General features: G+C 39.1%; 116 protein-coding genes, 1 pseudogene and 5 riboswitches (2 of these 122 cut by a window edge). Of the genes and pseudogenes, 34 read left to right on the top strand and 83 right to left on the bottom strand.

The annotated features are described in order from the left end of the window. Positions 1-128, bottom strand: partial view of an AAA family ATPase gene (locus ACGLYD_RS04275; protein ID WP_399631567.1) — the 5' portion only. Its footprint begins 2,950 nt before the window's first position; only the first 128 of its 3,078 coding nucleotides appear in the window; it begins with the start codon at positions 126-128; its stop codon lies off the left edge, out of view. Next, positions 125-1,282 carry an exonuclease SbcCD subunit D gene (locus tag ACGLYD_RS04270; RefSeq protein ID WP_342537873.1) on the bottom strand — a complete coding sequence of 386 codons (1,158 nt, stop codon included), beginning with the start codon at positions 1,280-1,282 and terminating at the stop codon, positions 125-127. The genes ACGLYD_RS04275 and ACGLYD_RS04270 overlap by 4 nt, the downstream gene beginning before the upstream one ends. Positions 1,283-1,432: 150 nt before the next feature. Next, positions 1,433-1,536: riboswitch (TPP riboswitch) on the top strand. A gap of 107 nt (positions 1,537-1,643) precedes the next feature. Between ACGLYD_RS04270 and tenA the strand changes: the two genes are divergently transcribed. Genes tenA through ACGLYD_RS04250 form a run of 4 tightly spaced genes read left to right on the top strand, consistent with a single transcriptional unit; the run spans position 1,644 to position 4,783 of the window. Further along, positions 1,644-2,336 carry a thiaminase II gene (gene tenA, locus ACGLYD_RS04265; RefSeq protein WP_067207426.1) on the top strand — a complete coding sequence of 231 codons (693 nt, stop codon included), beginning with the start codon at positions 1,644-1,646 and terminating at the stop codon, positions 2,334-2,336. Next, on the top strand, positions 2,323-3,072 hold the full coding sequence (locus ACGLYD_RS04260; protein WP_338652972.1) for an ABC transporter ATP-binding protein: 750 nt from the start codon (positions 2,323-2,325) through the stop codon (positions 3,070-3,072). The genes tenA and ACGLYD_RS04260 overlap by 14 nt, the downstream gene beginning before the upstream one ends. Beyond that, complete coding sequence (locus ACGLYD_RS04255) at positions 3,069-3,809, top strand: ABC transporter permease (RefSeq protein ID WP_399631562.1); 741 nt, start codon at positions 3,069-3,071, stop codon at positions 3,807-3,809. The genes ACGLYD_RS04260 and ACGLYD_RS04255 overlap by 4 nt, the downstream gene beginning before the upstream one ends. Continuing rightward, positions 3,806-4,783, top strand: coding sequence for an ABC transporter substrate-binding protein (locus tag ACGLYD_RS04250; protein WP_399631560.1), 978 nt, complete (start codon positions 3,806-3,808; stop codon positions 4,781-4,783). Before ACGLYD_RS04255 ends, ACGLYD_RS04250 begins: the two co-directional genes overlap by 4 nt. Before the next feature lie 207 nt (positions 4,784-4,990). Here ACGLYD_RS04250 and ACGLYD_RS04245 read toward each other — a convergent pair whose 3' ends face one another. Genes ACGLYD_RS04245 through ACGLYD_RS04235 form a run of 3 tightly spaced genes read right to left on the bottom strand, consistent with a single transcriptional unit; the run spans position 4,991 to position 7,554 of the window. After that, entirely contained in the window at positions 4,991-5,923 is a 933-nt protein-coding gene (locus tag ACGLYD_RS04245) for a metal ABC transporter solute-binding protein, Zn/Mn family (RefSeq protein WP_399631558.1), read from the bottom strand. 33 nt (positions 5,924-5,956) lie between these two features. Further along, positions 5,957-6,814, bottom strand: coding sequence for a metal ABC transporter permease (locus ACGLYD_RS04240; RefSeq protein WP_067213888.1), 858 nt, complete (start codon positions 6,812-6,814; stop codon positions 5,957-5,959). Then, complete coding sequence (locus tag ACGLYD_RS04235) at positions 6,814-7,554, bottom strand: metal ABC transporter ATP-binding protein (protein WP_067207414.1); 741 nt, start codon at positions 7,552-7,554, stop codon at positions 6,814-6,816. Before ACGLYD_RS04235 ends, ACGLYD_RS04240 begins: the two co-directional genes overlap by 1 nt. A gap of 522 nt (positions 7,555-8,076) precedes the next feature. Here ACGLYD_RS04235 and ACGLYD_RS04230 point away from each other — a divergent pair. Further along, positions 8,077-8,862 (top strand): enoyl-CoA hydratase-related protein, encoded by a 786-nt coding sequence (locus ACGLYD_RS04230; protein ID WP_399631555.1) that lies wholly within the window; start codon positions 8,077-8,079, stop codon positions 8,860-8,862. A 15-nt stretch (positions 8,863-8,877) separates the two neighbouring features. Further along, positions 8,878-9,912 (top strand): enoyl-CoA hydratase/isomerase family protein, encoded by a 1,035-nt coding sequence (locus ACGLYD_RS04225; protein WP_354314426.1) that lies wholly within the window; start codon positions 8,878-8,880, stop codon positions 9,910-9,912. A gap of 54 nt (positions 9,913-9,966) precedes the next feature. Here ACGLYD_RS04225 and ACGLYD_RS04220 read toward each other — a convergent pair. From ACGLYD_RS04220 to ACGLYD_RS04180, 9 genes and pseudogenes are all read right to left on the bottom strand, one after another. Next, a pseudogene (locus ACGLYD_RS04220) lies at positions 9,967-11,427 on the bottom strand (CoA-acylating methylmalonate-semialdehyde dehydrogenase). Then, entirely contained in the window at positions 11,428-12,330 is a 903-nt protein-coding gene (locus ACGLYD_RS04215; protein ID WP_399631552.1) for an NAD(P)-dependent oxidoreductase, read from the bottom strand. It abuts the pseudogene before it with no gap. A gap of 16 nt (positions 12,331-12,346) precedes the next feature. Beyond that, positions 12,347-14,074, bottom strand: a complete 1,728-nt coding sequence (locus tag ACGLYD_RS04210) for an acyl-CoA dehydrogenase family protein (protein ID WP_399631549.1) — start codon at positions 14,072-14,074, stop codon at positions 12,347-12,349. 144 nt (positions 14,075-14,218) lie between these two features. Further along, positions 14,219-15,991, bottom strand: a complete 1,773-nt coding sequence (locus ACGLYD_RS04205) for a sigma 54-interacting transcriptional regulator (RefSeq protein ID WP_399631546.1) — start codon at positions 15,989-15,991, stop codon at positions 14,219-14,221. A gap of 102 nt (positions 15,992-16,093) precedes the next feature. Beyond that, complete coding sequence (gene prpB, locus ACGLYD_RS04200) at positions 16,094-17,002, bottom strand: methylisocitrate lyase (RefSeq protein WP_067207398.1); 909 nt, start codon at positions 17,000-17,002, stop codon at positions 16,094-16,096. 18 nt (positions 17,003-17,020) lie between these two features. After that, positions 17,021-18,457 (bottom strand): bifunctional 2-methylcitrate dehydratase/aconitate hydratase, encoded by a 1,437-nt coding sequence (locus ACGLYD_RS04195; protein ID WP_067207396.1) that lies wholly within the window; start codon positions 18,455-18,457, stop codon positions 17,021-17,023. Positions 18,458-18,539: 82 nt separating this feature from the next. Further along, positions 18,540-19,670 (bottom strand): citrate synthase, encoded by a 1,131-nt coding sequence (gene mmgD, locus ACGLYD_RS04190; protein WP_338652989.1) that lies wholly within the window; start codon positions 19,668-19,670, stop codon positions 18,540-18,542. 239 nt (positions 19,671-19,909) lie between these two features. Next, positions 19,910-20,109: riboswitch (cobalamin riboswitch) on the bottom strand. A gap of 1,043 nt (positions 20,110-21,152) precedes the next feature. Beyond that, on the bottom strand, positions 21,153-22,415 hold the full coding sequence (locus ACGLYD_RS04185; protein ID WP_340741782.1) for a hypothetical protein: 1,263 nt from the start codon (positions 22,413-22,415) through the stop codon (positions 21,153-21,155). 109 nt (positions 22,416-22,524) lie between these two features. After that, the gene (locus tag ACGLYD_RS04180) at positions 22,525-22,899 is read right to left on the bottom strand and encodes a nucleotide excision repair endonuclease (protein ID WP_067207386.1); all 375 of its coding nucleotides are present in this window, start codon (positions 22,897-22,899) and stop codon (positions 22,525-22,527) included. A 409-nt stretch (positions 22,900-23,308) separates the two neighbouring features. Between ACGLYD_RS04180 and ACGLYD_RS04175 the strand changes: the two genes are divergently transcribed. Then, positions 23,309-24,169, top strand: a complete 861-nt coding sequence (locus ACGLYD_RS04175; RefSeq protein WP_067207381.1) for an S-adenosyl-l-methionine hydroxide adenosyltransferase family protein — start codon at positions 23,309-23,311, stop codon at positions 24,167-24,169. A 63-nt stretch (positions 24,170-24,232) separates the two neighbouring features. Here the strand turns inward: ACGLYD_RS04175 and ACGLYD_RS04170 are convergent, their stop codons facing one another. Continuing rightward, the gene (locus tag ACGLYD_RS04170; RefSeq protein WP_231885788.1) at positions 24,233-24,664 is read right to left on the bottom strand and encodes a YkvA family protein; all 432 of its coding nucleotides are present in this window, start codon (positions 24,662-24,664) and stop codon (positions 24,233-24,235) included. Between the two features lie 312 nt (positions 24,665-24,976). Between ACGLYD_RS04170 and ACGLYD_RS04165 the strand changes: the two genes are divergently transcribed. Next, positions 24,977-25,588, top strand: coding sequence for a DUF3298 and DUF4163 domain-containing protein (locus tag ACGLYD_RS04165; protein WP_067207378.1), 612 nt, complete (start codon positions 24,977-24,979; stop codon positions 25,586-25,588). A 74-nt stretch (positions 25,589-25,662) separates the two neighbouring features. On the opposite strand, the gene ACGLYD_RS04160 is transcribed toward ACGLYD_RS04165, so the two are convergent. Then, positions 25,663-26,226 carry a hypothetical protein gene (locus tag ACGLYD_RS04160; RefSeq protein ID WP_067207375.1) on the bottom strand — a complete coding sequence of 188 codons (564 nt, stop codon included), beginning with the start codon at positions 26,224-26,226 and terminating at the stop codon, positions 25,663-25,665. A 950-nt stretch (positions 26,227-27,176) separates the two neighbouring features. Between ACGLYD_RS04160 and ACGLYD_RS04155 the strand changes: the two genes are divergently transcribed. Both ACGLYD_RS04155 and ACGLYD_RS04150 read left to right on the top strand, forming a co-directional pair. Further along, on the top strand, positions 27,177-27,884 hold the full coding sequence (locus ACGLYD_RS04155) for a metallophosphoesterase family protein (RefSeq protein WP_399631540.1): 708 nt from the start codon (positions 27,177-27,179) through the stop codon (positions 27,882-27,884). A gap of 36 nt (positions 27,885-27,920) precedes the next feature. After that, positions 27,921-28,346, top strand: coding sequence for a dual specificity protein phosphatase family protein (locus tag ACGLYD_RS04150; protein WP_399631537.1), 426 nt, complete (start codon positions 27,921-27,923; stop codon positions 28,344-28,346). A 72-nt stretch (positions 28,347-28,418) separates the two neighbouring features. Here the strand turns inward: ACGLYD_RS04150 and ACGLYD_RS04145 are convergent, their stop codons facing one another. The 6 genes from ACGLYD_RS04145 to ACGLYD_RS04120 form a co-directional block, all read right to left on the bottom strand. Further along, complete coding sequence (locus tag ACGLYD_RS04145) at positions 28,419-30,020, bottom strand: BCCT family transporter (RefSeq protein ID WP_399631534.1); 1,602 nt, start codon at positions 30,018-30,020, stop codon at positions 28,419-28,421. Between the two features lie 150 nt (positions 30,021-30,170). After that, positions 30,171-31,355, bottom strand: coding sequence for an MFS transporter (locus tag ACGLYD_RS04140; protein ID WP_399633104.1), 1,185 nt, complete (start codon positions 31,353-31,355; stop codon positions 30,171-30,173). Beyond that, on the bottom strand, positions 31,348-31,758 hold the full coding sequence (locus tag ACGLYD_RS04135) for a MarR family winged helix-turn-helix transcriptional regulator (RefSeq protein ID WP_067207359.1): 411 nt from the start codon (positions 31,756-31,758) through the stop codon (positions 31,348-31,350). Before ACGLYD_RS04135 ends, ACGLYD_RS04140 begins: the two co-directional genes overlap by 8 nt. Before the next feature lie 118 nt (positions 31,759-31,876). Further along, a complete protein-coding gene (locus tag ACGLYD_RS04130; protein WP_067207357.1) occupies positions 31,877-33,052 on the bottom strand; it encodes an MFS transporter in 1,176 nt (391 codons plus the stop codon). 97 nt (positions 33,053-33,149) lie between these two features. Next, the gene (locus tag ACGLYD_RS04125) at positions 33,150-33,620 is read right to left on the bottom strand and encodes a DinB family protein (protein ID WP_399631530.1); all 471 of its coding nucleotides are present in this window, start codon (positions 33,618-33,620) and stop codon (positions 33,150-33,152) included. A 9-nt stretch (positions 33,621-33,629) separates the two neighbouring features. Next, positions 33,630-34,850, bottom strand: a complete 1,221-nt coding sequence (locus ACGLYD_RS04120; RefSeq protein ID WP_067207351.1) for an MFS transporter — start codon at positions 34,848-34,850, stop codon at positions 33,630-33,632. 164 nt (positions 34,851-35,014) lie between these two features. Between ACGLYD_RS04120 and ACGLYD_RS04115 the strand changes: the two genes are divergently transcribed. From ACGLYD_RS04115 to ACGLYD_RS04095, 5 genes are all read left to right on the top strand, one after another. After that, complete coding sequence (locus tag ACGLYD_RS04115) at positions 35,015-35,584, top strand: nitroreductase (protein WP_067207350.1); 570 nt, start codon at positions 35,015-35,017, stop codon at positions 35,582-35,584. A gap of 118 nt (positions 35,585-35,702) precedes the next feature. Then, positions 35,703-36,035, top strand: a complete 333-nt coding sequence (locus ACGLYD_RS04110) for a helix-turn-helix domain-containing protein (RefSeq protein ID WP_342537862.1) — start codon at positions 35,703-35,705, stop codon at positions 36,033-36,035. A gap of 17 nt (positions 36,036-36,052) precedes the next feature. Continuing rightward, entirely contained in the window at positions 36,053-36,970 is a 918-nt protein-coding gene (locus tag ACGLYD_RS04105; RefSeq protein WP_342537861.1) for a DsbA family protein, read from the top strand. Between the two features lie 132 nt (positions 36,971-37,102). Next, positions 37,103-38,017 (top strand): ketopantoate reductase family protein, encoded by a 915-nt coding sequence (locus tag ACGLYD_RS04100; RefSeq protein WP_399631525.1) that lies wholly within the window; start codon positions 37,103-37,105, stop codon positions 38,015-38,017. A gap of 196 nt (positions 38,018-38,213) precedes the next feature. Next, positions 38,214-38,588 (top strand): hypothetical protein, encoded by a 375-nt coding sequence (locus ACGLYD_RS04095; protein WP_067207337.1) that lies wholly within the window; start codon positions 38,214-38,216, stop codon positions 38,586-38,588. Positions 38,589-38,812: 224 nt separating this feature from the next. On the opposite strand, the gene ACGLYD_RS04090 is transcribed toward ACGLYD_RS04095, so the two are convergent. Then, positions 38,813-39,400 carry a YitT family protein gene (locus ACGLYD_RS04090; RefSeq protein WP_067207335.1) on the bottom strand — a complete coding sequence of 196 codons (588 nt, stop codon included), beginning with the start codon at positions 39,398-39,400 and terminating at the stop codon, positions 38,813-38,815. Positions 39,401-39,611: 211 nt separating this feature from the next. Between ACGLYD_RS04090 and ACGLYD_RS04085 the strand changes: the two genes are divergently transcribed. Then, complete coding sequence (locus tag ACGLYD_RS04085; protein WP_342537859.1) at positions 39,612-41,207, top strand: catalase; 1,596 nt, start codon at positions 39,612-39,614, stop codon at positions 41,205-41,207. Between the two features lie 119 nt (positions 41,208-41,326). On the opposite strand, the gene ACGLYD_RS04080 is transcribed toward ACGLYD_RS04085, so the two are convergent. Continuing rightward, positions 41,327-41,914: an NAD(P)H-dependent oxidoreductase gene (locus ACGLYD_RS04080; protein WP_067207329.1), complete on the bottom strand. Its 588-nt coding sequence runs from the start codon at positions 41,912-41,914 to the stop codon at positions 41,327-41,329. Between the two features lie 120 nt (positions 41,915-42,034). Here ACGLYD_RS04080 and ACGLYD_RS04075 point away from each other — a divergent pair, with 120 nt between their 5' ends. Beyond that, a complete protein-coding gene (locus ACGLYD_RS04075; RefSeq protein WP_067207326.1) occupies positions 42,035-42,463 on the top strand; it encodes a MarR family winged helix-turn-helix transcriptional regulator in 429 nt (142 codons plus the stop codon). Positions 42,464-42,882: 419 nt separating this feature from the next. Here the strand turns inward: ACGLYD_RS04075 and ACGLYD_RS04070 are convergent, their stop codons facing one another. Further along, entirely contained in the window at positions 42,883-43,272 is a 390-nt protein-coding gene (locus ACGLYD_RS04070) for a stage II sporulation protein P (RefSeq protein ID WP_342539765.1), read from the bottom strand. 442 nt (positions 43,273-43,714) lie between these two features. Between ACGLYD_RS04070 and ACGLYD_RS04065 the strand changes: the two genes are divergently transcribed. Further along, on the top strand, positions 43,715-45,568 hold the full coding sequence (locus tag ACGLYD_RS04065; RefSeq protein ID WP_187047243.1) for an LTA synthase family protein: 1,854 nt from the start codon (positions 43,715-43,717) through the stop codon (positions 45,566-45,568). 40 nt (positions 45,569-45,608) lie between these two features. Here the strand turns inward: ACGLYD_RS04065 and ACGLYD_RS04060 are convergent, their stop codons facing one another. From ACGLYD_RS04060 to ACGLYD_RS04040, 5 genes are all read right to left on the bottom strand, one after another. Beyond that, positions 45,609-45,974, bottom strand: a complete 366-nt coding sequence (locus tag ACGLYD_RS04060) for a glyoxalase superfamily protein (protein ID WP_399631519.1) — start codon at positions 45,972-45,974, stop codon at positions 45,609-45,611. Positions 45,975-46,737: 763 nt separating this feature from the next. Next, positions 46,738-47,976: a beta-ketoacyl-ACP synthase II gene (fabF, locus tag ACGLYD_RS04055; RefSeq protein WP_340741777.1), complete on the bottom strand. Its 1,239-nt coding sequence runs from the start codon at positions 47,974-47,976 to the stop codon at positions 46,738-46,740. Positions 47,977-48,008: 32 nt separating this feature from the next. Further along, positions 48,009-48,584 (bottom strand): TetR/AcrR family transcriptional regulator, encoded by a 576-nt coding sequence (locus ACGLYD_RS04050; protein WP_338653005.1) that lies wholly within the window; start codon positions 48,582-48,584, stop codon positions 48,009-48,011. A 109-nt stretch (positions 48,585-48,693) separates the two neighbouring features. After that, positions 48,694-49,533: an aldo/keto reductase gene (locus tag ACGLYD_RS04045; RefSeq protein WP_399631516.1), complete on the bottom strand. Its 840-nt coding sequence runs from the start codon at positions 49,531-49,533 to the stop codon at positions 48,694-48,696. Between the two features lie 65 nt (positions 49,534-49,598). Further along, entirely contained in the window at positions 49,599-50,774 is a 1,176-nt protein-coding gene (locus ACGLYD_RS04040) for an MFS transporter (RefSeq protein WP_370569996.1), read from the bottom strand. Positions 50,775-50,990: 216 nt separating this feature from the next. On the opposite strand from ACGLYD_RS04040, the gene ACGLYD_RS04035 reads away from it, so the two are divergent. After that, positions 50,991-51,362, top strand: a complete 372-nt coding sequence (locus ACGLYD_RS04035; RefSeq protein ID WP_067207314.1) for a helix-turn-helix domain-containing protein — start codon at positions 50,991-50,993, stop codon at positions 51,360-51,362. Positions 51,363-51,777: 415 nt separating this feature from the next. Here the strand turns inward: ACGLYD_RS04035 and ACGLYD_RS04030 are convergent, their stop codons facing one another. From ACGLYD_RS04030 to ACGLYD_RS04010, 5 genes are all read right to left on the bottom strand, one after another. After that, on the bottom strand, positions 51,778-52,215 hold the full coding sequence (locus ACGLYD_RS04030) for a VOC family protein (RefSeq protein WP_338653007.1): 438 nt from the start codon (positions 52,213-52,215) through the stop codon (positions 51,778-51,780). 493 nt (positions 52,216-52,708) lie between these two features. Next, entirely contained in the window at positions 52,709-54,583 is a 1,875-nt protein-coding gene (locus ACGLYD_RS04025) for a serine hydrolase domain-containing protein (RefSeq protein WP_399631513.1), read from the bottom strand. A 277-nt stretch (positions 54,584-54,860) separates the two neighbouring features. Then, positions 54,861-55,019, bottom strand: coding sequence for a hypothetical protein (locus ACGLYD_RS04020; RefSeq protein ID WP_399631510.1), 159 nt, complete (start codon positions 55,017-55,019; stop codon positions 54,861-54,863). Positions 55,020-55,377: 358 nt separating this feature from the next. After that, positions 55,378-56,151, bottom strand: coding sequence for a hypothetical protein (locus tag ACGLYD_RS04015; protein ID WP_399631508.1), 774 nt, complete (start codon positions 56,149-56,151; stop codon positions 55,378-55,380). Between the two features lie 435 nt (positions 56,152-56,586). Next, positions 56,587-57,129, bottom strand: coding sequence for a DUF1572 family protein (locus ACGLYD_RS04010; RefSeq protein WP_399631505.1), 543 nt, complete (start codon positions 57,127-57,129; stop codon positions 56,587-56,589). Positions 57,130-57,550: 421 nt separating this feature from the next. Between ACGLYD_RS04010 and ACGLYD_RS04005 the strand changes: the two genes are divergently transcribed. Beyond that, on the top strand, positions 57,551-58,288 hold the full coding sequence (locus ACGLYD_RS04005) for a sulfite exporter TauE/SafE family protein (RefSeq protein WP_067207301.1): 738 nt from the start codon (positions 57,551-57,553) through the stop codon (positions 58,286-58,288). 233 nt (positions 58,289-58,521) lie between these two features. Here ACGLYD_RS04005 and ACGLYD_RS04000 read toward each other — a convergent pair whose 3' ends face one another. From ACGLYD_RS04000 to ACGLYD_RS03965, 8 genes are all read right to left on the bottom strand, one after another. Next, a complete protein-coding gene (locus tag ACGLYD_RS04000; protein ID WP_342537847.1) occupies positions 58,522-58,776 on the bottom strand; it encodes a hypothetical protein in 255 nt (84 codons plus the stop codon). 297 nt (positions 58,777-59,073) lie between these two features. Beyond that, positions 59,074-59,382, bottom strand: a complete 309-nt coding sequence (locus ACGLYD_RS03995) for a hypothetical protein (protein WP_067207290.1) — start codon at positions 59,380-59,382, stop codon at positions 59,074-59,076. Between the two features lie 232 nt (positions 59,383-59,614). After that, on the bottom strand, positions 59,615-59,842 hold the full coding sequence (locus ACGLYD_RS03990; RefSeq protein WP_399631501.1) for a hypothetical protein: 228 nt from the start codon (positions 59,840-59,842) through the stop codon (positions 59,615-59,617). Positions 59,843-60,027: 185 nt separating this feature from the next. Next, on the bottom strand, positions 60,028-60,501 hold the full coding sequence (locus ACGLYD_RS03985; protein ID WP_399631499.1) for an SMI1/KNR4 family protein: 474 nt from the start codon (positions 60,499-60,501) through the stop codon (positions 60,028-60,030). A 663-nt stretch (positions 60,502-61,164) separates the two neighbouring features. Continuing rightward, positions 61,165-61,470: a DUF4870 domain-containing protein gene (locus ACGLYD_RS03980; protein WP_067207281.1), complete on the bottom strand. Its 306-nt coding sequence runs from the start codon at positions 61,468-61,470 to the stop codon at positions 61,165-61,167. A gap of 64 nt (positions 61,471-61,534) precedes the next feature. Further along, positions 61,535-62,776: a beta-N-acetylhexosaminidase gene (gene nagZ / locus ACGLYD_RS03975; protein ID WP_187047196.1), complete on the bottom strand. Its 1,242-nt coding sequence runs from the start codon at positions 62,774-62,776 to the stop codon at positions 61,535-61,537. 24 nt (positions 62,777-62,800) lie between these two features. Further along, positions 62,801-63,196: a DnaJ family domain-containing protein gene (locus ACGLYD_RS03970; protein WP_255428620.1), complete on the bottom strand. Its 396-nt coding sequence runs from the start codon at positions 63,194-63,196 to the stop codon at positions 62,801-62,803. Between the two features lie 14 nt (positions 63,197-63,210). Further along, positions 63,211-63,444, bottom strand: coding sequence for a hypothetical protein (locus ACGLYD_RS03965; RefSeq protein WP_067207275.1), 234 nt, complete (start codon positions 63,442-63,444; stop codon positions 63,211-63,213). 154 nt (positions 63,445-63,598) lie between these two features. Here ACGLYD_RS03965 and ACGLYD_RS03960 point away from each other — a divergent pair, with 154 nt between their 5' ends. Then, positions 63,599-64,876, top strand: a complete 1,278-nt coding sequence (locus tag ACGLYD_RS03960; protein ID WP_399631493.1) for an erythromycin esterase family protein — start codon at positions 63,599-63,601, stop codon at positions 64,874-64,876. A gap of 333 nt (positions 64,877-65,209) precedes the next feature. On the opposite strand, the gene ACGLYD_RS03955 is transcribed toward ACGLYD_RS03960, so the two are convergent. Beyond that, complete coding sequence (locus tag ACGLYD_RS03955) at positions 65,210-65,692, bottom strand: PaaI family thioesterase (RefSeq protein WP_338653044.1); 483 nt, start codon at positions 65,690-65,692, stop codon at positions 65,210-65,212. Positions 65,693-65,746: 54 nt separating this feature from the next. Further along, entirely contained in the window at positions 65,747-66,478 is a 732-nt protein-coding gene (locus ACGLYD_RS03950; RefSeq protein ID WP_187047190.1) for an AAA family ATPase, read from the bottom strand. Positions 66,479-66,602: 124 nt separating this feature from the next. Between ACGLYD_RS03950 and ACGLYD_RS03945 the strand changes: the two genes are divergently transcribed. Beyond that, positions 66,603-67,046 (top strand): hypothetical protein, encoded by a 444-nt coding sequence (locus ACGLYD_RS03945; RefSeq protein ID WP_067207247.1) that lies wholly within the window; start codon positions 66,603-66,605, stop codon positions 67,044-67,046. A 132-nt stretch (positions 67,047-67,178) separates the two neighbouring features. Here ACGLYD_RS03945 and ACGLYD_RS03940 read toward each other — a convergent pair whose 3' ends face one another. Beyond that, positions 67,179-67,271 carry a hypothetical protein gene (locus ACGLYD_RS03940; RefSeq protein ID WP_399631489.1) on the bottom strand — a complete coding sequence of 31 codons (93 nt, stop codon included), beginning with the start codon at positions 67,269-67,271 and terminating at the stop codon, positions 67,179-67,181. 38 nt (positions 67,272-67,309) lie between these two features. Then, the gene (locus ACGLYD_RS03935; RefSeq protein ID WP_399631486.1) at positions 67,310-67,633 is read right to left on the bottom strand and encodes a hypothetical protein; all 324 of its coding nucleotides are present in this window, start codon (positions 67,631-67,633) and stop codon (positions 67,310-67,312) included. 131 nt (positions 67,634-67,764) lie between these two features. On the opposite strand from ACGLYD_RS03935, the gene ACGLYD_RS03930 reads away from it, so the two are divergent. Next, positions 67,765-68,070: a hypothetical protein gene (locus tag ACGLYD_RS03930; protein WP_067207241.1), complete on the top strand. Its 306-nt coding sequence runs from the start codon at positions 67,765-67,767 to the stop codon at positions 68,068-68,070. A gap of 110 nt (positions 68,071-68,180) precedes the next feature. Next, a complete protein-coding gene (gene pepF / locus ACGLYD_RS03925) occupies positions 68,181-70,013 on the top strand; it encodes an oligoendopeptidase F (RefSeq protein WP_354314490.1) in 1,833 nt (610 codons plus the stop codon). Between the two features lie 167 nt (positions 70,014-70,180). On the opposite strand, the gene ACGLYD_RS03920 is transcribed toward pepF, so the two are convergent. Genes ACGLYD_RS03920 through ACGLYD_RS03910 form a run of 3 tightly spaced genes read right to left on the bottom strand, consistent with a single transcriptional unit; the run spans position 70,181 to position 72,685 of the window. Beyond that, on the bottom strand, positions 70,181-70,993 hold the full coding sequence (locus tag ACGLYD_RS03920) for a MetQ/NlpA family ABC transporter substrate-binding protein (protein WP_067213880.1): 813 nt from the start codon (positions 70,991-70,993) through the stop codon (positions 70,181-70,183). A gap of 17 nt (positions 70,994-71,010) precedes the next feature. Further along, the gene (locus ACGLYD_RS03915) at positions 71,011-71,682 is read right to left on the bottom strand and encodes a methionine ABC transporter permease (protein WP_067207239.1); all 672 of its coding nucleotides are present in this window, start codon (positions 71,680-71,682) and stop codon (positions 71,011-71,013) included. Next, positions 71,672-72,685 (bottom strand): methionine ABC transporter ATP-binding protein, encoded by a 1,014-nt coding sequence (locus ACGLYD_RS03910; RefSeq protein ID WP_187047186.1) that lies wholly within the window; start codon positions 72,683-72,685, stop codon positions 71,672-71,674. The genes ACGLYD_RS03915 and ACGLYD_RS03910 overlap by 11 nt, the downstream gene beginning before the upstream one ends. 105 nt (positions 72,686-72,790) lie before the next feature. Continuing rightward, positions 72,791-72,901: riboswitch (SAM riboswitch) on the bottom strand. Between the two features lie 501 nt (positions 72,902-73,402). On the opposite strand from ACGLYD_RS03910, the gene ACGLYD_RS03905 reads away from it, so the two are divergent. Continuing rightward, entirely contained in the window at positions 73,403-74,572 is a 1,170-nt protein-coding gene (locus tag ACGLYD_RS03905; RefSeq protein WP_187047185.1) for a pyridoxal phosphate-dependent aminotransferase, read from the top strand. Between the two features lie 293 nt (positions 74,573-74,865). Here the strand turns inward: ACGLYD_RS03905 and ACGLYD_RS03900 are convergent, their stop codons facing one another. Beyond that, a complete protein-coding gene (locus ACGLYD_RS03900) occupies positions 74,866-75,717 on the bottom strand; it encodes a GNAT family N-acetyltransferase (protein WP_187047184.1) in 852 nt (283 codons plus the stop codon). A 365-nt stretch (positions 75,718-76,082) separates the two neighbouring features. Here ACGLYD_RS03900 and ACGLYD_RS03895 point away from each other — a divergent pair, with 365 nt between their 5' ends. Next, entirely contained in the window at positions 76,083-76,565 is a 483-nt protein-coding gene (locus ACGLYD_RS03895) for a uracil-DNA glycosylase (protein ID WP_342537836.1), read from the top strand. 129 nt (positions 76,566-76,694) lie between these two features. On the opposite strand, the gene ACGLYD_RS03890 is transcribed toward ACGLYD_RS03895, so the two are convergent. The 4 genes from ACGLYD_RS03890 to ACGLYD_RS03875 form a co-directional block, all read right to left on the bottom strand. Beyond that, entirely contained in the window at positions 76,695-78,206 is a 1,512-nt protein-coding gene (locus ACGLYD_RS03890) for a sodium:solute symporter family protein (RefSeq protein WP_340741746.1), read from the bottom strand. A gap of 26 nt (positions 78,207-78,232) precedes the next feature. After that, a complete protein-coding gene (locus ACGLYD_RS03885) occupies positions 78,233-78,985 on the bottom strand; it encodes an SDR family NAD(P)-dependent oxidoreductase (protein ID WP_187047182.1) in 753 nt (250 codons plus the stop codon). Beyond that, positions 78,985-80,724, bottom strand: coding sequence for a HAMP domain-containing methyl-accepting chemotaxis protein (locus tag ACGLYD_RS03880; protein ID WP_340741745.1), 1,740 nt, complete (start codon positions 80,722-80,724; stop codon positions 78,985-78,987). The genes ACGLYD_RS03885 and ACGLYD_RS03880 overlap by 1 nt, the downstream gene beginning before the upstream one ends. A 110-nt stretch (positions 80,725-80,834) precedes the next feature. Continuing rightward, a riboswitch (cyclic di-GMP riboswitch) is annotated at positions 80,835-80,920 on the bottom strand. A gap of 561 nt (positions 80,921-81,481) precedes the next feature. Beyond that, on the bottom strand, positions 81,482-82,471 hold the full coding sequence (locus ACGLYD_RS03875) for a S66 peptidase family protein (protein ID WP_340742586.1): 990 nt from the start codon (positions 82,469-82,471) through the stop codon (positions 81,482-81,484). 576 nt (positions 82,472-83,047) lie between these two features. Here ACGLYD_RS03875 and ACGLYD_RS03870 point away from each other — a divergent pair. Further along, positions 83,048-84,037 carry a YpdA family putative bacillithiol disulfide reductase gene (locus ACGLYD_RS03870; RefSeq protein WP_340741743.1) on the top strand — a complete coding sequence of 330 codons (990 nt, stop codon included), beginning with the start codon at positions 83,048-83,050 and terminating at the stop codon, positions 84,035-84,037. Positions 84,038-84,157: 120 nt separating this feature from the next. On the opposite strand, the gene lepB is transcribed toward ACGLYD_RS03870, so the two are convergent. Both lepB and ACGLYD_RS03860 read right to left on the bottom strand, forming a co-directional pair. After that, positions 84,158-84,946, bottom strand: a complete 789-nt coding sequence (gene lepB / locus ACGLYD_RS03865) for a signal peptidase I (RefSeq protein WP_399631479.1) — start codon at positions 84,944-84,946, stop codon at positions 84,158-84,160. Next, positions 84,943-85,452: an RNA polymerase sigma factor gene (locus ACGLYD_RS03860; protein ID WP_399631477.1), complete on the bottom strand. Its 510-nt coding sequence runs from the start codon at positions 85,450-85,452 to the stop codon at positions 84,943-84,945. The genes lepB and ACGLYD_RS03860 overlap by 4 nt, the downstream gene beginning before the upstream one ends. Positions 85,453-85,691: 239 nt before the next feature. Here ACGLYD_RS03860 and ACGLYD_RS03855 point away from each other — a divergent pair, with 239 nt between their 5' ends. Then, the gene (locus tag ACGLYD_RS03855; protein WP_399631474.1) at positions 85,692-85,919 is read left to right on the top strand and encodes a hypothetical protein; all 228 of its coding nucleotides are present in this window, start codon (positions 85,692-85,694) and stop codon (positions 85,917-85,919) included. Here the strand turns inward: ACGLYD_RS03855 and ACGLYD_RS03850 are convergent. The 13 genes from ACGLYD_RS03850 to ACGLYD_RS03790 form a co-directional block, all read right to left on the bottom strand. Next, a complete protein-coding gene (locus tag ACGLYD_RS03850; RefSeq protein WP_067207205.1) occupies positions 85,875-86,318 on the bottom strand; it encodes a hypothetical protein in 444 nt (147 codons plus the stop codon). The two genes, ACGLYD_RS03855 and ACGLYD_RS03850, sit on opposite strands and share 45 nt — an antisense overlap. 8 nt (positions 86,319-86,326) lie before the next feature. Beyond that, positions 86,327-86,674 carry an ASCH domain-containing protein gene (locus ACGLYD_RS03845; protein WP_399631471.1) on the bottom strand — a complete coding sequence of 116 codons (348 nt, stop codon included), beginning with the start codon at positions 86,672-86,674 and terminating at the stop codon, positions 86,327-86,329. Positions 86,675-86,801: 127 nt separating this feature from the next. Next, positions 86,802-87,536 carry an amino acid ABC transporter ATP-binding protein gene (locus tag ACGLYD_RS03840; protein ID WP_067207201.1) on the bottom strand — a complete coding sequence of 245 codons (735 nt, stop codon included), beginning with the start codon at positions 87,534-87,536 and terminating at the stop codon, positions 86,802-86,804. 35 nt (positions 87,537-87,571) lie between these two features. After that, positions 87,572-88,273 (bottom strand): amino acid ABC transporter permease, encoded by a 702-nt coding sequence (locus ACGLYD_RS03835; RefSeq protein WP_067207199.1) that lies wholly within the window; start codon positions 88,271-88,273, stop codon positions 87,572-87,574. Beyond that, positions 88,260-89,099 carry an amino acid ABC transporter substrate-binding protein gene (locus tag ACGLYD_RS03830; RefSeq protein ID WP_399631467.1) on the bottom strand — a complete coding sequence of 280 codons (840 nt, stop codon included), beginning with the start codon at positions 89,097-89,099 and terminating at the stop codon, positions 88,260-88,262. The genes ACGLYD_RS03835 and ACGLYD_RS03830 overlap by 14 nt, the downstream gene beginning before the upstream one ends. Before the next feature lie 248 nt (positions 89,100-89,347). Then, on the bottom strand, positions 89,348-89,812 hold the full coding sequence (ribE, locus tag ACGLYD_RS03825; protein WP_067207194.1) for a 6,7-dimethyl-8-ribityllumazine synthase: 465 nt from the start codon (positions 89,810-89,812) through the stop codon (positions 89,348-89,350). Positions 89,813-89,824: 12 nt separating this feature from the next. Then, positions 89,825-91,018, bottom strand: a complete 1,194-nt coding sequence (locus ACGLYD_RS03820) for a bifunctional 3,4-dihydroxy-2-butanone-4-phosphate synthase/GTP cyclohydrolase II (protein WP_338653065.1) — start codon at positions 91,016-91,018, stop codon at positions 89,825-89,827. 13 nt (positions 91,019-91,031) lie between these two features. Next, positions 91,032-91,682 (bottom strand): riboflavin synthase, encoded by a 651-nt coding sequence (gene ribE, locus ACGLYD_RS03815; RefSeq protein ID WP_399631464.1) that lies wholly within the window; start codon positions 91,680-91,682, stop codon positions 91,032-91,034. A 372-nt stretch (positions 91,683-92,054) separates the two neighbouring features. Next, on the bottom strand, positions 92,055-92,768 hold the full coding sequence (ribD, locus tag ACGLYD_RS03810; RefSeq protein ID WP_399631462.1) for a bifunctional diaminohydroxyphosphoribosylaminopyrimidine deaminase/5-amino-6-(5-phosphoribosylamino)uracil reductase RibD: 714 nt from the start codon (positions 92,766-92,768) through the stop codon (positions 92,055-92,057). A 59-nt stretch (positions 92,769-92,827) separates the two neighbouring features. Further along, positions 92,828-92,975, bottom strand: a riboswitch (FMN riboswitch). 215 nt (positions 92,976-93,190) lie between these two features. Continuing rightward, positions 93,191-94,090: a glycine betaine ABC transporter substrate-binding protein gene (locus tag ACGLYD_RS03805; protein WP_399631458.1), complete on the bottom strand. Its 900-nt coding sequence runs from the start codon at positions 94,088-94,090 to the stop codon at positions 93,191-93,193. A 353-nt stretch (positions 94,091-94,443) separates the two neighbouring features. Continuing rightward, complete coding sequence (locus tag ACGLYD_RS03800) at positions 94,444-95,343, bottom strand: glycine betaine ABC transporter substrate-binding protein (protein WP_340741736.1); 900 nt, start codon at positions 95,341-95,343, stop codon at positions 94,444-94,446. Beyond that, positions 95,340-96,191 carry a proline/glycine betaine ABC transporter permease gene (locus ACGLYD_RS03795; protein ID WP_067207181.1) on the bottom strand — a complete coding sequence of 284 codons (852 nt, stop codon included), beginning with the start codon at positions 96,189-96,191 and terminating at the stop codon, positions 95,340-95,342. Before ACGLYD_RS03795 ends, ACGLYD_RS03800 begins: the two co-directional genes overlap by 4 nt. Beyond that, a complete protein-coding gene (locus ACGLYD_RS03790) occupies positions 96,184-97,446 on the bottom strand; it encodes a glycine betaine/L-proline ABC transporter ATP-binding protein (protein ID WP_342537827.1) in 1,263 nt (420 codons plus the stop codon). The genes ACGLYD_RS03795 and ACGLYD_RS03790 overlap by 8 nt, the downstream gene beginning before the upstream one ends. 218 nt (positions 97,447-97,664) lie before the next feature. On the opposite strand from ACGLYD_RS03790, the gene ACGLYD_RS03785 reads away from it, so the two are divergent. Then, positions 97,665-98,222: a GbsR/MarR family transcriptional regulator gene (locus ACGLYD_RS03785; protein ID WP_187047173.1), complete on the top strand. Its 558-nt coding sequence runs from the start codon at positions 97,665-97,667 to the stop codon at positions 98,220-98,222. 698 nt (positions 98,223-98,920) lie between these two features. On the opposite strand, the gene ACGLYD_RS03780 is transcribed toward ACGLYD_RS03785, so the two are convergent. The 7 genes from ACGLYD_RS03780 to ACGLYD_RS03750 all read right to left on the bottom strand — a co-directional run bounded on the left by ACGLYD_RS03780 (position 98,921) and on the right by ACGLYD_RS03750 (position 105,777). Next, positions 98,921-100,021 (bottom strand): DUF2087 domain-containing protein, encoded by a 1,101-nt coding sequence (locus ACGLYD_RS03780; RefSeq protein ID WP_067207168.1) that lies wholly within the window; start codon positions 100,019-100,021, stop codon positions 98,921-98,923. A 136-nt stretch (positions 100,022-100,157) separates the two neighbouring features. Continuing rightward, entirely contained in the window at positions 100,158-100,601 is a 444-nt protein-coding gene (locus tag ACGLYD_RS03775; protein WP_187047171.1) for an OsmC family protein, read from the bottom strand. An 87-nt stretch (positions 100,602-100,688) separates the two neighbouring features. Next, on the bottom strand, positions 100,689-102,428 hold the full coding sequence (locus ACGLYD_RS03770; protein ID WP_399631452.1) for a methyl-accepting chemotaxis protein: 1,740 nt from the start codon (positions 102,426-102,428) through the stop codon (positions 100,689-100,691). A gap of 158 nt (positions 102,429-102,586) precedes the next feature. Beyond that, the gene (locus ACGLYD_RS03765; protein WP_399631449.1) at positions 102,587-103,720 is read right to left on the bottom strand and encodes a bifunctional cystathionine gamma-lyase/homocysteine desulfhydrase; all 1,134 of its coding nucleotides are present in this window, start codon (positions 103,718-103,720) and stop codon (positions 102,587-102,589) included. A gap of 3 nt (positions 103,721-103,723) precedes the next feature. After that, positions 103,724-104,656, bottom strand: a complete 933-nt coding sequence (locus ACGLYD_RS03760) for a PLP-dependent cysteine synthase family protein (protein ID WP_399631446.1) — start codon at positions 104,654-104,656, stop codon at positions 103,724-103,726. Beyond that, positions 104,656-105,126 carry an S-ribosylhomocysteine lyase gene (locus tag ACGLYD_RS03755; protein ID WP_399631444.1) on the bottom strand — a complete coding sequence of 157 codons (471 nt, stop codon included), beginning with the start codon at positions 105,124-105,126 and terminating at the stop codon, positions 104,656-104,658. Before ACGLYD_RS03755 ends, ACGLYD_RS03760 begins: the two co-directional genes overlap by 1 nt. Before the next feature lie 12 nt (positions 105,127-105,138). Then, positions 105,139-105,777 (bottom strand): class I SAM-dependent methyltransferase, encoded by a 639-nt coding sequence (locus ACGLYD_RS03750; protein ID WP_399631442.1) that lies wholly within the window; start codon positions 105,775-105,777, stop codon positions 105,139-105,141. A gap of 229 nt (positions 105,778-106,006) precedes the next feature. Here ACGLYD_RS03750 and ACGLYD_RS03745 point away from each other — a divergent pair, with 229 nt between their 5' ends. Further along, positions 106,007-106,591: a manganese efflux pump MntP family protein gene (locus ACGLYD_RS03745; protein ID WP_399631439.1), complete on the top strand. Its 585-nt coding sequence runs from the start codon at positions 106,007-106,009 to the stop codon at positions 106,589-106,591. Between the two features lie 229 nt (positions 106,592-106,820). After that, complete coding sequence (gene rpoN, locus ACGLYD_RS03740; RefSeq protein WP_399631437.1) at positions 106,821-108,125, top strand: RNA polymerase factor sigma-54; 1,305 nt, start codon at positions 106,821-106,823, stop codon at positions 108,123-108,125. 58 nt (positions 108,126-108,183) lie between these two features. Here the strand turns inward: rpoN and ACGLYD_RS03735 are convergent, their stop codons facing one another. Beyond that, on the bottom strand, positions 108,184-108,936 hold the full coding sequence (locus tag ACGLYD_RS03735) for a FixH family protein (protein ID WP_399631434.1): 753 nt from the start codon (positions 108,934-108,936) through the stop codon (positions 108,184-108,186). Positions 108,937-109,101: 165 nt separating this feature from the next. On the opposite strand from ACGLYD_RS03735, the gene ACGLYD_RS03730 reads away from it, so the two are divergent. The 3 genes from ACGLYD_RS03730 to ACGLYD_RS03720 are packed head-to-tail and all read left to right on the top strand — an operon-like array spanning position 109,102 to position 111,766. Further along, on the top strand, positions 109,102-109,776 hold the full coding sequence (locus tag ACGLYD_RS03730) for a response regulator transcription factor (protein WP_231885784.1): 675 nt from the start codon (positions 109,102-109,104) through the stop codon (positions 109,774-109,776). 3 nt (positions 109,777-109,779) lie between these two features. After that, positions 109,780-111,195, top strand: coding sequence for a sensor histidine kinase (locus ACGLYD_RS03725; RefSeq protein ID WP_399631431.1), 1,416 nt, complete (start codon positions 109,780-109,782; stop codon positions 111,193-111,195). Position 111,196: 1 nt separating this feature from the next. Then, positions 111,197-111,766 (top strand): SCO family protein, encoded by a 570-nt coding sequence (locus ACGLYD_RS03720; RefSeq protein ID WP_255428619.1) that lies wholly within the window; start codon positions 111,197-111,199, stop codon positions 111,764-111,766. A gap of 401 nt (positions 111,767-112,167) precedes the next feature. Here ACGLYD_RS03720 and ACGLYD_RS03715 read toward each other — a convergent pair whose 3' ends face one another. The 5 genes from ACGLYD_RS03715 to ACGLYD_RS03695 all read right to left on the bottom strand — a co-directional run. After that, a complete protein-coding gene (locus tag ACGLYD_RS03715) occupies positions 112,168-112,809 on the bottom strand; it encodes a DedA family protein (protein WP_067207129.1) in 642 nt (213 codons plus the stop codon). A gap of 437 nt (positions 112,810-113,246) precedes the next feature. Beyond that, a complete protein-coding gene (locus ACGLYD_RS03710; protein ID WP_255428678.1) occupies positions 113,247-113,603 on the bottom strand; it encodes a disulfide oxidoreductase in 357 nt (118 codons plus the stop codon). A 37-nt stretch (positions 113,604-113,640) separates the two neighbouring features. Continuing rightward, the gene (locus ACGLYD_RS03705) at positions 113,641-114,300 is read right to left on the bottom strand and encodes a DsbA family protein (protein WP_231885782.1); all 660 of its coding nucleotides are present in this window, start codon (positions 114,298-114,300) and stop codon (positions 113,641-113,643) included. A 42-nt stretch (positions 114,301-114,342) separates the two neighbouring features. Next, on the bottom strand, positions 114,343-115,191 hold the full coding sequence (locus tag ACGLYD_RS03700) for a M56 family metallopeptidase (protein WP_399631426.1): 849 nt from the start codon (positions 115,189-115,191) through the stop codon (positions 114,343-114,345). A 3-nt stretch (positions 115,192-115,194) separates the two neighbouring features. Continuing rightward, positions 115,195-115,343, bottom strand: the 3' end of a protein-coding gene (locus ACGLYD_RS03695; RefSeq protein ID WP_340741723.1) for a BlaI/MecI/CopY family transcriptional regulator. 265 nt of this gene lie beyond the right edge of the window; 149 of the gene's 414 nt are visible here — the last part of the coding sequence; its start codon lies beyond the right edge, outside the window; it ends in the stop codon at positions 115,195-115,197.

Here is a 115,343-nt window from a genome sequence, read left to right as displayed (position 1 = left end):
GTGGTTTTCCCCGCACCAGTAGCTCCTGAAATAACGAAGAGTTGATTGTCTTTCAATTCCCTGAAATCGACCGTTTCCGTCCCTTTATATGGTCCAAATGCCGTCATCATTAATTGAATTGGTCTCACAGCTGTGTCCCCTCCTTGTGCATAACTTCATGGAGCACTTCTGAAAAGAGGGTCTCCGTTTCTACGTCTGCCGCTTCTCCTTTCATCTCTTCGTAAAATGCTTTAAAGAGTGCTAAATCATCATGCTTCCCATGTTCCATACGTTGTTCATCAACCGCATTTGCGGTCAGCATGAGCACTTTACGCTCAACATGCATCGCGTTCGGATAGACTGACCGTACTTTTTCCATCGGGAATAAAACCGGAGTCTCATCTAGCAATTTAACAAAAACATAATCCTCACTTACTGGGTGCAACAAAATATGTTCCATCGTCCCTACAACCGTCCGCATATCATGCTTTGGCTTCAACTCCCGTTTCTCAACAGATACCTGCCCTGCAGCGTCAAGTTCGATAATTAGAAACCCTTTATTATGATGTTCTTCTGAAATCGAATATTTCATTGGCGAACCCGCAAATCGCACTGTTTCATTTAACACATAATGTGCCTGATGTAGGTGGCCAAGTGCAGTATAATTAAATCCTTCGAAAAGATGCGCCGACACATATTCTGCCCCACCAATTGCCAACGGTCGTTCGGAGTCACTCGTGTTATTTTCACTTTCTCCGTGAGGTGTCACAAAAGCATGTCCAACAAATACATGTCGGACCCCCTCTGCCATTTGTTCACGGATAGTTGCCGTCACTTTCTTCATCGCATCGTTATGGTTCACAATCGTTTCATCTTCGTGCAAATGTTTTACAACAGAAGGATCCGCAAATGGTACGAGATGGAAATGAACCTCACCGTAGTCATCTGACAAAACGACCGGTTCGATTACTTTCGTCATCTGACCTGCAATATGGTAGCCATTTACTCGCATCAATCCGCTTCCAAAATGGAGGCGTCCCGGGCTATCATGGTTTCCTCCAATCGCTAGGACAGGTATTCCAAGTTCCATAGTAATTTTTCCAAGCACTTCGTCAAGTAGTGCAATCGCTTCTGTAGGTGGCACCGCACGGTCATACAAATCGCCTGCGATAACGACCGCATCTGGCTTCTCTTTTTTGACTGCCTCTACAAATTGATCAAGCACATAACGCTGTCCTTCTGTCATATATATACCTTGAACGAGCTTGCCTAAATGCCAGTCCGCTGTATGGAAAAATTTCAAATTCATTTCCCCCTTCAATACTTTTTCTTTCTACTTTACAGGATAATTCTCGTAAAAGGAAACATACATTCCTTTCTAACTTTTCACAAAGTTAAGGTTGACCTTCTATTTTTAATATGCTTATAATGGGGATGAGTCCAATTTCATATGATCCACCGCTAGGGGTGCTCTAACAGAGCTGAGAGAGGCATGTGCCTTGACCCTTATAACTTGAACTGGTTAATACCAGCGTAAGGAAGAGGTGCTGACACAATAATTCTGCCGGTCTATTTTCCGGGATACTTTTGATTGTCTACAACCCACTTCTTCTTCAAGGAGTGGGTTTTTTGGTTTTCAAGAATACAAAGGGAGTGTTGATATCATGAAGTTCACTGACCGTTTGTTAGAAAAGACGTTACCAATCTGGAGACAGAATCATAGCCATCCGTTCGTACAAGGAATTGGCGATGGGACGCTTGATCCGGATAAATTCAGGTTTTATATGGTACAGGATTACTTGTATTTGATTGATTATGCAAAACTGTTTGCGATTGGGGCTGTAAAAGCCGACGACTTGGAAACGATGGGCAAATTCGCGACACTACTCGATGGGACGCTGAACAAGGAAATGGCCCTGCATCGAAGCTACGCACTGCGGTTCGGCATTTCTGAACAGGAACTTGAAAACGCTAAGCCGTCACCAATTGTTCTTGCCTATACACACTACATGTTACACGTCTGTCAAAATGGAACCGTTGCGGAAGTGATGGCTGCTCTGCTTCCTTGCGCATGGAGTTACTGGGAAATCGGTAAGGAGCTAAATGCTATTCCAGGTGCTGCCGATCACTCGTTATATGGCGATTGGATTCAGATGTATTCTTCGGATGAATTCAAGGAACTTGCGGGCTGGTGTATTGATTTAATGAACAAATCAGCAGAAGGAAAACCGGAGCATGAACTGTTAAAGCTCGAGGAGATCTTCCTCAATACAACTCGTTATGAATATATGTTTTGGGATATGGCAAATACAAAACAAATGTGGCCTGGAGTTGAAATGATAAATGCTATCGTTTGACGGTGTTTCATTCACGTACGAATCAGGCAACAGCATACTCGATAATCTGTCATTCAACATTCTTCCCAGTGAGTTTATTTCGATAATTGGTGTTAGCGGTTCCGGTAAAAGTACGATTTTTCGTCTTGTAACCGGATTAGATGAACCCTCAGGGGGTACCATTTCTCTTGAAGGGAATCCAAATACTCAGCGCCTTGGAAAGGTCGGCTATATGCCACAACAAGATTTGTTACTGCCTTGGCGAACCATTTTAGAAAATGCATGTCTTCCGCTTGAAGTAGCCGGATTAGATAAGAAGGCCGCCAAGGAACAAGTACAACCATTATTACAAGAGTTCGGTCTTGGTGGAACAGAGGATAACTATCCAGGAGAACTTTCGGGTGGAATGAAGCAGCGCGTCGCTTTCTTACGCGCTGTTCTTTCTGGCAATTCCCTACTATTGTTGGATGAACCGTTTTCAGCACTCGACGCCATCACCCGACTGGCTATGCAAGAGTGGCTCATCAATCTGTGGGAAAAGCGCAAATCAACTGTCCTTTTCATCACACATGACGTAGAGGAAGCACTGTTTCTGTCAGACCGTATTTTTCTGTTGCAAAACAAACCTGTCACTTCATTCGTGGAAATCGAAGTGCCTCTTGAAAGACCTCGAATAAGAAACGATTTACATCGCGCTGAAATGCTCGAGCTAAAAGAACTGCTTATCGGCAAGCTCAGAAGTGAGGTTTCGCTGTGAAAAATACGGCTTCCTTAGTAATCATTGCAGGATTTCTAAGTATCTGGGAGTTGGGTGCACGCCTTTACGGTAAAGCGTTCATTCTCCCTTCCCCTATACAAATTTTTTTACGTTTTTGGGAACTGAGGGAAGTATTATTGTTGAAACATCTACCGGTTACTTTGATGACGATTATTATCGGCCTAGCCATTTCGATTATTTCAGGAACAGCAATTGCAGTGCTAATGTCTTCCCGTCCAGGCATACGAAAAGCGCTCTATCCAATTCTCATTGCATCTCAAATGGTTCCTATTATTGCGCTTGCACCTATTTTTGTACTGTGGTTTGGTTACACAATTTGGAGCAAAGTTGCTGTTACTGTGCTCATCACATTTTTTCCGATAACAGTGAATACATTCGATGGTTTATCGTCAGGAAAAAAAGATATACAAGAACTTTTTTTGACGATGGGTGCTTCAAAAAAGGATATTTTCTATAAATATTCCGTACCAACTGCCCTCCCTCATTTCTTTTCTGGAATGAAAGTCGCTGTGACACTAAGTGTAATTGGCGCTGCAATCGGAGAATGGTTAGGCGCGCAGGCAGGCCTTGGTTACTTCAGTAGGCGTATGATGACGCAGTTCGATGGTGCAGCTGTTTTCGCACCCATCTTTGTACTGAGTGCCGTCGGAATCGGTCTATTCATCTGCGTGACCATTATTGAAAATCGAACGTTAAAATGGAGGATTAAAAATTGAAGAAAATCACATTATCACTTACAAGTATTGCGCTAATTCTATTGCTCAGCGCGTGCAATACTAATGAAAAAACAGAAAAGGTAAGTATCATGCTTGATTGGTATCCTAATGCTGTACATAGCTTCCTTTATGTTGCGGAGGAAAAAGGTTATTTCAAAGATGAAGGCATTGAACTGGATATCAAGTTCCCCACAAGTCCGACTGATCCTATTAACCTTGCAGCAGCAGGAAAAGTGACTATGGGCATCACCTATCAGCCTGACGTTATAATTGCAAAGTCTGAACAGAATATCGGCATTAAATCCGTCGGCGTTCTCGTTCGTTCGCCATTGAATCACGTAGCATTTTTAAAAGAAAGTGGTATCGAGTCACCAAAAGATCTAGAAGGAAAAACTGTAGGCTATTCAGGAATCCCTTTGAACGAAGCAATACTAGAAACAATGATGAAAGCAGATGGTGCAGACTACGGTAAAGTAAACATGGTCGATGTGGGGTTTGAATTAAATTCTGCATTGATTTCAAAAAAAGCAGACGCTGTTATCGGGGCATATATTAATCATGAAGTACCGCTACTTGAATATGAAGGATTTCCAACAGGGTATATTGACCCGACAGACTTCGAAATACCTTCGTTTTATGAACTTATTGTTGTGACAAGTGACGATACCTGGAAGAAAGACCAAAAGAACATCGAAGCATTTTGGCGCGCTGCCGGAAGAGCCTTTGATGATATGGAGAAAGATCCTGAAGAAGCGCTGTCTATCTTGCTAAAATACCAGGATGAAGCGAATTTCCCACTCGTCGAGGTTGTTGAAAGAGAGTCACTTTCGATTCTTCTTCCGAAAATGACAGCACCTGGTACGTTTGGTAAGCAGGATGAACAGGCATGGCAAGCAACTGCCGATTGGATGACAGAAACCGGTTTATTGAAAAACGAAGCAAATCTTGATGGGATTTTCATTAATATGGACTAACAAAAAACAAGCTTATACTGAGTTTATCACCGTTATGGATTGTATTATCACCGACTCAAACGAGGTTATCACCGCCATGGATTGCGTTATCACCGGCTCAAACGGACTTATCACCGCCATGGATTAGGTTATCACCGACACAACTATTTCCACCAAAAAGCAGCCAGGACTTTTGAAGTAAAAAGTCCTGGCTGCTACATCATTTTGTTATTGATTCAAACTACTATAAATCATGTCTGCGTTCCATCTTAGCATTTTCACATACGTATCGCCATCATCACCAGGTTTCCCTAGAGAGTCCGTAAAGATTTTCCCTTTAATCGGCACATTCGTTTCCCTTGATACCATCTCCATGCTACGTGGATCGATACTTGTTTCTAAAAATAATGCTTGAACCTTTTCCTCGTTGATAGTTGCAATGATAGTTGTCAGCTGTTCAGGTGTTCCTTCATGGTGTGAATTGATTTCCCAAATGTAGGCTGCATTAAAATCATACGCTTTGGAGAAGTATTTGAACGCACCTTCACTCGTCACGAGTATCCGTCGTTCTTCTGGGATCTTGTTCATTTTCTCCACGATTTCTTCATGAAGGGCTTTGAGTTCAGTGATATATGCATCCGCGTTTTCATCATAGATGTCTGCATTTTCTGGATCAATTTTCTTCAGGGATTTACGCACGTTTTCTACATACTTGATGCCATTGCGCACGTCAAGCCAAGCATGGGGATCTTCTTCCCCTAAATGGTCCTTCGAACTGAGGAGCATCGGTTCAACCCCTTCACTTACACGAAATACCGGCGCATCCTCCCCCGCTTTTCCAGCGGTTTCCATCAATTTAGTAAACCATGCATTTCCTTCTTCTAAATTTAGCCCGTTATAAAAAACAACATCTGCATCTGTCGTCAAAGCGACATCTGCCGGAAGTGGATCATATTGGTGAGGATCTGATCCAATCGGTGCAAGGCTGTGAACATCGACCAAATCTCCCCCGACATTTTTCACAATATCGTAGACAATCGAATACGTCGCAACGACTTGCAGTTTTTCACCCTTCTCTTTTGGAGCAGTCGCCCCTTGGTTACATGCCGACAACAAGACTCCAACAACAACCAGCGCAAACAATAGCATACTCTTTTTCATTCACAATCTTCCCCTTCTATTTTGAATTACCTTTTATAAAACGGCTGATTTTTGTTTATTTGTTCGAATAGCTCTCCACAATAAACCTTGTTTCGGTGAGAATATAAATGCTAAGAAAAATAAAGCGGTTGCGACGAGTACGATTGTTGCGCCAGATGCAAGATTGTACGTAAAGCTCAAATACAAACCAATTATCGCCGAAATCGTTCCACATGCAGCTGAAATGACTATCATGACAGACAGCCGATCAGTTAATAAATAAGCTGTCGAAGCGGGTGTAATAAGCATCGCAACGACTAATATGATGCCCACTGTCTGTAACGATGCGACCGTAACAAGTGTTAATAGAACCATTAAAAAGTAATGGATCATCTTAGTCGGAAGCCCATATGCTTGAGCCATAATCGGGTCAAACGAACTGACAAGCAACTCTTTATAAAATATAAACACACTTAACAACACGAAAATACCAACTATTAGTGTCATCCACATATCAGAAGGTCTGACCGCCAACACATTCCCAAACAGGATGTGATACAAATCTGTACTACTCTTCATAAATGTGATAAGGATAATCCCAGCGGCAAATGCAGCAGTAAACATGATGCCAATCGCAGAATCATTTTTCACACGACTGTTCTGGTTGATGAATCCTATACCGATAGCTGTTAAAATACCCGTTATTACCGCTCCGATAAAGAAATTGATACCTAGCATGAAAGAAATTGCGACACCTGGTAATACGGCATGAGATATCGCATCCCCCATCAGGGCCATTCCTCTTAAAATAATAAAACAGCCAATGACGCCACTAATGATGCCAACCATCACCGATGTAATAAGCGCTTTTTGCAGAAAACCATATTGCATAACTGCCTCGATGAAATGCATCATTTCGCCATCACCCCATCTAAAAACGATAATTGTCCGCCGTATGCTTTTGAAATCATTTGAGGCGTAAACACTTCTTTCACACTGCCCTTCGCAATTAACTCCTTGTTTAACAACAACAGTTCATCAAAATATTTTTCCGCCTTGTTCAAATCATGATGGACGACGATGATTGTTTTTCCTTCATCGCGCAACTCTTTTAAAATCTTCACAATCATCTCTTCACTCGTTGCGTCAATTCCAACAAATGGTTCATCGAGTAAAAACAAATCTGCCTGCTGAGCAAGTGCTCTAGCCAGGAAAACACGCTGCTGCTGACCGCCAGATAATTCTCCAATTTGCCGATCCTGAAACTCGATCATATCAACCTTTTCAAGGCACTTCAGAGCCAATGCCCTTTCCTTTCGCCCTGGCCTTTTTAATAATCCAACTGTCGGATACGTACCAATAAGAACTGTATCTTTGACTGTAATCGGGAAATCCCAATCGATTGTACTACGCTGCGGAACGTAAGCAATTCGTTTACGGACCTCTTTCAGCGTGGAACCAAGGATTGTAATATCCCCTTTATCTTTTGAAATCAAATTTAGTAACACTTTAAGCAAAGTGGACTTCCCTGCTCCATTCGGTCCAATGATTCCAACTGATTTCCCACTTGATATCGTGAACTCTATATCATGTAGCACTTCTTTTCCGAAATACGACACATGCAAATTCGAAACTACAATTGCATCTTTCATATTTACACACCTCCATATATCTATTTATATGCCGGAGTTTCCCAAGGGAAACTTTAAATCCAAATTTTTTTTGCCCTAGGGAAACTTTATAGGCAAAAAAATGAATTACATTATTGTTTCCCTCAGGAAACTTTACTAACTTCATAGTAGAACATCTAAAACCAAAAGTAAAGAAAAAAATATTTTTTTGAAAAATAACCCCTAGAAAGCCATACCAACAGCATCCGTAGATTCCCTGATTAGATTTCAGTTCACAGGCTTCAACCGATGAAAATCTCCCGACTACGAAAACTTTTATCTGACGAATAACTGTAAAACTGTCTAGACAGTTTTACAGTTCCATATTAATTAAACATTCCTACTACACACTCTTTAGACTGGCATGATAATTGCATAACTAATATATATATTGAACTAATGATTCTATATAATCACCAGCGAATGCGCCTCATAGGGGTGCCGAGCGTTGTTGAGTGGATTCTTTATGTCAACAAATATAGTTAATAAAGGAGTGGAGAAATCATGTCGAGAAATTTCACAAATCTACTGATTGAAGATGACATTGCAATCGTGGAAATAGACCATGCACCAGCCAATACATTGTCAACAGCATGCATTGCCGAACTAAGAGAGGTTTTTAAATGTCTTGCCAATGATGATAAGTTGAAAGCGATTATTTTAACTGGTGCAGGTCGCTTCTTTGTTGCCGGTGCTGATATTAAAGAATTCATTGACGCACTAGGTGACGACCAGAAAGGATTGGCAATGGCCACAGCGGGACAAGCAATTTGCAACGAAATAGAATCGGTGAAAAAACCCGTTATCGCAGCCATTAATGGTGCTTGTCTTGGTGGAGGATTGGAATTGGCTATGAGCTGCCATTACCGGATTGCCGTATCTGCAGCCAAACTGGGATTACCCGAGCTTCAACTTGGGCTTATCCCTACGTTCGGCGGAACGCAAAGATTGAGCAGGATAACCAGTACAGCCACTGCATTGGAACTAATTTTAACAAGCAAACAACTTAACGGCGACGAGGCAAAGGAAGCTGGACTTATCCAATTAGTCGTTTCCCCAGAAGATCTTTTGCCAACTGCTAAAACGATTGCCAAAGCATTTGTAGACGGTAAGAGTATGACCAGCATCACGCGAGCTGTAGAATGTATCATACAGGGAGCAAATGAATCCTTAGTAAATGGGCTAGAACGGGAACGTAACAATTTTGCTGAACTGTTTTTAACAGACGATGCCAAGGAAGGTGTACACGCATTTATTGAAAAAAGAAAACCGCTATTTAAACATACGTAAAAGGGGTTGTGAACAATGACAGAAGAAGTCCTTTTTTCAATAAGCGACAATGGAGTTGCTACAATTTTACTCAATCGGCCGAAAGCTTTAAACTCACTGTCCTTCGCGATGGTTCAAGCAATCGGGGAAAAATTAACAGATTGGAAGACAAACGAACGTGTCAAAGCTGTCATAATCAAAGGTGCAGGAACAAAAGGTTTATGTGCCGGCGGAGATATTAAAACATTATATGAAGCGAAAAATAGTGAAAATGGTCTCCAAAAAGCAAACGACTTTTTCACAGAAGAATATCAAACAGATTTATCCATTGCCCAATTCCCTAAACCAATCATTGCTTGTTTAGATGGTATTGTCATGGGAGGCGGCGTAGGTTTAACTTATGGTGCTTCTATTAAAATCGTTACCGAGCGTACCGTTTGGGCAATGCCAGAAATGACAATTGGTTTTTTCCCAGATGTAGGTGCCGCCTATTTTTTAAATAAGGCTCCGGGATTCATCGGAAGATATTTAGCATTGACGGCTACACAATTAAAAGCTGCAGATGTACTGTATATAAATGGAGCAGATCATTTTATGTCTCATGAAAAACTCCTGCTTTTCATCGATGAATTGGAGGGAAGGAAATGGGAGCAAACAACCATTGACACATTGCTCACAAAATACACATCAACCGCACCGGATGAAGGCAAACTAATATCTTTGCAAAAAGACATAGACGACCATTTCTCTCAGACGACGATAGAATCCCTCTTCGATGCCTTAGGGGAAAATGATACTTCATTCGCGAAAGAAGCCATAGAAACAATGCGTACGAAATCACCTGTATCATTAAAAGTGACACTAAAGCAGTTAATTGACGGCGAACAAAAAACATTGGAAGAATGCCTTGCCACAGACCTTATTCTTGCAATGAACTTCATGAAACACGAAGACTTTTTCGAAGGAGTTCGCTCTGTCTTGATTGATAAAGATTTAGCACCCTGCTATAAGTACCCACACATTTCATCTGTTTCGAATGAAATGGTCAATGGCTTTTTCATAGCCGACTAATTAGAGAAAGCCGAATCCCCCCAAAAAGGAATTCGGCTTTTTTCAATTCTTTTCTTAGAACCAACGCTCCGTTACAACTTTTTTACGCGTATAAAACTGTACCCCGTCTTTCCCATTTGTGCCGAGATCTCCATAGAACGAAGATTTGTTACCGGCAAAAGAGAAGAATGCCATTGGTGCAGGTACATTCACATTTACTCCAATCATACCCGCATCAATTTTTTCACGAAACGTTTGAGCGCTTTTACCACTTCCCGTATAAATGACCGCTCCATTGGCAAACTTCGATTGATTTGTCAGCGCAATTCCCTCTTCTAAATCCTTCACACGCACAATGCTTAACACTGGAGCAAAGAGTTCTTCCTGCCAAATTTTCATTTCGTTGTTCACGTTATCAAAAATAGTCGCTCCGAGATAATTTCCTTCTGCCAGTTGACTATCTATTTCTCGGCCATCGACAATCAGCGAAGCCCCTTCAGCTATACCACTCTCTATATAACTAAGCACACGTTCTTTATGCGATTTGCGAATAAGGGGGCCAACAAAGTTCTCTTCATAACGTCCATCTCCTACTGATAATTCACGCGTTTTTGCAACAAGTAGCTCCATAAAATCATCTGCAACTTCATCAACAACTGCAACGACCGAACAAGCCATACAACGCTCACCGCTACTGCCAAACGCTGCACCAATAACTCCTTGAACTGTTTTTTCGAGATGACAGTCCGCCATGACAACCGCATGGTTCTTTGCACCAGCAAGCGCCTGAACACGTTTACCGTATTTCGTACCCGTTTCATACACATGTTTTGCAACCGGTTCTGATCCAACGAAAGAAATTGCTTTGACATCTGGGTGTTCCAGTAAACCGTTCACCACTTCTTTTCCCCCATGCACCAAACTTAGGACACCTTTAGGGAAACCGGATTCGTGAAATAATTCAACAAGATGTCCCGCTAAAACGGGCGTTCTTTCAGATGCTTTAAGCACAAATGTATTCCCGCAAGCAATCGCCAGTGGAAACATCCAGAGGGGCACCATCATCGGGAAATTAAATGGAGTGATCCCTGCGACAACTCCAATCGGGTAGCGCCAGACAGATCCGTCAATACCGGTAGCCATATTTGGTAGAGCCTCTCCCATCATCATGCTAGGCGCTGACGTAGCAAGTTCCACTACCTCAATCCCTCTTTGTACTTCCCCTCTTGCATCTGTCAATGTTTTTCCGCTTTCCATCGTAATAATCTGTGCTAACTCCTCTTAATGTTCCTCCAACTTTTGCAAGTAAGTAAACAGAAGACGCGCACGGTTCGGAACTGGTATATCGGCCCACGATAGAAAAGCTTGTTTTGCCACTTCTACTGCAGCATCGACGTCTTTCTTTGTAGATAGTGGTACATAAGCAATTGTTTCACCTGTTGCTGGATTTGCAACTGTTTCCGTTTCAGTACCAGATGAGTCCACCCATTCACCGTTAATCCAATTTTTCATTTGCTTTATAGTTGTTGTAGTCATTTATTTCAATCCCCCTATTGTAAATGCTATTTTTTGATGTCCAATTCTCTTATACAAAGCTGACATATCCTCTTCCGCTAATCCCGCATGTTCCGCTTCTTCATAAACTGCAAAAAGGGCTTGGCTGATTGGGAGATGCAACTGATTACTCTCTGCCAATTGCAATGCGAATCCCATGTCTTTTCGTAATAACTTCAGCGCAAATCCCGGTTCATACTCCTCATTTTCGATAAATGATTTGAAGTTCCGTTCATATATTCGACTCTGTCCATAGCTAACATTTAACATATCAAAAAGCTTGTTCATGTCCATGTTATTTTCATTTGCTAATGCCAACGCTTCACTCACCCCTGCGGTATAGAAACCGATGAGCAGATTATTTATCAATTTTGCAATTGTACCACTGTCAATTCGCTCATTCACATGAAACAAATTTTCGCCTAGTACTGAAATAATTGGTAATGAACGCTCATAGTCCACCGCTCGGCCACCAACCATAAATGTCAGTGTCCGATTTTCCGCGCCTATCACACCCCCACTGACTGGTGCGGCTAAATAAGCAACTCCTTTCACTTGTGCTTCCTCGCTTATGCGGCGATTCACTTCCGGCGAAACAGTGCTCGTATCAATCAAAAGAATATTTTCATCGCTTTGGTGAATCAACCCCGCTTCTCCTAAATAAACTGATTCCACCGCGGCTGTTGATGGTAAACTCGTCAAAATAATAGCGCAACGTCCTGCCATTTGTATTGCAGAAAGACCAATTATTCCGCCCGCTTGCTGAAATACAGTTTCAGCTAATTCACTTCGGTCATTTCCATAAACAGTGAATCCAGATTCCAGTAAGTTTTTCGCCATGGGCATTCCCATATTCCCTAAGCCGATCATGCCAATTTTCATCATCGAGTCCCCCCATTTTTTAGACGCTATATCGAGCGCTTTCTATTATTCCTTGAATAATTTCCCTCTTCTTGATAAACATATTACTGTAAAGCGGGGCTGAGATTGCTTGAATTTCCATCAGCATAAGCCCACGACTATCCTCATCGGGTAGAGCACTTGATACAAACGAAATAGCTGCTGTTTGAATACTGCGATACCCCTCTTCACAAATGACATCGGACATGAGCATCTTCTTTTTCTCCTCGGATTCCCCATTTTTAATTAGTGCCTTCTCAGTCCTTAACAAAGCAGATTCCATGATGAATAGCCTTTCGTTCATACTGGCTAGTAATCCTAAATACTCTTGTTCCTCTTCAATTGATTCCCCTAAAGGTCCAGCAAGCGCTTTCACGACAATTCCGATAAGTTGTTTCGCCTTTACTAAGTAGCCGTAATGCCGCGTCAAAGCATGCGTCCGATTGTCCACTTCGTTTTTTGCAGACCATAGTTGCCCCTTTTCGATTTTTTTCAGTAAACCTTTAGCAATTGCAAGACGATTAATTTCATTTGTCCCTTCGAAAATCCGATTGATTCGTGCATCGCGATATAAATTTTCTACTTCATATTCCTGCATATAACCATATCCCCCGTGAATTTGCACTGCCTCGTCAACAATATAATCAAGGGCTTCTGAACTATTCACTTTATTTATTGCACAATCAATCATGAAGTCAGCGACAATTCTTACTAACTCCTCTACCGAATCAACAGATTGAAGCGCTTCATCCATTTCCCCCGCTGTTCGGTATGCCGCACTTTCTGCACCGAAGATTCGTACTGCCATATTGGCTACCTTTTCTTGGATCATCGTGAAGCCAATCAATGCTTTGCTGAATTGCTTTCGCTCTTTCGCATAAGCAACTGATAGATGTAATGCATGCTTTGCCGTTCCGATATTGGCAAATGCAAGTTTCAAACGAGCCATATTTAAAATATTCAAAGCAATATGATGCCCTTTCCCAATTTCCCCCAGGACGTTTCCAACAGGTATTTTGACGTCTTCCAAAATAAGAGTAGCAGTAGAAGAACCGTTAATCCCCATCTTTTTTTCCTCGGGTCCAACTGACACACCTTCAAATGTTCGCTCTACGATAAATGCAGTCATACCTTCGGCTATTTTTCCAAACACTACGTAACAATCAGCGAGATGGGCATTCGTTATCCATTGCTTTTCACCATTCAATATCCAATCCGTCCCTTCTTTGTTCAAGACGGCAGTTGTTTTCGAATTCAAAGCATCCGACCCTGCATTCGACTCTGTCAAGGCGTAAGCACCAATCCATTCCCCACTTGTCAGTTTCGGTAAGTACTTTTCCTTTTGGGCTTCTGTACCAAAATAGACATATGGCAATGTACCAACACCAACATGAATATTAAACGAAACGCTAAATGAGCCGGCCGCACCCATTATCTCTGCAACGAGACCTGCAACCATTTTCCCTAACTCAAAACCGCCATAGGCTTCCGGGACTTCAATACCAAGAAGACCGATATCCCCAGCTTTTTCAAAAAGTACGCGAACATTTTGATTTTCTATCGATAAACCTTTTTCAAGTTGAGGCTTCACGTCCAGTTTCAGAAATTGTTTGGTTGTTTTAGCAATCATTTCATAGTCGTCTGTAAAATCTTCGGGTGTAAAATAGGAATAAGTCATACTACTATTTGTTAAATTAGTATCTGAGATTAAGTGTTGTATCTGCTCCATTTCTCATTCCCTCCATTCAATGTTATATATTGCAAGTTGCATGCCAATAAAATCTCGGACGGAACACAGATGTTTCTAAGCTATGGAAAGCGCCAACTGTCTAAGTGACTAGACAAATTGACGCTTCTATTTAGCAGTTTGCATTTATAACTGATAACGAGATAGTTTATTATAAAGAGTTGCTCTTGTAATGCCGAGACGTTTAGCCGCTTCCGACTTGTTCCCGCTTACTTCTCTTAATACTTTTTCAATGATATTCTTCTCTTCTTCCTCATGCACAAGTTGTCTTACTTCATTTCTTTCGCTTAACGACGAGGAAATAGTCATATATTCTTGTTTCTTTTCTATTCGAAAAAATTCGTTTGGCAAATCACTCATTTTAATATGGGATTCGCTTGTCAATGCAAATAATCTTTCCAATACATTAATTAACTCGCGTACATTCCCTGGCCAATGATATCGAAAGAATAGTTGCATGACTTCCTTATCAATCGTTTTCCCCTCACTATCGTACATTTGACAAAGAGTGGGTAGCTGTGCGGAAATAATCAGTGGGATATCGCTTTTCCGCTCCCTAAGTGGAGGAATATTCAAGGGGATCACGTGAAGCCGATAATATAAATCTTCTCTAAACTCGCCTTCCCTCACCATTTTTTCAAGATTTTTATTTGTAGCTGTAATAATCCGGAACTGGACCTGAATCGGTTCAGTTCCACCAATCCGTTCCACCTCTTTTTCCTGAATCACCCTAAGAATTTTCACCTGTGTCGCAAGGGGCATGTCACCAATTTCATCCAAGAAAATTGTTCCCATGTGAGCAAGCTCAAATTTTCCGGGTTTCCCTCCTTTTTTCGCACCTGTAAACGCACCTTCCATATAGCCAAATAACTCTGATTCGATTAAGTTCTCGGGAATTGCTGCACAATTAACACTGATAAAACGTCCACTGCTCATCTTACCCGTATCATGTATCGCCCTTGCAAATTGCTCTTTTCCAACACCACTTTCCCCAGTGATCAAAACGGGAGCCTTAGATTGTGCTGCCTTTCTTGCAAGCTTCTTTGTATTAGATATGGCGGGACTCTCTCCGAGAATATCTTCAAAAGTGAACCGTTTCTGTGCAGCAACTTTGCTCACCTCAATCGACGTTTCACTCCCTTTTCGTTGCTCTAACAAATCTATTTGAGTGATAATTTGCTGGACTTCAGAAACGCCTTCATAAATAAGCATACCGACGGCCCCAATAATACGACCATTTTTCCAAATCGGCATTCGGTGAACAACCATTTTTTGCCCCTGCAGCCAATGGATTTGATTACGCTCAGGGATACCCGTTCTAAGGACAATTGGTATCCTTGTATTCTCAATAACATTTTCTACTGGAAGGCCAATAGCCTCCTCCTTAGTCACGCCAACATAGCGGCTATAGTTTTCATTAAACAATTGAATCACACCCGCTTCATCTACAATCGTCAATCCTTCATAAGCCGTATCAAAACATAGTGTATACCACTCGATTGTCTCCTTTGATTTTTCAAGTCGTTGAAAAAGAGCTTGATTAATCTTCAGCAGTTCTAGTTGTGTGATTACTCCTTGGAGCATGCCTGTCTTCTCACATACGATATAGGTTGGACATCCATCCAATTGCTTCACGGAGAAATCTTCATTCACCGATTGGAAGACTGCACTAATAATAGAGTTAATCGGTTCATTCCAACCTATTCCACTCTTAATAGTAGCAAGGCAATCCCCTATTGTGACGACTCCGATTAGTCGTTCATGATCCACAACTGGCAGTTCCGAACAATGTCCTTCGGAGAGCAAACGTAATGTTTCTCCGATTTCAAGGTCCTTTGTCAACACTTGCGGATATTCGCTCATCCATTCTTTAACCCTATAATAATCTTCTTTTACCATTTCTCATCATCCACCTTTTGATAATGTGAAAAGGCGATGATCCATTCTCCAGCAGGCCTTACCTCCATGCCTTAAAGAACGAATCATCGCCGCTATTCAGTATTACTGCTCTTTTGTTAATACGGTCTTCGCTATTGACTCGTCCAATGCTTCAAATTCATCATAAGAAATAGTAACGTATAATTCACTTCTCGTTTGCATATCAGAAAGTGCTTGTTCTTGTGAGCCCTCATTGATGATTTTCTCAAAAACACGTTCATAGGCTTTGGCAGCAACTCTTAATGATGTGACTGGGTAAATTACCATTTGGAAACCCATTTCAGCAAATTCATCGGCGCTATAATAGGGTGTTTTTCCAAACTCAGTCATGTTTGCAAGCAAAGGAACCGAAATCTCTTTGGCAAACAGTCTGAATTCCTCTTCTGATTGAAGAGCTTCCGGGAAAATAGCATCCGCACCCGCTTCCACATATGCCTTCGCTCTATCAATCGCTTGCTCTAAACCTTCCACTGCGCGCGCATCTGTTCTCGCAACAATAAGAAGTGTCGGTGCAACCTGTTTCAACACTACTATTTTCTGCACCATTTCTTCAGTAGAAACCAAGTTCTTTCCATTCAAATGGCCACATTTCTTAGGTAACTGTTGGTCCTCTAATTGTACTGCTGCGACATTCGCTTCTACCATTTCACGGGCTGTCCTTGCTACATTCAATACACCACCAAAACCTGTATCTATATCAACAAGCAGCGGTAAATCGGTAGCACGCACTATATCCCTTGCTCGCTCCGCAACTTCAGTTGACGTCACAATCCCTAAGTCTGGTAAACCACGACTAGCCGTATAGGCGGCCCCCGATAAATAGAGTGCAGAAAATCCGGCATCTCGTGCAATAAGCCCTGCCATCGCATCATGCGCACCAGGGATTTGAACGATTCCTGATGCATGCATGATTGAATGGAATTTCTTAGCTAATGTCTCTTGTGATGATTGTTGATCAACAATCCACGCCATTGTCATTTCCCTCCTCTCTTAAAGCAAAAATAAGTCGACAAATTCTTTGACGTTCATCTGTTCTAACTTACTTTGGCTTTCGCACGCCACTTCTATTTCTGTTCGCTTCTTTTCAGGGTAATGAGTCATCAATGTAGCCGAAAATTTCTCGCGTATTTGAGGAATAGCTTCCTCTCTTCTAAAGCGATGACCAAGCGGATACTCACTTACAACTTTCTCTGTTGTGGAACCGTCTTTAAATGTAACTTGAACAGCATTGGCGATCGAGCGCTTGCTCGGATCGAGATAATCTTTACTATACTGCTCGTCCTCTACGACAATCATTTTATTTCTTAATTGATCGATTCGTGAGTCATTTGCCACGTCATCTTCATAATGATCTGCAACAACATCGCCATATAGTAAACCAAGTGCCGTAATGTATTGGATGCAATGGTCACGGTCAGCGGGATTGTTAAGCGGACCTACTTTATCGATAATCCGAATAGCAGATTCATGTGTCGTGATTGTAATTTTTTCAATATCATCAAGTCGCTCCTTTATCTCCTGATGCAGGATAATGGCACATTCCGCCGCTGTTTGCGCATGGAACTCGGCTGGATACGATACTTTAAACAGTATATTCTCCATCACATAAGAGTCTAAAGGACGTGCCAGTGTTAATTCCTTTTGATTGTATAAAACATCTTGGAATCCCCACTCCGGAGCGGATAGCGCTGTCGGGTAACCCATTTCGCCTGTCATTGCCATCATCGCCAGTCGTACACCCCTACTCGTTGCATCTCCTGCTGCCCACGATTTTCGTGAACCGGTATTAGGTGCATGACGATACGTTCTAAGGCTTGCGCCATCAATCCAGGCATTTGTCAACGCATTATTTATTTCTGTACGTCCCCCGCCAAGCATTTTGGTGACGACCGCAGTTGTAGCAATTTTGACGAAATGAACATGGTCAAGTCCAACACGGTTCAAACTATTATCTAATGCCAGTACGCCTTGGATTTCATGTGCTTTAATCATCATTTCCAATACATCACGTACAACAAGTGGTTTTTTTCCTTCCGAAAGACGTAAACGGCTTAGATAATCTGCTGTAGCTAAAATGCCACCTAAATTATCGGACGGATGACCCCACTCAGCAGCTAACCATGTGTCATTATAATCGAGCCATCGTATCATGCAGCCAATATTAAATGCGCCTTGGACCGGGTCCAGTACATACGATGTACCAGGTACACGACTGCCATTTGGAACAATAGTACCCGGTACTACAGGTCCTAGTAATTTCGTACACTCCGGATAGCTTAATGCCAATATTCCACACCCGATTGTATCTATTAACACATTATGTGCTGTCTTATATGCTTCCTCGCTTGTAATTTCTTTATTTAAAACATAGTCCGTAATTTCCTCTATCAGTGTGTCCATTGTCATTTGTTCTTTCAATTTCAACATCTAACTCTTCCTTTCCGCTTTCAATTTGTTTAGAATAGTACTAAGTGATGCCTAGTGTATCGCTGTTGTGGTGAACGGCCAGTTACAACTCCCCAGTTGAATGATTGCTGTGTCGTTCGCCTATATAATGAACCCTTGGACGGTATAAACGATTATTTTCATGTTGTTCAATAACATGCGCACACAATCCTACTGTTCTCGAACCAAAAAAGATTGGTGTGTATAATGGGATTGGAATGCCCAGCATCCAATATACCGGTGCCGCGTAATAATCTAGATTTGGATAAAGTCCTTTCTCTCTCTCCATTATGGTTTCTCCCGCCTCACACATTCGGTAAAGGAGATCGTCACCCTTTAGCGCACATAACTCCTTTAAAGCATCCTTCATTACCAAGGCCCTTGGATCCATCTTTTTCATATAGACTCGATGACCAAACCCCATAATTTTCTCTTTATCACGTAAACGCTTTTCTAATAACAATTCAAATGCGTCAACAGAACCAGCCTCTAAAAGCATATTCATGACTGCTTCATTCGCTCCTCCATGTAAATAGCCCTTTAAAGAAGCAACCGCTCCAGTCAATGCACCATATAAATCCGAAAACGTCGAGGCAATTACCCTTGCGGTGAAGGTGGAATTTGGCATTTCGTGCTCGCTATAAAGTAGTAGCGACTGGTCAAAAATAGATTCTTCCAACTCTGTCGGTTTCCTCCCCGTAATCATATAAAGGAAATTAGCACTGTATGACAATTCTTTCAACGGGTGAATTTGTTCCTCTTCCTGTAAAATGTGAAAGCTGTTCGCAATTATTTCTGGAATTTTGCCAAGTAACTCGTAAGCTCTTTTTTTATTGATAGCTAGAGTGTGCTGATCAATTTCCTTATCATAGCCCGCTAAAGCAGATATCCCAGTTCGCAATGCGTCCATTGGATGTGTCTCTTTAGGCAATGCTTGCAAAATCTTTGTGACACCTTCTGGCACACCATGCTCTTTTTTCAATTTATCTGCCACATCTGCTTTTTCAGTATCAGACGGCAAGGTATTTTCCATTAGCAAGTGGACAATATCAAGATACCCTTTTGTTTTTGAAAGCTCGATTAAATCGTATCCTTTGATAATAATCTGACCCAATTCCGTATCGAGCAGCGAAATGGATGTTTCAGTGGCGATCACGCCTTCAAGTCCTGGTAAAAATGTAAGTGTATTCGTCAAACTATTTTCCCCCAATCTGAATGGTTATGACTCTGAGATTTGTAAACGCTTTCACTTCACCAAAAATTATCCTATTTGTATCTGTTCGCAGCGCTTCCCCTTATTTCTGACCATAAAAAAAACAACTTCATAAGAGAAGTTGTTAAAGAGTGCTAGAATCCCAACTAAAAGAAAGCTGCCTGTTAAAAATAGGCATAGCTCATCCGCGCGTCCTTAACACCCCCTATCCTCGTAGGTCAACATGTGTTATAAAAAGAGGCAGGTCTCCTGGCTAATGATCATTGCTATTCGTACCTTCCCACTTTTTTATAAAAAGCAGTGGTTTAAACGAAATCGCTCCCATTTACAGTTGCGGGACAGCGTCGGATTCTCACCGAACTTCCCTTTTAAGCAGACCAATACGTCAGTATTAATCCGCACCTATTTTTACACATATTCAATTATCGAAATATCCCCTTGACTATAACACAAACTTTTAAATATTCCAATTCTTTATTCATATCTAATTTCTATTGTTTCAGAGAGGCATTAAGTATACCGACTTCAAGAATGCGTAAACAATAATTGGATACTCTTTTCATTTTTCATCACTTATCATTACTATTACATAAATAGGAAACGTATATTCAATCCCCATTTACATACTATATATGTTGAATTAAAGAATCCCATTGAATCTTCCGTGGCGCTCAATAAGGAGAGCGTTTTAATTCGGAGGCCACTGAAAAAGTACGATTTCCTTCAATCCGGTTGATTTCCGTTCCGAGCGGACGCTTTCCGCGGGCACGGCTTCAGCCAATCGAACAGCAAAGGGTTCGATTGGCCGTATTTCTGCGTTCTTGGCAGAAATTAAGGCATTCTTGCCCCGTGCTCCCAACGCTAACGCTTTTGCTCGCAAAAGCCGTTCTGCGTAACGGCACTTCCTGCGGGGTCTTCAGCTCGCGCTGTTCCCGCTGGAGTCGCCGCTCTTCACTACAATCAACTAGTTCTTACTATAAAAAAGAACTTTTTCAGTTTTCTCTTAATTCGGGGTGTGGATTGTAGAGCGCTTGGCGCTTTGGCGACCCCTTTGCCGCGCGTGCACTAGGGTGTTCATTATCGAGAGAAATGTAATTTCGAGATGTATATGCTGAGATTATAAGGTGATTACTAGTTGATACTACTTATATTCAAGAAAGACGTGCTCCAACTTGCAAATTGCATCACAGATAATGAAAAGCTCTTTCTCACATAGACCATCTAGCGAAGGCGCGTCTTCGTGGTAGCCGGAGCGATAAGACTAAGGAGGGATGCAGTTCAATCCCTCCCATGTGGTCTTCTTTCTGGCTTATCGCGGGAGGCATCCACAAAGCGTCGAAGCGGTATTAGTGGGAATCCTAAACCATTCCAAGTACTAATGCTTTTTCAGTGACCTCCCAAAAGCCCTTGTAAAGCGCATACGCCATATTCATTTGTTCAACATATAGAATTAATTAACTGAACCTATATATCTCCTAAATCGACAATTTCCCCTGTCACCGCATCAACACATTCCGCCGCATCCAACAAGCCGCAAAGAATATACTTACCTGCGAACTCGTCATATACATAAGTCGGATCAAGCGTAATATATGGTATCATTTTCTCAAATGCTTCTTCAGGTGTTACGACCGCGTTTGCGGCAGGGAGAAAGGCTTCAAAAATCTCAAACATCGAGCCGTTATCAAGATAATTTAGCACCTTCATCGTTTCCGGATTCATGAAAACAACTACTTTTCGATTAAAAATCATTGGGTTTTCTTCATTTATTTCACAATGCGCTTCGATAAAGTTCTCTTGACAACGAAGTTGGGACAGCTTCCACTTCCCTGATTCATCAGGATATTCAGCCCGTAGGACATCCCGAACAACTTTTTTACTACGTTCAATTTGATCAGCCGACAACGTCAGTTTTTTACCTGCGTCGACGTTACCGAATGCTTCTTCTACGTTTGCTTCGGAAACAATTGTGATTTCTTCACGATCAATATTTTGTTCTAACGGTTTATTCCATTCGATTACTTCATCAATTTTAACTTCTGAACGCTCATGTTCCATAAATGGGATGATTCGGGCCCCGTCAACCGTTACGTACACTTCTTCCATTGCATAGACGGGAACAAAACGTTTTTCAGTTTCAGATGGAAACTTTATAAGTTGAAGCTGTTTTTTGACGATTGGTTCAATTTCTTCAAGTGTTAACGTGAATTTTGACTGCTCAACGAGATTTTGCGAAGGCATCGTTCCGTACGAATGATAAGAAGTCAGCTTGCCAACATCATCAAATTCAACTTCAATTATACAGCTCGGAGAAAAATAGATACCATCGATGTCTGATGTAAATTGAAACCCATTTGCATTCGCTTGCGTTAGTTTGAAATCCTGTTCGTACACCAATCCAGTTTCCTTTTCAAGCCATGCAGCGACTTCAGCAGCGGCTTTACCCGGAAAGTGCGTTTTTGTAGAAAATGATTCACCTTGTACGAATGACACATTACTAAAGTGTTGCTTTTGAATTGCATATTCAACAATCGCTGTTCCCTCGGGATTATAACCTTCTTCGATTGGCTCGTTTAACTCTTTAGGAAACCACTCCATAGTAAACGTATAGTAAGCATCCCCCATAGTATCTCGTACTTTATAAATCGTATGTCTTGCCATTCGGTAAGCATCCAAACCAAACTTTTCTTGCGCTTCATCGACAATCTTTTGTAGTCTCTTGTCCATGTTCCCACCCTTTTCCTATGTATTATTGAAATAAAGAACTTCATTCGTGTTGTTCAACATAAATGGTCAAAAATAAAAGCTGATTGCGCATGGCAGTCAGCTCTGTAGTTTATTCGAAAAATACTTTATCAAGATTATATTTCGCACGTTGTGTATTAATGATATACGTTTCATAAATTTCGCGTTCCATCGGGTCTTCGACAACGATAATCGCAATTTCATGCACTTCGTTACGATGATTTTTGATTGGAGAGACCGTGTCTTCAAAATGCTTCTTAACACGTTGGCGCAGTTTACGTGCTTTCCCAGCAAACAGCAATTCATCTTTGTTATTATAAAACAAAATGATGCCGCCTTTATCACGTGGAATTTCATGTAAATCAATAAATCCATAAATTGGTTTTATCGGCGCAACATCGGCACCCATTTCTTGTTTACGTTGTACAATTGTTACATCCGGATTTGGTATAGTAATTGTGATCAATTAAACGTCACGTCCTCTTCTGTTATGAACTTAAATTCTAACATAAAACAGCCCAAAAAGCGAAGAATGGTGTCATTCAAATCAATTCAAAACAACTATATTTCCCTTACTAATTGCTCTGATTGTTCATTTTCTTTAAAATCGGACAACATTTCGGAAATAACAGGAAGATACTAGTCACACTACACTATTGATTCGTAGTAGTGACAGGCATTTTTATAGAACCTTATCATGCAGCATTGTTGACTTTTGATTCATAATCGTGTAAATTATTCAATAATACATACGAGCATTGAAGAGAAAAGTAAAGTGATGAATTCCGTCCTTTTCAATCGGTTAACGATTGATTTGAGCGGGATTTTTTTGTTTCTCACTTTCATAAACTATAGGAATGAGGAGTGGATTTGTAATGACAACAGGTTTATTAGTTTTTCAATCCGATTTCGGCAAAAGTGATGGTGCAGTGAGTGCGATGCATGGCGTAGCAAACTCCGTTCAACGCGGAATCCCAATTTTTGAAATCACACATCAAATTCCTCAATACAATATTTGGGAAGCTTCCTATCGGTTATTACAGTCGATTGGTTATTGGCCAAGTGAAACGGTCTTCGTATCAATTGTCGACCCAGGAGTTGGATCGAACCGTCGTGCGATTGTTGCGAAGACTGCGGATAATCACTATATTATTACGCCGGATAACGGGACATTAACGCATGTGTTGCAATTCATCAAAATAACGGAGATCCGGGAAATCGATGAATCAAAAAACCGGCTTCCAAATTCAGGTGAATCGCATACCTTCCACGGACGCGATATATTTGCTTACACGGGTGCGCGGCTTGCTGCTGGAATTATACAATTTGAAGAAATTGGTGCATCAGTTAATCCATCAACTATTATTGCACTACCATTGAAATTGTCCACCATTGTAGATGAAACAATTACAGGAATAGTAGATATTATCGACCGTCCCTTCGGCAATCTCTGGACCAATATAAGCCGAGAACAATTCAAGGAAATCGTAGAACAGTATGGCGATTCAATAGAAGTTTCTATAACGACAGATGGCCGTACAATCTACAACAACATCATGACGTTCGGCCGATCGTTTGCAGACTTGCATATTGGTGAGCCACTCGTTTATGTGAACTCCCTCGACAATATCGGCATTGCTATCAATCAAGGATCTTTTGCAGATGCCTATCGTATTGGTACCGGAACAAACTGGGAAATTATTATTCGTAAGGCCCCAAGAATTGTGTATGAATAACAGCAGAAATTCAAACAAAAAGAGCTAACTCGGAATTTTTCATTTCCTTGTTAGCTCTTTCCATTATAATAATCGTTTGTCTATTTCTTCATCATTGAATTTAAAACCAAGTAGTGTATTCATTTTCACTTTTGCTTTATTTTTTATATCTTCATCAATATAAGAAATCACTTTAAATACGGCTGCGGCTATGACCCCGGCATCATCCACCAGTCCGACTACTGGTATGAAATCTGGAATGAGATCGATCGGGAAAATCAGATAGCTGAGTGCACCGACAATAATCATCTTTGTCGATTTGGGAACCTCAGGACTTTTTGCAACGTAGAAAAGAAGCAAGCTATAATAGACTGTTGTCTTCCCCGCCAGTTTCCCGTATTTCATCATTTTTCCCCAAAACTTTTCGTCTGAATAATGGTTTTCTGTTTCCGGCATACTGGACTCCGGATCAAAGTTCTTCAATTTATTTTCGTACTCTTTTTGTTTTTTCATCATATTGAAACCTCCTCAATCGCTGCTCATTACATTAATTCTACACGGAACGACGCTATGTGTCATTCTATAGCTCCAGGATCCCACCCGTAGTTTCTATATAAGTTGGATATATGAATAAACAGCGAAGGCGACTTTCAAGGGACCTTCTATCGCCACAGCGGATTCAATAAACTTCATTATTTCAATATATGTATGGTACAACTTCCGAATTAAAAAAGGCTTTGTTTTATTCTTACAAGCCATTATTTCGACTTTCCTAACTCAATTGAACATATGATGTACTACTCTATTGAGAAGGGAAGGACGTATCCAGTGGATTTACCAGTATCAATTGCAACAAAAAGACTGCCCCACGCCTCAAAGGATGTTAAAGTATATTACCCTGTTGTTACCCAATTACCAAATCCCAATGCGCAAAGTACTATTAACCATGCCATCATAACCACTCTGAACAAAATACTAGTCGAACAAAGTTTTTACGAGAAAGACCTCGTGGAATTACTTGCCAACTTCGAGTTAAAGAACAATCAACGCGGTATCCTTAGTTTGAATCTCATCGTCTATTCGTTTACAGGCGGTGCACACGGGATGACTATCGTTAAATCACTGACCTTTGATACAAAAACCGGTAAACAATACGAGTTGAAGGATTTATTCAAAAAGGGTAGCAACTACGAGAAAAAACTGTCGGATATCATAAATCAGCGGATCAAAGACTGGAATATTGAGTTGCTTGAACCATTCAAAGGAATCCGTAGTGACCAGGATTTCTATATCGCTGACACTTCTCTCGTTATTTATTTCCAGCTTTATGAAATCACGCCATACTATTGGGGCTTCCCCTACTTCCCGATTCCAATTCTAGATCTAGCCGATATAATAAAACCCGATGGTCCACTTGACCGGATGATGGCATTCACTTAATAAATCCATAAGAAAACCAAAAATAAAGCCAATTGCCGAAACTTTGATTCTGTTTCGGCAATTGGTTTTATTTCTTATTTATTTCTCTTAACCCGGTACCACCCAAAAATCGCAATCAATCCAGCTATAAAAACAACTCCACCACCAATTAAGACGGTTGATTTCCCATTATCAACAGATTTCACATCTTGTGTTGGAACTTGGCCTTGGCCTAAAATAGCAATATCTTCAGCAGCATTTCCAAGCTCTGTCGTTGGATCGCAAATTATACTCGTAAGCGATTCATCCCCGTACATATCAGATAGCCTAGCATATACCAAATATTCTTCGCCAACGACAAATGCTATGCCGCAATCTCCATCACTACTCCCTGTCGCAATAGCAACTTCCGTTTCATTAATTCCCTTCCATGTTTCTTTCACATTAAATAGGACCGTTTTCCCACGCCTGCCTAACAGCCCGTTATTGTCCTTTATTCCGATAACTTCTCCGCTGAAAACTGCTTGCGAACGTGAATATCCTTTATCTACTGAAGGCTTCATTACACATGAGCAAGCAGCCACAGGTACAGGTTTCAAAAAAAGTGTAAGTAGTAGGACTAAACATAGTAACGGAAACAAACCAAATTTCTTTTTCATAAAAACCCTCCTCGTATTCTTATTAGTCCGTTTTGCTGGTGGCAAAGTTACAACTTATCTAATCAGGTCAAAAACCAACCCCAATACATTCCACCCCCGATACCCCTCTCATATATTAGCTATAGAGTTTTACTTTTTAATCAAATCAAATAGAAAATCATTTTTTGTTCCCCTTCATTAACCGAGAAATAAGTATTTACTCATTGTTCTCGGATGAATAAACTCTAGAACTAATGATATATATGATTATTATTACTATTTATAGCAACTACAAAATATTTCCCCGGAAATAAAGTTCTTCTTCAAACCATTCAGCCAAAATCACTAAATACATAAAAACATTTACTTTAAAATAAAATCAGAACACAAGAATCTTTATTATTAATAATGTCGCATTTACATTACCGTATAATCAATTTAAGTATGCATATGCGTTGAGTAACCCAAGATATCCAATAATGACTAATTAATTTTATGATTAAACCACAGATGCCTTATGTACAGATGCTTTTAAATCGCTTTGGTTCGACCGACTACTGCACCGTTATAGGGAATTCTTGTTGCGTAGGGTAGTCGACCGTCCGTCGCTCCTAAAAGTGACAGTTACACTAAGCTCTAAACCATTTGGGAAGGAGTGAATAACCACTTTCCTCTCCATAAAGGAGCAATTTTGTCTGCCCCTTCTTTATAGCATTTCCTTTTCTGATGTAAGCCAGTTACACTTTCTATATAGCGTCACACTGTTACTAAAGCGGTGGAGCGGACGGAAGTTTCCAAATCATTTCCAGCTACAATTAACCCGTGGTAAAGGTGTTGCTATTATTTCGGCCAAAAAGAGCCGGAAATGTACAAGTCTACTGTAGACTCTTGTTCCTTATGTAAGAATATGGTTAATCAACAAAATTGATAGATTTGAGTAATATAAAGCATTTCCGAAAGGATGAAGAAGAATGAAACGTACACTTGTAATGAGTGATATTCATGGCGAATTAGAAATGTTTGAACGTTTATTATCCGATGTGGAGTACGATTCTAATCACGATCAACTCATTCTGTTAGGTGATTATGTAGACCGTGGGCCAAACTCGAGAAAGGTACTTGATAAGGTTATCGAGCTGAAATCAGAAGGAGCCCTTGTCCTAAAAGGAAATCATGAAGACTTGATGATCAAAGCCTTGACGACAAACGAGGAACGAGCTTGGAAACATTGGATTAATCGATGTGGCGGTAGCAAAACCTTAGAAAGTTACGGTCTCAACGAAAGTGAGTTTATGATGCCAGATGCAGAGGTATTTGTTAAACCTGTATTGAATTCCAAAATATTGGACAAACACCTTGAATTCATTCAAAATCTGGATCACATTATCGAACGTGACGATTATGTTTTCGTCCATGCAGGCGTTCACCCTACACAACCAATTGCTGAAACAGATCCCTATATATTGCTGTGGATCCGCGAAGAGTTCCACACAGGTTATGATGGAGACAGGACAGTCGTCTTCGGTCATACGCCAACTAAAATTTTTCATGAGGATGCGGAAAATCATACTATTTACTTCGGAGATAACCGGATTATTGGTATCGATGGTGGAGCTGTCTACGGCGGGCAATTAAATTGCTTAGAATTACCGAAACGAAAAGTTCATTACGTTAAATGATATACTGTTTACAAATACATACTAAGGAGATCCTCCATGACAATCAAAAAGTATGAAGAACTAGTCTCAAATCGAATTTTCATAGGTGGCGTAGATGCAATTGATGATCTTCTTGCGCATGAAAAAATTGATATTATCTTTGATTTACGTGCAGAAGTAAAAGTTCCACTTTCAAGTAATAAAAGTGTACATCAGCCTATTGTTGACGATGCCGAGCACCAAGACGTGTCCATTCAGGCTGCTGTAAAAGAAATAACTGATGCATATAAGGCTGGAAAAAATGTGTATTTTCACTGTAATACGGGTCGGGGTAGAGCAGGAACCATTGCCACTGCTACATTATTGGAATTGGGGCTAGCGGATTCCGTGGATGAAGCCGAACAGAAAGCGAAAGAAATCAAACCGGCTATTAATATTAAGCCCCAATTTAAAGATGCACTCAAAAGAATTTACGAGAAGTAATTAGATGATAAAAATCACAAAAAATGCCTGACCCTAAAATATGATATGGCAGGCATTTTTTGTGATTTTAATTCACTTCTTCTGCTGATTCCTTCTTTTGGATGAAGGCATAATTGATTTTTCCTTCTCAGCTTTCTTCTTCACTGCACGTTCAATCCTCTCAAAACTTCTTATGTCGGCCGGTCTGACCGTAATTGGTTCTTTCTTCAACAATTTGCCCATTCCGATTACAAGTAAAAGGAGAATAACCGTGAACGGCAATGCAGCAATAAGTGAAGCAGATTGCAATGCATCCAAACCGCCGGCATATAACAGCACTGCCGCTATCGCTGACATTAGGATTCCCCAAACCATTTTCACAATCAAAGGCGGCATCAAACTCCCCTTCGTTGTCATACTCGCCAGGATGTACGTTGCCGAATCCGCAGATGTCACCAAGAATGTAAAAATCAATAAGATTGCCAAAGCGGACATGAGTCCAGTGAATGGCATATGTCTAAACGTCTCGAAAATTGCAGAAGTGACATCAGCGTTAACAGCTTCCGCTATCTTTGTACCGTTGTTCAAATCACTATAAAGTGCTGTCCCTCCCAATGTTGCAATCCACATGCATGCAAACACCGGCGGAATGACCATTACCCCGATGATGAATTCTCGAATCGTTCTACCTTTGGATACACGTGCAACGAACGCCCCAACAAAAGGCGACCATGCGATTGTCCACGCCCAATAGAATATCGTCCAATCCCGGACCCATGTCCCACCTTGATAAGGCTGTAAACGCAAACTGTATTGAATGAAATTCGTTATGTAATCACCGATTGCCAGTGTAAAGGTTTCAAGGATGAATACCTTTGGACCCACGATGAAAAAGAACACAAGCATCGCTATTGCCATTCCTAAGTTAAAGTTCCCTAAATAACGGATTCCTTTATTCAACCCTGAAGCTGCCGACAGCATGTAGCAAATAAAAACGATAATTATAATAATTAACTGTATGCTGAATGTACTTTTAATGTTAAATACAGATTCCAGACCACCAGCCATCTGCAAAATACCGAGCCCAAGCGAAGTGGCAATCCCCATGACTGTAGCAATGACTGCAAAAGAATCAATACCTATCTTCAACTTTTTATTCGATCCTAGCAACGGCTCCAAAGCTGTGGAAATGAGACCATCTTTTTTCTTTCGAAATTGTAAAAACCCGATAACCAAGCCAACAATACCGAAGATAGCCCATTGAGAAATACCCCAGTGGAAAAATGAGTAACCCATTGCAACCCGTGCCGCTTGTTCTGAATGCGGTTCTATGCCTCCAATCGGTGAAGTGAAATAGTGGCTCATCGGTTCCGCTACACCCCAAAAAACGAGCCCTACTCCGAAACCAGCCGAAAATAACATCCCAATCCATGTGAAAAACGGATAATCCGGCCGTTCTTCATCGCCGCCAATCCTGATTGCTCCATACTTACTGATCGCCAGACCAGCTAAAAATATCACTATGATGAAAACAACCAGCAAGTAGAACCAGCCAAAATTCACTGTTGTAAAGTCGTATAATTTATCTGCTATATTTCCAAATTTTTCCGGTAATACCGCCCCCGCAACTACAAGAAAAAAGATAACTGTTGCTGAAATTGAGAATACCGGATTTCTCCAAAACTTCCTATCCAAAGAAAACCGACCCCTATTAAATTAGTTAATAACTATATACCCTAAACTACTTCCAATTAAATCGCAAATGAACACTTAAATTTTTTAAAAAGTAATAAGTGCCCTTCCCTTGTTTATCACGATTTGCAGCAAACAAAAAAACATGAATCCCTATGTTAAGGATTCATGTTTCTTTTTCCGCTGGATAACCATATAAAGGATAAGGACAGCAAACGCAAGTGCACCCGACACCAAGTAAACGGATTCATATCCGAAATGGAGAGCAATTAGCCCAAGTACAAATGACCCTATCGCAAGGCCCGAATCAAAAAACGTGAAGAATGTAGCGGTCGCATATCCACTTCTCTCATGTTTTGTTGATTGTACTGCAAGTGTCTGGAAGCTCGGAACAAGTGCACCATAACCAAATCCAACAAATGCTCCCGCAATTAAAAAGGATATTGCAGAATCCATGTTTGCCAAAAGGACAAGACCGATGGCAAAAAATATAAACCCGGGTATTATTACATATTGGGGCCCCTTTTCATCGAAGAGCCTACCAGTAAACGGGCGAGTTAATAGCATAACTGCCGCAAACACAAGGAAGAAGGAACTCGCCAATGCTAGGAGTCCTTTTTCCTGTGCATAAATGGATAGGTACGATAAGACACTCGCATAAGACAATGCTATCAAACTTCCAAGGAATGCCACTGGCACTGCCCGTTTTTCAAACAGGTCGCCAAATGACAATTTGCTTTTCACATCATTTTTCACTGGAATAACGCCGGCTGGTGCAGATAGAGATGTTAACACGCCGACAATCATTAATATACTCAGCACGACAAACAATACATCGAATGAATAGGATTGAATGACAGCCAGCGCAATTAATGGACCGAGAACAACAGCTAAATTTGTCGACATCGAAAAATAGCCCAGGCCTGCTCCTCTTCGCGTGATCGGCACAATATCTGCCGCAATTGAAAGTGTCGCCGTCGTAATAATACTAAACCAGATCCCCTGTACAAAACGCAACACTAAAAGTCCCGCAAACGGTTGGATAAAATAATAAAGGACTGTACATATCAAATAGAGGGCAAGACCAATCCATAACATTTTTCGTTTTCCTGCAATATCTAAAATTTTCCCTGTAAACGGTCTGACAACAATTGCGGAAAGTAAAAATACTGTCATCAGTAATCCCGCCTCTTCATCTGTTCGGTTCAACACCCCGATTGCATAAAGCGGTAGAGTAGTTACAAGGCCATAAAATACGATAAATACAGATATATTAGTAAAAAACAAACTGACGAATGGTTTTGTCCAAATAGGTTCTTTTTTTTCCAAATTACTCACTTCTTTCATTGTCGAGCTTTTTCAATAATCCTCTTAGTATTACCTGTTCTTCATTTGACAAACCTTTTAAAAATTCATTTTCAAAATGAATAATCGAGGCCTCAATCATAGGAAACTTGGCTACTGCTTCTTCCGAAAGGCGGACTACCTTTTCCCTACGATCCTTCCCTACGTATGTCTTCAGCCATCCTAATTCCTCCAATCGACTCACAGTTCGTGTTATCGTTGGAGCTTCCACATTCAAATACTTCCATATATTTGTTAATATCATTTCCTCATGTTGATGAACACAGTAAAGCACTGTCCATTGTGATGCGAACAGATCATATTCTTTAAGCACTAGATTTAATTCTTTACTTAATAATCGTGTCTTTTGAAATACTTCATGGAATAATGGATTCATATCTTCAACTCCTTTATTTACTTAGGTAACTATTATATTATACTTCGGAATTCGAAACTTGTAAAGAAACAGAACTCAATAAAACAGGCAATCCCTCCTATGGGGATTGCCTGTTTTATCACATTGAGATGTTTCGTGGACCTTTCCATTTCATAGAGACAAATATTGTAATTACAAGAACGATTAGTCCCAAAATAAATGGATACAAAATATGCACGTCAAACAGAAGCCCAGCAAGAAGTGGTCCAAGGACGTTTCCAATGCTCATATATGCATTGTTCATTCCCATCGCAAATCCTTGCTCATTCCCCGCCAACTTAGATATGAGTGTCGTCAGTACAGGCCTCAGTATAGAAGTCGAGAGGAAAATAATCATTGTAACACCGAAAAACATAATATAACTCGGCACAAAGATGGACAGCAAAAATCCAAGTGCCGCAAGAGCAAGGAAAATGTTCAACACGACTGCTTCACCAAATTTGCGAACAATCCAATCAACAGCAAATAGTTGAATGATTACACTGATGATACCTGTTGAAGTTACTAATACAGCAATATCTTTCGGAGTGGCTCCGAACACATTATCTACAAAAAGGCCGAGAACTGATTCATATGCCATTAACCCAAAGCTCATGACAAGCGTGATAACTAAAGGGATAAAGTACGGTTTGTTAAATGACTGTGCAATTTCTTTTACCATTGGCTCAGGTTTTTCATTAGGCACTTCGATTTTCGTATCCATGCTTTCTTCCAACATGAATGCTGAAAAAGCAACGGCTGCGAGTCCTACTATCGCAGATATAAGCAGTGGCATTTTCAAACCAAAATCAGCTAAAAATCCTCCGATTCCAGGACCAATAACAATCCCAAGTGACATCGAAGCAGAAATGAAACTGTTACCTTTGGCACGCTGATCCATTGTTGTGATATCTGCCACGTAAGCAAAAATCGCTGGGATTAATAACGCTGCTCCAACGCCGCCAATAACACGGGATAGATATAACACACCTATCGAATCTGAAAAGTAAAAAACGAACATGGACAGGGCCAAACCGCTAAGTCCTGAAATAATCATTATTCTACGTCCATAGCGATCCGTCCATTTCCCTGCAATTGGTGACATTACAAGCTGTGCTCCCGCAAATATGGCAATCATCAAGCCCGCTGCCGTTCCACCTTGGCCAATTGACAAAAGATAGGCCGGTAATATAGGTATTATAATTCCGAAACTTCCTACTGCAATAAACATATTAATCATTAATATTAGCATTTTCTTTCTTTGGTCTTTGGACAATTTTTACAACCTACTTTCAAATTTAAGCCGACTCCATATTATAATATGGATTGAATGTAAAAGCCAACTCAAAAAACTATTTATTTTCACCATACAATTATTCAAATAGCTGAGCATTTAAGTCCAAACCATAACAATGAACAAGTATTGAATGCAATTGCCCTCTATGATGGTATAGGTGGGCTGTTGTTTCTACTAGCCACTCATACCGGGAGTAGGTCCCCCCCCAATATGAAGTTATTTCCATGTGCAACTCTTCTTCATTAAACTCCATAAATCTCTCTTGTAAAAAAGTATAATTACTCAATAATGCCTCTTTAATTTCCTCTTTTGAAATCAATGAAACTGTTGAATAAAATGTAGCCATTTCTTCTTGGTTTGCACCATCAGCAATATAAAAATCCGCTCTACATATTGTGGCAATATGCTCTAATAACTCACCAACGGAATGTTTTGCAGCTGTTGGTCTTTGTTGTAAGTCATGCTCTTCTAAGCAATCTACTAGTTCAACAAGGGAATCAATCGCAACCCTTATTTGATGCAACGCATATCTACAATAATTGTTCATTTTGTCCCCTTAATCCGCAGTTTCTGCTGTTAATTTTTGATCGCGCGGTAGCGCCAACCCTACAAGTCCAATAATAGGGAGGAATGAAACAATGATCATCGTAGGATGAATACCAATACTATCCATCATTATTCCGATGATAACCGAACCAATTGCTCCCATACCAAATGCCAGTCCAACAGTCAGCCCTGCCATCGTTCCAATTTTGCTTGGTACTAGCTCTTGTGCATAAACAACTGTCACCGAAAAGCTTAGCATAATGAAAAAACCAATTAACATCAGTAACACTGCCACAGCCCATAATGGAACATATGGAAGTATTAAGCATAACGGTATCGGCACTGCGAGCGAAAGTACAATGACATTTTTTCTTCCAAGCTTGTCTGCCATCGGTCCGCCAAAAAATGTGCCGACTGCCCCAAGTGCCAAAAACAGGAATATATAGAGTAATCCTTCTTTATCTGATACCTCATATTTATCCATCAAATGAAATATGAAAAAGCTTGTAATATTCGTAACGTAAAATGAACGGGCGAAGATGATGACAAGAAGTAAACCAAGTGCTATCCCTATTTTCTTTTTCGTTAAGTTACCAATCGATGAGAGAAGGACTTTCTTACGATTGTTTAACTTCTCCTGTTCCAACTGCTTTTTATACCAGGCAGATATTTTCATCAATATAAAAATACCAAGTGCTGCAACAAGCAAAAATAACGCTGCCGATTTTTGACCATACGGAACTAATATGAACGCACCAATTAACGGTGCAAGTGCCTGTCCCGAGTTTCCCCCCACTTGGTAGATGGATTGGGAAAGTCCACGCTTCGATCCTGCAGCCATAAAAGAGACTCGTGATCCTTCAGGGTGAAAAACGGCGGAACCAAATCCAAGTAACATGACGGAAACGATTAATAACCAGTAAGTTGGAGCAAAAGCGAGCCCTCCTATTCCAATAAGCGAAAACATCATTCCGAATGGAAGCGCATAAGGTTTTGGCTTCCGGTCACTTATATACCCGATGACCGGTTGTAAGACTGATGCCACCATATTCAAAGCAAAAAAAATGAATCCAAGTTGGGTAAAGCTAAACCCCCTCTCTTTTACAAGAACAGGAAACATTGCTGGAATCACAGCTTGAAGCGTATCGTTTAACAAATGGCAAGCACCAATTGCAAACATTATTGGATAAACAGGATTTCCTAATGCAGATGATTCTTTTACTGTGGTCATTTGATTCTCACACTCTTTCCCTGACAGTAGTAACTTAATAGACCAAGTATATCGCATTTTCCGAACACTTGAATGTTTAATATAGCGAAAACAATGTTTTTATCTACTCATGTCGATATACTTATTAAGTAGCTATTTAGTATGGATAGAAAGAGGCGATCTTTTTGAATATACACGACGCGATTAAGACACGGAGAACTATTCCGCTAGTCAGTGATCAAGCTGTACCAGCAAATCTTATTGAACAAATTATTGAGGCGGGAACTTATGCGCCGAATCATCATAAAACCGAACCTTGGCGTTTCTATGTACTTCAAGGCGATGGCAGAATGAAATTAGGTAAAGTGCTTCGTGAGATAACGATTTCTCAACAGGAAGATCCTCTTTCGGAAAGTAGTATCGTAAAAATTGAACGAAGTGAACGGAATCCGCTGCGTGCACCTGTCATCATCGCGGTCGGAGTGGAGCCAAGTGAAAAAGAAAATGTTATTTTGAAAGAAGAGTATGCCACTGTCAGTACCAGTGTCCAAAATATGCTATTAACCGCACATGCACTCGGTCTTGGTGCAATCTGGCGAACAGGTGCAATTTGTTACCATCCAAAAGTAAGTGATTTTTTCGGACTATCTACTAAAGGTGAGATTGTTGCATTTATCTACCTAGGATATCCTGAAATTGAACCGAAACCGTTTAAAAGGACCGATTTTAAAGAGTTCACAACTTGGATTAATTAACTAAAACACGCTCATCAAATTTACTTTGATGAGCGTGTTTTAGTTAATATAATTTTTATACTTGATATACTTAGTATACCTGCATATAATAAAGTTATCGAAAGAAGAGGTGATACTTATGAAGGTTTGTCCTTATTTGGAATCGTGCTTTGAAATATTAGGCAGGCGTTGGAATGGTCTCATCGTCCATTACTTATCGAATTGCCCAAACTTTACGGCACACTTTTCTGATATGAAACGTGATTTGAATGATATTACCCCACGGTCCTTATCATTAAAGCTAACTGAACTCGCCAATTATGGCTTGGTTGTGAAAGTAGTAACAGAAGGCACCCCCGTCACCATTTCATATCATCTGTCAGACAAAGGACAGCAGTTAGCAATTGCCCTCCAACCTGTTCATAAGTGGGCACAAGATAATATCGATTTGGAACAGACAATTACAAAATAAAGAAATGAGGAATTAGAATGAAAAACAATATGATATGCGATTTAGAAACTGGCGTATGCGGACCTGGTGGAGAAACAGAAATGCAATTTATCGATCTCTCCACGCCTAAAAAGAAGGTCGACTTATATTATGTAACGGATCCAATTTGCTCCCACTGTTGGGCACTGGAACCCGTTCTCCGAAAATTCGAGGCGCAATATGGCCAATACGTCAACACGCATACATTGATGGGTGGATTATTGGAAAACTGGAACGGCTTTGCGGACACCGCAAATGGCATCAATGGTCCTGCCGATGTCGCTGAGCATTGGAGAGAAGTCGGTGAGCATTCTCGTATGCCGATTGACGGGACTCTTTGGCATGATAATCCGATCGAATCTTCCTTCATTCCTTCTCGTGTATTTAAAGTGATTCATAAGCAAAGTCCCGAAATCGCCAATATATTTTTACGCCGCGCACGCGAAGCCCTCTTCGCTTTCAATCAAAACATTGCGCAAGATGACATATTAATCGATCTTGTCAATAAAGTTGGCCTTAGTGGAGTAGAAATCGTCAAACAATCGAAACTGCCGGAAGCTGAAACTTCATTGCAAGAAGACTTTCAACTCGTTCGTCAACTAGGCGTCCGTGGATTCCCAACTATCGTCATGTTGAATGAAGAGAAAAAAGGCGTCAAGATTGTCGGTGCACGAGCACTTGAACAATACACGGAGGCACTTCAACAAATGCTGCCCGGGGAGATTTTGCAACCAAAACAACAATCAAGTTTGCAGTCACTTATCCAACAAGAAAAACTGTTATTCTCACGTGAAATCGAAGAATTTTATGCAATTAAAGAACAAGATGTTGAAGCATTCGTAAGTGATCAATTGGTCAATACCGATTATAAAACGAAGGAAGTTCTTGGCGAAAAATATATTTCGATCATCGGTTAATGTATACGATGGCAAGCTAGACATATCCTGTCCGGCATGCCATCGTTTTTCATTACACGTAATTCAATGATTCTAATAACCCAGACTACTGTAGAATAGAATTTATCATACAGATATAAGGAGGATTATGATATGAACATATTAATCGTCGGAGCAGGAGCGATTGGCGGATATTTTGGAGGTAGGCTCTTGGAAAAAGGAGAGAACGTTACTTTCCTTGTACGAGCAAAGCGCAAAGAAATGCTTGAAAAATCTGGCTTGAAAATTGAAAGTGTCAACGGGGATGCTAAGCTCGCCCCGCGAATGATTACATCAAAGGATATTGGGGATAAATTCGATTTGATCCTCATTTCTACAAAGTCCTATCACCTTACCCAAGCAATCAATGATATACGTCCATTTGTAAAAGAGGACACGATTATTCTCCCCCTCTTGAATGGCGTCGGGCATCTCGAACAACTAATCAAAGCTTTCGGAGAAGATGCCGTCATCGGTGGTCTTTGCTTCATCGAAACGACACTTGACGAACATGGAACCATATTACAAAAAAGTCCGATCCATCAGCTTATTTACGGCGAAAGATCTGGGGAGATCACACCTCGTATGGAAAAACTGAAAGCTGCTTTTGAAGGGGCCAACGCTTCATGTGTGCTAAGTGAGCAAATCAATCAGGAAATGTGGCATAAATATTTGTTCATCACTGCACTATCCGGTATTACATCACTGATGGAGTCACCAATAGGACCAATTATGGAGTTGGAAACCGGGCGTAATACTGTTGCTACACTGTTGGAAGAACTCGGCGCAATTATGAAGAAAATCAATGCACCAATACATGATACTATCACGCAAGAACTGTATACCAAAATTAGTGATATGCCATACCTTATGAAATCCTCGATGCAGCGAGATATAGAAAAATCCCTTCCGCTAGAATCCGATCATCTGCATGGTTTATTATTGCAACACGCGAATACACATGACGTCCCAACCCCGATACTGGAAACGATTTATACGAAGTTAAAGATTTACGAAAAAGAAAAATGACAGAAACAAGACCGGGTGGATGGACACCCGGTCTTGTTTTGTATGTCCTCTTTCGATAATCAACTCTAAACTGTGGTCAAATCATTCACATACATATCGATTATTTCTGGATTGCTTTGAAAAACATATCCGCCGGACTTATTTTCCACCGACAATTTGGCAACACTTTAATATACACATACAAGGGCGGAAGGGATTGAATACTTTCATGTTTGCTTTGAATGGAGATACTTTACTTTATTATTTTCCTCTCCTATTAGTTTTAGTTACGTTTGAATTGTCGCTATCAGTTTATAAATCCAGTGATTCACAATGGACTACCAAGCTCGCGGCCGGAAATTTCTTTGTTAATCTTCTATGGATTGCTCTCCTTTTATCTATTGTATTTAATCCTAATTTGTTCACTCCTGAATTTGTACCGTATATGGTGGAAATCTACGACAGTACTGCCGAGAAAATCACTTTAATAATAAACTTAAGTAAGACTGCCATCGTATTAGCGGTCATTGTGACAAATTCAATTGATGTTCACAATGCGTTCAATAATATCGGAGTTAAAGAAGAAACGTAACAGAAGTATATTAATAAAAAGTGATACGGAGTTTGAAATGGATTCTTATTACAACACGTGCTTAAGATTGAAACCCCAGTCCTACTACTGAGAACAATTTACACAAAACCGAAGACTTTCTAAAGGAATGCTGACAGAAACAAGACCGAGTGAAATGTACACTTGGTCTTGTTTCTGTCTTCTTTTTAATTACAATGAAGAATACGTATTTTCATTGCCCTATTCTATGCATTTGCGGATTTTAATACAATCAGACTTGTTGTAATACCAACCATAATCACTGTCGTAAACGACAAGACTAGATGAACAGAAGGTATTAATAAGCTTCCCATTGTGACAATCAATATATCAATGCAAAAGATCATAACACCTGGATTAATGGACAGTTTCCTTGCAATCATTTGTGCTAGTAAATCGGTTCCCCCAATACTAATATCAAGGCGAAGCATGATACCCACCCCAACACCGATAAATATCCCTCCACATATTGCACTTATTAGAGGACTAGTTACCAATTCCCTTCCGATCATATTCAATGGATATAATAAATCCATGATTAGGGATGAAAGCAACATGCCATGGATTCCGTTGTAAAAAAAAGAACGGTAATACTTCCAAGCAAGCATAAAGATTGGGATGCTTACGATAAGAAATGTAAGCCCCACTTTGACACCCATCGCATAATGGATAATTAGACTGATACCAATCGCACCACCATCCAACAACCCAAATGGAACAAGAAATAAATTTACACCGATCGCGACTAATAAACTTCCGATAAATAGCGTTAGCGCCTTTTGTAAAATGTACACAGGACCCCACCTATTTCAAATACTTTATAGATGTATATGCCTGTCTCAAGCATTTCTTCACTCAGTTACGACAATTCGTTATAGTAAAAAACGTAAACAGGAATTAAATCCTTCTTAATTGAGCAGAGTGTGGATGAGATCCCTGTTCAAAACGTATTGTCCTACGATTTACTATGCACACGTTTCATCATATTAAAGAGGAGGTTATCAATTGTCAGACGATCTATTCAATAACAAATTGAATGAAGAACAAGAAGATACATTGACGAATAGACAGGGACATCCTGTTACAAACAACCAGAATCTAAGAACAGTCGGCAATCGAGGTCCTGCTGTTTTAGAAAACTATGATTTTCTAGAAAAAATCAGCCACTTCGACAGAGAACGTATTCCTGAACGTGTTGTCCATGCACGTGGTGCAGGCGCGCATGGCTATTTCGAAGCCTATGGAACAGCTGGTGACGAACCCGTTTCCAGGTATACACGCGCAAAACTTTTTCAGGTAAAAGGCAAACAGACGCCTGTATTCGTCCGCTTTTCATCCGTTATTCATGGTGGACACTCGCCTGAAACACTTCGTGACCCTCGTGGATTTGCTGTGAAATTTTATACAGAGGACGGTAACTGGGATCTCGTTGGAAATAATTTAAAAATATTCTTTATCCGTGATGCAATCAAGTTCCCCGATATGATTCATGCTTTTAAACCAGATCCGATTACGAATATTCAAGACGGCGAACGCTTTTTCGACTTTTGCGCCAGCTCTCCCGAATCGTTCCATATGGTGACATTTGTTTATTCGCCCTGGGGCATCCCTGCCAATTACCGCATGATGCAAGGCTCCGGTGTCAATACGTATAAATGGGTGAACCAAGAAGGCGTTGCAGTACTTGTCAAGTATCATTGGGAACCGAAACAAGGTATTAAAAACTTAACCCAACAACAAGCAAGTGAAATCCAAGGGACAAGTTTTAATCATGCGACACAAGATTTACATGACGCGATCAAAGAAGGTGATTATCCTGAATGGGAGTTGCTTGTCCAAATTATGAGTGACGACGAACATCCAGAACTCGATTTCGACCCGCTCGATGATACGAAATTATGGCCTGAAGATCTGTTCCCATGGTTACCTGTCGGAAAGATGACCTTAAACAAAAACCCTGAAGATTACTTCACTGAAGTTGAACAAGTAGCATTCGGTACAGGTGTGCTTGTCGATGGTCTTGATTTCTCTGATGATAAAATGCTTCAAGGACGGACTTTCTCCTATTCAGATACGCAGCGTCATCGCGTTGGCGCCAACTATTTACAGCTACCCATCAATTCTCCAAAAAAACGGGTAGCAACGAATCAGAGTGGCGGACAGATGCAATATAAACTTGACAGAGCTCCGGGTCAGAATCCTCATATTAACTACGAGCCATCGATCTTAGGCGGTTTAAAAGAGGCTGAACAAGACGGAATAGAATACACTCCTTATATTGAAGGTAAACTTGTGCGAGAGTCCATTGACCGACAAAGCAATACAAAACAAGCCGGAGACACGTATCGCAATTTTGAAGAATGGGAACGAGCAGATTTAATTTCAAACTTGGTGTCAGACCTTTCAAATTGTGACCCACGTATTCAAGTTAAAATGATAGCTCTTGCGGATGAGGCGGATGAAGAATACGGACGTCGTTTACGAGAAGGCTTGGCACAAGCCTCAACAAAAGGATCGAGTCAGAAGCCCCTCGGAAATAGAGATGGCGATAAAGCCCCTGATGAAGCAGTGGAGAAAGGTCATGACGCCGATCCATATTAATAAAACAGCTCACTCAATGGAGTAAATCCATCTGAGTGAGCTGTTTTATTCTACTGAACTTGAATTAGTAAGCTTTGCTTATCGTGTACCTACATTTTAAAAGTATCGAAATACTTTTCTTACCGATCTACTCTTTTAAAATAAAGATAAATTTTCTCTAATTTTTTTGTTTGTTTTCCTTTTAAACTTTCCATATTACCAAATTCAAAAAACTTCACTCTTTTGATTCCTACAAAACTAAACAGTGCTTTTTTCATCAATATTTTATGTGCATTATTCAACCAGAGAAGTGGATATTTTGTAGGGCCCTTCATAGTCGATACACATACAACTGACTTTCCTTTCAAAAGTCCTTCTGGTAGTAGTCCCTTCTTATCCCTGTAAGCAAAATTCGCAGAAAATAATTGATCAATGTATCCCATAAGCATTGCTGGAGGTCTTCCCCACCAGATTGGATAGACAAAGACAATCTTATCAGCCCAAGTAATTTGTGTTCTATATTTTTCAATGCGAGGATCACGATACATATCACGTCTTCGTTTATGTTCACTAAACACTAGGAGTGGATCAAATTTTTCTTCATATAAATCTAATACCTGTAACTCCTTTATGTTCGGATTTTCATTACTTCCTTTGATAATTTTTTGTAAAAATGCATAATTTAAACTTTTGTGATTAGGATATGTGTATATAACTAGCGTTTTCATAACGCACCCCTTTTACTTATCATATGATAAGTAAATAATAGCACTCTCTTCTTTTTGTTGTCAAATGATAATTGTATTAGGACAATGTTTTTGATATCTTGTGAGTAAGAGGTGAGAATTATGGACAAAAAAGCTCTTTTTTATAAATGTGTATCATTTACAACTTCTGTTCATCGCGTGACACACGAATTAACCAAAAATACCAAATCAGATTCCGTCACACCAGTTCAATATAATATTCTTGAGTATATAGCCGTTAGTCAACCTGTTACTCCTAGTGAAATCAGTGATTGTCAGCATATATCTATGCCAAACACGAGCCGTGAACTGAAAAAATTAAGCGAAAAAAATCTAATCGAAAAATCAAGTGATACCGAAGATCGACGAAAACAATATATTCGCCTCTCAGAAGATGGGGAAACCATGATGAACGAGTCTTTTGCATGTGTAGAATTTCGTTTCCTAGATCGAATACAAAATGCTTCGAATGAAGATTTAGATGCTATTAACCAAGCATTAGATATTCTTCAAAAAAAACTATTTTATTAATAGACATGAACTACGGTTTAATCCTCTCAGAGGTAATGGGAGAACAAATAATGGATAAAACAAAACGATTCACCTGGCATAAAATTGGGGGATCGTTTTTTAATAGTATACAAGCACACGTGTTGATAACCAAAATAAACCAAAAAAACAACTTAATCAAACACTAGGCGTCCCGAGTACGGTTGCTTTTAGATCGCTTTGGATTGAATGACTCCTATACCAGTACCGAGATATCTTGATCTATAGGATGCGCATGGTGGTCGTTCATCCGTCGCCCTCCAAAGGCACAAGTACACGAAGTACTAAAGCTTTTTGGGACGAAAGAAATTCAACAGACGTGGTATACAAGATGAATTTTTCATATTAAAACTTGGCAGATTCCGATATATATCATAGATCATCCGTGTTTAAGTAACAGATTAATTCGTTTCAATTATTTCTTTAATGATTGTCGCTAAAATATCCGCTGCTCTATATTCTTCTTCCAATGTATTGTCTATCCCGCCTATATTCATTAATACTGACTCACCAATGAGATCCTGATTGTAAGTACTTTGTGCCTTACCATTCTTAACTATTACCCCTCTCGAAATTCCAGGGTATTTTTGCTCAATTTTAGCGTGTAGTAGTTCTGCGAAATCCACATTTTCATCGTAATTCTTGCTTGTTCGAGACACTATTAACGCCACCTTTGCATATTCTTTTCCATTAGCGATGAAGGTGCTATCTTTTCTTGCTATGGAATCCCTGTGAATATCAAATACCACCTTTACAAATCTCAATGATTCTGTCTTCCAAGTTTTCTGCATCAAGCAAATATATCCCCCCTCATTTTGTCATACAACCATTATTCGTTTAAGCTACCGAAAAGGTTACATGTTTTTTTGAAAAGTTCCTCCAACTACTAGTGTTGATTTTCTCCTTTAACGAGTAGAGTGTATTTCTATGTTAGATAGCTAAAAATGATCTGTTAATAGAGATTAAGATACATGATAGAAATACATTCCAGCGTTTAAAGTAAATTTATCAAACAATTTCGATGAAGGGTTTCACTATATTTAATGAAATGAAAACCGTCAAATCCACTTTAGCACTGTCTAAACTTAGGGCTTCGGCATCCCCTTTCAAGTCTATTTTCATTTACTTCTTTAATTACAAAGAAGTTCCATCTATTTCCTTCTTTTTATTTCACATCAAAAAATATCTTTGTTACACTATATTAATAGAAAGTTCTATTTGGGGGTACTCAATATGAAATTGTTCATCAAAAAAGTTAAGCCTATTCTACTACATCCAACCACCCTGATTTTGACCTTACTTTTCTTAAAAGTGATCGCATTTCGTGTCGTCGTTTTTCATAACAAATCTGTCTTCCATATTGCACTCATTGAATTTCCACTATGGGCATTCTTACTTTCACTCATCGTTCTCTTCGTAAAGAAACGGACATGGACCGGCATCTTCGTATTCAATACGATATTGTCTGTATTATTTATCGCCATTATTTACTACACGCGTTACTTTTCAACAATTCCATCCTATTATGACTTACAGCAACTTTATCAATCGAATTCTGTAGGAGGAACAGTCGGTCTTCTAAGCAAGCCCTATGATTTCCTCTTTTTCCTGGACCTACTACTTATCCTTCCAATTGCATATTACTATAATGCCAAAAAAATAAAATCTTCAGCTAAAGTAACTAGACAATTAGCGATTCTATTTGGAAGTATTGGTCTTATTACAACACTACTAGCTTTTAGGCAACCACTTATTGACGTTTCTTATTTTGCAAAAGAGAATGGCTATTTACAATCGCAAGCGGTGCAAGTTTTCACGCGGAGCTTCGGTATCGCGCTAGCTTCTGATGTTAATTTATCAGAACAAGACGTGGAGAAACTCAAAGGGAATGACTACGTTCCCGCAAATAAGCATAATTCCTACGGTATTGCTAAGGATCGTCATGTATTCGTCATTCAGGTCGAGTCATTACAAGGCTTTGTGATCAATAGAAAAGTGAACGGACAAGAAATTACACCCTATTTAAATGCCTTATTGAAAGATAGTACATATTTCGATAACGTATACCAACAAATCGGGGCGGGCAACACTTCTGACGCCGAGTGGCTTATGCACACGTCCATTTACCCTGAAGGTATGGATCCGACTGTCAATGTCATTAATGGAAAGCCAGTCCCTTCTCTACCTCGAACTTTACAAAGGAATGGCTATGGTACAGCCACTTATCATGCCGATGACATTACCTATTGGAATCGTGAAAAACTATATCCAGCACTCGGTTTTGACTACGTTTATACCAACAAAGAAATTCCAGCAGAACAAGAAATAGGATTTGGACCTGCGGATGAAGTACTGTTCGATTTTGCTGCTAAACAACTGCCCATGCAATTTAAGAAACATGAAAAAATATATTCAAACATCATTACACTGACAAGCCATACACCGTTTGAAATGCCTGAAGATCTTCAATATCTAGTATTACCGGATAGTTATGACAGCACATATGTCGGCAATTATCTTCAATCAGTCCGCTATACAGATGAGCAAATCGGAATATTCATTGATACATTAAAAGAGGCGGGCTTATATGATAATTCGTTGATTCTAGTCTACGGGGATCATTCGGGTGTTCACGGGGCTCCTGTCACAAAAGATGATGAGGCTATTCTTTTAGATCTACTCGACCATCCTTATAACCTACAAGACCGTTTTATCGTGCCGGTCATTTTTTCAGGAGGCGGACTTTTCTCCGGGGAAACGATTAGCCACTTAGGCGGACAAATTGATCTGATGCCTACATTATTAAATTTACTCGGAATAGAACATGATGCACAGATGATAGGTCACGATTTATTTCATTACGAAAACAATTTACTTGGCATGCGTTACCACCTGCCAGGCAGCTCCTTCATAAACGATGACACATTGTATGTCGCACCAAGCGCTAAATTACCTGCTATCCTCTACAACTTGGAAACCATGAAAGAGAAATCTCGGACAAATAAAACACAACAATCTATCGACAACGCCTTAAAAATCATGCAACAATCCGATCAAATCTTAAAATCGTATAGCAATCGAAAATAATAGAAAACGGGTTATCTTTAACGAAAGATAACCCGTTTTTTCATTCTCTATCCTCAAAGAAAACAATGCGATTGCTAAATGGCTCAATAACTGTCAGTTCCTTCGTTTGCCATGGAGTTGTTTCAAGACCTGGACGTGCGAAGTTATATTCTTTCGAGTGAAGCACTGCATGGAAGCTTTCGATATCTTCAATCTCTATCCGAATAGCAGCCCCCGGACTACAATCCCCGTGATGCTCTGATAGATGAATGATACAATTTCCGTTTGAAACCAGCATATACAACGGCAAATTATCCTCGAATCGATGCTCCCAATCTAATTTAAATCCCAAATAGTCAACGTAAAATTCTTTTGCTTTCTTCTCATCGAATATACGGAGAATCGGTGTGACACGTTTACCATTCATACAATGCACTCCTCGCTAATCCATAAAGTCATTTAATTTCACTATATATGTTGAACAAATGAATACGGCGTATGCGTTTTACAAGGGCTTTTGGGAGGCCACTGAAAAAGCATTAGTACTTGGAATGGTTTAGAATTCCCACTAATATCGCTTCGACGCTTTGTGGATGCCTCCCGCGATAAGCCAGAAAGAAGACCCCTTGGGAGGGATTGAACTGCATCCCTCCTTAGTCTTATCGCTCCGGCTACCACGAAGTCGCGCCTGCGCTGGATTGTCTATGTGAGAAAGGGCTTTTCATTATCTACGATGAAATCTGCAAGCTGGGGCACGTCTTTATTGACTATAAGTAGTATCAACTAGTAATCAACTTATAATCTCAGCATATACATCTCGAAATTACATTTCTCTCGATAATGAACACCCTAGCGCAGGCGCGGCAAAGGGGTCGCTGAAGCCGTAAGACTGGGTGCGAAGCGCTAATCCAGGCTTACGGCGAAAGGCATCCCCAAAGCGCCAAGCGTTCTACAATCCAGACCCCGAATTAATACTCTCTTATTTTGAGCGCAACGTCAGATTCAATAGGATTCTTTAATTCAACATATATAGACTACTTCTATATAAATGAAGCTCCGTCTGACAATCGGACGGAGCTCCACATGTATTTAGTTACTTTATAAAGTTAATCTTCAATCAGAGGGGGTTCTGATCCCCCTCCGATTCTTCTTGTGTCCTTAAAGACTCGATGTCGGAGTCTTACTGCCCGTTAATGCGGGATAAATTTCTTAAAAGCAAGTACTGCATTATGCCCGCCAAAACCAAAGCCATTTGAAATCGCATAGTTTATCTCCATTTTCACAGCTTCATTTGGAACATAATTCAAGTCGCATTCTTCATCTGGATTTTCGTAATTGATAGTAGGTGGTGCAATATCTTCCAGTATACTTTTAAGCGTTATGATTGCTTCAACCCCACCTGCCGCACCAAATAGATGTCCTGTCATCGATTTGGTTGAGCTTACCTTTAACTGATAGGCATGAGAACCAAAAGTAGCTTTAATGGCTTTCGTTTCTGATTTATCGCCCTCTGGTGTGCTCGTTCCATGCGCATTAATGTAATCAATATCAGTCGGATTAAGTCGTGCCATTCCTAAAGCTAATTTCATCGCTCTTGCTGCTCCATCAAAATCCGGGGATGTAATATGATAGGCGTCTGTTGTTGAACCGTAACCCACGATTTCGCCCAGGATGGTTGCTCCCCGTTTTTTAGCATGATCATACTCTTCAAGTACTAAAATTCCTGCGCCTTCCGACATAACAAAGCCATCACGCTCACGATCGAAAGGGCGGCTCGCCTTTTCAGGTGAATCATTTAAAGTAGACATGGCTCTCATTCTTGAGAAACCAGCAAAAGATAATGGATTTATTGAAGCTTCTGCTCCCCCCGCTACGATAGCATCGGAATAACCATGTAAAATATTCAAGTATGCTTCACCTATTGCGTGGTTACCTGTTGCACAGGCAGAAACTGGCGAAAAGCTCGGACCTTTAAAACCATATTTAATAGCTATAATACCTGCCGCCATATTACTAATCATCATTGGTGCCATAAATGGAGAGACCTTTCTTACGCCTCTTTCTAGTAAATGTTTATGATTTTCGAGTACAGTGTCAATTCCACCAATTCCAGATCCAACGTAAACGCCTATTCGCTCCTTATTAACGGTGTCCGAATTGAGTGCTGATTGGTCTAACGCTTGTTTTGCCGCTGCATAAGCGTACTGCGCAAACAAATCATATTTCCCCAATTCTTTTTTATCAAAGTATTCTTCCGCTGGAAAGTCCTTTATACGCCCAGCAATCTGTGTGTTAATTTCTTTGAATTCATCGTCCTCAATTTTTCCAATCCCAGATTTACCTTCTTTAATATGATTCCAAAACGTATCTACATCATTTCCTAGTGGCGATACGACTCCATATCCCGTTACAACAACTCGACGTTCCATATACTAATACCTCCCATAAAATCGTCATGTATTCACATATTCCTAACTCCATCATTTCCATTTACAAGCAGTTTTAATTGATCAATTACTATTGAATACAAATATTCTCCTACTACACGTCTATATTGTAGCGCACCTTTAATACTCGATATTAGAAGAGCGGCTAATGCCCCTGTATCATGTGTTAGTTTTCCTTCTTCCTTTAAAACATCAAGAAGCTTTTTTAAATAGTCTATCTCCATTTGACTCAATTGTTGTACACTCTCTTGCATAGCGATCGGTAAAAAGTTATAGTCTGCTTGTAAAGATGATATCGGGCAAACTTCATTGTTACCAATCTGATTAGCTCTTCTTGAAATAAACTCCCATGGTTTATCTTCACTGTTTATTTGAGCTTGATCAATGTTCAAATAAGATTTTTCCAGACCTTCTTTTAACTTTATACAAACGGCTAGACCTAAATCCTCTTTCTTCATGAAGTGATAATGAATGCTAGCTTTCGTTACACCAAGTTCCTTAGCCAAGTCGTCATAACTAAAAGACAAATAGCCCTTTTCTCGAATATTTCTAAGTGCTAGCTCAATGATTTGTGATTTTCTATTTTCCATAACCAAATACTAACTTACTAATAGGTAAGTGTCAATTGACTCTAGTTCTTACACCATATATTACAAAATGAAAAGCCCCTATCTAGGTTAAGATAGGGGTTTAGTTTATTTAAAAATCAAAGTTATCCGGATCTGGACCCACTCGGTGATTCTGATTCAAACTATCAATCCGTTTCATATCATCCGCTGTTAATTCAAAATCAAAAACTGTTGAATTTTCAGCAATACGATGTTCTTTCGTGGATTTCGGAATTGTAATAACGCCATTTTGTAGATCCCAGCGTAAAATAACTTGGGCAATTGATTTACCATATTTATCGGCGATTTCCTGAAGATCTGTGTTGTCGAGTAATTGTCCTGCCATGAGTGGAGACCATGCTTCCAATTGAATATCCTGTTTTCGGCAAAAATCACTCAATTCTTTCTGCGTCAAACGTGGATGGTACTCCACTTGGTTCACCATTGGTTTAATTTCCGCATCCTTCATCAAATCCTCAAGATGATGAATTTGGAAATTACTTACGCCAATTGCTTTAACCCGTCCTTCTTTATAAAGTGTTTCTAGCGCTCTCCATGCCTCTTTATATTTTCCTGCCACTGGCCAATGAATAAGGTATAGATCTAAATAGTCTAAACCTAGTTTCGTTAAGCTCTCTTCATAAGCTGCAATTGTTGATGCGTAGCCCAACTCTGAATTCCAAACTTTTGATGTGATAAATAAATCTTCTCGCGCAATACCTGTTTCTTTAACTGCCTCACGAATACCTTGTCCTACGCCAACTTCATTGCCGTAAATCGCCGCTGTATCGACACTGCGATAGCCATGTGTAATCGCAGTTTTCACCGCATTTATTAATTCTTGACCCTCTTCCACTTTAAATACACCAAGGCCAAGCCAAGGCATTTTCACACCGTTATGCAACATTGTTGTCGATTGTAAGTTTTTCATTATTTATGTCCTCCTATTTTTTAATTAAAGTTGTGTTGCAGATTATACGTTTCCAATCACCCCCTTTAGGTTAGATTAATCCTTTGCTGATCTTTTCTTTCTAGCGCCCGACTGACGCCTGTTAGTATGGCTGCAATCAGTACCATTGCCCCCCCGATCCAAGCCGTATGAATGAGCCCAATCGAATCAGTAACCACTCCACCTACGTAGGCCCCCATCGCGATCCCCGCATTAAATGCAGCTATGTTCATAGCGGAAGCAACATCTACTGCACTTGGGACAAAACGTTCAGCTAACATGACGACATACACTTGAAGTCCTGAAACGTTCATGAATGCAAACAATCCCATGAAAAGAATTGTTACTAAACCCACGACCTTAAATGGTGCCGTAAATGTTAATATGAAAAGCACAATCGCTTGCGCAATAAACATATAGAACAGCGAGCCAATCGGGTTTTTATTTGACAGCTTCCCACCAATCATATTACCAATTGCAATCGCAATTCCGTAAACAAGTAAGATGATCACGATGGTTCCTTGTTTAAATCCTGTTATCGTCTGAAGCAACGGAGATAAGTACGTGAATACAACAAATGTTCCTCCGTATCCCAGTGCTGTAATTGTCAATACTAGCAATATCCGACTATTTGTTATGAGCTTAACTTGATCTCGAATCGTTGTTGGAGTACTTTGACGTAAATCGGATGGAACAAGAATACTATTCGCAATAAACCCTATAATCCCTATCACTACGATTGCCACAAAGGCAAAGCGCCAACCAAACTGTTGTCCAATAAATGTCCCAAATGGAACTCCTGTAATAGTAGCAACCGTAAGTCCTGTAAACATGATTGAAATCGCACTTGCTCTGCGATTCTCTGGAACTAAATCAGCAGCGATTGTCGACCCAATTGACATAAACACACCATGTGCAAACGCTGAAATGACACGGGCCATAAGCAAAACCGTAACACTTGTTGCACCCGCCGCAATCCCGTTTCCTATGATAAAGACTATCATAATCCATAATAACAATGTTTTCCGTGGCATTCTTGAAGTGAGCGATGTTAAAATTGGAGCACCTATCATTACACCTAACGCGTACAGGGAAACAGTTAGTCCTGCAGTCGTCACCGATATATCTAAGTCTTGGGAAATCAGAGGCAAAAGCCCAACACTAATAAATTCTGTTGTTCCGATTGCAAATGCACTAACAGCTAATGCAAGTAGTGCAAACATACTTCTCTTTTTATCTAAAGTCACTTTTTTCATCCTTTCTTTTCCTTTGTTGTATGATTGAATTTACAAAGACCACAATGAATACCTCGTACAATTCATCTGCAAATGTTAGTATGAGTCACAGGGATTAAAAAGAAAAGTACGCACTTTTAAGTACTATAGGTACCAAAAAGTTATATAGGTACTTTTAAGTACCCATTAGTAAGGAGGATGAGCATGACAAAAAAGAAGTATAATATATCCGTTGAAGCGACATTAGAAGTGATCGGTGGAAAATGGAAATGTGTCATTCTATGCCATCTGACACATGGTAAAAAACGTACAAGTGAATTGAAACGTCTTATGCCAGATATCACGCAAAAAATGCTCACGCAACAATTACGTGAGCTAGAAGCAGATGGCGTTATTAACCGGATTGCTTACAACCAGGTTCCACCGAAAGTAGAATATGAATTGAGTGAATACGGTTTAAGCTTGGAGAGTATATTAGATTCGCTATGCGCTTGGGGGAACGTACATATTATGAAAGTATATGGAGATAAGTTTTCCGTCCTAGAAGAGGGCATTTTAAACGATAAACTAAAGTGATAATCCATATTAATTGAGCGTAGGTCCCTTAATAGGGGAAATCAAAGCGGATTTTAAAGAAGCACTGGTGTCTACCCCTTTATGCAGAAAAGAGTGCCTCTCACAATTGTTTGTGAGAGGTGTTTTTGCTTACTTCACCTTATACAAGCCGAACCATCATTATGAAAGAGTAAAGTTCTTTACTGCATTTCATATAATTTGTTAAATAAACCAACTGCTGCCACCGCCCCGTTAGCTGAATAAGAAATATTACTATTGGTACACTAAATTACCTGTTAGTTGAATAAGAACAGAAACACTTACATAACAATCGCGCCCGCTTGCGGAACAACTTTATCGACGTGATTACATATTTCACTGGCAGGATGTCAAAATCCATCAATTATTGGCCCGATAACTAGTAATTACCCATAATTTATTTGATTTTCTCCGCCAACTCTAAAATAATTCCCTCTGGCCCACTGCAGTAGCATAACTTATAACTTTCTTCATAGTGTAGTATCTCACTAAAGATTTTCGTACCTTTCTTTTTCAACTTGGCAACAATAGCTTCAATATCTTCAACAGCAAAGGCAATATGCCGAATACCCGGGGTATTTGCAAAAGGTTGCTGAATTTCTCTTTCATCTGACGGATTATAAAATTTGATTAGCTCTATCCATACTTGACCGTCTGGTGTCCCTAATCCTACACAAGCTACTTTAACGTCATTAAGCCCAAATACCTGATTTATCAACTCTCCTTCCATTTCCCATTCCCCTTGCACCTCAAGGCCAAAATCGAGAAAAAAATCTTTAGCGGCAGTGAGATCATTTACGATTACACCCACATGATCTATTCTATGGATTTTCAAATCTCATACCTCCTTTGTTCCTGTTATTTTGCAATATCTTGTATTCTTGATAAGTTTGTTTGTAATTCTAATTCGCTAAAAACAGAAAATATCCTTGTTCAATAAACTGACTGATTGTTCAACTAACTTGCTTCTTTAGTTCAAGAAGGAAAGCTTTACAGTTGTTCCACTAACCACCCGTTAGTTTAAGTGAAATTCTTCATGTAGTTAAAAAAGTGACGCTATAATTAATTCTAAACATTAATTTTAACCGTATATAACGTTCTCTAAGTGAATAAATAGCTAATTCCAAAAAAACCGAAATATTATTAGCGATACAAATGATAAAAAGGTAATTAAAAGTGATGATAAAATAAAAGTATGTTGACTAGGGTAACTTATTTTTTCTTTCATTGTAGTTACTCATCACACAAATATCAGCAAAAACCTCATTGTTTTCTCATTGAACTAAATAATCAAATATCAACAGCGTAAATTAAACAGAGCCTTTTCACTAAGAATAAAACTGCCATGTTATAAGTAAAAAGATTAATATAACAATAGTAACGATTGATAGAAGATAAATAGCCCTCTGTAATTTTATTAGAGTTGCCTTTTTCCAATTAACTAGAATGAAAATAATAAAAACAACACTTAAAATAGTTAAAACATAATTAGCAACTATTTGTGGGAATACTTCAAAATATCCTCGATCACTATTACTCAACATCCTAATTACTAATAAAATAATATTTACGATAAATGCTGTACCAACAATATTTAATAGGTAAACCCATTTTCTTATTTTTATAGAAGTTTTTTTTCTTCTCCGATTCAAAATACTGATTACGATTAAAACGAATGGGGAAGCAATAAAGTATACTAAACAATAAATGAATAATACAGCACTTATTGTTAACCAAAATATATTTTTATCTAAAGGGAGATAATCTGAAATCGATGTAGAAATTTGTTTAACTTCACCATCCTCTATAGAAAAATAAAGAACATTTGTAGGAATAAACATAGTACTACCTTTTGTCATTTTATAAACATTTGGATATGTTTGGACGTAATTAGCTTTCATACCTACCAAACTTACTTCAATTTCGTTCGCATTTAGTGATTTCACTGTAAGTGGTAGTAAATAGTAATACAAATTTAAAAATCCACTTTTCATTCTGCGAGTAGTAAGATACGTTCCTTCTGTGATTTGTGAGTTTGGTAAGTCCGCCAATTTTACTTCATCTATCTCTTTTTCTCCAACCAATTCCTTCGTCAGTCCATAGGAAATATCAGACTCTGAAGCTTGATTCGTTAATATTATTACTGCAAAGTTTTCTTCAGGGACGATATGAAAATTACTTGAAAAGGAAACTGTATTTCCACCATGTGTTAATCCTTTAAACTTTCCATCATACTCCCAAAAACCATGTGCGATACCAGGGACATTTTCATTAATAGCATAACTTTGCGAAAGCATTGTAACTAGCGTATTTTCATCCTCAAACAAAACGTTTTCATTTTCGGATTGTGGCATAAGTGCCATTGCAAACTTAGCTAAATCTGGTGCTGTTCCATTTATTTCACCGCTAGGATACATGGACATATAGTACGGTGTCGATAGTTTGAAATCTCCTTCTTCAATAAGCTCATATCCATTTACTTTGTTTTTTGTTATCTGCTCATTTCTCCCTAAAGACAAATATGAAGTTGAATCTAGAATACCTAATTTTTGAAATATATGTTCATCAACATATTCATTAAAGTCTTGTTCTGAAATTAATTGAACTATATATGCAGCTAGAGAAGTTGAATAATTAGAATAAGCAACGACTTTACCTGGACGATATACTTGGTTTGGCTCAGCAATTTTCAATCCTTCTTCTAAAGATTTTACACGGTATTCGTTAGCATATCCCGTGTCAAAAATATTTTCCTCAAATCCTGCAGTGTGATTCATCAAATCCAACATAGTGATAGGGTCATCATATGTTAGTTTTGTTAAAAATCCTTTTGGTAAATATCTGTTTATATCTTCATCTAAATCGATTTTTCCTTGTTCGACTAATTGCATGACCGACACCCAGACAAACAATTTACTTACTGAACCCCATTCAAAAACAGCAGTATTCGGATTTATTTTAATTTGGTTTTCAATATCTCCATAACCATATCCTTTTGATAAAACAACTTTATTATCTTTCAAAATAACAATGCTCGCACCCGCAGTTGTTTCACCAATATATTCATGTGCATAATCGTCTACGAAACGTTCTACATCGGATATTGAAATTCCAGATGGTGTTGTAAGTTCATTAGCATAAATTTTTTCGGTAAAAAACAAAGATAAAGCTATTATTAATATAATGGAAATTTCTTTATTCATGCGGCACCCCCTTACAATAGGATATATTAGCTAGTTATGGAATAGACGGTATTTCATATAAAAAATTATATAATGATTTTAGGTTGTTACGTTAGAGGACGGTTTTTTCGAAACGATTTAGTGGATATGCTTTTATTAAACCTTCCTACAGACAACTAGATAAATAAAAAGACCGTCATTAGACGATCTGCTGTTGTTCAACTAAAGCAACCCGTTATTTTAATAAAAAATATTGTAATACTACTAAAATAACTTCCCTATTCAGTTAGATAGTTCCCTAATCCGAGTCTGCTTTTTCTTTCTTTCCAATGCTATACCCAAGTACAATACCTAAGATAAGGGAAATTAATACATCCATTTCAAAACCTTTTGTTATCAAACTTAATACTACCGCTGTCACAACTGCCCCTAAGATTGCTAATAATAAATTTTTCACAAATCGCCCTCCCTCAACCGCGTAGGTTCAAATTGTTTTAATATTATAATTTTATACTAACATTTATTTATTATAGTTGAAATGTATTATTCAACTATACTGCTCCTTATGTTGAATAATAAAAGGGTGCTTAACCCCTAATTGAAGTAGAGCACCCGTTAGCCATACATGTAGCGCAAAATCAGCGCTACATCACAGAGGATGAAAATATATGCAGAACATTCAACGAAAAAATGCAGAAGGTTTGTTGAGAACTCTCTGTTAAAACCATAGTAATAAAAGTCTTGCGATTTGTTCTGTTACTTTGAATTTTATACCACTCAATTGAACGGGTAATTTTTTCTCATAGGTACTTATTTTATTTATATTTATAATACGAAGGTTCAACACCTTCGTACGCATACAACGTCGATGTGTTTCGTTCAACGGTGTAGGATATTAGCCAAGTATTTTTCGAATTTCCTATTTGCCAATTTTCTTTGAAGGTCACAATATATTTTTCATTCCCTATTACTTTAACGCTAGTTTCTCTCACAACGTTATACCCATCAATTGTTTCTTCTAAAGACCCAACTTCTTTCGGGAAATAATAGATAAGATTTTCCATTCCAGCAGATGCAGTGGTTATCGCATCTTCTTTTGTGAAAGGGGGTTGAGGTGGTGAAATCCATTGTAAAAATAACCACGACAGAAAAATAAAAGCAATAGGCATTAGTACAAACATTTTTAAACTTTTCCCTTTACTTTGTCTTTTGTAGAGCCATTTATCAATAACTCCGTACAGTATAGCCACAAGCATACCAAGCCACATTAACGCTTTTTCTTGAAAAAATAGTCCGTTTGCCAATCCAAAAACACCCAAAATAAGTATTGTTAACCAATCCTTTTTCAAGAACCATTTCCGCTGCACTGCATCCAAAATTAGCGACACAATGTTCCCGTACAGTAAAATAACGACTCCTACATAGATACAATAAACCAATAACCACCCTAGAAAAGAATGCCCTTTGTTATATTCAAAACCATCATAATTAAAAACCATACCGTACACCATCAACCCTGAAAAAGTAATTGTGGCAACAAATGTGGTTAACAGTTTTCTACTAATTACATTTTCTATACCTTGTTCCATGACTTTCCTCCTCCCTTCATTCCCGACACAATAATAATAAACCACATACTCACTCTGAACCAACATTCCGTTAATAATATTTAAAAAATAAGTGCACAAGAAAAACCTATCCGCATGAACGTAACGCTGTTCAGTACAATAGTGCAAAATGCAAATTAAATGACCAAATAGATTACTAATTCACATATAGAATAGTGGTCTTTTAAATGCCTTTATACCAATTTTTCTAGGCGAATAGCGCTCGTTTTAGCATTTCAAATATCGGATGAGTCGAATGGCTTACAATAATTATCGTAAGGTAACATTATCGTGTTAAAATCAATGTTATTTAACCCGAAAAAAGCACCGCGATTAACAGTGCTATTTGTTATATAATTCGTGTTATTTGAAGCGTTTTCTTCTTTTTTGTACCACTAAACTGAACGGGTTAGCAATTTATTCACAGTTTCTTTTCGTAGATGCCATTTCATTAAACTTTTTTGAACCGTTCTTAGGAATGCTTAAAATTATCCAATCATTATCTCTTATTTGTTTTCCAATATATAAAATTTGCCCTAAGTGATAACTGATATGAGTGACTTCAGTTTGAATTGCTTGAAGAACACTTAAAGGTTGTTGTCTCAAAGTTATTGTTTTATACAAATCTTCTTCATTAAGATTTCCTAAGGAATTAAAAAGTAATTTCCATCCATTTGTCCATATTTCCATAAGCAGTTCCTTTGATTCAATATCATCAACAAATTCTGAATCTCTATCCCTATATGATTTCTCTCCATCAGTAGTTAAAAAATCTACCCATCGAGAATGCATATTCCCACTAATATGCTTTATTATTATTGCGATACTGTTCGATTCTTCGTTGGGTTTCCAATGCAGTTCTTTTTCCGAAAGTTGGTCAAATGCCAATTCCGCACGGTCTTTAAAATGTTCAAATTGCTGAATTATAATCGATAGATATTCTTTTTCCAATTGACGCATGATTCCCCCTCCTAAGTTGAATACACAAATTATACAATTCTTTTATATCCAATAAGAATATTTCTTGTTAAACTAACCTGCCCCTTTAGTTTAAGTACAATTTTTCACAATCTCAACTAAACACTAACATAAATATCCAAACTCCTTTAAGGTGATGTTCAATTAAATGGCCCTTTCATGAAGAAAGACGCTCTTTTCATTTCAGAAAAGCTCCCTATTGTTGAAGATTGTTATTAAAAAAAACCGTAAACCTTTAGTTGAATAAAAAACACAATATCGAAAAAATTCTTCTACCTTATCGTTCCATTCATCGAATTTTGATTTAATAAATTAAATAAAAAGTTGTTTCATTTAGAGTTCATATCAAAAATTAGACGTGGTAAACTGAATCTATGGTGTAATTTTGAAAGTAGGTTGTTCAATGGAATTTGTCATCTTTTTTATGATTGGAATTATAGGTAATGTTGTCGGTACATTGGTTGGAGGAGGGGGACTGATTAGCTTACCCACTATGTTACTTATGGGGTTACCCGTGCATTCAGCAATCGGTGCAAACAAGGTTTCCAATACTGTCAGTTCACTCTCAAGCTTTCTTGTCATATTAAAGAGAAAAGAAGTTTCCTCGAAAGAAGCATTATTAGTCCTAATGTTTTGTCTTGGAGGAGGTATTTTAGGTGGACTCATTGCTTCCTTTTTAAGCGGAAGTACCCTAACGATTATTGCAATCATTTTATTAAGCTTTGCATTTGTAACTTCCTTCATGAATACAGGTAATTTTGATGGAACTGAACAGTTTCATGCAAATAAAAAATCAGGAACTGCACTAATTGGTATAGGAATTTATGACGGAATGTTTGGGCCAGGAAGCAGTACACTTGCGATGTATTTATATGCAAGCCAAAAAATTGCCTATATCCGAGCAATTGGCTTAGCAAGAGTTGGGGTTTTTGCAAGTTGCTTTGGTTCTGCCATCACTTACATATCAACGGGTAAAATTTTCTGGCCACTTACCATAGCATTAATGCTTGGATCCATTATTGGTGCACAGTTCGGAGTAAGATTAGCTCATAAATTAAAAACGGAACATGTAAAACCACTTCTTAGATTAGTAACAGTTCTATTAATCTTACAAATGATTGTAGATTACTTTAATTTTTAAAAGTATCTTTTTTGAAGATACTAATTGAATTACAATTCTAACCAGGCAAACAAGACGTCCATCACATTTTTGGATCGACGCCTCCTCCTTGATTTAAGATAATATTTAAAGGGGTTCTAAAAAAAAATAAAATTCTATTCAATTTGTTCTTCAACTATCCTGCCCCGTTAGATCAAGAAGAAAAAAGGCTTTACTCCTTCTTGAAGTAAAGCACCTCGTTAGTGAAAAAAGCATTACATTCCTGATAATAAACTTGCAAATACAACCATCAAAAATATCAAAAGTGATATTCCTAATACTGTTATAGCCAACTTAAATCTATTCCTTTTAATAATTGAAATTACGGAAACAATTAAACCTATGAAAGCAATTAATAAACTAAAAACTGTAGGAATTGGCTCAGGTAATCTTGCCAGTGCGGTACTAAAAAACAATAGAAAAAAGAGAATTTGTAGTGAAAATGAAATTAATAAAGCCTTGTTAATCATTATGTACGTCCTTTCAGGGCAACCCAAGTATACATAAAGCAAGAATTGGAATTCCAATTAACTTCAAACTAAACTGTCCCTTTACTTTAAGACGTTTGACCCGTATAGAAGTTCTAATATTAAGTAAATTACCCTGTTTAATTTAGCAAAAATCATTTCTGCATATTGAACTATCCTGCCCCGTTAGTTTAAAAAGAAACTCGTTTATCTCCATCCGCAAACCATCGATTCGATCGCTGAACGGGTTTGTATGCTGCATGCACCTCTGGTTGACATAACGCCAATATTAGGAAGTAGTTACCTCTCCTCGGCTACCGAATGTTCAATTTGTGTTAGACGCCAGGGTACTTCCTTCTTTTTTGAATACATTGAAAAGTACTCTCTATCTTCCTCGATAAGATTCCAAACCATCTCTTCTTGCACCATTATCTTAAATGCTTCCTCTTTGTTTTGGTTGTTCGGATCGTACGCCTCAATCCAATGGTCTTTGTCGCTATGACCTTTTTTTACGACAACCAATGTTGAAGCGGTATATGTGAGAGGACCTCCACACGCAGCAAGAAATAATGATAAAAGTATAAATGTTAATCCCAAAGTTCTTTTCATTTTTCTCCTCCATGATTTAAAGATGATCTTGCATTTCAACTATTTGGCCCGATTGCTGAACGACCTTGTATAAGCCATACACACCAGGTTAACATAACGCCTGTTCACGGAAGTAGTTACCTCCATTACGCAATAAAAAGCAGTCAATTTTAAAATAAAGTACCTTGTTAGTTTAATAATATTGCTTTTGATCAACATTTGGAAACTTATTATTATAAATTTTGTTCCAAATTTATAATGCACTTGGATAACAATTATTAATCGAAGGTGCTCCACTTCTCGAAAACATTTCATCAAAGACCTCATGTATCACTACAGCTAATTTTTCAACAGATGCAGTTGGTAATCGCGATACAATGCGACTTATTTCTGGATCATATTCATCCTCAGATGAGAAACTTAAAAAGTTCTTCGGGTCCCAATCATTAATTACTTCTTTTACAATTTGGTAGTGGTTCATAATATCCCTCTTTTAATATTTATTTTTAATGATTTATTCTACACCCTTATTTATCTAAGCTGCCCCCTTAGGTGAAGATGAAAAGCAATAGCTGTTCAAACCTAGCCTGAAAAATTTGTTCGTGTACAAGAAAATCCGTTAGGTGAACAAGGTTTCGTTGAATTGTTGAGCAGGTATCGAGTTCGTTAGACTATTGCATTTTTAAACAAAGATGCAAGGTTTTCTACTAGTTGAGCTTTAGTGAGATCATCGTGATATATACGATAAACTCTTGTCTCGTCTGAGTTTAGTTTGACATATATAGGGTCGCCGCTACCGTGGGAGCAACTAGCTAGAAAAACGTATCCATCTTTTAACGCAGATATTCCAGGTTCAAATTCAGTGCTTTCTTCAATTATGTCGTCAACACCACCACATATCATATAAGAAATTCCGTCATAATCCTCATCTGGCTCATCTTCTTGGACCCCAAACTCCGTATCGATTAAAGGAACGGTTGTATAAAGTTCGATATACCAATTTGGTAACTTTATCTTCAATTCTTTTTCTAATTTTGCTATGTCACTTTCGCATACTGTTTTACCAACAAAATCGGGATATTTCATCTTAATTCTATCGACCAGTCTTCTGGCTTCCAAAGTAATTTCATTATTCGTCATAATTCAATACCCCCATAAAGACTTCACTTAATTCAATGTGTATGTACACATGTTTACATGCAATTTTAAAGTCAGTGACTTTTATTCAGCTCTTTTCGTTTGAGCATTAAACTATCATAACCAAAGACTTAAAAGTTCCTGATTAAACTAGACTGCTCCGTTTGTTCTAGAAGAAAAAAGAGCTGCCTAGGAACCCTTTGGTCTTCAACTAAACCAGCATCCGATAGTTTAAATACCTTCTCATTTACAAATCATCATAAGTAAATCCCGTTACAGAGAATTTGCCATAATTGATTACATCTAGCACCTGGTCAAGCAATCTCGTTCTAGCTTGCCAAACACGTAGTCTTGCATCACGACAAAAAATATACCTTTACAATTTCCAAACCAAAATATCATTCCAATTATTTCTATAAATTCAGTTTACACTCAACTACTTCAATAAGTAAGTCCTTTTCAATGAAACACCCCTTTAGATAAACATCTAAAGGGGTAAAACGTCGCATCTTTTTTATAAACATCGCGGCTTTATTTTTAATCCACAGCGGCATCGTAACATAGAATTATGTTAAAAAATACCACTAAAGCAGGTTCTACTTTAGAGGACATTTAGTATGGATTTTTTTCATACTACACTTAATGATTTGTTTATTTATAACATAATTAAATCCATCTACCTACAATCGGATAATTGTACTTTTCGTCATTCAGTGCTTTTACAATTGCTATGATCGGCACAATTAACCACATTAAACCAAATCCAATTAGCAATGGAATCCCGATAATTACAATAATAAGTATCGTAGAAACAACAATCAATGCTCCCATGACCAGTTGGAATAAGATTGCTTGTATCGCCATCCTTTTGACCTCTAAATCATCAATAACTAGATAAATGATAAACGGTACCAAAAATGGCATAAAGAAAGCACTGGCATGAATTAACACTTTTAATCCTTTATTCTCCATATAATAACCCTCCCAATCTTTTTCAAGTATTTTATTATACGAATAATCGGGAGAGAAAATTCATTTATTTCAGCTGAAGCTTGTCGTACAATTCATTGATTTTATCCATATCCACTTTTTCATGCACTTCATCTGACACACTATATTTTTCTTTTAGCGTTAAAATCCGCTTTACACTCTCATTAAGCCGCTCTTCTGTGATTTCCCCTGTTTCAATAGCCTTAATGAACGCATTCAAAGTATTTAGTTGAACTTCATAATCGCGAACTACAAGTAGCTGATCACTTCCCGCGATGAAGGACTGAACTGCCGCTTCTGGGATTGTATAGTCATTCGCAATCGCCCCCATCGTCAGATCATCCGTTATGATGACACCTTCAAATTTCATTTCGTTGCGAAGTAATCCCGTGATAATAGCTTTAGACATTGAGGATGGATAATCAGGGTCAAGTGCTGGGAATAAAATATGAGCGACCATTACAGCATCGGCACCTTCTTCAATTGCCTTTTGAAATGGAACTAGCTCTACGTTACGAAGTGCTTCCAAAGTTGTTTCCACTTTTGGCAACGCCTTATGTGAATCAACAACCGTATCGCCGTGCCCCGGAAAATGCTTAACGACAGGAATAATGCCATTGTCCATCATTCCATGCATCGTCGATATGCCTAGCTTAGCGACTTGATAGGGATCCGATCCGAATGAGCGATTCCCGATAACTGGATTTCTTGGGTTACTATTAACATCCAATACAGGTGCAAAGTTCATGTTATAACCGAATTCGTTAAGCACTCCAGCTAAATAGGTGCCTGCGCGGTAACTCACCGATTCATCATTAAGTTTACCAATTTGCGCACTTGTGGGCAGTTTAGGTATACCGACGGGCATTCTGGAAACACGTCCTCCTTCTTCATCGACAGAAAGGAATAGTGGGATTTTATTAAGTTCATTTGCTTTTTTAATTCCATTAATCAGCTGTAGCATTTCATTTGTTGTCGCTACATTTCTTCCCATAATAATAACCCCACCAACATGATAGTTACGGATGAGGTTATCCATCTCACTAGAAAACGAGGTACCTTCAACGCCAATCACTAGTAATTGCCCGACCTTTTCTTCCAATGTCATTTGGTCAACCATTTCTTCTACCTTTGATAAAACAATCTCCTCCTTTTTGGGTGGTTCTGTAATCGGCGAGTTTGTTACATCTGTTTCTTTATCCTTATTTTTTTGTGTAAATTGAGAACATCCCGACATTAATAAAGTGCAACAAACGACGAGAAAAATGAACTTATAATTACGATTCACTGTCACTCCCCTTTTCTTATTACTTCATTTCCACCGATCAATCACAGCTTCAAAATTACTAAGCGACACTGATCCCTTCTGCATAGGGGGTGGGCAAGATTTATTGTATTCAGCTATTTTCTCGTTTGCTTTTTCTATTCGTAATTCCAACTCTGCTGCAGCATCTGCACGTTGAATAGCTGTAATTGCGATTAATTCATCGCGAATTTCATGCTGTAGATTTAACCAATGTGGTTTATATCCGGCATCTTTAGCGATTCGCTGAAAATGCTGGAACGTATCACCCGAAAAGTACTCTTGTGATAACGGTTTCCCATGGCCCGCTAAGTTATCCATGCCGCCTTTTTTTGTATATTCTTTTAAAATATCGCCGATTAGATCGTTGTATGGTGGGTTTAATTTATCGTCGCTCATACTCATTCACTCCCCCTCCTTTATATTTTCATAATTTCATTTTTTCCAGATGTATAATCCAGTTTCATTTGTTCCAATTCGATTTTCATCTTTTCAGTTTCCATGATAAAGTTTTGCTGTTTTAGTTTTTCTAGTTCGATCTCACCCCTCATGAATTCCCCTTTAATTTTCACGATTCTTCTTTGATGATCCGTAATAATTGCAATGATTGGCACACTCATCACAAGCCCAACAATAATAACTCCCTCTAGCATTTCAATCGCCCCTTTGTCATGTAATTAATTCAATTGTACATTATTGCAATTGACTGTCATACAATTTCAATTCATTTTGTTTAACTATCATAGGCTACGATGTGAATAGTTGGGTATACTTCCATAATACATTGCAGGAAATGGGGTTATCCAATTGAAGTTCACACTTGAGGAAGCCGTTAAAAATTATGCACTCCCGTTTCAATCTGATGCGGATCTTTCAACAATAATCGAAGCCATAGGTGATGCAAAAATCGTCTTATTAGGAGAAGCAAGCCATGGGACATCAGAATTCTACACAGTTCGGGCTAAGCTGTCCAAAATGCTAATTGAACAGAAAGGGTTTTCAGCCATCGCGGTCGAAGGTGATTGGCCGTCCGCTCAGCATGTTAATCGCTATATAAAAGGATATAGCGAAAGTAAAGATGATGCACACGAAGTTTTGAAAGCTTTCGGCAGATGGCCGACGTGGATGTGGGCTAATGAAGAGGTTGCGGAGTTTGTCGACTGGTTGAAAATGCATAATGACAAGAGGATTCCCGATCAAAAAACAGGATTTTACGGAATCGATATGTATAGTCTCTGGGAATCTATGGAGGAAATTATCCGTTACTTAACAGAATCCAATCCCGCGGGTGCCGATCTTGAACTAGCTAAAAAGGCTTTTTCCTGCTTCGAACCTTTCAACGGTATGCCAGACCATTATGCAATTTCCACAGCTCACTTTTCACAAGTTTGCATTGACGAAGTGAGTGATTTATTATCGTCCATTCGCTCGCACAATAAACACTATAAAGACGATCAGGAAACCACTTTAAATTTAAAAGTGAATGCACTCGTAACTAAAAATGCCGAAAAATATTACCGTGCCATGCTCCAAGACAACGCACTTTCCTGGAATATTCGTGATGAACATATGGTTGAAGCGATTAATGAAGTAATGAATCATTATGGAGAAAATGCAAAGATCATCGTTTGGGAACATAATACGCATATTGGAGACGCCCGTGCAACAACAATGCAGGAGGACGGAATGCTCAACGTCGGTCAATTACTGCGAGAACAATTTATGAAAGAAGATGTCTATGCAGTAGGATTCGGAACGCATCGGGGCACCGTCATCGCAGCTGAACAATGGGGAGTACCTTTCGAGCTAATAGAAGTCCCTCCCGCTCGTCAACATTCATGGGAAGATTTAGTACACAAGTCTGGCGCTTTCAATAAACTATTCGTTTTCAATGAAGATAACCGACACTATTTCACCAGCTGGATTGGCCATAGAGCAATTGGGGTCGTCTACAACCCTGAATACGAGAAATTTGGAAACTATGTACCAACTCAAATCGGAAATCGATATGATGCTTTTATATTTATTGATCAAACAAAAGCACTGGAACCGCTGAATCTAGGGGTAACGGTTACTGATATATGACATTATGATAGCGGAAGAATAAAAATCGTGGTTGATGAATTAATCACGATTTTTATTTCCATTTTAATAGTGTAGTTGCTGAACCCAATTTAATTAGTTTTCTCTTTGATTGTTTTCAACAATATCTTTAAATATTGCTACTTTATTGTTCCAAAACTGTTCGTAGAAAGTAAGCCGTGTTTGCAATTTCCGCAGTGGCTCTCCAAACGATATACATTTTCACGTCCCATTTTTCGTGCAACAACGAGTTCGGTTGCATATCATCTATTATTTTATAATTCATAAAAAAGCTGACTGCACATAGCAATCAGCTTTTCACATTTATTTACTCCATTACTTATTCGCAAATGTTGCTGGCATGATAACAGCAACGACTTCTCCTGTTGCAACAACTGTGTCATCCGCAAATACTTCAACAGATACCTTAAACTTCTTCGGATGAATTTCTTCCACTTTTCCAACCGCTTTTAACAAAGTACCTTGTTTAGTTGGTTTCATATAATTCACGTTTAATGACGCTGTGACGAAACGTGGTGGTTCTTCTCCACTGCCTGGCTCATGCCCATTTTTTCGGTGCAATGCAAGTGCGGCCGAACCAGTCCCATGACAATCGACAAATGATGCGATTAGACCGCCATAAACAAATCCTGGAATCGCAATATGCTTCGGTGACGGTTCATAATAGGTTACAGTTTCTTCCCCTTGCCACCCCGTTCGGAAATGGTAACCATCTTCATTTAAGCGCCCACAACCAAAACACCAAGCGAAATCTTCCGGATAGTCATCTTGAATTGCATGTACTACTTCATTATTCATATCCCTTTTCCCCCATTCCACATTCCTACGTCATCATTATAACATTCCGACAATCTATTCATCCTCTAAAATATCTTTCAGAAACTTTTCACGATGATCCAGGAAATATTTTGTGATCTGATAGTGCTCAGTCATTTCATATTCGGTTTCCTTTATTTCTCCATCATCAAAACTCAAGATTGTCGCATCAGGATAGCCTAAAATTATGGGCGAATGCGTTGCAATGATGAACTGGCAATTTTCTTCCCGGACAAGATCATGCATAATACGCAGAAACGACAGCTGCCTTTGCGGTGATAATGCGGCTTCCGGCTCATCGAGTAAGTAAATTGCCTTTCCATTGAATCGATTTAGAAATAGTGACAGAAATGATTCACCATGAGACTGATGATGAAGTGATTTCCCTCCGTAAGCATGATAGGAGCCATCGGGTTCTTTTGCCATTTCATCAACGTGTGAAGCAAAATGATAAAAAGATTCAGCCCGTAAAAAGAATCCGTTCGTCACTTTCGGCATCCATGACAAGCGAAGATAATCACTTAATGCACTTTCAGACGCATCTACTGCATATGTATTGTTTCTACCGCCACCCGCCGAATTAAACCCGCATAAATCCGCAACTCCCTCAAGTAATGTCGATTTCCCTGAACCATTTTCCCCAACAAAAAATGTAACACTATTCGTTAAATCCAACTCCGTTAGCGACTGAATTGAGGGTATAGAAAATGGATACTCCTCCTTTGAAAGTGACTCTTTATGAAGAAGCGTTATTTTTTTCAAAAACATTTGATTATAACCCCTTTCTACTAATTTCCCCGTGTGATTCTGCATAGATTATTAATGTACAAGCATGATCCCGTACATCTTCATCCGCGTATACTAAAGAAATGAATTACAGGAGGAATAGAACATGAAAATAAGAGCACTATTATCGATTGGCATTATGATTATAGGCACATATGCAATGACTCAACTTTTCCTAGGCTACGACAAGAAAGAGGTTACGAAGGTTCTTGGCACCACGGAATCTCAGTTTAGTGTAATGACCTTTTCGGAACCATCCCTTTCAGGTTCCTCCCCCAAAATTTGGAATATAAGTGATGAATCTGAAATTGAAAGCTTACTTGAATTCCTTCAAGATTATCATGTCCGAAAATTAAAACCTGAAAAAATTAATAAGGTTGATGATATCAATCAGTTCATTATTAATTTAACAGATAGTAATGGAGACAACTTTAGCATTATTGTAAATGAAGATCTAATCATCCAAAACTCTTCACTCTATTACGAAGTAGTTGACGGTCCACTAGATGTTGATTGGATTGTTCATTTTCTCATCAGCAATAAAATTTAACCTATCCAATACAGGGGGCAAGATAGTCATTCTATTCTTGTCCTTTTTAAAAAGACAATAAAATATAAGTTTTCTCCTTGAGCATTGTTTAGACTCAAGCGCTTTTCTTATGCGTTTATTTAAGTTGATCAATCAAAAAATAGCTATCATTAATATGAACAAAAGAAATATGGTATAGATTTGTAGAATCCATTGTTTTGAAGGTTTATTGAATTTCCAATCCATAAATCCTCTTACCATAGATACTAAAATCAGATAAGGTCCTAAAAATAAACAAAGTTAAAATTTTCATACTTTGTAGCTAGAGTAACGGAGCCAATGATAGAACCAATAACAAAACCAATCATCAGGATTGCCAACGCGAAAAATTGAAGACTTTTTGCGCGATCGTCCATTGTATTTGTCTTCTTTGTTATATGCAGCTTTCTTTTTAGAAATCGCTCTCCCAGCCACACTGCAATAATTAACACAATACCAACGATAATTAGTTCTTTCACTTTTCCTTGCACCCCATTCTTGAAATGAACTATATAGTGAACAAAAGAAACGAAGGCACCTAACTCCATAGCGAAATCAATTGGTTTCATTATTTCAACATATATAGACTGATACTCTCAACTAATTTGTTGTTCCATATTTATACTTACGTCTTTATCCCTTAGAAGTTTCACATTTCGTATATACTTATGGGAAGAGTATTTTAAAGGAGCTAACTAACATGGAATTTAAAAGCATCGATGAACAAGTCATTCAAAAATATCAACAAGATGAGCAGCTAATGATTCGGTTGTTTGTACAATGGTGTGCTAATAATGAAGTGAACCCGCATGAATTATATAGCCGTGCATACCCAGACCAACAAGAAAATGAGACGATGAAGAAAATAGTTGAGGAAGCTAAATTTGAAGAAGAAATCGACATTGATAACGAAACAATGCTGGATGTCCTACAACTTTTCGGCAATGATGATCTTGCTTTTATCCTAACAGATGAAATCGAACGTCTTTCAAAAAAGCAAAAATAACACATACTATCTGAAAGTTGTCAAAAAAGGGATTTGTTTTTTTACTTTTACCCTATTCTACTATATACTATTATTTAGTTCGACATCCGTAATAAAAGGGAGAGATTAGATTGGTAAAGAGTATGCCGCTGCGTTCAGAAGTAAAGACAGAAGAAACATGGAATCTGCAAGACCTTTTCAAAACAGAAGAGGAATATGATGCTGCGATAATTGACTTGGTAAAAGAAGTCGATGCATTTGCCGAAAAATTCAATGGCAACATTAAAGATGCTAAATCAGTAATAGAGGCATTGGAAGGCTTTGCGGCTGTTTATGAAAAAGTGGTTCCTGTTGGCACGTATACGAGTTTGTCATCAAGTACAGACCAAACGGATGACGAAGCACAAATGCGCTCAAGCAAGTTTGGTTCCACTGCCGCAAAAATAAACAGCAAACTATCATTCGTCAACAGTCAACTTTCTGAATTACCCATTGATGTTTTGGAAGATGCAATGAAACAGTCAGGTGATTTTAAAAATTACTTGGAGAAATTGATTCGCAAAAAAGAGTACCAATTGCATCCTGAAGTTGAGAAAACTTTAGCTGCCTTCTCTTCCACATTCGCCGGGCCATATGGCTTGTATAACACGACAAAAATGGTGGATATGGCATTTGATGATTTCGAAGTCGACGGGAAAAGTTATCCGTTAAGCTATGTGTCCTTCGAAGGTGACTGGGAGGGCGAAACGGATACCGCCAAACGCCGTGCTGCATTCGATGCATTCTCAGCTAAGTTAAAAGACTATCAACATACAACTGCAAAAACATATGACATGCATTTACAAACGGAAAAAACAACAGCTGACCTAAGAGGGTATAATTCGATTTTCGATTACTTATTGTTCACCCAAGAAGTCGATAAGTCCATGTATGACCGTCAAATTGATTTAATCACAAAAGAACTTGCACCTCACATGCGGAAGTACGCGAAACTTCTGCAAAAAGTCCATGGACTTGATAAAATGACGTTTGCCGACTTGAAAATCTCGCTTGATCCAACATACGAACCAAAAATCACCGTAGATGAATCGAAGAAATATATTGATGATGCCCTTGCTATAATGGGTACTGATTACATGGAGATGGTGGATCGTTCATACAAAGAACGATGGATTGATTTCGCTCAAAACAAAGGTAAATCAACAGGAGCATTCTGTTCCAGCCCTTATGGCAACCATCCATATATCCTTATTTCATGGACAGGTAGTATGAATGATGTATTCGTCTTAGCTCATGAATTAGGGCATGCGGGTCATTTCTACAATGCAAATCGAGAGCAAAACGTATTCAATGCACGCCCATCACTATATTTCATCGAAGCACCTTCGACGATGAATGAAATGCTCGTGGCTAACCACCTATTAGAAAACTCAAATGATCCGAAATTCAAGCGTTGGGTTATTTCATCAATCGTTGCACGCACGTACTACCATAACTTTGTAACGCACTTACTAGAAGCTGCCTACCAACGAAAAGTCTATGAACGCATTGACGCAGGCGGAAGTGTCAACGCCGGTGTATTGAACAACTTGAAACGCGGCGTGCTTGAAGAGTTCTGGGGAGATGATGTGGAGATTAATGAAGGCGCGGAACTTACATGGATGCGTCAGCCACACTACTACATGGGCTTGTATCCATACACATACAGTGCTGGACTCACAATCTCCACTCAAGTATCTAAACGTGTCCTTGAAGAAGGTCAGCCTGCTGTCGATGAATGGCTCGAAGTATTGAAAGCTGGTGGTACAAAATCCCCTGCTGAACTGTCAAAAATGGCAGGTGTCGATATTACAACAGAAAAACCATTGCGTGACACAATCGCTTATATCGGTGATTTGATTGATCAGCTAGTTGTGTTGACGGAAGAAATTGAGGCAAACGAAACGGCTAACGTTTCACAATAAAACAAAAGCGCAAATGCCTGTTCAGAGGCGCTTGAGTCTAGACGTGAAATATCAGCTTTCGCAGGTTATCCACTGTACAAGATTTTATAATTTCCTAGGCAGGAAGAACAAAAAAGCTGACGAAACCGTAATGGTCTCGTCAGCTTTTTGACGTTGTTAATTAGATTTTACTTCATCCACTCTGGTTTACCAAAGCCTTCAAAATCTGAATCAATTACTTTTTCAAATTCTGCTGATTCTACTATTTCAATAATATCTTTAGCAAATTGCTTATCAATGTTTTCCGTTTTTACAGCAACTACGTTTCTGTATATATCAAGCATGTCCTCTAGTGCTAGCGCATCTAATAAATTCATACTTGCAGCCAAGGCAAAGTTTCCAGGAACTGCCGCTAAATCAGTACCGTCAACTGAACGTGGAAGCTGACCCGCTTCGATTGGCTGAAACACCAAGTTCTTCTTATTCATTGTTACATCTTTTTCAGATACTTTTAGCACTTCTGCATTTGGATCTAATTCAATTAGACCTTCATCCTGTAACACTAAAAGGGCGCGGGCTCCATTAACAGGATCGTTTGGAATGGTAACTTTTGCTCCATCCTCAATAGCTTCAATTGTCTTGAATTTATTCGAATAAATGCCCATTGGAGCTGTTGGTACGATAATAAGTGGTGATAATTCAGCTTCCGTTTCTTTAACGACATTTTCTAAATAAGTCGTGTTTTGGAACAGGTTTGCATCAATATCGCCACTTGCCAGTGCATTGTTCGGCTGAATATAATCACTAAACTCAATTAGTTCAACTTTATATCCCTTTTCTTCAAGTCCAGGAATAATCGCCTTTTTCAACATATCACTATATGGTCCAGCGGTTGCACCAATTTTCACAGATTTGTCATCCGAAGCTTTTTCTTTGCCACCACAAGCAGCTAGTGCGGTTCCAACTACAAGTACTAATACAACTAATAGAAACTTTTTCATAATTTTCTCTCTCCCCATCATCGTTTATCAATTACTTTTGAAATCCGATCTCCTGCAAACTGAATTACTTGTACAAATAGTATTAATATCACCACGGTCACTACCATTATTGTATTGTCGTAACGATAGTAGCCGAATCGAATTGCTAAATCCCCGATTCCGCCACCACCAACAACACCAGCCATTGCTGAATAGGCGACTAAACTAATTACTGTAAGTGTCACGCCTTGAATAATACTTGTTTTTGCTTCAGGCAATAGTACATCTTTGATAATCATCCACGGAGTTGCACCAACAGCGATTGCAGCTTCGATAACACCTTTATCAATCTCTCTTAGTGAAGTCTCCACAATTCTTGCGAAAAAAGGGATTGCTGCCGCAGATAATGAAACACTAGCAGCCCCAGGGCCAATCGGAGTACCTACTATTAAAATCGTTAAAGGGATTAACGCGACGAGTAAAATAATAAACGGCACAGAACGGACCATATTGACGATAAAGCCAATAACTGAGTTCAATGCCCGATTTTCTAAAAATAAGCCTTTATCGGTAGTGAACAGCAAAATCCCTAGCGGAAGCCCAATAACAAGTGCGATAACGAGAGAAATACTTATCATATAAAGTGTTTCCCCAAATGCTTTTGTAATATCAGGCATTAACTCTATAACGTGTTGTAAATCAATTCCCATTGTCAATTACCTCCACTTGAGCAGCTCGTGATGACATATAGGCAATTGCCTTTTCTATTTCGTCATCCTCGCCTTTTAGTTCCATCAGGAAAGTACCGAGTGGCCTTTCTTGAATATATTCAATGGAGCCGTGTAGGAAATTACCTTGTATAGTAAATTGCTGCACAGTATCTGAGATAATTCCATCGCCTGCGACATCACCTTTAAACATGACTTTGACCAGTTTGCCCGTGCACTTGCTCAAAATCATTGACGGCACATCAAATGACACAACACTACTAATAAATTCTTTCGTTAATTCTTCTTGAGGATCTGAAAATATATCATATACTTGTCCTTCTTCAATCACTTTTCCATCTTGCATAATTGCCATGCGATCACAAATTTCTTTCACGACATTCATCTCGTGTGTTATTAGAACGATTGTAATCTGTAATTCTTTATTTATTTTCTTCAACAGCCTTAAAATAGATAGCGTCGTATTTGGATCTAATGCAGATGTTGCTTCATCACACAGTAACACTGAAGGATTATTCGCTAGTGCTCGGGCAATACCTACCCGCTGCTTCTGGCCACCACTCAGCTGCGCAGGATAAACATCCCGTTTATCAGAGAGGCCAACCATTTCTAGTAAGTCCGTTACCCGAGCGTTTATTTTATTGGCAGGCGTTTTGGCTGCCCGTAAAGCAAATGCTATATTTTCATATACTGTCTTTTGGCTGATTAAATAAAAGTGTTGAAAAATCATTCCTATTTTCAGACGTGCCTGACGGAGATTATTCCCCCGTAACTTCATCAAATTTAATCCATCTACTAAGATCGTTCCGCTCGTTGGTTTTTCCAACAAATTTAGACAACGGATAAGAGAACTCTTCCCTGCACCTGAGTAACCTACGATTCCGAAAATTTCTCCTGTGTTAATGTCGAGTGAGACATTATCAACACCAGTCACGATTCTCTCTTTTGTTTTGTATACTTTTGATACGTTTTGAATTTGAATCATGCAATTCTCCTCTTTCTATAAATAGAAGTACGAAATCTCAGATGTCTGACCATATAAAAATGCTTCTCTCATATATGAAAGAAGCACCGAAAATAAAAAGGTTTCAGCTCATCTTTCAGAATGAAATTCACTCTGTAGGAGTTAGCACCTTCCTTACATTACGCAAGGGGTTGCTGGACGTCATCGGGCCTATCCCTCAGTCTCTCTTGATAAGTACCATTATGTAATTATTTTGATTGATAAGTTTCATATTAGTATGTTCCAATAAGATTGTCAACATAATATGTTCTGATATATAACAATTTATTATCATTTTCATTTCATTCCATGTATACTGACAATAAGAAAAGCGGAAGGCGCCGTCTAGACGCGACAGGCATAAGTCAATCCAGGGGAAGGCAGTCTAAGAGCGCGACGTCCTGTCGCAACGACTGCATACCTGCATCCTTGCAGGCACGACGTGGCGCTCTTTGCCACATAGCTGGATTGCTTTCAAGGAACCTAGCCTAAGTACGCCGCGTCCTGCGGCAATGGCTAGGTGACCCACATCCTTTGGGCCTCAGAGCGGCTGGCGCCTGGAGCTAGACAATAAGAAAAGCGCAAGCGCCTTGGTAGACCCGACAAGCGCTGGAGTCTAGACACTGCTCCAAGTGAAAAACTTATACTATCTTACTCTTTTACACTAAAGATTGGATTACATAGAAGAGAGGTTATTACATGGCACTATCAAATCGACTCAAGAACCTACCACCGCACTTTTTCGCATCACTTGTTCGAAACGTACAAGAAGCACTTTCTGAAGGACGCGACGTTATTAACTTGGGGCGTGGAAATCCCGATCAACCGACACCTCCACATATTATAAAAGCACTCCAAGAAGCAGTCGAAGATCCAACAACACATGGATACTCCCCTTTCAGAGGGACTGCCGAATTAAAACAGGCTGTTGCTGACTTTTATAAACGAGAATACGATGTTCATATTGATCCTAAAACAGAGGTAGCGATTCTATTTGGAACAAAACCTGGATTGGTCGAGTTACCCCTCGCGATTATGAACGAAGATGAATTACTTTTATTGCCGGATCCGGGATATCCCGATTATTTATCGAGTGTAAGCTTAGCCAATATTAAATACGATTTAATGCCATTACTTGCAGAAAACGATTTTTTACCTGATTACTCTGCTCTTTCCGATGAACAAAAGAAGCAAGCAAAATTAATGTATTTGAACTATCCAAATAACCCAACAAGCGCAACAGCCACACTTCCATTTTTCGAAGAAACGATTGCTTTGGCAAAAGACAATGATATTGCAATTTTGCATGACTTTGCCTATGGTGGAATCGGTTTTGACGGTGCGAAACCTGTCAGTTTCCTGCAAGCAGAAGGTGCAAAAGAAGTTGGAATTGAAATGTACACATTGTCAAAAACGTATAATATGGCGGGATGGCGGGTCGGTTTTGCCATCGGTAATGCCGATATTATCGAAGCAATCAGCTTATTGCAGGATCATTTATTCATAGATATATTCCCAGCAATTCAGCGCGCAGCAACAGAGGCATTATCGGGAAGCCAGGATTGTGTGGATGAGCTCGTTTCACTTTACGAAAGCCGCCGGAATGTCTTAATTTCCGAATGTAAACGAATCGGTTGGGATGTCATCGCGCCCGCTGCATCTTTCTTCGCTTGGTTACCTGTACCAGAAGGATATACAAGCGAATCATTCACCAAGTTACTATTAGACAAAGCAGACATTGCCGTAGCACCGGGCCATGCTTTTGGAAGGTATGGTGAAGGGTATATACGTGTTGGCTTATTGGAAAGTGAAGACCGTTTAAAAGAAGCAGTTGCACGAATTGAAAAACTCGATATTTTTTCACGATAAAATAATTTAATTTGAATTTCATATCAAAAAAGCCAGGAGTTTTCTATTCTTGGCTTTTTTGACATGAAATATTCTTAGTTCGTTAGAAACATTGAAAAGAGCGAATATCATTTGGACTTATCACATGATGGATCCAGCCACGCCTTCTTCTCTGTACTTTCCAGCTAGTTATTGTGATTGTTTGTGTCATATTTATCTTCTAGTTTCGGAATTAATTTTTCCCATATCAGATATTTTCATATAAATTTCGATCAACTATGTGATTCAGATTTCCTATAAAGATCACACCTTTTTCATTTCAAGCTAAATCCAATCTGTATAGAATCTGCAATTCTCTTGTAGCCGATCTCTTGGTAGATTTTATTTGCTGTCGGATTCATCAAATCAGTGTAAAGCACACAAAAATCATATTTTTTTAGAAGTTCCTTTGTTCCAGCTGCTACCATCGTCCGCGCGTAGCCTTTCTTTCGCTCTTCCTTTGGTGTAAATACAAGGGAGACAGTTACGCCATGATTTGTCGGTCGGGCTTTTTTCATCATGGAAACTACTTTGCCATTATCCTCCCACAAAAATACTTCCTGTTCGGCTACAAATGATGCAACTCGACTTTTCACATCTTCCACTGCTGTTAGCGGAAGTCCTGCATCTTCCTCAAACAAGTTGAACCACATCTCAATGAGTGAACAATCATCCGTATTTGCCAAACGCCAAGAGCCTGGACTGTGTTCAAGTGTTTCATCTATATTATCTAATCGATACAATCCCTGGTCCATCATCAATTGAGGATACACACTTGTTTTCACTTCCCATTTCTTACTGAAGAGGAATGCCCACGGTTTTAAACCTATGATGGAACTAATTTCAATTTTAAGTTCCAATAGGTTTCTTATTAACAAATCCATACATTCTTCCAAACGGCTTTCATCCGTAAAAATTAGGTTTAACGGATGTGGATAGGTCATTTGAAATAAGGCTAGCACCTGCCCCTCCTCTTCAATCGTCGCCATAAACGGCTTCTCGTATCGGCCAGCTTTAATTGCCTGCAATACACCGAAAAAAAGACTGTATACATCTTCCCTTTTACCTAAAACAGGTTCAGCTTTCAATGCAAATTTTTGCACATCTTGATAACGTCTAAACTCCATCCCCACACCCCATTCACATAAAAATAATAAACATCGAAATATTATAACAATTCTACCACATTTAACCTATATGCTGTGACTCTGATTGAAATCCATTGGTTAGTGGAAAGCTCTCCTTATTGCACTGGAAATTATAAAGCTTCCCTGGGGATAATCTGCAAATGGGCCTAGAATGTTGCCACAGGTTGTGGTGTACTAAGGCTGCGTTCTTCTGTTACAGGCGCTTCCTCTTTTTTTTTGCAAATAAACGTCAAAGTGAGCTGAAAATAATGCCTGTCTTCTGTCCAAAAATGTTATTGGAGGAGCCAACCCCTGATCACCTTGTAAATTGCCAGGAATGCGGCCTTTATGAACAAGGGACACGGATGGTATGGGGTGAAGGTAATCCAGCGGCCCCGATTATGATTATTCTTGACAATCCCGGAGCACGTGAAGATCGTGAAGGCGAGTCATTTGTTTGTGGAACGCGGCAAACGCTACAAGAAGTTGCAAATGAAGCTGGCTTGAAAATAGATGATCTGTATGTCACTTTTATACTAAAAAGGAAGCCCGTTCGAGCATACGACAAAGAATTAGTACGTCAAATTTGTATGAGGCATTTAGAACAGCAGCTTACAGAAAAAAAGCCTACTCTCATTCTTTGTTTAGGAAATGTAGCCGTTCAGTCTTTTTTTCAAAATCCTGAAGCCGAAGTGAAGTCAATGCGGAGTAGTTGGCACGATATACGTGGATTCCAAACAGCGGTCGCCTACCATCCACTTGCAGTTAGACGACGTCCAAACTTACGTAACTTATTTTTGGAGGACTTGACTTTCGTTGCGGATCGCTTTCATTCTTTAGACCTCTAGCTACGATATGAAGTTTTTGTAATCCAATATTACTATTAGAAAAAATATTTATGTTTGATAAATTAATCAGATATGGTAGATAGAATTCAAAAAAAAAGGACACACAATTAAGCATGTCCTGTTACCAACTCAGATATTTGGTTGTTTTGAAGTATTCAATATTTCTAGTTCTTCTTTACTTCCAACGTGATCAAGTTCTTTATTTTTTTCAATTTCATGCATGTCAAGAACGTGTTGGGTAGGTGGGATTAATAGACTTATTACAATAATTGTCACTCCAGAAAAAATCACACCTGAGAAAACAGGCGTTAGCCACAATTCGCCCAACAAGCCCAAAAACCCATCCGATTGAATTTTCGGCCCAGGAACGTGAGTAAGTGACGTAATAATATAATATACGAGTCCAACAGATATACTTGCCCATACAGCCGGAGTACTTACCCGCTTCCAAAATGGGCCTAAAACGATTGGCCAGAACAATGTAACAAATACAACATCCCACGCTAAATAGGCTAAATCAATAACTTTTTGAGCACTTAGAGCCAGGATTAAACCTAACAAAGCGCTTGCAAGAATCACCATTCTGGAAAAAAACAATAGTTTTTTGGGATCAGGATTCTTATTAATAAAATCTAAATAAATATTTTTAGTAACAATTCCTGAGGTTGCTACATAACATGCCGCAACAGTTGACATACCCATCGCCGCCATCGCTGTTAAAAAGATAGCAGATAAAATAGGAGGGAAATAGCCTTGTGCAAAAACAAGCATCAATGTTTCGGGATTGGAACTGTTCGGATAAATAGATTTAAAAGCTTCCCCTAACATACCAGGTATCCAACTAATAGCGATGATTACTGAACCTGCAATAATCATACTCAGCTGTGCGACACGCGGACTTTTTGCCGCTGCAACACGCTGACCTAAGTCCACTGCTGGAATATCACCAAGAGCTAAAACTAAATAGAGTGTCCAGAATTCAACTCCACCTCTACTAAATAATTCATTTACATTCCACCAATCAGGGTTAAATGTAACATCGGGATAATAGAATAAAACAAATATGGTTATCCCGAGGATTCCGGCTACCGCTAGTGCCCCTTGAACAATTTCGGTGTAAGCGACAGCCCATAAGCCTCCAATAACGGAGTAGAGTGCCGTTAACGAAACAAATAATAGTGCGGCTGGAAGGAAATCGATTTGGAAAAGTTGTTGGATAATATAAGTACCCCCAACAGTGAGAGCTGCGGCATTGAAAATACCAAATGCTACCGCCATCACGATTCCCGTGTATGCTCCTAATCTTTTACTACCATATCTCAATCCGTAGTAGTCCGCTAGTGTCCATCCTCTTAATCTTCTTAGGGGCTTAGTCCAGATTAATGCTCCTAAAATCATACATGTACCTAGGCCGCCCATTGTTGCGGACCCTTCAAAGCCTCCACTTGTATAACCCGAGCCGACAGCAGCAAAAAAGAATGGAGCTGCTAATAACGCGGCAATTAAACTCCCAGTTACAACGGATAACGGCATACTCCAGCCCGCCACAATTAAATCTTCAGCAGTTTTGACGCGCTTATATCCTTTATAGCCAATGTAATAAATAAAAACTAAATATACACAAAATACGATGATATTCATCAATTCAAGTGCTCCTCATCTATCTTTTATCCGTTCATAACTACTCCACCGTTTGGAGTTAGTATTTGACCTGTATAAAAATCCGCATTTTCTGATGCTAAAAATAACACAGTTTTGGCGATTTCCTCAGGTTGAGCCAAGCGCTTTAGTGGATATTTCGCTGACTCTTCCGCGATATAGTTTTCACCGAAAGCTTCGAGAATGCCAGTATATGTTCCACTAGGCGCCACAGCGTTGACCAATATATTCGGTGCCAACTCTCTTGCCAAAGCTTTTGTAAAAGCATTAATACCGCCTTTTGCCGCTGAATAATGGGTGAATTCTTCACACCCAAGACTTCCTATATCTGAAGAGATGTTAATAATTTTACCTTTATTTTTTTCCTTCATTCTTTTCGCCGCTTCTCGGCAATTATAAAAGTTTCCGTAAAGATGAACCTTTATCATTTTGTCCCACTGCTCATCAGTTAAATCTGTAATAGGAGCATTCTGTGCAAACCCGGCATTGTTGACAAGAATATCTATTGCTCCTAGCTGGTTGTCCATATACTGAAACATATCCTGCACTTGTTTAGAGTCAGATACATCCGCACAATATTTTAGTGCATTCACGCCATGGTCCTTCGCTTGTAGACGAACTGTTTCCGCCTCTTGATCGCTGCCAATATAGTTTATTAAAATATTTGCTCCCTGTTCAGCAAAAGCTAAAGCAATTGCCTTGCCTATCCCCATACTAGAGCCTGTAATGAGAACATTTTTACCGGTAAGCTTTAAATCCATTAATCTTCACTCTCCAATTTAAAGTTTGTAATTAGGGACTGCAGCTTCTCCGCAGTTTGGCCTAATGAAGCAGATGCTTCTTTCACTTCTTGCATCGACACCAATTGTTCTTGTGTAGCTTGTGAGACATTCAATGAAAACTCGGTAGATTGTTGAGATGTTTTCTTAATATTATTAACGGATGCGACTACTTCTTCAGAGGATGCAGAAATTTCTTGAGATGCAGCAGAAATTTCCCGGATTTGATCTGCGACTTCATCTGCAGATTGTACAATCCTTTTAAATATCTCGCCTACTTCATTCGTATAATCCATTCCCACTCTTACGTCTTCTTTTCCTTTTTCCATCACGGTTACAGATGCATTAGAATCCGTTTGAATCATATGAATTAGTTGGAAAATCTCTTTAGCCGACTGAGATGATTGTTCAGCTAAACGCCTTACTTCATCTGCAACGACAGCAAATCCTTTACCATGCTCACCAGCTCTGGCTGCTTCAATAGCAGCGTTTAGTGCTAACAAATTTGTTTGCTCTGCTATAGCAGTAATAATGTTCACAATGTCGCTAATCTTATTAGAATTAGCATGTAAACCATTAATAGTTTCCTCTATTTGTTCTACAGATGTATTAATTAATTGCATTTGATCAATCACCTGTTGGACAACCTTATTTCCTTGTTCAGCAGCAATTGAGGCTGTCAGAGACGATTCAGAAGCCGTATTGGCTGAATCAGCGATTTGTTGTATGCCACCTGCTGTTTCTTCCATTGCAGCTGCTGTTTCTTCAGTCATCACCAAAGAAGTTTCAGCATTTTGAGCGATATTCTTCATTTCTTTCGAAACGTTTGTTGAACTAATATACGATTCTGTCGCATTCATAGTTAGCTGATTGGCTGATGATGCAACGTGATCAGATGTATTTCTAATGTTTAATATGACATGTTGCAAATTTGAAACCATTGTTTTTATCGATTGTGAAAGTTGTCCAACTTCATCATTTGTAATCTGGAGATCCACATCGTTCAATTCTCCATTTGCCACTTGGTCTGCAACAATGACCACTTTTTTAAGTGGTAATAGAAGCCGATCAATTGTAAAATACAGCAATACTAATAAGATTGAAATTCCGATTACTGCAATAATAATCTGTTTTGTAACACTTTTTTTAATGATGGTATCAATATAATCCGCAGAGTAATCAATTCCTAACACTGCAATTGTATTTCCGCTTTCATCTTTAAGAGGGCTGAAAACTGTTCGCCATGATCCGAATGAGTCCTCAAAGATGCTTGTTACCTCTGATTGATCATTTTTAATTGCGAGCTTAGCAGTATCTACATGGACAGGAGCAAGATCAGTAAACAATTCCCCCGCTTCATACGCTTCATTCAAATTTTCCGTATAGCCGATAGGAGTGACACCATTATCCTCCATCTCCCATATATAACTCCAAAACATGATTCCCTGTTCTTCCCTTATGCCATCCAAGGTACTTTGCATTTTCAAAAATTCAGGATCGTCTTCCCCTTGAACTTTCAATAGACCATCTATATCTTTGGAATCTAGGTTCATGGCTGTCAATAAGCCAACACTTTTTAACTCTTGTTCTAGGTCATTTTCTAACTGGCCGTTCAATTGAGAAATACTTTGTGTCGTTAGAACAGTAAAAAGTGCTAAAACAATAATAGAAACTGTAAGTAAAAGCTTATACTTTAATGACATGTTTTTAAAAAAACGCATAATAATTATTTCCTCCTCTTCAATTTTTGTATCTTTCTTTACACATAAAAAAAGGCCCATTTCACAATGAAATAGGCAAATAAAAAAACTAGACTATTATCTAGCGTTTCTTGAGCAGCTCAGCCGTCATAGTAATAATTACTTTAGACCTGTAGCTTTGCGTCCCTACTTTTCAATAGGTTTGCCTATAACTATCAAAAAATATACCACATAGTCTAATAGATGGCAATATGAAGTACCAAAAGATTCATAGAGTAGTATAGTGACACCGCTTAATGTCCTGCTTTCAAAACACCCAAACTAGTATATAGTCATTGGTTAAAAAAGAAAAATAGTGCCTTTACTCCCCCGACCATATTTATTTTCCGCTGTTTTAAATTGTTACATCAAATTCTTTCCAAGGATAGCATTGCTGGAAATTTCAATATCAAAAGTATTCTCATTTCTGGCAACTTCAACCTTTATTCTTCCAGGTAAGAAGCAATGCCTGATATGCTATAGAAAGGTGCTGCTATGAAAACGCTATATAAAAATGCGAATAGCTTGCTCGACCTATCTATTTGTTTATCCTGTTTCATCAGATCTATCTTGCCCTTTTACTATTGAGCATTTTTACTTTTTTCCACTAACCTGTCCATTTGGTGCAATAAACAACAAATTACATAATTCAACATTTCAATAATCAATTTGTTGTTATTGCTTATCGTCAAAAATTATTTCTATTTCTGTTAAACAAAAGTTTCAGATACTGAAAATTTCACAACCATTTTTCCGTGCAAAATACTTTTTTGGCACCTGTATCTAACTTCACTTGTTTGCCAATAGCTAATGGATGCATTGGATGGGTGTGGCACGTATCGAACTCAGCTAAAATGGGAATATCCATCCCATCTAATTGCTCTATCAGTAAGTCCAATGGCTGCTTGCCAGTACCTAAATCATCATACTGTTCATGTTTACCTAAAATAATACCAGCAACTTTATCAAAAAAACCTTGCACTTTTAGCATTGCAAAATTCTTCTCAACAATTGAGGCATTTTTCATACAATCCTCAATTAATAAAATATCGCCTTGTTTAATTGTAGGGAAATAAGAAGAGCCAATAAATCCATACATCGAATTCACATTGCCACCTATTAATCGTCCTTCTGCAACACCACTATGTCCAGTCACCCACTTATTATTAAAAAGCGTTTTCTCTGTCGTTTTTTCTAACCAGTTCACAGGCTCATCAGACCAAAATGGAGACATTGGCACTTCATAAGGTAGCTCTGTCTCTTTCATAAAATATTGTTCGAAATATTGATAAGTATCATTTACTAGTGGTTCAAATTCACCGAACGAAGGTATTAAAGCAGGTCCATAATATGTTGAGATACCTGTTTTTGCATAAAGGGCGAGTAAAACAGCCGTTGCATCAGAATAACCAACGACTAGCTTTGGATTTTGCTTAAATGCTTCATAATCAATATATGGCAGCATGCTATTAGAGTTCGTGCCACCAATTGTGGACATAATCATCTTTATATTCGGATTTCTTAATAGCTCATTTAGTTCATCTGCGCGTGCTTTAGGTGAACCAGAACGATAAACATCAGACTGTCCTGTCAATCTACCTTCTACAATAACAAACCCTTTTGATTCTAGAAATGCTTTTGCACGTTCAAACCGTTGCAACGCAGTAACAGTTGCGGGTGAAGATGGTGTGAATATACCGATTGTATCTCCCTTTTCTAATCGTTTCATCATTAATTATCCCCTTTTTTCATAATTTAGATAGCCCAAAAAACTTAAGAATTTTCAATTTAATAGTGAAGTATACAACTTTAATCTTGACTTATAATCACGAATACTTGTTATTATACTCCATCTATTTAATAGTTTCTATTAAATTTCAGAATAATCCATTTCCTAACATCCGATTCACTATATAATCATAGCTTCCACTGTTTTTTAATTCCTTTGCTAAATCAAGGTGATTTTTCTCGTTTTGTGCTTTGCTTTCTTCCCATTGTCCAGTTATTGCATGAAAATCGTATAGAAGTCTTGCTGTATCACCTAAATCATGAAAACTTTCATGCTCGGTATGTCTAAATGAGGCAAGGTCTTATAGGATAGTTCGCTAGCAAAATATATTAACTCCTTTTCCAGTGCGTAAAACAAGTTATATACAATTAATTAAGTATTTCTTCCCACTCGTCTGAGCATACTAACGGGCAAGGCTTATACAGCATTGTTGCATTATTCATGCATGCAACATTCCTAAAAAATTAATGCTTTTAACCATTGTTTATGTAAAACTTTAAGGAGGATATTTATTGTATGTATGATGTTGTTATTATTGGCGGTGGTCCGTGTGGCTTATCAACGGGTCTTGCTCTACAAGAAAAAGGACTTTCTTATGTGATTATTGAAAAAGAGGCGATTGTCAATTCCATTGTCAACTGTCCATTACACATGACTTTCTATAGTACTTCTGACCGCTTAGAAATCGGCAACATTCCATTCCTATCTCAAGATGTCCGTCCAAATCGAACTGAACTATTAAAATATTATCGTCTTGTAACTGAGAGACAAGAAATTAATATTAAGTGCTATCAAAAGGTTAATTCTATTTCAAAGAATGCAGCATCCTTTACTGTCCACGCAGAAGATCGTAATGGCAACACCATTCCTTACGAAGCGAAGATGATTGTTATTGCAACAGGAATTTTCGATACGCCAAGACAACTAGGTGTAGACGGAGATAATCTAGCGAAGGTATCACATTACTATAAAGAAGGTCACCTCTATTATGGACAACATGTTACAGTTGTGGGTGGTAAAAATTCAGCAATTGAAGCTGCTATTGATCTTTATCGTAATGGGGCCAAGGTTACACTTATCCATCGTGGAGAAACTGTCTTAGAAGGCATTAAACCATCGTTGTTATTAGATATGCGTAACCTTCTTAAAAAAGGAAAAATTGATTTTCATCCCAATTCCAGTATTGCTGCTATCGATGAATCAACTATTCGCATAAACTCTTCTGACGGAACAGTTACACTTCAAAATGACTATGTATTTTCCCTCATCGGTTATCAACCCAATATCTCTCTGCTTCAAAGCATTGGAATTCAAACTGACCTCTCTTCATTAGTTCCTTCCTTTAATCAAGAGACATATGAATCAAATGTCAAGAACGTTTTTCTTTCTGGCGTTGTAACGGGTGGCATTACAAATCGTGTTTACATTGAAGACGGACGCTTTCATGGCATGAAAATTGCAAATGAAATTGCACAACGTCTGTCCTATGTTCAAAGTAACTTATGATGTTAAAAGCTCACCAAATCACAATGAATGTGACTTGGTGAGCTTTTTTCAATTACAGACGATTTAAATTTAAACTATTTATGATCCCCTAAATAATAGGCTATCAGGCATATTATTTTATTATTCAATTCCATATCCTATTACTTTCCCTTCCACTTTGCTTAATGATAAAGGTCCGAAGTGACGGCTGTCTATACTTCTCCACCACTGGTCCCCCAGCACAAATACTGTGCCTTCTGGTACTAAAATGGCTTCCATGCTTTCTTCAAAATCTTCTTCAGTCATAGAGGAATTTTGAGAATCGACTGTTTCAAAATACTTTTCCTTATTCATTCCTCTTACGGTTGGAAATGAATAAAAAGACTCTAGTTTCATTTCATCAATATATAGCTGACCTTCTCTAATTTCAATTCTCTCTCCTGGTAAGCCCACAACTCTTGATATATAATTCCCTGCTAGATTTAAATTTGGATTTCCATTTGAATACTTCGGTGTTGCAAAATAAATAACGTCCCCGCGTTGAAAGCCAGAGACTCTTGGCTCTACTACAATTCTTTTTCCAGTACCTATTGTTTCATAATCGTGATTTCCTTTGTCCATATTATCTATTCCGTATTCTACAGTGATCATATTTGACTCTACTTCGACCATTGGAATTTCAGGGACGGATTGATCATCAATGATTGTTTTCTGACTTTCAACTTCAGATGTATACTCTTTAATCGTCATCATTAAAAATAGTCCAACAGCAAAGATGGCAAAGCTAGAAAAAATTAGTGGGAGCATGATAAATTTCTTTTTTCCACTTTTAGCAATGACTTTCTCCAAGCTAATCATTCGATCAGTTTCTAATCTATCAACATCCTTCAACTCGTTAAACTCACCATCAAATTCATCGAAGTCATTCATCCGTTCTCCCCCTCCATTCTGTACATTTCTTTTTTCAGCGCAGCAAATGCCCGCACCATTGTTGATTTCACCTTTGTCTCAGTCCACCCTAAGATATATGCTGTTTCTTTGATCGAGCTTTCGTTGATTTTCCGTAAAATAAGGACGTCACGATAGGTTGGCTTCAAACTAGTTAGTGCATTGTACAACCTTGTATTCAGATCTTTTTTCAGTAATTCATCTTCCGGCGAAAGATTGCTTGTATCCACACTTACCTCTTTATCAAGACTGAAAAATCGAATGATCCTTTTCCGCCTGAAATGATCATACGTAGCATTTCTAGCTATCTTCAAAAGCCATGTCGACATACTAGCTTGTTTATTGAACGTATGAATATTTTTGAACGCTCTATAAAAAGTTTCTTGGGTCAGATCTTCCGCCAACTCCTTCTGACGGACTTGTAAAAAGATATATCGATAAATGCGATCACTATATTCTACATAAAGCTGTTCTAGACTTTGCCCCACTGCCCCGCCCCCTCACTCTTACTAGACGAACTACTTTCAAAAAGGAGTCGAATATATGAAATAATGTGCCTGCTTTACCTACAAGTGGTTATAGGTTGACTCATCCCAACAGTTTTGACGATTGCTATGACAGTTCAAGCTTACACTGACAGTTTTAATGGTTGCCATGACAGTTCGCGTACTGGCCCTTACAGTTTCATCGATTGCCATGACAGTTCAGGCTTTCACTGATAGTTTTAATGATTGCCATGACAGTTCTTGTACTTGCCATTACAGCTTCATCAATTGCTATGACAGTTCGTGTACTTGCCATGACAGTTTCATCAATTGCCATAAGCTATGGCAAAATGCTTGTAGAATTAAATATCAAAAAAGACATGCACCAATTAGATGCACGTCTTTTCCTATGTATCGCGGGTTATCTACCAAAGCATCGGTTTTTGAACCATGAGCCAGAGCATGATTAGCATAAGGCCGATATAGAGCCATGAAGTACCATTTAAACGATCAAGTATCTTATTTTTATCAGCATCTGGATTCTTAAATCTTCGTAGCACAACCGTAAATCCTCTTGCTAGGAAAACTCCAGATAGTAGCAAAACAGCAAGCGTCATGATTACCCATGACGTATACCATGGCCAAGGTCCAAATACCAATAGAAGGACACCCGTGTAGACGAGAACATGTCCTGCATGCATGACCAAGCGAATGATGACATTGATAATAGACAAGTAGACTTGCTCAATGTCCGTTTCAACGCCACGCACTCGCTTAATAATCGGCATCAATAGAAATAATGGACCTATGGCAAGGACAGCACTGATAACATGCAAAAAGACAATCGCGCCATAGATTCCTGAATTCATTCAGAACATCATTTCTCTACTGGGCTATATTCATGCACCCAAACACTCATCGCCGGTAACCATGGCATTTTATCATGCATCGCGAGAATAGAGTGTTTGTATTCTTCCATCGTTGTGTAACCTTCTTGTTGTGCATGTTCGTCCGTCATTTCGCCGAGCGTCTGTGAATAAATTGTATCTACTTTAAACTCTTTACCGTCGAGTACCATAATTTCACCAAGATCTGCATAAACACCATTACGGCGAGTAGCTGTCTTTTCGCCATTCAGCACTTTTTTAACATCTTTGGGTATCGTAACTAGCTTTTCAATCGTACACGTTTTTTTAGGTAGTACTACATTTGATTGTTCACTCATGTAAATCGCCTCATTTCATAAAATAACATCTCCTCTATCATAACTATTGTTAACAATTTTAGCGAGGTTCTCGATCTGAGACAAAAAAGATAACCAAGCGTATCGGCTATCTTTTCGTATATTTTAGTTATGAAATTAAGTTCAAAAACTGTCGGGTTCGTTCTTCTTTTGGATTTGTAAATAGTTCGCTCGGTTTATTTCGCTCAACTACTTTTCCATTATCTATAAAAATAACTTCGTCGGCTGCGTCTTGTGCAAAACGCATTTCGTGTGTAACGACAACCATGGTCATTCCTTCATTGGCAAGATCTTTCATGACCTGCAGCACTTCACCGACTAATTCAGGATCTAGCGCAGATGTAGGCTCATCAAACAGCATTACTTTTGGTTCCAATGCCAACGCCCTTGCAATCCCTACCCGCTGCTGCTGCCCCCCTGATAGTTGAAAAGGATAGAAGTCGAACTTATCACCTAATCCAACCTTATTTAACAAGTTCTCAGCTTTTTTCCGTGCTACATCTTTAGCTTCTTTTTTTACGATGACTGGCCCTTCCATCACATTTTCAAGAGCAGTCTTATGAGGAAACAAATTATAATTCTGAAACACCATACCTGTTTCACTTCTAAAATAGTCAATTTCTTTTTTTGCTACACGTTTAGAAAAGTCTGCTTCGTGGCCATCAAGGGTTATAGTCCCGGCTGTCGGGACTTCCAGTATATTCAAACATCTAAGCAGTGTCGTTTTACCAGAGCCTGATGGACCTATGACAACTACGACTTCCCCTTTATTCACTTCCAAATCAATTCCCTTTAACACTTCAAGGTCCCCGAACTTTTTATACAAGCCTTTTATTGAAATCATAGTTTGCACCTTCTAACAGTTGTTTTTTCAACTTATCACTTAGCCACATATCGATCCAGCCGATGTTCAATTCTGTCTTGAATTAAGGAAAGGATAAAACAAATGAGCCAGTAGATAATCGCTGCTTCAGTATAAAGTAATAAAAACTCATAGTTTGCAGAAGCGATTTCTTGAGCCCTTCTAAACATTTCTGTCACTAAAATAAGCGATGCCAGCGATGTATCTTTCACAAGACTAATAAATGTATTCGATAAAGGCGGGATAGATACTCTCGTTGCTTGCGGTAGAATGATTCGCCTAAGCGTTTGAGTATAGTTCATGCCAATCGTATGTGCTGCCTCCCACTGTCCCTTCGGTATCGATTGTATTGCTGCGCGAATTACTTCTGAAGCATACGCCCCTACATTCAATGAAAATCCGAAGACGGCGGCTGGAAATGGATCTATAACTATTCCGACCGTTGGCAATCCGAAAAACAAAATAAATAGTTGTACAAGTAAAGGCGTTCCACGAATTGCAGATACATAAATTCTTGCGATAATTTGTAGCGGCTTGCTTGTTGATATTCTTCCTAACGCAGTTAATACTGCAAGAATAATTCCAAAGAAAAAAGAAAGAAACGTTAAAGGAAGCGTATAGTAAAGAGCTCCCTCCAGCAATGGCCAGAGGGATGTAAGGGCAATATCTAGAAGTCTTTGTACTTTCTCTGGGTTAGCTAAAATATTAGTTAAGGACATCTTCACCAAACCATTTCTCGGAGATTTTTAAGTATGTTCCGTCTTCAATCATTGCATTTAATGCTTTATTTACTTCGTTAACAAGTGTTTCATTACCTTTTCTAAACATTAAACCACTTTGTGAAACGTCATCTGCTGTCGCTACAATTTGAACAGGTGCATCTGGTTTATGCTTTATAAAGTCTAAGTAAGATAAATTATCATTTATCGTTACATCTACACGTTTGGAATTGATGAGCTCAATAGCTTGATTAAATCCTTCAACACCCACAATTTCAGCCTCGTAAGATCTTGCAGTGTCTGCATAGTTACTCGTTAATGACTGCGCAGACTTTAACCCTTTAATATCTTCAAAGCTTGTCACATCTTTATTACTAGTATTTGTAATGAGGACTGCAGATGATGAAATGTACGGTTCCGAAAAGTCATATTTCTCAATACGGTCCTCACGAATCCCTACTTGGTTTGCAATCATATCGAAACGTTTAGAGTCAAGCCCTGCGAAAATCGCATCCCATTGCGTTTCTAGAAATACAGGCTCTACCCCGAGTCGTTTCGCTATTTCTCTTGCGATTTCAACGTCAAAACCTGTAAGTTCCCCTTTATCATCATGGAATGTAAATGGTGGATATGTTCCTTCTGTCCCGATTGTTAACTTGCCTTCATCCTGTATTTCAGCAAGTAAATCTTCCGTTTTCTTTCCTGAATCACTGTTTCCTTTAGACTCATCACTACCACTTGTATTTCCTTTATTAGCGTTTCCGCATGCAGCAAGTAAAATGATTGCTGTAAATAGTAGAATTACCCGTAAACTTAATTTCTTCATACCCATTCTCCTTAATTCATATTAACTTACTTGGTTATTAGCATCATACAACATTGTATGCACTTCGTCAAAAAATAGTTTCCTCAAAAAACCTTTCCTTTATTCTTTATACCTCGGAATTCTCAAAACTAACCACATTATTCACTCTACTACTACATTTCCTTAACTAACATGTACGCGAGTGTTGAAATATTAAAAAAGGCACAGTTTCCGGATAACCGAAAACTGTGCCTTCTATTTAACAACGATTATATCTGTTTCAACAAATTTGCCATCTCAATCGCTGCATTCCCTGCATCCCATCCTTTATTTCCAGCTTTCGTTCCAGCACGTTCAATTGCCTGTTCAATCGTATCTGTTGTCAAGACACCGAAAATAACCGGGATGCCTTCCTGCAGATTGATGGCCGCGACCCCTTTAGCCACTTCATTACACACATAGTCGAAATGCGGTGTTGCTCCGCGGATAACTGTTCCAAGTGTGATAACTGCATCGTACTTACCGGAAGCCGCCATCTTCTTCGCTATTAGCGGAATTTCATAGGCACCTGGCACCCAAGCAACCGCGATATCACTGTCGGCTACTCCGTGACGAAGCAATGCATCTTCCGCTCCGCTTAGTAATTTTCCTGTAATGAATTCATTGAACCTTGCTACCACGATTCCAACTTTAAGCCCTGTTCCAACTAAATGTCCTTCATAAATTGTTCTCATCATTATTCCCCCTCAATTATGCAATAAGTGTCCCATTTTATTTTTCTTTGTTTCCATATAAATTTTGTTCTCCACTTTAACAGGCATTTCGATTTGAATGCGCTCTGTTATTTCTAACCCGTGTCCTGCTATTCCAGCAATTTTACGCGGGTTGTTCGTCAGAAGATGAATCGACGTTAAACCGAGATCCCGCAGTATTTGTGCACCGATGCCGTAATCTCGAAGGTCATCTGGAAATCCTAATTTCTCATTGGCTTCAACAGTATCGTATCCTTCTTCCTGCAGCTTGTAGGCCTTCATTTTATTGACGAGACCTATTCCACGACCTTCCTGACGCATATAGAGTAAGACGCCTCTTCCGGCTTTTTCAATCTGCGCAAGTGCAGCTTGAAGTTGCGGACCACAATCACATCGACATGAGCCAAAGACATCGCCTGTCAAACATTCCGAATGAACGCGGACGAGTACATTTTCAGCATCTTCGATATCACCTTTTACCAAAGCAATATGTTCATGCCCTGTTTCTTTTTCAACGAAAGCGACTGCTTTAAAATCTCCAAAATCTGTTGGCAGACTAATATCTACAATGCGCTCAACAAGTTTTTCATTGATGCGACGATAAGCAATTAGTTCCTGAATTGTTAAGATAACAAGATCAAATCGTTCAGCTATCTCTTTCAACTGTGGACCTCTCGCCATTGTCCCATCGACGTTCATAATTTCACATATGACGCCGACCGGTTCTGCTCCCGCGAGCTTCGCGAGGTCTACAGCAGCTTCTGTATGACCAGAGCGCTTTAGGACGCCGCCAGACTTCGCTATTAGCGGAAATATATGTCCTGGTCTTCTAAAGTCTGTTGGACCTGCTTCAGTCCCTAGCATCCTTAATACTGTTTCCGACCGTTCAAATGCAGAGATTCCAGTATGACAATCCGCATGATCAATGCTAATTGTAAATGCAGTTCCGTGCACATCACTATTATTTTCTGTCATAAGTCCGAGTTCAAGCTGTCGCGATTTCTCTTCGTCTATCGGCACGCAAATCAATCCACGGCCTTCCGTCGCCATAAAGTTAATCATTTCGGGTGTAGCGAATTCACCAAGTGCAACAAAGTCACCTTCATTCTCTCGGTCTTCGTCGTCAACGACAATAATTGCTTTTCCTTTTTTTAGTTCTTCAATTGCTTTTTCTACGGTAGAGTACATCTGCTTTGCCCCCTTAACTGAGGAATCCACTGGCGATAAGGGTATCCATTGTTAAACCGCCAGTTGGATTCTCTTTGTCTGTAGTTATTAGCCGTTCTATATATTTCGCGAGCATATCGCATTCTACGTTCACTAGATCCCCAGCCCGTTTTCGGCCGATGATTGAGTCACCTTGCGTGACTGGAATTAATGAGATGATAAAACCAATACTCGTCACACCAAATACAGTAAGTGATGTTCCATCCACAGTTACTGAACCTTTTGGGATAAAATACTTCAATAATTTAGTTGCGATACTGATTTCCATATAGATTGCATTTTCTTTTTGTCTAACCGAAACAATTTCGCCAGTGCCATCGACATGTCCACTGACTATATGTCCGCCGAAACGACCATTCGCCGCCATCGCACGTTCTAAGTTAACTGGACTTCCCGTACGCAATGCTTGAAGCGTTGTCGCTTTAACAGTTTCAGGCATGACATCAGCTGTAAAATGATTGCTCGAGAAATCTGATACCGTCAAACAGACACCATTCACCGCCAGACTATCGCCTTTTTTAACATCGCTAAGCACTTTGCTACAACGGATTGATAGTTGCAATGAATTCGCTGCTGGCCTAACCGCTGAAACTGTTCCTACTTCTTCAATAATCCCAGTAAACAACTGCTGTCAATCCTCCTTCAGAAACCTGGCATGAAAGCTGATATCGTCCCCTATTTGTCGCACATCTAAAAAACGCAGGGATTCACCTTCTGCCATCAGGTTCCAAGTATCATTCACGAACAATGAAGAACCGTTGTCGATTAATTTCGGAGCCATATACAAATACAGTTCATCTGAGACCTTCATTGATGAAACTGAAATGAACTTTGCTACCGCTTTCAGCGAACAACGTCATGATTTCTTTATCAGCAAAACGTTTTAAACCTTCATTCAAAAAAGATACGTTTTCTAAAATCCTTTTAATTGAAACTAAAGGATGTTCAAAAAAAGTAGTTTCAGAATGTGTTGAATCGAGTGTGAAAATAACTGTTTCTACAGCGCCGTCTGTAACAACCTTCGCTGATTTGGCGTCCTGAGATGCTGGTCTAAAATAATTAGAATTGGGTTCTTTCCACCATGGGGCAAACGGGTGGTGAGGAAAGGGTTATCGTGAAGTACGGTTTGTACGTCTACCAAAATAGCATCATGGGTATGGCGGAGGTGATGGACATCGGTTCGTGATGCAGCCGAAGTAATCCATTTGCTGTTCCCGTTCTGCGTTGAAAGTCTACCGTTAAGAGGTGCGGTGGCTTTCAAGGTAACGTATGGTTTCCCGTATCTGATGAAATGAAAAAATGCTTGGTTTAACTGCTCTGCCTCTTCCTGCAAAATGCCGGTAATGACTTCAATCCCAGCAACTTTAAGAAGCCCGATTCCCGCTCCATTGACGGAGGGATTCGGATCGATAGACACAACAAAAACACGTTGAATTCCAGACGAAATAATGAGATCTGTACACGGGGGTGTTTTCCCAGTATGGGCACACGGTTCCAGTGTCACGTATAGATCCGCACCAATAGAATTCGTACCTGCCATTGCCAGCGCATGCACTTCAGCATGAGCTGTCCCAGCTTTCAAGTGCGCACCAGCCCCTAAAATCCGGCCGTCTTTCACACAAACAGCACCAACAAGTAGATTTGGCGAGGTTTGTCCTTGTGCACTACGCGCCAGTTCAAGAGCAAGTCTCATATAATGTTGAGGGTCCATTGGCATTCCCCCTTTCGTTTTTTGAAAGGGCAGAGCCTGCAAGCACAGCACGTATATCCAAACAACTTCTCCCATCCAGACTATAACTGTCGGTGCCGGAATTTCACCAGCTCCACCGCCTTCCAAGCAAGGAAGGACGGGTCACGGACTGACGAGCTATGCTCGATCACCGCCGGTAAGGAATTTCACCTTGCCCCGAAGAGTTTGTTTATACGTGCCGACTTAAAGTTATCATACTGCTGCCATAAAATCAAAAAAGACTCAGTCTGATTGAACAGAGCTGAGTCTTCTATATATGATGAAATAAGAATACCATTGCATTTGCAACATATAATAAACCCGGAAAACCACTGCGAATTGCAGCGTTCTTCCGGGTTCATTATCCTATTGCTCGCGTTTAAATAACACTGACATTCTATTACTTATTTCTTCAAGTCTTCAATTGAATTGATGTCCATATACTTCGGTACCACTAAACCAATCTTAACGCCTTCCATATTGACGCCAAGTTCTTCGAATTTACCTTCGAATTTATCAGCGTATGTTTTAGCTGTAATTGGCAACCAAGCTGCAAGTGATGCATCTGCACTACCGTCAGCTACCGCAGTCCATAGCGGGCCTAATTCAACTTGTGTCAATGTAACCTTAAAGCCCATTTCTTCCAGAACAAGTTTCATGACGTTATGGCTTGCGATTTCGCTGTCCCATGCTGCATAAGCCAGTTTAATTTTATCGCCGTCCACCTTCTCCACACCATTTGTCCATTCTGCCACTAACTCTTCGTTTGCATCGATCCAGTTTCGTGCCGCTATTTCTTCTTTTTCACCTTCTTGTATCGCTACCATAACTTCTCCCATATCTTCCTCAGTCCATTTGAACTGTGATAGGATTTTATGTGCTTCTGGTAAATCTTCTTGCAGACCAATTCTCCCGATTGTACGGATTTGTTCTTCTCCACCATACACACCTTTTGGATCTTCAAGGTATTTCAAATCGAATTTCATGAATTTCCAATGTGGTGTCCAGCCCGTTATGATGATTGGCTGTTCTTTGTCATATGCTTTTTTTAGTGAAGCTGTCATAGCTGCGCCTGAACCTGTTGTCAACTTCCAATCTTTAAGTTCATATTCTACCAGCGCTTTTTCAGTCGCCTCCATAATTCCTGCACCTGGATCGATACCCGTAATCTTATAGTCTACTGATTCGCCAACTGTTTTCGTGGAGTCTCCGTCTGCTTCATTCTTGTCACTGCCACATGCAGCAAGTCCAACTGCAAGTAGAGCAACTGCCCCAAGTCCCAATACTTTTTTTGATAATTTCATCGTCTAATTCCCCCTTATTTTTTCTTTCCTGCGCGTTTCGTGATGCAATAAATGATTGCTACGATCCGGTACCAATTGTGTAACAGCCATTGAAGCAATAACTACCATGAATAGGAAAGCACAATACTTCCATTTTACTTACCTTTTTGCCGTTCAATTTGTGTAGATACTGTTCATTCTGCATTCTCAGTTCGAAGCTTATATCATAAGAATCACACTCAATAAAACCCGGAAAACCGCTGCATATTACAGCGTTCTTCCGGGTTCATTGTCCTAGTTATTACGCTAGCTAATGCAAGTCTTATACTATTAGAAAAACGATTTACGTTTAAATAGAAGTAGAATTCTGTTGTTTATTTCTTCAAGTCTTCAATCGAATCGATGTCCATATATTGTGGTACAACAAGACCTACTTTGACACCTTCCATATTGATGCCAAGCTCTTCGAATTTACCTTCGAATTTATCAGCATATGTTTTATGTGTTAATGGCATCCAAGCTGCAAGCGATGCATCTGCACTACCGTCAGCAACTGCAGTCCATAATGGACCTGCTTCAACTTGTGTTAATGTCACTTTATAACCCATATCTTCTAAAACAAGTTTCATGACGTTATGACTAGCGATTTCACTGTCCCATGCAACGTAAGCAAGTTTGATCTTGTCGCCGTCCACTTTTTCAACGCCTTCAGTCCATACAGCCACTTTTTCTTCATTTGCTTCAACCCATTTTTGTGCTGCCGCGTCTTCTTTTTCACCTTCTTGAATAGCTACCATTATTTCTCCCATATCCTCTTCAGTCCAGTTGAACTTCGATAAGATTTGGTGCGCTTCTGGCAGATCTTCTGCTAATCCGATTCTTCCGATTGTACGGATCTGCTCTTCCCCACCGTACACACCTTTTGGATCTTCAAGATATTTCAAATCGTATTTCGCAAATTTCCAATGTGGTGTCCAACCTGTAACGATAATCGGTTGCTCTTTGTCATATGCTTTTTTCAGTGAAGCTGTCATTGCCGCACTTGAACCTGTTGTAAGATCCCAATCTGTAAGGTCATATTCTGTAAGCACTTTTTCAGTAGCTTCCATGATACCTGCACCTGGATCGATACCTGTAATCTTATAGTCTACTGATTCACCAACTGTTTTCGTGGAGTCTCCGTCTGCTTCATTCTTGTCACTGCCACATGCAGCAAGTCCGACTGCAAGCAGTGCAACCGCTCCAAGTCCTAATACTTTTTTTGTTAATTTCATAGTTTAGTTCCCCCTTGTTTTTTCTTTCCTGCGTGTTGCGTGATGCGATCTAAAATGATTGCTACGATAACGATGGACAATCCGGTTTCAAAACCGACACCCGTTTTCAGTTGTGTAACAGCTCGGTAAACTTCTTCACCAAGCCCTGGCGCACCAACCATCGATGCAATAACGACCATCGATAGGGAAAGCATAATACTTTGATTGACACCCGCCATAATTGTCGGTTTTGCAAGCGGAATTTGTACTTTGCTCAATCTCTGCCAAGTTGTAGAACCAAATGCTTCTGTCGCTTCGATTAAATCTTTCGGAACTTGTTCAATTCCAAGCATTGTCAAACGAATTGTTGGCGGCATTGAGAAGATAACAGATGCCACAACACCTGGGACGACCCCGATGTTAAAGAAGAATATAGCTGGCAATAAATAAACGAATGCCGGCATGGTTTGCATCAAATCCAATAAGGGATTGATAATTTTTCTTGCTGTCGCTTGTTGTGATCCCCAAATACCGACTGGAATACCGATAATCAGCGCGAAGAATACAGAGGTGAGTACGAGCGCTAGCATTTGCAGCATCGGGTACCAATAGCCCAAGTAATCGATGAACAGCAAGCCGAACAATGTAAATATGGCAATGCGGCGAGTAGATACGAACCACGCAAGCAAGGCAAATAACACGGCAAGTAAAATAGATGGCACGATATCGAGCAATTCCACTGATCCTTCAACTATTCCTTTGAGAAAATCTGAAATTCCGTCAAACACTGTACCGAAAGTAAGTACGAGCCAATCGACTCCATTGTCAATCCACTCCGCAAATGGCAAACGAGGTAAATATTTATCCATTTATCTTCGCCTCCGTATCCGTTTGTTCATCGGAATCGAAAGTTCCGTTATTATTGATAAACTGATTATCACCTGATAATGCACCAATCAATGCACCACGAATAATAATTCCCTGAAGCTTGTTATTTTCATCAACGACAGCAACCGGAATAACCGCTGTCGATACGATATCGAACAGATCGATTAGTACGGTATCCAGAAGAATCATCGGAAGGTCGGTAATCATTATTTCTTCAAGTGTCTTCCCTGTTTCAATAGCCGAACTCGCATCTTGAGCCGTGACCGCACCTAAAAGACGCTTTGCTTTATCGACAACGTAAATTGAAGATATCCCAAGTTGTTTCATCATTCGAAGAGCTACTCTCGCTCCACGGTCGATTTGAACTGTCTCTGCTTTTTTCATAATATGTCCCGCTGTCAATACTTTAGATAGATCCACATCTTCAACAAAGCGTTCTACATATTCATTTGACGGACTCATCAATATCTCTTCGGGCGTACCCACTTGAACAATTTCCCCGTCTTTCATCAATGCAATGCGGTCGCCTATACGTAGTGCCTCATCTAAGTCATGCGTAATAAAAATAATTGTTTTCCCCATATCATTATGAAGTTGCAATAATTCGTCTTGCATATCTTTGCGGATTAACGGATCAAGCGCACTGAATGCTTCGTCCATCAGCAAAATATCTGGTCCATTAGCTAGCGCTCTCGCTAAACCAACACGCTGTTGCATGCCTCCGCTCAACTGGCTAGGGAATTGATCTTCATATCCTGCAAGTCCGACTAGTCCTAAGGATTCTTTCGCTTTGACTTGACGTTCTGCCTTCGCTACTCCTTGGATTTCTAAGCCATATTCCGCGTTTTCAAGAATCGTCTTGTGGGGAAAGAGTGCGAAGTTTTGAAATACCATTCCAATTTTCTTACGCCTTACATTACGGAGTTGTTCTTTATTCATCCCGACGATGTCCTCACCGTCTAGCAGGATATTGCCCATTGTTGGGTCAATCAGCCTATTCAGTAATCTAACAAGCGTTGATTTTCCGCTACCTGACAATCCCATAATGACGAATATTTCACCATCATACACATCGAATGATGCATTTTTCACCCCGACTGTTGCGCCGGTCGCTTTCAAAATCTCACCTTTTGTTTTTCCTTCTTTTAGAAGCTGGGAAGCCCGCTTCGCATTTTTACCGAAAATCTTTGTGGTGTTTATCACTTCGATTTTCTTACTGGCAATCTGATCACTCATACATACACTCCTTATATTTTAAAAACTGACGAATGTCTTCTAGTATAGCTGTCTTTTTTTTGCATTACAACCGTTTTCTCAATTTAAATGGTTTGTACAGAAAAAACTGTACGAACTTTTATTGCTACGAATTGCTTTTTAAGATAGGATATAATACGCTATAAGAAATGAGCTGGATCGGTTAATAAATGCCGGTTATAGTGGAGGGAAGACGTTGTATGAACGGTAATGAAAAACTTGAAAAAGCTCGTGAGCGGATTATTGAATCCATCGCACAAAATATACATCTTTATGGTCTTACACCTTCTGCTGGAAGACAGTATGGCACGATGTTTTTTCATAATGAGCCGTTAACATTGGATGACATGACAGAAGAACTCGGGATGAGCAAAACGAGCATGAGCACATCTGTCAGAGCACTATCCGATTTGAAGTTAGTGGAACGTGCTTGGAAAAGAGGGGTCCGAAAAGACCTTTATCAAGTGAAGGATGATTGGTATCAAAGCTTTATCGACCTATTTTCAATAAAGTGGAGAAGATCTGTTTCCTTTCATTCAGCTGCAATAAGAAGATCTTTGGCTGAACTGGAAGGACTTGTGAACGATCCCGCGATAGATGATGAATTGAGAGAAGAAGTAACTATAGATATTGAAAAATTACTATACCTACGAGATTATTACGATTGGCTTGATCGTCTTGTTGATGCTTTTGAAGATCATGATATTTTTAATCTCGTGCCAATTAAAAAGCCTGAACAGGATACGCCAAATAAGTGAACACAAGAAAAGCGGAAGGCGCCTTCTAGACGCGACAGGCATAAGTCGATCCAGCGACGTGGCGCTCTTTGCCACATAGCTGGATTGCTTTCAAGGAACCTAGCCTAAGTACGCCGCGTCCTGCGGCAATGGCTAGGTGACCCACATCCTGTGGGCCTCCGAGCGGCTGGCGCCTGGAGCTAGACACTATTATAAGTCAAAAAAATGTATACTTTCTTATCTTTTAAGAAAAGCAGAAGCGCCTTGGTAGACATGAAAAAGACGGCAATACACATAACTGTGTATTGCCGTCTTTTTGACTAGTAAAGAAGTGTCACTTTATATAAAGGACCACATGATTACATGCATAATCTTTGCTAAAAGTAAGCAAGGAACAACATTGTACAACGTGAAAGAGTGCCCGAAATTGCATCTTCGGGCACTTACAATCTCTATACAAAGTCATCTATTCGCTTCTTTAAAACATAACTGCATTTTTCACTTGAACATTGTAGGTACGCGACAGGCAACTATTCTCAACAAGATTAATGGAAAGAGCGTGACCAGAAGTGACGCATGCCCCTCGGTAAAACTGTCGTGATTATTTCGCCGAAAGCGAGCCGGAAATGGTCCAGTGAAAATGGATTTCCCAAGCCTTACTCAACGGTGTTTTATACAAATAAATGGTTAATCAACAGACGTGTCTTCTTAACTGTCTATCACATTTTTTTAATACGATTGTATCCTTTTTCCCCATATGGCTGTAACTCTTCTACCCACTTATCCAACTGCTTCTCAAGGATTTTACTTTTACTAATCCCCTGCCAATCCTTTTCATCTATCGTTTCAAGTATTTCAATTTCAAAATTGTCTTTTCCATGTTCATCCCAATCGGTTTGTAGTTCTTTATTTTTATGCCCACCGGTAGTTAACATGAATTTTAATCCGTTCAATGTTTTGAAATTCGGTGTCGAATTTACAAAAAGCTTCCCGTTCTTTACATTCTTGATTTGAAATATTCCATAACTCGGTTTATCTTCTTTCGCCTTCAATTTCATTTCTTTTTTAAAATCCATTTCATCGACATCTCCTTTTTCTAGACTTTGCACAAGGCGATATGCACTTCCTTCAGCATTACGCGTTAACACATCACGGTCGACCATCTCCCGCCGTAACAGCATATAATCTTCGAAGATCGTCACCAAAATTGCATTGACTTCACCTTCTGAATACACTTTATTCGGTTTGAAGAGCAACGCAATTTCTGCTAGCAGGCGATTTTTTTCTTGCTCTTTCATACGTAGTGTTTTCAAACGCCCATCCTCCTCAGAGAAATAGCGCGCTAATTCTGTTGAAGGTTCAAATGATTTCTCATTCGGCTTATCGATATTCGGTTCATCTGTTACGATTTCTTGTTGCCGTTTCACTAAATTCATGAGAGCCAGCAGTGTTTTTGCTTGTTTTTCTTTTTTGCGTAATGAAAAACGATGATTACGAATCGTCGACATGCTTCCGATTTTCAGTTCCTGTTGAATTTCTTTATCTGTCTTTCCTGCGTAAATCAAAGAAAGCAATTTCGACTGTTGGTCGGACAGCCCCGTCTGTTCCTTACCACCTGAGAGTAATCGTTCAAAAACACTGCCATGCGTCCTTTCAATATGGTGTTCCATATAACGCCAATCTGTGAAAAGTACATCTCCTACAGGATAAATGATCCCTTTTTCAACTTCTTCACCACATAATAAACAGCGATAATAACGATTCTCTTCGATGTATCCCTTTTCCATAACTTCTACCGGGTAATCTAGTGACATATCCATTTAAACATAAACACCTTTCTCTCCACACTGTTTTTATATAAACAAATATACACTTCATCTACATTAAATACAATCTTATTTTTCTGTATAAAAAAACCGTACTCCATAGAGCACGGTTTTTGAACATCTTAGCATTCTATTTTATTACAGTTGTATCTAACTCAATTTCTACATTTCCTTTGATAGCACGACTAATCATACAGGACGTTTCAGCTTTTTCCGCAAGCTTGTGTGCCAGTGCTTCATCCTTTTCAGTTGCGTCCTTTTTCAATACGATTTCTGGTTTATGAATAATCTTTTTATATGTAATGACACCGTTCGTTACATCGACAACACCAACTGACTCCATCGTCAAGGCGACTTTCTCCAATTTACTTCGCTCCATCATAGCCGCAAGTGTAATAATATAACATGTCGCCGCTGCACCTAGCAGCATTTCATCCGGATTTGTACCAATTCCCGGCCCGTCCATTTCGGGTGGAATTGAAATCTCCGTCTTTAAATTTCCCGCATCGATTGTTCCTATATCATTCCGTAAACCTGGCCAGTCAGCTTTTAAATGGAAGTGATGTTGTGCCATAAGAAAAGTCCCCCTTTGACTATTTTGTTTCTTTCATTATACAGGTTACTATCCGTCATACAGGTTACTATCCGTCGATTCAGTAAATCAAATTGAAGTAGTGAATTGATTGGCGTTAACCAACAGTTTATTGGAAAGAGAAGATAACTCTGACCCCGTTTTTTCAACAGCTTGCATCGCTTCAAATTGTTCCTGAAATGCGCGCATCATTTGAGCTGCATTACTTTTATTTTTTTCGGAAACATTTTCTACTTGTTTCGTAGATGCCTCCAATAACGGTAGTCCGCTTTCCAACGAGTTCAAGTGATCTTTCATAACAAATAACCTTCGATCCAATACCTTGATTTGATCTGCAGCGGCCTTGAAATTCCCACTATTTTCTTGTGTAATACTTTCAAAATTTATTGCATCTACTTGCATCTCTTCTATATTCAAAGTAGTCCTATCAACGGATTGTTCCATTTCTAAAATAGTACCTTTAATTTCTCCTGTAGCGTTAGCCGATTGCTCCGCTAATCGTTGGACCTCATTTGCTACCACTAAGAATCCTGCTCCTGCTTTTCCAGCTCTAGTTGCTTCGATTTTCGCATTTAATGCAAGCATACGCGTTTGGTCAGTAATGCTATCAATGGTGCTAACTACACTAGAAACGGACATGAACTTTTCATGTAAGTCATCAATCGTTTGAATGACACTTTCCATACTTCGGAAGAAGATTCTCATCATTTTTGCTGCCTCGATTGTCGAAGTCTCTCCTGTTTTCACGACTTGTTTTGTAATCGTTGACTCATGAAAAACTTCTTCCATTTCATTAAACAACGTAGCCATTTGAACTTTCATCTGCTGGAAGGCTTGCTGCTGTGTTGCTGATACAGAAACCGTCTCTGCAGCAATCGTCTCCAACTCTGAAACCTGAGCATTCAAATAATCATTTTTTGTCAGCAGTGCAGTTGAGCTGACGTTTAAATGACTTCCAGTCTGTGCTAGTTGTATACTAGTGTTTTTTATTTCCACGAGCATATAGGACATACTTTCAATCATCATCTTGAAGCTTTTAATGAGCGATTGGAATTCAGGTGTAGAAGATTGAATCGCCAAATCGACTCCTAAATCCCCTTCCCTGACCATGCGCATTTTTTGTTGCAATACAATTATCGGTTTCGTCATTCGGTGAATCGTCGGCGCAATCAGTAACAATGCGATGATTAACGCAATTAGGATCGATATCAAAATTTGGGTTCCCATTTCTTTCGTATCCGCCAAATAATCACTGTCCGGAACGACAATAACAAATTCCCCGCCTAACTCTTGAACACGATAATAGCTAATAGTATGCGGATTTCCTTGGATTGTTTCATGTAAAATACCTTTACCGTCTTGTTTGATTTTCTCCACAATTTGATTGGACAAACTCAGATTCGTATTTTTACTAACCGCAAAGGGAATCAGTTGATCATCTTTTGAGTAAAACATCGTTGCATTATAACCATCTTGAGTTAAGGATACATGCTGCCTCTTAACAACCTCTTCAAGAGCAGACATAAAATTTTCCTTATTCCCGATATGTATCAACATCAATGTTTTCGCTAGATCATTGACAATTGTCACCTCTCGTTCCAAATGGGAAGAGACGAGTTCAATAGTGCTTTTCGTCATTTTTTCATACGCTGTGGATCCTATTGTAACCGTGGATATTAGCAGGATTGTTAGAATTGCGAAAAGTAATCGAGTTTTAAATGTGATGTTGGTAACTCTAGAAGATACATTCGTCCAGTTTACTTTTCCAAATCTTATCTTCTTAACGACTTCTTGTGCCAATCGACTCAATTTAATAACCACCTCACAGGAATTTATACTCAATTTTCTCATATACGTGTAAATTTCCTGTAAAGAGTGTGTAAATTTTCTGTATAGAATTTTGAATGTCTTTTTTATATGAACGAAAAAAAGCTATTCACGATGAATGTGAATAGCTTTTCGTACTGTTATGCTAACGCTTTTGCCAAGTCTTCAAGTAAATCTTCCACATCTTCAATTCCTACCGAAATGCGTACAAGACCATCTGTAATCCCTAGTTGCAATCTGCGTTCACGCGGAATTGACGCATGTGTCATGCGTGCAGGTATAGAAATCAAACTTTCAACTGCTCCCAAACTTTCCGCAAGCGTAAAGTAGCGCAATTTTGCAAGCAACTCATCAGCTTTCTTTTCGCTTCCAACATCGAACGAAATCATACCACCGAAGCCGGTCGCTTGCCTTGTCATCAATTCTCGGCCAGGATGTGTTTTAAGTCCCGGATAATACACTTTCCCCACTGCCGCGTGTCCATCTAAAAACTCCGCGATTTTCTGCGCATTCACATTATGCTCTTCCATACGAAGTCCGAGCGTTTTTATACCGCGAATCAATAACCATGAATCCTGTGGCCCAAGAATAGCGCCCACCGAGTTTTGAATGAAATGTAAATCCTCTGCAAGTTTCTCTGTTGCTACCACGACAAGCCCTGCTACGACGTCACTATGACCTCCGATATATTTCGTCGCACTATGCAATACAATATCTGCGCCTTGAGCGATTGGTTGTTGAAAATATGGGGTCATAAACGTATTGTCGACAATTGTGAGCAATCCCTTTTCTTTTGCAAGCTTAGTAACAGCTTCAATATCCGTTATTTTTAACAGTGGATTCGTTGGGGATTCCAAGAAAATCGCTTTTGTATTTTCTTTAATTGCTTCATCCACTTTCGTGATATCACTAGAATCAACGAATGTTGCCGAGATGCCAAAGCGATTTAATACTTTCGTAATGACACGGTATGTTCCACCATATACATCGTCTGTTAGAACAATATGGTCACCTTTACTAAATAACATCATAACCGAACTAATCGCTGCCATTCCGGAGCCAAAAGCAAAGCCCGCTTTTCCGCCTTCTAAATCGCTAATTAATACTTCTAGCGCATGACGAGTTGGGTTACCTGTACGTGAATATTCATACCCGTTAAATTGACCGACTGTCTGTTGCTTGTACGTACTGACTTGATATATGGGTGTGGAAACAGCACCTGTCGTTGCATCTCCAACAATACCGCCGTGGATTAATTTCGTTTTTGCACGCATGAATTATTCTCTCCCTTTAAATAGATCATAGATGTTCTGACTTAAATAACGCTCACTTGAATCAGGAAAAATGGTAACAATATGGCTTCCCGCTTTCGCAATTTCAGCTTCACGTAAAGAACCATAGAATGCAGCGCCAGAAGAACTTCCAACGAGCAACCCCTCATTTTTCGCCAATGAACGCAATTGCATGAACGCGTCCTCGTCGCTAACTGTATGAATGGCATCAAAATACGTTGGGTCCATGTAGTCTGGTAAAAACTCCATTCCAATTCCTTCTGTTACATGAGATCCTGCTGCTCCACCGTTGAGTATAGAGCCTTCAGGTTCCACGACAACTGTTTTCACACTCGGGTTGCGTTCTTTCAAAAACTGCGAGGTCCCCATAAATGTACCACCAGACCCCGCTCCCGCAACAAAAACGTCGATTTCCCCATCTAAATCACGCCATAATTCGGGTCCAAGTGTTTTCATATACGTCGCCGGATTTGCGGGATTTGAAAACTGTGAGGGTGTAAAAGCACCGGGTGTTTGTAAAACAAGCTCTTTCGCTTTCTCAATCGCACCACCCATGCCTAGTTCGGTTGGTGTATTGATAATTCCAGCACCAAGTGCACGCATAAGTGTTTGTTTTTCTAAACTAAACTTTTCTGGAACGACAAATATCACATGATAGCCTTTTCCAATCGCTGCAAGAGCCAAGCCGATACCCGTATTTCCCGCCGTCGCTTCAATAATTGTTCCACCCGGCAACAAACTTCCCGATTGCTCTGCATCCTCAATGAGTGTTAATCCGAGTCGATCCTTTACGCTTCCTCCTGGATTTAGATACTCTAGCTTCGCGAATATCCGACAATTATTTGGAATATGAATACGACTAATCTCAACAACCGGCGTGTTTCCAACTAATTCTTGTACACTACCGTAAACTTTCATTACACTTCCTCTTCGTACACATGGCGCCATTCATCTTTTTTCGCAAGCATATTTCCCGCTAACTCTTTGGCACCTTCCAAACTATGGTTTGCGGCCCACCCACATTGCACTTCGTTACACGCTGGCACTTCCGTCGCTACGAGTACATCTCGCAAAGTGTTTTCTAAAATGACTAGAATTTCTTCGTAATCATCATGATTGATAACAGATAGATAAAAGCCGGTTTGGCAACCCATCGGACTAAGATCAACAACTTTATTAGAATGATTTCGAATGTTCTCCGCCATTAAATGCTCGATGGAATGTAGTGCATCCATTTTCATAAACTGTTTGTTAGGTTGTGTGAAACGTAAATCGTACTTATACACTTCATCACCATGACTTCCCTGTTTAGTCCCCGCTAAACGCACGTACGGTGCCGCAACTTTCGTATGATCTAAGTTAAAACTTTCAACATTCAACTTTTCCATCGTAGTCTCCCCTTATTTTTTAGTCGCGTCCATTAGCCAGACAAAATCATTCAATTGTTTAAACGTCACTTCGAATCCGGCTTCTAAAAATAGTTTCAATAATACGGGCAGTATTGTGTAATATTCACGTTCTAAATCGTCTGCAACATTATGAAAATTTCTTGCCCGCTCCTTATCTATCTGAGCCTGCTTTGCATCTTCCGTTATAAAAATGGTATCGGCAAAGACGACTTTTCCATTTATCGGTAACAATTGTGCATACTTCTTCAGCGCAATTCCTTTTTCTTCATCTGTTAAATGATGAAATACATATGAACTTGCGATTGAATCAATTGTTATACCATCAGTTTCAAAATCAATTAAATCCCCGTCTTTGACCTCAATTGAAGGAAATCGCTCTGCCGTTAATCGCCGCATCGCAGTGTTCGGTTCAATGCCAATTACTTGATGGCCGGCATCTATTAATTTTGCTGTCAGATTTCCCGTCCCTGTACCGAATTCAAGAATAGTTCCAATAACTTTGCTTGTGACAGCATTTAGAATCTCGTCATAGCCTTCAAATACATCACGGTATTCAGGATCCTCCCCAGCAACTGATGCGTCATACAAGTGAATCCACTCATCAAAAATATCTATGAATTCGCGTCCCATAACAAAACTCCTTTTTTTAAGTATATTATTCCAAGTTGTTTACTATGGTATAGGCGTAATATCAATATTTATACCACACTCCAACTAGAAATGCCAATAAAAAAACAAAACGGAGTCTTATTCGCCTGTATCAATCGCTCCCCCATCATTTCGTAAACCGGGCCCGCACGCTATTTCCCATTTGCTCATATAGATAGATGATAACAAACAGTTGCAGGGGGAAATAAGTGTGCAATGGATATCTATATTATTAATCGGTATTGCTGCAAACATTGATAATTTAGCAATAAGTGTTTCATACGGCTTAAAATTAAAAAGAATTCCTTTCCTATACAATTTCATTATTTCTCTTATTTCTATTGCATTTGCATTCTTCTCCATATCAGCGGGGAGTTTTTTATCCAATTACTTTTCACAATCAATGGCTAACTTCACTGGTGGCTTCTTAATTACCGTCCTTGGTATATGGTTTATCGCGCCATTGCCATTTTTCACTAAAAATAAATCCATTCAAACAGAAGACAATAGCCCCGTATTTCTAGGTTTAGAACAACCAATGAAAATCACTTTAAAAGAATCTACTTTTTTGGGATTTCTACTTTCCTTAAACTGCTTAACAATTGGTTTTGGGGCAGGTATTACAGGCTCCCCTCCGCTTTTCACTTCAATCGCAATTGGACTATTTTCACTGATTTCAATTTCTCTAGGTATTAAAATCGGTAATACAATTGGCAATATACTATTCGGCAAGTACTCCTCTAAAATCGCCGGACTTTTGCTCATCATAATCGGTATTTATGAAATGTTTTTCTAATAGTACTTACTCAATTTCGCATAAATAAATGTAAAAATCATATCGACAACCCTATTCGCAAATGAGATAGTCAAATCAGTATCTATCACTATAATGGCACCAGTTTTACCTACCTTCTCATTCAACAGAACCTTCTTTTCTTATCGAAGTTTTCAGAAACATATGGTACACTTAAGACCACTACTTGAAAACGCTTACATTACTTATCAGCTTCAAAAGGAGGGGTTTTATGGTGCTCGTACTCCAACAACGACAGGAACAGAATCTGTTAATGACATTCGAGTTAAGACAAGCAATTGAAATACTTCAATACTCGACGTATGAACTTGAACAATTTATCAGGCAACAAGAGCTTGAAAATCCGATTATCGAACTGAAAGAAAAAAATACATATGAAGAGAGAGTGAATCAGCGGACATCCACTTTTGGTTCTTCCGAGATGCCGGATGATCTATTCCAGTGCACTGATAGAAACATGCGGGACACACTATTCGATGACGCAAAATTCATTTATCCAGACGAACACATCCAAAATTTGTTAAAGTATCTCATTTATAATCTGGATGACAATGGCTATTTACGTGTTCTTGGTAAGGATCCAGATTTCTATCTAGAATTTGATGAATTTGATATTGATAAAGGTATTCTTTTACTTCAAGAAGTGGGTCCCGTAGGAATTGGGGCTAGAGACTTAAAGGAATGCCTGCTCTTGCAAATTACATACACCTATCCTGAACAAATGTCAGCTGCCTTTTTAGTAGAACATCATTTAAACTTGCTTGCTGACCATAAATGGAATGAAATCGCCTTACAAATGAACATCGAAATGAGGGAAGTAAAAGAGCTTTACGATTTCATACAAACGCTTAACCCGAGGCCAGGCACATTTATTTCCAATTTCCCAACTGAGTATTTAACTCCTGACATTATTGTCGAATCCAAAGATGATAAATTAGTTTTCCATTTGAATGACGGCTATTTACCAGCTATTCATGTCAATAAAGAGTACACGCAACATCTTCAAACGAAAAATGATGTATCAAAATATATCCATACTCAATATAAAAATGTAGAATGGCTTCTTAGCAGTATTGAACAGCGCCGAAATACGATTATTAAAATTGTGCAAGTCCTATTGGATAGACAGGAAAGTTTTTTTATAAATGGACTCTCTTCATTGAGACCATTAACGCTAAAAGAAGTAGCTGATGAAATTGAAATGCACGAATCAACTGTCAGCAGAGCGACTACCAACAAAGTCATTCAGACCGCGTTCGGTTCTTTCGACCTTCGAATTCTGTTCACTTCGAAGTTGGAAACTGCGGACGGCACTAGCATTTCTCAAACGAAAGTGAAAACACTTTTGGAGAATTTTATAGCTCAGGAAAATAAATTCAAACCCTATTCTGACCAAAAAATAGCAGAATACTTTAATCGCGAAAAGGGCATCACAATCTCTAGGCGAACAATTAGCAAGTATAGAGAGGAGTTAAATATACCTTCCTCCAGTAAACGTAAAGATATTCAAGTATAATTCACAAAAAAGCACGGAGAGTACTTGACTTATTTGTCAGGTACTCTCCGTGCCCATTTTAGTTAACTTCTATCGCATGTTCTTCATGTTCATGTAATTCTTTATCGTCTTTTACGTGGATTTGAATTTTGTGCGGACCTACTTGTGCAAATGTGTATGAAGCTGTATATTCACCAGCAACTAATTCTTCAACGTCGACCCAGTCGTGTTTGTCCGGATTTTCTTCATTCCAGATTTCGTAGCGTACTTGTGCTTTTTCAAATGGTTTTCCATCTAATTGCAGGTGAACGACAAATTCAGTAGATTCGCCGGACTTCATATTTTCAGGTTTCATGAAGTGCATCGAAAATCCTTCTGCATGCCCATGTTCGTGTTCAGCTTCGCCTTCAATGGCTTCTTCATAATTCCCGCCATTACCTACTGTCACTTCTTTTTTCGGCATTGTGTGCAAACCTCTTGCTGTTACATGCACTTGAACGTGGAAAAGACCGTCATGCTCAAAAGAAGTTTCTGCTGTGTACAAACCGTCTTTGTCATTCGTCGATTCAACCTTGAAACTGTCGTCTTTTTTTCCTTCTTCCCATACTTCAAATTCAACTTCATCAGCGTCATCTACTTTGTCATCGCCCTGTGTAACAACTGCTTCCATTTTTATAATACCATTCACATCAACTTGTTCTGTCACTGTTAGCTTCACATCCAGCGGTAGAGGTACTCCTGTTTCGTCCACTTTTACCGCTTCTTCTTTACCGCATGCTGCCATAGCGGCCAGCATGAACAGCCCCACTAACAAACCAAATTTCCTTTTCATCAAGATTCCCCCATAGTCGTTTTACTTAACGTAGTTCCTTATGTTCGTTATGATTATAATAGATAAGTTAGAACTAAGTGTGAACTACCGCGCTTCACATGATTTTCACATTTATTAGAGAAAATGAGTACAATGAGCAACCTATAATTGAAATGAGGTTTTATCTTGAATTCATCCACCATTATGATTATAGACGATGAACCACAAATGAGGAAACTGATTCGAATGTTCCTCGAAAAAGAAGGTTACACTGTCGTCGAGGCTACAGATGGGATCCATGCACTGTCTTTGATAGACCAAACAAATCCACAGTTGCTACTAGTAGATGTAATGATGCCCTTCATGGATGGCTTTACATTCGCCAAAGAAATAAAGCGGACATCGACAATCCCACTCATCTTTCTATCAGCAAAAGGAGATGAATGGGATAAAATACAAGGTTTAAAGCTTGGCGGCGACGATTATATTGTCAAACCATTTTTACCGGGAGAGCTTCTTGCAAGGATTGAATCCGTTCTGAGACGATCTTATCAAAATATACCAGTTGCCGATACATTAACTGTCGGGCCACTCGTAATCGATAATGGAGCACATACTGTGTCATTGAATGGAAAACCCTTATTATTAACATTAAAGGAGTTCGGTATGCTTCATGTGCTTGCTAAAAATAAAGGTCGCGTCTATTCAAGGGAACAACTGCTGCACATCGTCTGGGGTGAAGAACATCAAAGTAGCGAGCGTACAGTCGATACACATATCAAAACGTTAAGACTTAAAATGGGTAATAACGGTGATCTAATTGAAACAGTTTGGGGTATCGGCTACAAATTCGAGGTGTGAAGATTGAAGACACTTACATTAAGCAAAAAAATAGGTATAGTTCTGATTTCCAGTATCGGGTTTACAATTCTTTTTTCCTTTTTCTTCATCCATTATCTCTATTCTGAATTGTATTTGACAAGTATTGAAGAATCCATTGTCTATCAAGGGAAAAGGACGGCTTCTCATTACCATTACGGGGAATTAAGTGATGAAATCATCGATAAAATCCAATGGTATAACATCGTGTCAGAATATGAAATTATCGTAGTTGATAACTTAAAGGATCTCACTTCCTATTTCCCTTACGAGGTCAATTATGAAACACTTGTCGATGCAAATGACATGGCTGAGTTGGAAAAAGGAGCCTATGTATTAAAAGAGGGATTCGTAAAAGAACTTAACCATGAAATTCTAGGCGCCATTTTTCCAATCAAAGGTGAGAACGGACTTATCGGTTTCATCTATATTTATGTTCCACTTGCGGCAGTTCAAGATGTATTCCGGGGAAGCATTCCAATACTTTTGATCGTTGGCTGCTTATTTTTCTTCATACTCTTCTTAGTTGTCAATCGCACTTGGCATTCTTTATTCAAACCGTTGCAAGATCTTCAGCGACTTTCTTTTGAAGTATCTAAAGGGAACTATTCAAACCGGATTCAAAGCGAAAGGAACGATGAGGTCGGCCAATTGACGAAGGCGTTCAATTTGATGAGCCTTTCACTTGAACAACAGGAAGAACGTAAAAAGGAATTCACGTCAAACATCGTGCATGAACTTCGTACACCGCTTACGTATATTAGCGGTTACACGCATGTTCTTAAAGACAAAATATATTCATCGCCCGAAGAAGCACAAAGCTATTTGACAACGATTGAAAAAGAAACAGATCGACTGACCAAATTGATCACTGATCTTGTGGAATTAAATCATCTCCAAGAAGATTTGTATACAATTGACATTCAGCCTATTGCCATCGCGCAATTATTAGTAGATACAGTTGGTTTGTTCACGATTCATATTGCAGAAAAAGAATTATCTCTCGAATTGACTATAGAAGAAGAACTTATTCTAACAGCTGATCCAAAAAGAATTCAACAAATTTTTTACAATACCATAGACAATGCCGTGAAGTATTCCGCCACAAACGGGACCTTGGCAATTGAATTAACGAAAAAAGAAGCTTTCCTTCAATTCCGAGTGACAAACGATGGAATTCTTATTGACGATGAAGATCTTGAACGAATTGGCGATCGTTTTTTCAGGACAGATAAAGCCCGGAATCGGACAACCGGTGGAACAGGCTTAGGGCTCCCTATTGTCAAAGAAATCATCCGACTGCACAACGGAACTTTCGAGATGACTAGCGACACCATGACAGGAACAATCGTAACGATTCGATTGCCCGGCTTATCTATTGATGAACAAGAAGAGGTGTAATTTGAAAAACATATGCTATCTGTTTATTCCCCTTGTCATTGCAGTATTGCTTTCCGCTTGCAGTTCTGTACCTCATAGTGGAAAGGAAATAGTCCCATTTTCTTATACAGACCAAAATGGACAGCCTTTCGGTACAGATGAACTAACGGGGAAAGTCTGGATTGCTGATTTCGTCTTCACAAAATGTAAGACCGTCTGTCCCCCGATGACACTAGAGATGGCGGATTTGCAAAAAAAGTTCGAGGATGAAGGCGTTCAAGTCGAATTCGTATCATTCACTGTCGATCCAACAATTGATTCACCAGATGTGTTAAAAGAGTACATCCACCAATTTACGGACGATGAAAAGAATTGGCATATATTAACGGGATATACACAGGAAGAAATTGAAGCTTTCGCAAGGGATCAATTTCAAACAATTGTACAAAAACCTTCCTCATCCAATCAAGTCATTCACGGGACTAACTTTTATTTGATTGATCAGCAAGGCAGTATTGTGAATGAATATAATTATGTAGATGCATCCTATGTCAAGGAAATGATGAAGGATATCAAAAAGATTCAAAGATAATCACATGTGTTGATTAACCAAAAACAACCCGTAAATAACATAATTAAACAGCAGGAGCTTCGTGTACATTAAATTTGGATCGCTTTGGATTGAAAGGCCTCTATACGATTATCGAGATTTCTTGATGTGTAGGGATGTGGCCTCGTCGCATCCCTACACATCGTTTTTCGATAATCGTATGGTGCTTATTCATCCGTCACACTTGCGCCTCGGTAAAGATGTCATGACTAGTTCGCCAAAAGCGGACCGAAAATGATTCAGTGAAAATGGGTTTTTTCAAGCCTTTCTTACCTGCTCTTTATGCAAGAAAATGGTTAATCAACAGACGTGAAAGATAATAGACAAAAACACCTCCTAGGCTTATCCGCTTAGGAGGTGTTTCCTTGTTAGCAATACATTCATTATTTCTTCAAACGACTCTTCATAAAACTGATAACAACTGGCAGAACAGACACAAAGATAATTAATAAAATAACAGTGGAAAAGTTATCTTTAATGATAGGAATATTCCCGAAGAAATAACCTGCAATCGTACAAATTCCTACCCATAGAATTGCGCCTACTACATTATAAATGAAAAAGTAGCGATAATTCATACGACTAGCCCCTGCAACAAAAGGTATAAATGTACGAATGAACGGCATAAAGCGGGCAATCACTATCGTTTTACCACCGTGTTTATTAAAGAATTTCTCTGCTTTATCCATTTTTTCTTGATCAATGACTCTACCAATTAAGCTATTAGGCTTGATCGCTGTCCCGACCTTTTTACCGATTTGATAATTTACAGTATCCCCAATGACAGCTGCAGTAAAGAACACAATAAGGAGAAGTACAATGTTAAATGCCCCCATTGCAGCAAGAGCCCCACTTGCAAATAACAAAGAATCACCTGGTAAGAATGGGAAAATAACTAATCCTGTTTCAACAAACACGATTAAGAATAATAGTACATATGACAGCGAGCCGAAATTTTGAATAATTTCAACCAAATGCTCATCAATATGTAATATGAAGCTGATTATGTTTTGAATTATAGTCATACATAGACTCACTTTCAATAATATTTGTCAGATTCATTGACAGAAACAACCTTATTCATCATACTTGTTTCTTTGATAGTTGTCACGTAACAGAATAAAATAGCGATACACTTACATAAAAGCGCAAGGCGCCAAAAAGAATAGCAGGCATAGTCGATTAAGGGGAAGGCATTCTAAGATCGCGACGACTGCATTCTTGCAGGTACGACGTGGCACTCTTTGCCTCAAAGCCGGATTGCTTTCAAGGAAATCTAGCCTAAGTACGCCGCGTCCTGCGGCAACAGCTACATGAGACCCACATTCTATTGGCCCCGAGCGGCTTGTGGATAGAGTCTAGAGTCTAGAGTCTAGACACCATTCTATGTCGAACAAACTTATACTTTCCTATATTTGAAGAATGCCCCCCCAATGATTTCAGGGAGGCATTACTCATACTATTATTTACGTCTCCAAAGCATCAACATCATCGCCGTAATAAAAGTAAAAGCAATGAGTGCCAAAAAAGGAATCGTTACAAAACCAAACCAATTAATATATTGTCCCGAGCATGGAACCCCGCTCGTACACGTACTGAATTCTTGCAATGAAGGCAGTTTCTGCAACGCATAATGATAACCAGATAGAAGCATGCCTATGACTGACATCGGAAGTACGTACTTATATATATCGCGGTCATTTCGATAAAATGCCATGCCAAGGAACAGAACTAGTGGGTACATAACTATTCGCTGATACCAGCAGAAAGTGCATGGTACAAAGCCCATACGCTCGCTAAAAAACAAACTTCCTACCATCGCTGTAATCGATGCTAACCAGGCAAGGAGGAGCGGTTTACTTACCACTAGCAGCCGCCTCTTCCACCATTTTTGTGAAATCATCTAACGTACTACCCGTAAATTGTTTTCCACTTATAAAGATTGTTGGTGTGGAGGATACACCTAGGTTATTGGCAGTTTTCATATCTTTCTCCCAAGCTTCTTTCCCCTTGCTTTCACCAAATGACTGCATTACTTTATTCGTTTCTTCTTCAGTTGCCACTTCCGCTAAAACCTCTTCCAAAAATGACTCCGTATATAAGTCCTTTTTTTCGTAGGTTAAATCTTCTGGTTGCTTACTAAATAATAATTCATGGAAAGTCCAAAACTTATCATTCCCTAATTCTTGATAAACCGTTTCTGCAAATTGAGCGGATCGATTTGAATCGATGTTTATAAAGGAATAATTCATAAAGTAAAACTTGGCTTTCCCCGTTTCAACTAACTCCTTATAAATAACCGGAAAAAGTCTATCATTGAAATCTTTACAACTTGGACATTTATAATCACCAAACTCAATAATGTCAACTGGTGCTGACTCTTCACCCAAGAACGGTTGCCCTTCTACATCTATAACGGTTGACTTTTGATTGGCATCCGTTAAAACAATAACTCCTACGATACAAATAACTACTAAACCAACAATCCAAAAAATCTTCTTAGACAAGGTAAACACTCCTAATTTGAACTACATGACGTAGTGTAATGAAATAAAAATTTACGCAAGAGCGTAAATAAATAGTGCACAAATGAAGCAAAAAATCGTTACTGACAGAAGCATAACCTTCACAGGTAGCTTTATTTGGATTCCTTTTAACGGATTCAAGATATAGTCAATCCGATAATTGACAGATGTATCAGCAAATGACGCATAGACAAAAGGCATTTTTTCATGTTTGCACACTTTAAGCATCTTTAAAAGCGCACTCCCTAAGTTAACAGACGTCTGTTGTTTTTCAATTGCATATTCATCGGCTGACAATTCCTTAATGATGCTATATTTCTGATTAAACCATTTTAGAATCGGAATATAGCCCATCGAGGACGAACAAAGTGACATCAAAAAGATGGTAAGGGGGTCACGATTTTTTTGATGATACATCTCATGAGAAATTACTGCATTTAATTCATCGTCATTTAATAGGCTTATCAATCCCGTCGATAATACGATTTTAGGACGAACAAATCCCATTGTGATTGCAATCGGTGAAGGATGCGAGATCACAATAAATCCATCTTTTCCATCGCTATAAGTTTGATTCATTTCGGTTGTGAGCGTATTTTCTTCATACTGCTTAAATCGTTTTTTCATTCGTGAAGCATGATAAAATTGTGATCCTATTTTCCATATCGAAAATAACAACGTATAAATAACAAATGCATCGAGGACATACTCAAGAGAAGACAAGCCAATATTTTTCATCCAACCGTGACAGACGACAACAAGGTTATGACCAATATCCCAGCCTGCTATGATCGACATCAGATACAAACCCATTTGAAGATAAATCGTCCCTGAAATTATGAGTGACACCATAAGCATACTTAATGATTGACGTTTGTACATACGTTACATGCCCTTTTTCAGTTCTTTGATTTTCTGTTCGAGCTTGGCCACGAGAGCATCATCTACATCTTCAAGTGCATCCAGCATGTGACTTACAACAACATTTCCAAATTCATCCATCAGCTCATTTGTCATTTCTTTCGACTGTGTAG

Source organism: Sporosarcina sp. SG10008, from assembly GCF_044569405.1.
Classification (GTDB): Bacteria; Bacillota; Bacilli; order Bacillales_A; family Planococcaceae; genus Sporosarcina; species Sporosarcina psychrophila.
Note: the sequence above shows the minus strand (reverse complement) of the source record. Positions and strands in the feature narration are given on the sequence as shown.

Bases quoted from the DNA above. Each gene is read 5' to 3' on its own strand.
- ACGLYD_RS03970 (WP_255428620.1), bottom strand. From the start codon at position 63,196: ATGAGTATGAGCGACGATAAATTAAACCCACCATACAACGATCTAATC.
- rpoN (WP_399631437.1), top strand. From the start codon at position 106,821: ATGGTGCTCGTACTCCAACAACGACAGGAACAGAATCTGTTAATGACA.
- ACGLYD_RS04155 (WP_399631540.1), top strand. From the start codon at position 27,177: ATGAAACGTACACTTGTAATGAGTGATATTCATGGCGAATTAGAAATG.
- ACGLYD_RS03940 (WP_399631489.1), bottom strand. From the start codon at position 67,271: ATGGATTGGAAATTCAATAAACCTTCAAAACAATGGATTCTACAAATC.
- lepB (WP_399631479.1), bottom strand. From the start codon at position 84,946: ATGAATGACTTCGATGAATTTGATGGTGAGTTTAACGAGTTGAAGGAT.
- ACGLYD_RS03905 (WP_187047185.1), top strand. From the start codon at position 73,403: ATGGCACTATCAAATCGACTCAAGAACCTACCACCGCACTTTTTCGCA.
- ACGLYD_RS04240 (WP_067213888.1), bottom strand. From the start codon at position 6,814: ATGCATTTCATCGAGGCAGTTATGCAATATGGTTTTCTGCAAAAAGCG.
- ACGLYD_RS04025 (WP_399631513.1), bottom strand. From the start codon at position 54,583: ATGAATAAAGAAATTTCCATTATATTAATAATAGCTTTATCTTTGTTT.
- ACGLYD_RS03805 (WP_399631458.1), bottom strand. From the start codon at position 94,090: ATGAAATTATCAAAAAAAGTATTGGGACTTGGGGCAGTTGCTCTACTT.
- ACGLYD_RS03775 (WP_187047171.1), bottom strand. From the start codon at position 100,601: ATGGCACAACATCACTTCCATTTAAAAGCTGACTGGCCAGGTTTACGG.
- ACGLYD_RS03990 (WP_399631501.1), bottom strand. From the start codon at position 59,842: ATGAACCACTACCAAATTGTAAAAGAAGTAATTAATGATTGGGACCCG.
- ACGLYD_RS04170 (WP_231885788.1), bottom strand. From the start codon at position 24,664: ATGATGAAAAAACAAAAAGAGTACGAAAATAAATTGAAGAACTTTGAT.
- ACGLYD_RS04040 (WP_370569996.1), bottom strand. From the start codon at position 50,774: ATGTTTGCACTACTTGCATTAGCTGTTAGTGCATTTGCAATCGGAACA.
- ACGLYD_RS04100 (WP_399631525.1), top strand. From the start codon at position 37,103: ATGAACATATTAATCGTCGGAGCAGGAGCGATTGGCGGATATTTTGGA.
- ACGLYD_RS04075 (WP_067207326.1), top strand. From the start codon at position 42,035: ATGGACAAAAAAGCTCTTTTTTATAAATGTGTATCATTTACAACTTCT.
- ACGLYD_RS03965 (WP_067207275.1), bottom strand. From the start codon at position 63,444: ATGCTAGAGGGAGTTATTATTGTTGGGCTTGTGATGAGTGTGCCAATC.
- ACGLYD_RS03820 (WP_338653065.1), bottom strand. From the start codon at position 91,018: ATGTACTCTACCGTAGAAAAAGCAATTGAAGAACTAAAAAAAGGAAAA.
- ACGLYD_RS03765 (WP_399631449.1), bottom strand. From the start codon at position 103,720: ATGCGTGCAAAAACGAAATTAATCCACGGCGGTATTGTTGGAGATGCA.
- ACGLYD_RS04120 (WP_067207351.1), bottom strand. From the start codon at position 34,850: ATGACCACAGTAAAAGAATCATCTGCATTAGGAAATCCTGTTTATCCA.
- ACGLYD_RS03835 (WP_067207199.1), bottom strand. From the start codon at position 88,273: ATGTCCTTAACTAATATTTTAGCTAACCCAGAGAAAGTACAAAGACTT.
- ACGLYD_RS03780 (WP_067207168.1), bottom strand. From the start codon at position 100,021: ATGGATATGTCACTAGATTACCCGGTAGAAGTTATGGAAAAGGGATAC.
- ACGLYD_RS03920 (WP_067213880.1), bottom strand. From the start codon at position 70,993: ATGAAAAAGTTTCTATTAGTTGTATTAGTACTTGTAGTTGGAACCGCA.
- ACGLYD_RS03935 (WP_399631486.1), bottom strand. From the start codon at position 67,633: ATGAAACCAATTGATTTCGCTATGGAGTTAGGTGCCTTCGTTTCTTTT.
- ACGLYD_RS04000 (WP_342537847.1), bottom strand. From the start codon at position 58,776: ATGATTAACAAGGCTTTATTAATTTCATTTTCACTACAAATTCTCTTT.
- ACGLYD_RS04050 (WP_338653005.1), bottom strand. From the start codon at position 48,584: ATGGAAAATAGAAAATCACAAATCATTGAGCTAGCACTTAGAAATATT.
- ACGLYD_RS03760 (WP_399631446.1), bottom strand. From the start codon at position 104,656: ATGAAAGTTTACGGTAGTGTACAAGAATTAGTTGGAAACACGCCGGTT.
- ACGLYD_RS03955 (WP_338653044.1), bottom strand. From the start codon at position 65,692: ATGAATAATGAAGTAGTACATGCAATTCAAGATGACTATCCGGAAGAT.
- ACGLYD_RS04150 (WP_399631537.1), top strand. From the start codon at position 27,921: ATGACAATCAAAAAGTATGAAGAACTAGTCTCAAATCGAATTTTCATA.
- ACGLYD_RS04215 (WP_399631552.1), bottom strand. From the start codon at position 12,330: ATGATGAAAATTGGCATGATCGGCTTAGGGAATATGGGAATGCCCATG.
- tenA (WP_067207426.1), top strand. From the start codon at position 1,644: ATGAAGTTCACTGACCGTTTGTTAGAAAAGACGTTACCAATCTGGAGA.
- ACGLYD_RS03930 (WP_067207241.1), top strand. From the start codon at position 67,765: ATGGAATTTAAAAGCATCGATGAACAAGTCATTCAAAAATATCAACAA.
- ACGLYD_RS04160 (WP_067207375.1), bottom strand. From the start codon at position 26,226: ATGAAAAAGAAATTTGGTTTGTTTCCGTTACTATGTTTAGTCCTACTA.
- ACGLYD_RS03800 (WP_340741736.1), bottom strand. From the start codon at position 95,343: ATGAAATTAACAAAAAAAGTATTAGGACTTGGAGCGGTTGCACTGCTT.
- ACGLYD_RS03910 (WP_187047186.1), bottom strand. From the start codon at position 72,685: ATGATTCAAATTCAAAACGTATCAAAAGTATACAAAACAAAAGAGAGA.
- ACGLYD_RS03840 (WP_067207201.1), bottom strand. From the start codon at position 87,536: ATGATTTCAATAAAAGGCTTGTATAAAAAGTTCGGGGACCTTGAAGTG.
- ACGLYD_RS03950 (WP_187047190.1), bottom strand. From the start codon at position 66,478: ATGTTTTTGAAAAAAATAACGCTTCTTCATAAAGAGTCACTTTCAAAG.
- ACGLYD_RS04070 (WP_342539765.1), bottom strand. From the start codon at position 43,272: ATGCAGAAAACTTGGAAGACAGAATCATTGAGATTTGTAAAGGTGGTA.
- ACGLYD_RS03890 (WP_340741746.1), bottom strand. From the start codon at position 78,206: ATGAATATCATCGTATTTTGTGTATATTTAGTTTTTATTTATTACATT.
- ACGLYD_RS03870 (WP_340741743.1), top strand. From the start codon at position 83,048: ATGTATGATGTTGTTATTATTGGCGGTGGTCCGTGTGGCTTATCAACG.
- ACGLYD_RS04005 (WP_067207301.1), top strand. From the start codon at position 57,551: ATGGAATTTGTCATCTTTTTTATGATTGGAATTATAGGTAATGTTGTC.
- ACGLYD_RS03755 (WP_399631444.1), bottom strand. From the start codon at position 105,126: ATGGAAAAGTTGAATGTTGAAAGTTTTAACTTAGATCATACGAAAGTT.
- ACGLYD_RS03885 (WP_187047182.1), bottom strand. From the start codon at position 78,985: ATGGATTTAAAGCTTACCGGTAAAAATGTTCTCATTACAGGCTCTAGT.
- ACGLYD_RS04110 (WP_342537862.1), top strand. From the start codon at position 35,703: ATGAAGGTTTGTCCTTATTTGGAATCGTGCTTTGAAATATTAGGCAGG.
- ACGLYD_RS04225 (WP_354314426.1), top strand. From the start codon at position 8,878: ATGACAGAAGAAGTCCTTTTTTCAATAAGCGACAATGGAGTTGCTACA.
- ACGLYD_RS04235 (WP_067207414.1), bottom strand. From the start codon at position 7,554: ATGAAAGATGCAATTGTAGTTTCGAATTTGCATGTGTCGTATTTCGGA.
- ACGLYD_RS04205 (WP_399631546.1), bottom strand. From the start codon at position 15,991: ATGGTAAAAGAAGATTATTATAGGGTTAAAGAATGGATGAGCGAATAT.
- ACGLYD_RS04080 (WP_067207329.1), bottom strand. From the start codon at position 41,914: ATGAAAACGCTAGTTATATACACATATCCTAATCACAAAAGTTTAAAT.
- ACGLYD_RS04245 (WP_399631558.1), bottom strand. From the start codon at position 5,923: ATGAAAAAGAGTATGCTATTGTTTGCGCTGGTTGTTGTTGGAGTCTTG.
- ACGLYD_RS03700 (WP_399631426.1), bottom strand. From the start codon at position 115,191: ATGTACAAACGTCAATCATTAAGTATGCTTATGGTGTCACTCATAATT.
- ACGLYD_RS04125 (WP_399631530.1), bottom strand. From the start codon at position 33,620: ATGAACAATTATTGTAGATATGCGTTGCATCAAATAAGGGTTGCGATT.
- ACGLYD_RS03845 (WP_399631471.1), bottom strand. From the start codon at position 86,674: ATGAGTGAACAATCAAATGTAGTACTACCTAAAAAAACGTGTACGATT.
- fabF (WP_340741777.1), bottom strand. From the start codon at position 47,976: ATGGAACGTCGAGTTGTTGTAACGGGATATGGAGTCGTATCGCCACTA.
- ACGLYD_RS04105 (WP_342537861.1), top strand. From the start codon at position 36,053: ATGAAAAACAATATGATATGCGATTTAGAAACTGGCGTATGCGGACCT.
- ACGLYD_RS04135 (WP_067207359.1), bottom strand. From the start codon at position 31,758: ATGAATCCATTATTCCATGAAGTATTTCAAAAGACACGATTATTAAGT.
- ACGLYD_RS03750 (WP_399631442.1), bottom strand. From the start codon at position 105,777: ATGGGACGCGAATTCATAGATATTTTTGATGAGTGGATTCACTTGTAT.
- ACGLYD_RS03980 (WP_067207281.1), bottom strand. From the start codon at position 61,470: ATGGAGAATAAAGGATTAAAAGTGTTAATTCATGCCAGTGCTTTCTTT.
- ACGLYD_RS03945 (WP_067207247.1), top strand. From the start codon at position 66,603: ATGAAAATAAGAGCACTATTATCGATTGGCATTATGATTATAGGCACA.
- ACGLYD_RS03710 (WP_255428678.1), bottom strand. From the start codon at position 113,603: ATGGTAGGAAGTTTGTTTTTTAGCGAGCGTATGGGCTTTGTACCATGC.
- ACGLYD_RS04045 (WP_399631516.1), bottom strand. From the start codon at position 49,533: ATGAAAAACTTACAATCGACAACAATGTTGCATAACGGTGTGAAAATG.
- ACGLYD_RS03855 (WP_399631474.1), top strand. From the start codon at position 85,692: ATGATTGCCATGACAGTTCTTGTACTTGCCATTACAGCTTCATCAATT.
- ACGLYD_RS03785 (WP_187047173.1), top strand. From the start codon at position 97,665: ATGAACGGTAATGAAAAACTTGAAAAAGCTCGTGAGCGGATTATTGAA.
- ACGLYD_RS03900 (WP_187047184.1), bottom strand. From the start codon at position 75,717: ATGGAGTTTAGACGTTATCAAGATGTGCAAAAATTTGCATTGAAAGCT.
- ribE (WP_067207194.1), bottom strand. From the start codon at position 89,812: ATGAGAACAATTTATGAAGGACATTTAGTTGGAACAGGGCTTAAAGTT.
- ACGLYD_RS04015 (WP_399631508.1), bottom strand. From the start codon at position 56,151: ATGGAACAAGGTATAGAAAATGTAATTAGTAGAAAACTGTTAACCACA.
- ACGLYD_RS04065 (WP_187047243.1), top strand. From the start codon at position 43,715: ATGAAATTGTTCATCAAAAAAGTTAAGCCTATTCTACTACATCCAACC.
- ACGLYD_RS03915 (WP_067207239.1), bottom strand. From the start codon at position 71,682: ATGGGAATTGATTTACAACACGTTATAGAGTTAATGCCTGATATTACA.
- ACGLYD_RS03790 (WP_342537827.1), bottom strand. From the start codon at position 97,446: ATGAGTGATCAGATTGCCAGTAAGAAAATCGAAGTGATAAACACCACA.
- ACGLYD_RS03830 (WP_399631467.1), bottom strand. From the start codon at position 89,099: ATGAAGAAATTAAGTTTACGGGTAATTCTACTATTTACAGCAATCATT.
- ACGLYD_RS04185 (WP_340741782.1), bottom strand. From the start codon at position 22,415: ATGGACAAGAGACTACAAAAGATTGTCGATGAAGCGCAAGAAAAGTTT.
- ACGLYD_RS03735 (WP_399631434.1), bottom strand. From the start codon at position 108,936: ATGAAAAGGAAATTTGGTTTGTTAGTGGGGCTGTTCATGCTGGCCGCT.
- ACGLYD_RS03995 (WP_067207290.1), bottom strand. From the start codon at position 59,382: ATGAAAAGAACTTTGGGATTAACATTTATACTTTTATCATTATTTCTT.
- ACGLYD_RS04195 (WP_067207396.1), bottom strand. From the start codon at position 18,457: ATGTTGAAATTGAAAGAACAAATGACAATGGACACACTGATAGAGGAA.
- ACGLYD_RS03895 (WP_342537836.1), top strand. From the start codon at position 76,083: ATGGTATGGGGTGAAGGTAATCCAGCGGCCCCGATTATGATTATTCTT.
- ACGLYD_RS04060 (WP_399631519.1), bottom strand. From the start codon at position 45,974: ATGAATGGTAAACGTGTCACACCGATTCTCCGTATATTCGATGAGAAG.
- ribD (WP_399631462.1), bottom strand. From the start codon at position 92,768: ATGGACCCTCAACATTATATGAGACTTGCTCTTGAACTGGCGCGTAGT.
- ACGLYD_RS04175 (WP_067207381.1), top strand. From the start codon at position 23,309: ATGACAACAGGTTTATTAGTTTTTCAATCCGATTTCGGCAAAAGTGAT.
- ACGLYD_RS03795 (WP_067207181.1), bottom strand. From the start codon at position 96,191: ATGGATAAATATTTACCTCGTTTGCCATTTGCGGAGTGGATTGACAAT.
- ACGLYD_RS04010 (WP_399631505.1), bottom strand. From the start codon at position 57,129: ATGCGTCAATTGGAAAAAGAATATCTATCGATTATAATTCAGCAATTT.
- ACGLYD_RS04230 (WP_399631555.1), top strand. From the start codon at position 8,077: ATGTCGAGAAATTTCACAAATCTACTGATTGAAGATGACATTGCAATC.
- ACGLYD_RS04210 (WP_399631549.1), bottom strand. From the start codon at position 14,074: ATGGAGCAGATACAACACTTAATCTCAGATACTAATTTAACAAATAGT.
- ACGLYD_RS03985 (WP_399631499.1), bottom strand. From the start codon at position 60,501: ATGACGAATAATGAAATTACTTTGGAAGCCAGAAGACTGGTCGATAGA.
- ACGLYD_RS04035 (WP_067207314.1), top strand. From the start codon at position 50,991: ATGACAAAAAAGAAGTATAATATATCCGTTGAAGCGACATTAGAAGTG.
- ACGLYD_RS03850 (WP_067207205.1), bottom strand. From the start codon at position 86,318: ATGAATTCAGGAATCTATGGCGCGATTGTCTTTTTGCATGTTATCAGT.
- ACGLYD_RS03875 (WP_340742586.1), bottom strand. From the start codon at position 82,471: ATGAAACGATTAGAAAAGGGAGATACAATCGGTATATTCACACCATCT.
- prpB (WP_067207398.1), bottom strand. From the start codon at position 17,002: ATGGCGTGGATTGTTGATCAACAATCATCACAAGAGACATTAGCTAAG.
- ACGLYD_RS03880 (WP_340741745.1), bottom strand. From the start codon at position 80,724: ATGCGTTTTTTTAAAAACATGTCATTAAAGTATAAGCTTTTACTTACA.
- ACGLYD_RS04260 (WP_338652972.1), top strand. From the start codon at position 2,323: ATGCTATCGTTTGACGGTGTTTCATTCACGTACGAATCAGGCAACAGC.
- ACGLYD_RS03715 (WP_067207129.1), bottom strand. From the start codon at position 112,809: ATGACTATAATTCAAAACATAATCAGCTTCATATTACATATTGATGAG.